This window comes from Streptomyces sp. NPDC019531, assembly GCF_044903305.1.
In the GTDB taxonomy this organism is placed as follows: Bacteria; Actinomycetota; Actinomycetes; order Streptomycetales; family Streptomycetaceae; genus Streptomyces.
This window is the reverse complement of sequence record NZ_JBJDQL010000002.1, coordinates 311,575-425,013: the sequence shown is the minus strand read 5'-3', so window position 1 is coordinate 425,013 and position 113,439 is coordinate 311,575. Positions and strand designations below refer to the sequence as shown.

At 69.8% G+C, this 113,439-nt stretch carries 102 protein-coding genes, 5 tRNA genes and 1 pseudogene (2 of these 108 cut by a window edge); 34 read left to right on the top strand and 74 right to left on the bottom strand.

Annotated features, from left to right (window positions below):
* From frr to rpsB, 4 genes are all read right to left on the bottom strand, one after another.
* Positions 1–283 carry the 5' portion of a ribosome recycling factor gene (gene frr, locus ACI2L1_RS04080; protein WP_030611743.1) on the bottom strand. 275 nt of this gene lie to the left of the window's left edge, so only the first 283 of its 558 coding nucleotides appear in the window; the start codon lies at positions 281–283; its stop codon lies beyond the left edge, outside the window.
* Between the two features lie 147 nt (positions 284–430).
* Positions 431–1,189 carry a UMP kinase gene (gene pyrH, locus ACI2L1_RS04075; RefSeq protein ID WP_404737728.1) on the bottom strand — a complete coding sequence of 253 codons (759 nt, stop codon included), beginning with the start codon at positions 1,187–1,189 and terminating at the stop codon, positions 431–433.
* A 177-nt stretch (positions 1,190–1,366) separates the two neighbouring features.
* Complete coding sequence (gene tsf / locus ACI2L1_RS04070) at positions 1,367–2,203, bottom strand: translation elongation factor Ts (RefSeq protein ID WP_404737727.1); 837 nt, start codon at positions 2,201–2,203, stop codon at positions 1,367–1,369.
* Positions 2,204–2,361: 158 nt separating this feature from the next.
* Entirely contained in the window at positions 2,362–3,306 is a 945-nt protein-coding gene (rpsB, locus tag ACI2L1_RS04065) for a 30S ribosomal protein S2 (protein ID WP_404737726.1), read from the bottom strand.
* Positions 3,307–3,639: 333 nt separating this feature from the next.
* Here rpsB and ACI2L1_RS04060 point away from each other — a divergent pair, with 333 nt between their 5' ends.
* Positions 3,640–4,140: a M23 family metallopeptidase gene (locus ACI2L1_RS04060; protein WP_404737760.1), complete on the top strand. Its 501-nt coding sequence runs from the start codon at positions 3,640–3,642 to the stop codon at positions 4,138–4,140.
* Between the two features lie 214 nt (positions 4,141–4,354).
* On the opposite strand, the gene ACI2L1_RS04055 is transcribed toward ACI2L1_RS04060, so the two are convergent.
* The 18 genes from ACI2L1_RS04055 to proS form a co-directional block, all read right to left on the bottom strand.
* Entirely contained in the window at positions 4,355–4,912 is a 558-nt protein-coding gene (locus tag ACI2L1_RS04055) for a TetR/AcrR family transcriptional regulator (RefSeq protein WP_404737759.1), read from the bottom strand.
* Positions 4,913–5,017: 105 nt separating this feature from the next.
* Entirely contained in the window at positions 5,018–5,863 is an 846-nt protein-coding gene (gene whiG, locus ACI2L1_RS04050) for an RNA polymerase sigma factor WhiG (RefSeq protein WP_404737725.1), read from the bottom strand.
* Between the two features lie 243 nt (positions 5,864–6,106).
* A complete protein-coding gene (dprA, locus tag ACI2L1_RS04045) occupies positions 6,107–7,264 on the bottom strand; it encodes a DNA-processing protein DprA (RefSeq protein WP_404737724.1) in 1,158 nt (385 codons plus the stop codon).
* Entirely contained in the window at positions 7,261–8,886 is a 1,626-nt protein-coding gene (locus ACI2L1_RS04040) for a YifB family Mg chelatase-like AAA ATPase (RefSeq protein ID WP_404737723.1), read from the bottom strand. Before ACI2L1_RS04040 ends, dprA begins: the two co-directional genes overlap by 4 nt.
* A gap of 1 nt (position 8,887) precedes the next feature.
* Entirely contained in the window at positions 8,888–9,250 is a 363-nt protein-coding gene (locus ACI2L1_RS04035; protein WP_404737722.1) for a YraN family protein, read from the bottom strand.
* A gap of 112 nt (positions 9,251–9,362) precedes the next feature.
* The gene (locus ACI2L1_RS04030; RefSeq protein WP_003965949.1) at positions 9,363–9,671 is read right to left on the bottom strand and encodes a DUF2469 domain-containing protein; all 309 of its coding nucleotides are present in this window, start codon (positions 9,669–9,671) and stop codon (positions 9,363–9,365) included.
* A 56-nt stretch (positions 9,672–9,727) separates the two neighbouring features.
* Positions 9,728–10,252 (bottom strand): NUDIX hydrolase, encoded by a 525-nt coding sequence (locus ACI2L1_RS04025; RefSeq protein WP_404737721.1) that lies wholly within the window; start codon positions 10,250–10,252, stop codon positions 9,728–9,730.
* The gene (gene lepB / locus ACI2L1_RS04020; protein WP_404737720.1) at positions 10,242–11,018 is read right to left on the bottom strand and encodes a signal peptidase I; all 777 of its coding nucleotides are present in this window, start codon (positions 11,016–11,018) and stop codon (positions 10,242–10,244) included. Before lepB (ACI2L1_RS04020) ends, ACI2L1_RS04025 begins: the two co-directional genes overlap by 11 nt.
* A gap of 162 nt (positions 11,019–11,180) precedes the next feature.
* Positions 11,181–12,164, bottom strand: a complete 984-nt coding sequence (gene lepB / locus ACI2L1_RS04015) for a signal peptidase I (RefSeq protein WP_404737719.1) — start codon at positions 12,162–12,164, stop codon at positions 11,181–11,183.
* Entirely contained in the window at positions 12,052–13,146 is a 1,095-nt protein-coding gene (gene lepB / locus ACI2L1_RS04010) for a signal peptidase I (RefSeq protein ID WP_404737718.1), read from the bottom strand. The genes lepB (ACI2L1_RS04015) and lepB (ACI2L1_RS04010) overlap by 113 nt, the downstream gene beginning before the upstream one ends.
* The gene (gene lepB / locus ACI2L1_RS04005; protein WP_404737717.1) at positions 13,139–13,834 is read right to left on the bottom strand and encodes a signal peptidase I; all 696 of its coding nucleotides are present in this window, start codon (positions 13,832–13,834) and stop codon (positions 13,139–13,141) included. Before lepB (ACI2L1_RS04005) ends, lepB (ACI2L1_RS04010) begins: the two co-directional genes overlap by 8 nt.
* A 45-nt stretch (positions 13,835–13,879) precedes the next feature.
* The gene (gene rplS, locus ACI2L1_RS04000) at positions 13,880–14,230 is read right to left on the bottom strand and encodes a 50S ribosomal protein L19 (protein ID WP_020138756.1); all 351 of its coding nucleotides are present in this window, start codon (positions 14,228–14,230) and stop codon (positions 13,880–13,882) included.
* A 133-nt stretch (positions 14,231–14,363) separates the two neighbouring features.
* A complete protein-coding gene (gene trmD / locus ACI2L1_RS03995) occupies positions 14,364–15,197 on the bottom strand; it encodes a tRNA (guanosine(37)-N1)-methyltransferase TrmD (RefSeq protein ID WP_404737716.1) in 834 nt (277 codons plus the stop codon).
* Positions 15,194–15,739, bottom strand: a complete 546-nt coding sequence (gene rimM / locus ACI2L1_RS03990; protein ID WP_404737715.1) for a ribosome maturation factor RimM — start codon at positions 15,737–15,739, stop codon at positions 15,194–15,196. The genes trmD and rimM overlap by 4 nt, the downstream gene beginning before the upstream one ends.
* A 112-nt stretch (positions 15,740–15,851) precedes the next feature.
* Positions 15,852–16,091 carry an RNA-binding protein gene (locus ACI2L1_RS03985; protein ID WP_003973401.1) on the bottom strand — a complete coding sequence of 80 codons (240 nt, stop codon included), beginning with the start codon at positions 16,089–16,091 and terminating at the stop codon, positions 15,852–15,854.
* A gap of 2 nt (positions 16,092–16,093) precedes the next feature.
* Positions 16,094–16,513: a 30S ribosomal protein S16 gene (gene rpsP / locus ACI2L1_RS03980; protein WP_123763336.1), complete on the bottom strand. Its 420-nt coding sequence runs from the start codon at positions 16,511–16,513 to the stop codon at positions 16,094–16,096.
* A 296-nt stretch (positions 16,514–16,809) separates the two neighbouring features.
* On the bottom strand, positions 16,810–17,412 hold the full coding sequence (locus ACI2L1_RS03975) for a hypothetical protein (protein ID WP_404737714.1): 603 nt from the start codon (positions 17,410–17,412) through the stop codon (positions 16,810–16,812).
* Positions 17,413–17,673: 261 nt separating this feature from the next.
* Entirely contained in the window at positions 17,674–19,089 is a 1,416-nt protein-coding gene (proS, locus tag ACI2L1_RS03970; protein ID WP_404737713.1) for a proline--tRNA ligase, read from the bottom strand.
* A gap of 199 nt (positions 19,090–19,288) precedes the next feature.
* Between proS and ACI2L1_RS03965 the strand changes: the two genes are divergently transcribed.
* The gene (locus ACI2L1_RS03965) at positions 19,289–20,149 is read left to right on the top strand and encodes an SAM-dependent methyltransferase (protein WP_404737712.1); all 861 of its coding nucleotides are present in this window, start codon (positions 19,289–19,291) and stop codon (positions 20,147–20,149) included.
* A 6-nt stretch (positions 20,150–20,155) separates the two neighbouring features.
* Here the strand turns inward: ACI2L1_RS03965 and ACI2L1_RS03960 are convergent, their stop codons facing one another.
* The 6 genes from ACI2L1_RS03960 to ACI2L1_RS03935 form a co-directional block, all read right to left on the bottom strand.
* On the bottom strand, positions 20,156–20,323 hold the full coding sequence (locus ACI2L1_RS03960) for a hypothetical protein (protein WP_404737764.1): 168 nt from the start codon (positions 20,321–20,323) through the stop codon (positions 20,156–20,158).
* 130 nt (positions 20,324–20,453) lie between these two features.
* Positions 20,454–22,001, bottom strand: a complete 1,548-nt coding sequence (gene ffh / locus ACI2L1_RS03955) for a signal recognition particle protein (protein ID WP_404737711.1) — start codon at positions 21,999–22,001, stop codon at positions 20,454–20,456.
* An 84-nt stretch (positions 22,002–22,085) separates the two neighbouring features.
* A complete protein-coding gene (locus ACI2L1_RS03950) occupies positions 22,086–24,533 on the bottom strand; it encodes a [protein-PII] uridylyltransferase (RefSeq protein ID WP_404737710.1) in 2,448 nt (815 codons plus the stop codon).
* A gap of 26 nt (positions 24,534–24,559) precedes the next feature.
* A complete protein-coding gene (locus ACI2L1_RS03945) occupies positions 24,560–24,898 on the bottom strand; it encodes a P-II family nitrogen regulator (RefSeq protein WP_164411711.1) in 339 nt (112 codons plus the stop codon).
* The gene (locus tag ACI2L1_RS03940; RefSeq protein WP_404737709.1) at positions 24,895–26,226 is read right to left on the bottom strand and encodes an ammonium transporter; all 1,332 of its coding nucleotides are present in this window, start codon (positions 26,224–26,226) and stop codon (positions 24,895–24,897) included. Before ACI2L1_RS03940 ends, ACI2L1_RS03945 begins: the two co-directional genes overlap by 4 nt.
* A gap of 313 nt (positions 26,227–26,539) precedes the next feature.
* Positions 26,540–28,045 carry a hypothetical protein gene (locus tag ACI2L1_RS03935; RefSeq protein WP_404737708.1) on the bottom strand — a complete coding sequence of 502 codons (1,506 nt, stop codon included), beginning with the start codon at positions 28,043–28,045 and terminating at the stop codon, positions 26,540–26,542.
* 433 nt (positions 28,046–28,478) lie between these two features.
* Between ACI2L1_RS03935 and ACI2L1_RS03930 the strand changes: the two genes are divergently transcribed.
* Entirely contained in the window at positions 28,479–29,135 is a 657-nt protein-coding gene (locus ACI2L1_RS03930) for a bifunctional DNA primase/polymerase (RefSeq protein ID WP_404737707.1), read from the top strand.
* A gap of 203 nt (positions 29,136–29,338) precedes the next feature.
* On the opposite strand, the gene ftsY is transcribed toward ACI2L1_RS03930, so the two are convergent.
* Positions 29,339–30,532, bottom strand: a complete 1,194-nt coding sequence (ftsY, locus tag ACI2L1_RS03925) for a signal recognition particle-docking protein FtsY (RefSeq protein ID WP_404737706.1) — start codon at positions 30,530–30,532, stop codon at positions 29,339–29,341.
* A 106-nt stretch (positions 30,533–30,638) separates the two neighbouring features.
* Here ftsY and ACI2L1_RS03920 point away from each other — a divergent pair, with 106 nt between their 5' ends.
* The 3 genes from ACI2L1_RS03920 (at position 30,639) to ACI2L1_RS03910 (ending at position 32,261) form a co-directional block, all read left to right on the top strand.
* Positions 30,639–30,896 (top strand): hypothetical protein, encoded by a 258-nt coding sequence (locus ACI2L1_RS03920; RefSeq protein ID WP_404737705.1) that lies wholly within the window; start codon positions 30,639–30,641, stop codon positions 30,894–30,896.
* Between the two features lie 54 nt (positions 30,897–30,950).
* Positions 30,951–31,922, top strand: coding sequence for an LLM class flavin-dependent oxidoreductase (locus ACI2L1_RS03915; protein ID WP_404737704.1), 972 nt, complete (start codon positions 30,951–30,953; stop codon positions 31,920–31,922).
* Positions 31,923–32,012: 90 nt separating this feature from the next.
* Positions 32,013–32,261, top strand: coding sequence for a hypothetical protein (locus tag ACI2L1_RS03910; protein WP_404737703.1), 249 nt, complete (start codon positions 32,013–32,015; stop codon positions 32,259–32,261).
* A gap of 119 nt (positions 32,262–32,380) precedes the next feature.
* Here ACI2L1_RS03910 and ACI2L1_RS03905 read toward each other — a convergent pair whose 3' ends face one another.
* The 4 genes from ACI2L1_RS03905 to ACI2L1_RS03890 form a co-directional block, all read right to left on the bottom strand.
* Entirely contained in the window at positions 32,381–33,799 is a 1,419-nt protein-coding gene (locus tag ACI2L1_RS03905; RefSeq protein WP_404737702.1) for a sugar porter family MFS transporter, read from the bottom strand.
* Positions 33,800–33,967: 168 nt separating this feature from the next.
* Complete coding sequence (gene smc, locus ACI2L1_RS03900) at positions 33,968–37,540, bottom strand: chromosome segregation protein SMC (RefSeq protein ID WP_404737701.1); 3,573 nt, start codon at positions 37,538–37,540, stop codon at positions 33,968–33,970.
* A gap of 221 nt (positions 37,541–37,761) precedes the next feature.
* The gene (locus ACI2L1_RS03895; protein WP_057616507.1) at positions 37,762–37,965 is read right to left on the bottom strand and encodes a hypothetical protein; all 204 of its coding nucleotides are present in this window, start codon (positions 37,963–37,965) and stop codon (positions 37,762–37,764) included.
* 382 nt (positions 37,966–38,347) lie between these two features.
* Positions 38,348–38,629, bottom strand: coding sequence for an acylphosphatase (locus tag ACI2L1_RS03890; protein WP_404737700.1), 282 nt, complete (start codon positions 38,627–38,629; stop codon positions 38,348–38,350).
* A 173-nt stretch (positions 38,630–38,802) separates the two neighbouring features.
* On the opposite strand from ACI2L1_RS03890, the gene ACI2L1_RS03885 reads away from it, so the two are divergent.
* Together ACI2L1_RS03885 and ACI2L1_RS03880 are read left to right on the top strand one after the other, a co-directional pair.
* Entirely contained in the window at positions 38,803–39,876 is a 1,074-nt protein-coding gene (locus ACI2L1_RS03885; RefSeq protein WP_404737699.1) for a CAP domain-containing protein, read from the top strand.
* A gap of 79 nt (positions 39,877–39,955) precedes the next feature.
* Positions 39,956–40,357 (top strand): winged helix-turn-helix transcriptional regulator, encoded by a 402-nt coding sequence (locus tag ACI2L1_RS03880; protein WP_404737698.1) that lies wholly within the window; start codon positions 39,956–39,958, stop codon positions 40,355–40,357.
* On the opposite strand, the gene mutM is transcribed toward ACI2L1_RS03880, so the two are convergent.
* The 8 genes from mutM to recG form a co-directional block, all read right to left on the bottom strand.
* Positions 40,330–41,190 carry a bifunctional DNA-formamidopyrimidine glycosylase/DNA-(apurinic or apyrimidinic site) lyase gene (mutM, locus tag ACI2L1_RS03875; RefSeq protein WP_404737697.1) on the bottom strand — a complete coding sequence of 287 codons (861 nt, stop codon included), beginning with the start codon at positions 41,188–41,190 and terminating at the stop codon, positions 40,330–40,332. The genes ACI2L1_RS03880 and mutM overlap by 28 nt on opposite strands.
* A 113-nt stretch (positions 41,191–41,303) precedes the next feature.
* The gene (gene rnc / locus ACI2L1_RS03870) at positions 41,304–42,131 is read right to left on the bottom strand and encodes a ribonuclease III (protein ID WP_404737758.1); all 828 of its coding nucleotides are present in this window, start codon (positions 42,129–42,131) and stop codon (positions 41,304–41,306) included.
* Between the two features lie 19 nt (positions 42,132–42,150).
* Entirely contained in the window at positions 42,151–42,324 is a 174-nt protein-coding gene (rpmF, locus tag ACI2L1_RS03865; protein WP_006139588.1) for a 50S ribosomal protein L32, read from the bottom strand.
* Between the two features lie 2 nt (positions 42,325–42,326).
* Positions 42,327–42,986 carry a YceD family protein gene (locus tag ACI2L1_RS03860; protein WP_404737696.1) on the bottom strand — a complete coding sequence of 220 codons (660 nt, stop codon included), beginning with the start codon at positions 42,984–42,986 and terminating at the stop codon, positions 42,327–42,329.
* A 132-nt stretch (positions 42,987–43,118) separates the two neighbouring features.
* On the bottom strand, positions 43,119–44,189 hold the full coding sequence (locus ACI2L1_RS03855) for a DivIVA domain-containing protein (protein ID WP_404737695.1): 1,071 nt from the start codon (positions 44,187–44,189) through the stop codon (positions 43,119–43,121).
* A 57-nt stretch (positions 44,190–44,246) separates the two neighbouring features.
* On the bottom strand, positions 44,247–44,726 hold the full coding sequence (coaD, locus tag ACI2L1_RS03850; protein ID WP_057616492.1) for a pantetheine-phosphate adenylyltransferase: 480 nt from the start codon (positions 44,724–44,726) through the stop codon (positions 44,247–44,249).
* A 26-nt stretch (positions 44,727–44,752) separates the two neighbouring features.
* Complete coding sequence (rsmD, locus tag ACI2L1_RS03845; protein ID WP_404737694.1) at positions 44,753–45,340, bottom strand: 16S rRNA (guanine(966)-N(2))-methyltransferase RsmD; 588 nt, start codon at positions 45,338–45,340, stop codon at positions 44,753–44,755.
* A 78-nt stretch (positions 45,341–45,418) separates the two neighbouring features.
* Complete coding sequence (gene recG / locus ACI2L1_RS03840) at positions 45,419–47,626, bottom strand: ATP-dependent DNA helicase RecG (RefSeq protein WP_404737693.1); 2,208 nt, start codon at positions 47,624–47,626, stop codon at positions 45,419–45,421.
* 162 nt (positions 47,627–47,788) lie between these two features.
* Between recG and ACI2L1_RS03835 the strand changes: the two genes are divergently transcribed.
* Positions 47,789–49,624, top strand: a complete 1,836-nt coding sequence (locus ACI2L1_RS03835; protein WP_404737757.1) for an HSP90 family protein — start codon at positions 47,789–47,791, stop codon at positions 49,622–49,624.
* Positions 49,624–52,650: a tetratricopeptide repeat protein gene (locus ACI2L1_RS03830; protein ID WP_404737692.1), complete on the top strand. Its 3,027-nt coding sequence runs from the start codon at positions 49,624–49,626 to the stop codon at positions 52,648–52,650. The genes ACI2L1_RS03835 and ACI2L1_RS03830 overlap by 1 nt, the downstream gene beginning before the upstream one ends.
* A 51-nt stretch (positions 52,651–52,701) precedes the next feature.
* On the opposite strand, the gene ACI2L1_RS03825 is transcribed toward ACI2L1_RS03830, so the two are convergent.
* Positions 52,702–54,426: a DAK2 domain-containing protein gene (locus ACI2L1_RS03825; RefSeq protein ID WP_404737756.1), complete on the bottom strand. Its 1,725-nt coding sequence runs from the start codon at positions 54,424–54,426 to the stop codon at positions 52,702–52,704.
* Positions 54,427–54,682: 256 nt separating this feature from the next.
* Between ACI2L1_RS03825 and rpmB the strand changes: the two genes are divergently transcribed.
* From rpmB to ACI2L1_RS03810, 3 genes are all read left to right on the top strand, one after another.
* Complete coding sequence (gene rpmB, locus ACI2L1_RS03820; RefSeq protein WP_003993230.1) at positions 54,683–54,868, top strand: 50S ribosomal protein L28; 186 nt, start codon at positions 54,683–54,685, stop codon at positions 54,866–54,868.
* A 128-nt stretch (positions 54,869–54,996) separates the two neighbouring features.
* A complete protein-coding gene (locus ACI2L1_RS03815; protein WP_404737691.1) occupies positions 54,997–57,996 on the top strand; it encodes an ATP-binding protein in 3,000 nt (999 codons plus the stop codon).
* A 35-nt stretch (positions 57,997–58,031) separates the two neighbouring features.
* On the top strand, positions 58,032–59,240 hold the full coding sequence (locus ACI2L1_RS03810) for an FAD-dependent monooxygenase (RefSeq protein WP_404737690.1): 1,209 nt from the start codon (positions 58,032–58,034) through the stop codon (positions 59,238–59,240).
* Here the strand turns inward: ACI2L1_RS03810 and thiD are convergent.
* Together thiD and ACI2L1_RS03800 are read right to left on the bottom strand one after the other, a co-directional pair.
* Positions 59,212–60,015: a bifunctional hydroxymethylpyrimidine kinase/phosphomethylpyrimidine kinase gene (gene thiD, locus ACI2L1_RS03805; protein WP_404737755.1), complete on the bottom strand. Its 804-nt coding sequence runs from the start codon at positions 60,013–60,015 to the stop codon at positions 59,212–59,214. The two genes, ACI2L1_RS03810 and thiD, sit on opposite strands and share 29 nt — an antisense overlap.
* Before the next feature lie 38 nt (positions 60,016–60,053).
* Entirely contained in the window at positions 60,054–61,022 is a 969-nt protein-coding gene (locus ACI2L1_RS03800; RefSeq protein WP_404737689.1) for a thiamine-phosphate kinase, read from the bottom strand.
* A 206-nt stretch (positions 61,023–61,228) separates the two neighbouring features.
* On the opposite strand from ACI2L1_RS03800, the gene ACI2L1_RS03795 reads away from it, so the two are divergent.
* Both ACI2L1_RS03795 and ACI2L1_RS03790 read left to right on the top strand, forming a co-directional pair.
* On the top strand, positions 61,229–61,462 hold the full coding sequence (locus ACI2L1_RS03795) for an Lrp/AsnC family transcriptional regulator (RefSeq protein ID WP_003997603.1): 234 nt from the start codon (positions 61,229–61,231) through the stop codon (positions 61,460–61,462).
* A gap of 20 nt (positions 61,463–61,482) precedes the next feature.
* Positions 61,483–61,974 carry a DUF3515 domain-containing protein gene (locus ACI2L1_RS03790; RefSeq protein WP_404737688.1) on the top strand — a complete coding sequence of 164 codons (492 nt, stop codon included), beginning with the start codon at positions 61,483–61,485 and terminating at the stop codon, positions 61,972–61,974.
* Between the two features lie 79 nt (positions 61,975–62,053).
* Here the strand turns inward: ACI2L1_RS03790 and ACI2L1_RS03785 are convergent, their stop codons facing one another.
* The 3 genes from ACI2L1_RS03785 to ACI2L1_RS03775 are packed head-to-tail and all read right to left on the bottom strand — an operon-like array spanning position 62,054 to position 65,041.
* Complete coding sequence (locus ACI2L1_RS03785; protein ID WP_404737687.1) at positions 62,054–63,211, bottom strand: D-alanine--D-alanine ligase family protein; 1,158 nt, start codon at positions 63,209–63,211, stop codon at positions 62,054–62,056.
* Positions 63,212–63,269: 58 nt separating this feature from the next.
* Positions 63,270–64,280, bottom strand: a complete 1,011-nt coding sequence (locus ACI2L1_RS03780) for an NAD(P)H-dependent glycerol-3-phosphate dehydrogenase (RefSeq protein WP_404737686.1) — start codon at positions 64,278–64,280, stop codon at positions 63,270–63,272.
* Positions 64,277–65,041: a lysophospholipid acyltransferase family protein gene (locus tag ACI2L1_RS03775; protein WP_404737685.1), complete on the bottom strand. Its 765-nt coding sequence runs from the start codon at positions 65,039–65,041 to the stop codon at positions 64,277–64,279. The genes ACI2L1_RS03780 and ACI2L1_RS03775 overlap by 4 nt, the downstream gene beginning before the upstream one ends.
* Before the next feature lie 155 nt (positions 65,042–65,196).
* On the opposite strand from ACI2L1_RS03775, the pseudogene cofC reads away from it, so the two are divergent.
* Positions 65,197–65,820: pseudogene (gene cofC, locus ACI2L1_RS03770) on the top strand (2-phospho-L-lactate guanylyltransferase); the annotation flags it as partial.
* A gap of 373 nt (positions 65,821–66,193) precedes the next feature.
* Here the strand turns inward: cofC and ACI2L1_RS03765 are convergent.
* The 4 genes from ACI2L1_RS03765 to leuC all read right to left on the bottom strand — a co-directional run bounded on the left by ACI2L1_RS03765 (position 66,194) and on the right by leuC (position 69,506).
* On the bottom strand, positions 66,194–66,838 hold the full coding sequence (locus ACI2L1_RS03765) for an HU family DNA-binding protein (protein WP_404737684.1): 645 nt from the start codon (positions 66,836–66,838) through the stop codon (positions 66,194–66,196).
* Positions 66,839–66,975: 137 nt separating this feature from the next.
* Positions 66,976–67,206, bottom strand: a complete 231-nt coding sequence (locus ACI2L1_RS03760; RefSeq protein ID WP_362663318.1) for a hypothetical protein — start codon at positions 67,204–67,206, stop codon at positions 66,976–66,978.
* Between the two features lie 276 nt (positions 67,207–67,482).
* On the bottom strand, positions 67,483–68,076 hold the full coding sequence (gene leuD / locus ACI2L1_RS03755; RefSeq protein ID WP_404737683.1) for a 3-isopropylmalate dehydratase small subunit: 594 nt from the start codon (positions 68,074–68,076) through the stop codon (positions 67,483–67,485).
* A gap of 5 nt (positions 68,077–68,081) precedes the next feature.
* On the bottom strand, positions 68,082–69,506 hold the full coding sequence (gene leuC, locus ACI2L1_RS03750) for a 3-isopropylmalate dehydratase large subunit (RefSeq protein WP_404737682.1): 1,425 nt from the start codon (positions 69,504–69,506) through the stop codon (positions 68,082–68,084).
* A 191-nt stretch (positions 69,507–69,697) separates the two neighbouring features.
* Between leuC and ndgR the strand changes: the two genes are divergently transcribed.
* On the top strand, positions 69,698–70,414 hold the full coding sequence (gene ndgR, locus ACI2L1_RS03745) for an IclR family transcriptional regulator NdgR (protein ID WP_007384919.1): 717 nt from the start codon (positions 69,698–69,700) through the stop codon (positions 70,412–70,414).
* 184 nt (positions 70,415–70,598) lie between these two features.
* Here the strand turns inward: ndgR and ACI2L1_RS03740 are convergent, their stop codons facing one another.
* On the bottom strand, positions 70,599–71,105 hold the full coding sequence (locus tag ACI2L1_RS03740) for a DUF4188 domain-containing protein (protein ID WP_404737681.1): 507 nt from the start codon (positions 71,103–71,105) through the stop codon (positions 70,599–70,601).
* An 81-nt stretch (positions 71,106–71,186) separates the two neighbouring features.
* On the opposite strand from ACI2L1_RS03740, the gene ACI2L1_RS03735 reads away from it, so the two are divergent.
* Positions 71,187–71,831 (top strand): MerR family transcriptional regulator, encoded by a 645-nt coding sequence (locus tag ACI2L1_RS03735; protein WP_404737680.1) that lies wholly within the window; start codon positions 71,187–71,189, stop codon positions 71,829–71,831.
* Positions 71,832–71,882: 51 nt separating this feature from the next.
* Here the strand turns inward: ACI2L1_RS03735 and ACI2L1_RS03730 are convergent.
* The 6 genes from ACI2L1_RS03730 to ACI2L1_RS03705 all read right to left on the bottom strand — a co-directional run bounded on the left by ACI2L1_RS03730 (position 71,883) and on the right by ACI2L1_RS03705 (position 73,186).
* A tRNA-Glu gene (locus ACI2L1_RS03730) sits at positions 71,883–71,955 on the bottom strand.
* 44 nt (positions 71,956–71,999) lie between these two features.
* A tRNA-Gln gene (locus ACI2L1_RS03725) sits at positions 72,000–72,071 on the bottom strand.
* A gap of 21 nt (positions 72,072–72,092) precedes the next feature.
* Positions 72,093–72,165: transfer RNA gene (locus tag ACI2L1_RS03720), tRNA-Glu, on the bottom strand.
* 29 nt (positions 72,166–72,194) lie between these two features.
* Positions 72,195–72,267, bottom strand: a tRNA-Glu gene (locus tag ACI2L1_RS03715).
* A gap of 21 nt (positions 72,268–72,288) precedes the next feature.
* A tRNA-Gln gene (locus tag ACI2L1_RS03710) sits at positions 72,289–72,360 on the bottom strand.
* Positions 72,361–72,451: 91 nt separating this feature from the next.
* Complete coding sequence (locus tag ACI2L1_RS03705; protein WP_404737679.1) at positions 72,452–73,186, bottom strand: HAD family hydrolase; 735 nt, start codon at positions 73,184–73,186, stop codon at positions 72,452–72,454.
* Between the two features lie 42 nt (positions 73,187–73,228).
* Here ACI2L1_RS03705 and ACI2L1_RS03700 point away from each other — a divergent pair, with 42 nt between their 5' ends.
* Positions 73,229–73,513: a type II toxin-antitoxin system RelE/ParE family toxin gene (locus ACI2L1_RS03700; RefSeq protein ID WP_404737678.1), complete on the top strand. Its 285-nt coding sequence runs from the start codon at positions 73,229–73,231 to the stop codon at positions 73,511–73,513.
* Positions 73,514–73,573: 60 nt separating this feature from the next.
* Here the strand turns inward: ACI2L1_RS03700 and gltX are convergent, their stop codons facing one another.
* From gltX to ACI2L1_RS03685, 3 genes are all read right to left on the bottom strand, one after another.
* Positions 73,574–75,058 carry a glutamate--tRNA ligase gene (gltX, locus tag ACI2L1_RS03695; RefSeq protein ID WP_404737677.1) on the bottom strand — a complete coding sequence of 495 codons (1,485 nt, stop codon included), beginning with the start codon at positions 75,056–75,058 and terminating at the stop codon, positions 73,574–73,576.
* Positions 75,042–75,827, bottom strand: a complete 786-nt coding sequence (locus ACI2L1_RS03690; RefSeq protein WP_404737676.1) for a fumarylacetoacetate hydrolase family protein — start codon at positions 75,825–75,827, stop codon at positions 75,042–75,044. The genes gltX and ACI2L1_RS03690 overlap by 17 nt, the downstream gene beginning before the upstream one ends.
* Before the next feature lie 262 nt (positions 75,828–76,089).
* Positions 76,090–76,272 carry a hypothetical protein gene (locus tag ACI2L1_RS03685; RefSeq protein WP_404737675.1) on the bottom strand — a complete coding sequence of 61 codons (183 nt, stop codon included), beginning with the start codon at positions 76,270–76,272 and terminating at the stop codon, positions 76,090–76,092.
* Positions 76,273–76,839: 567 nt separating this feature from the next.
* Between ACI2L1_RS03685 and ACI2L1_RS03680 the strand changes: the two genes are divergently transcribed.
* From ACI2L1_RS03680 to ACI2L1_RS03640, 9 genes are all read left to right on the top strand, one after another.
* Positions 76,840–80,721: a nitrate- and nitrite sensing domain-containing protein gene (locus ACI2L1_RS03680; RefSeq protein ID WP_404737674.1), complete on the top strand. Its 3,882-nt coding sequence runs from the start codon at positions 76,840–76,842 to the stop codon at positions 80,719–80,721.
* A 9-nt stretch (positions 80,722–80,730) separates the two neighbouring features.
* Complete coding sequence (locus ACI2L1_RS03675) at positions 80,731–81,144, top strand: roadblock/LC7 domain-containing protein (protein WP_003993189.1); 414 nt, start codon at positions 80,731–80,733, stop codon at positions 81,142–81,144.
* Positions 81,145–81,255: 111 nt separating this feature from the next.
* Positions 81,256–81,654, top strand: a complete 399-nt coding sequence (locus ACI2L1_RS03670) for a DUF742 domain-containing protein (protein WP_003973454.1) — start codon at positions 81,256–81,258, stop codon at positions 81,652–81,654.
* Positions 81,635–82,210: an ATP/GTP-binding protein gene (locus tag ACI2L1_RS03665; protein WP_007384912.1), complete on the top strand. Its 576-nt coding sequence runs from the start codon at positions 81,635–81,637 to the stop codon at positions 82,208–82,210. Before ACI2L1_RS03670 ends, ACI2L1_RS03665 begins: the two co-directional genes overlap by 20 nt.
* A 379-nt stretch (positions 82,211–82,589) precedes the next feature.
* Positions 82,590–85,880: a nitrate- and nitrite sensing domain-containing protein gene (locus tag ACI2L1_RS03660; protein WP_404737673.1), complete on the top strand. Its 3,291-nt coding sequence runs from the start codon at positions 82,590–82,592 to the stop codon at positions 85,878–85,880.
* A gap of 10 nt (positions 85,881–85,890) precedes the next feature.
* A complete protein-coding gene (locus ACI2L1_RS03655) occupies positions 85,891–86,304 on the top strand; it encodes a roadblock/LC7 domain-containing protein (RefSeq protein ID WP_007384910.1) in 414 nt (137 codons plus the stop codon).
* Positions 86,305–86,405: 101 nt separating this feature from the next.
* A complete protein-coding gene (locus ACI2L1_RS03650; protein WP_164429757.1) occupies positions 86,406–86,993 on the top strand; it encodes a DUF742 domain-containing protein in 588 nt (195 codons plus the stop codon).
* Positions 86,974–87,555: an ATP/GTP-binding protein gene (locus ACI2L1_RS03645; RefSeq protein ID WP_009314218.1), complete on the top strand. Its 582-nt coding sequence runs from the start codon at positions 86,974–86,976 to the stop codon at positions 87,553–87,555. The genes ACI2L1_RS03650 and ACI2L1_RS03645 overlap by 20 nt, the downstream gene beginning before the upstream one ends.
* An 82-nt stretch (positions 87,556–87,637) precedes the next feature.
* A complete protein-coding gene (locus ACI2L1_RS03640; protein WP_404737672.1) occupies positions 87,638–90,703 on the top strand; it encodes an NACHT domain-containing protein in 3,066 nt (1,021 codons plus the stop codon).
* A gap of 12 nt (positions 90,704–90,715) precedes the next feature.
* On the opposite strand, the gene ACI2L1_RS03635 is transcribed toward ACI2L1_RS03640, so the two are convergent.
* Positions 90,716–90,907, bottom strand: a complete 192-nt coding sequence (locus tag ACI2L1_RS03635) for an acyl-CoA carboxylase subunit epsilon (protein WP_020121024.1) — start codon at positions 90,905–90,907, stop codon at positions 90,716–90,718.
* A 35-nt stretch (positions 90,908–90,942) separates the two neighbouring features.
* Complete coding sequence (locus ACI2L1_RS03630; RefSeq protein ID WP_404737671.1) at positions 90,943–92,538, bottom strand: acyl-CoA carboxylase subunit beta; 1,596 nt, start codon at positions 92,536–92,538, stop codon at positions 90,943–90,945.
* Positions 92,539–93,092: 554 nt separating this feature from the next.
* Between ACI2L1_RS03630 and ACI2L1_RS03625 the strand changes: the two genes are divergently transcribed.
* Positions 93,093–93,647: a YceI family protein gene (locus ACI2L1_RS03625; protein ID WP_404737670.1), complete on the top strand. Its 555-nt coding sequence runs from the start codon at positions 93,093–93,095 to the stop codon at positions 93,645–93,647.
* A gap of 33 nt (positions 93,648–93,680) precedes the next feature.
* Here ACI2L1_RS03625 and ACI2L1_RS03620 read toward each other — a convergent pair whose 3' ends face one another.
* The 3 genes from ACI2L1_RS03620 to ACI2L1_RS03610 are packed head-to-tail and all read right to left on the bottom strand — an operon-like array spanning position 93,681 to position 95,606.
* Positions 93,681–93,923: a YdeI/OmpD-associated family protein gene (locus tag ACI2L1_RS03620; RefSeq protein WP_404737754.1), complete on the bottom strand. Its 243-nt coding sequence runs from the start codon at positions 93,921–93,923 to the stop codon at positions 93,681–93,683.
* 13 nt (positions 93,924–93,936) lie between these two features.
* The gene (locus ACI2L1_RS03615) at positions 93,937–95,193 is read right to left on the bottom strand and encodes a septum formation family protein (protein ID WP_404737669.1); all 1,257 of its coding nucleotides are present in this window, start codon (positions 95,191–95,193) and stop codon (positions 93,937–93,939) included.
* Positions 95,190–95,606, bottom strand: coding sequence for a hypothetical protein (locus ACI2L1_RS03610; RefSeq protein WP_404737668.1), 417 nt, complete (start codon positions 95,604–95,606; stop codon positions 95,190–95,192). Before ACI2L1_RS03610 ends, ACI2L1_RS03615 begins: the two co-directional genes overlap by 4 nt.
* Before the next feature lie 348 nt (positions 95,607–95,954).
* Between ACI2L1_RS03610 and ACI2L1_RS03605 the strand changes: the two genes are divergently transcribed.
* A complete protein-coding gene (locus ACI2L1_RS03605) occupies positions 95,955–96,737 on the top strand; it encodes a serine protease (RefSeq protein WP_404737667.1) in 783 nt (260 codons plus the stop codon).
* Positions 96,738–96,923: 186 nt separating this feature from the next.
* On the opposite strand, the gene ACI2L1_RS03600 is transcribed toward ACI2L1_RS03605, so the two are convergent.
* Both ACI2L1_RS03600 and ACI2L1_RS03595 read right to left on the bottom strand, forming a co-directional pair.
* Positions 96,924–98,306: a hypothetical protein gene (locus tag ACI2L1_RS03600; protein WP_404737666.1), complete on the bottom strand. Its 1,383-nt coding sequence runs from the start codon at positions 98,304–98,306 to the stop codon at positions 96,924–96,926.
* 48 nt (positions 98,307–98,354) lie between these two features.
* Positions 98,355–101,357 (bottom strand): glycoside hydrolase family 3 protein, encoded by a 3,003-nt coding sequence (locus ACI2L1_RS03595; protein ID WP_404737665.1) that lies wholly within the window; start codon positions 101,355–101,357, stop codon positions 98,355–98,357.
* 182 nt (positions 101,358–101,539) lie between these two features.
* On the opposite strand from ACI2L1_RS03595, the gene ACI2L1_RS03590 reads away from it, so the two are divergent.
* On the top strand, positions 101,540–102,031 hold the full coding sequence (locus ACI2L1_RS03590; RefSeq protein WP_404737664.1) for a hypothetical protein: 492 nt from the start codon (positions 101,540–101,542) through the stop codon (positions 102,029–102,031).
* A 40-nt stretch (positions 102,032–102,071) separates the two neighbouring features.
* On the opposite strand, the gene ACI2L1_RS03585 is transcribed toward ACI2L1_RS03590, so the two are convergent.
* A complete protein-coding gene (locus tag ACI2L1_RS03585) occupies positions 102,072–102,488 on the bottom strand; it encodes an ATP-binding protein (protein ID WP_404737663.1) in 417 nt (138 codons plus the stop codon).
* A gap of 112 nt (positions 102,489–102,600) precedes the next feature.
* On the opposite strand from ACI2L1_RS03585, the gene ACI2L1_RS03580 reads away from it, so the two are divergent.
* Genes ACI2L1_RS03580 through ACI2L1_RS03570 form a run of 3 tightly spaced genes read left to right on the top strand, consistent with a single transcriptional unit; the run spans position 102,601 to position 106,373 of the window.
* On the top strand, positions 102,601–103,407 hold the full coding sequence (locus tag ACI2L1_RS03580; RefSeq protein WP_404737662.1) for a Scr1 family TA system antitoxin-like transcriptional regulator: 807 nt from the start codon (positions 102,601–102,603) through the stop codon (positions 103,405–103,407).
* Positions 103,404–103,592 carry a DUF397 domain-containing protein gene (locus ACI2L1_RS03575; RefSeq protein ID WP_404737661.1) on the top strand — a complete coding sequence of 63 codons (189 nt, stop codon included), beginning with the start codon at positions 103,404–103,406 and terminating at the stop codon, positions 103,590–103,592. The genes ACI2L1_RS03580 and ACI2L1_RS03575 overlap by 4 nt, the downstream gene beginning before the upstream one ends.
* A 9-nt stretch (positions 103,593–103,601) precedes the next feature.
* Positions 103,602–106,373, top strand: coding sequence for a hypothetical protein (locus ACI2L1_RS03570; protein WP_404737660.1), 2,772 nt, complete (start codon positions 103,602–103,604; stop codon positions 106,371–106,373).
* A 9-nt stretch (positions 106,374–106,382) separates the two neighbouring features.
* Here ACI2L1_RS03570 and cimA read toward each other — a convergent pair whose 3' ends face one another.
* The 5 genes from cimA to ACI2L1_RS03545 all read right to left on the bottom strand — a co-directional run.
* Positions 106,383–107,987: a citramalate synthase gene (gene cimA / locus ACI2L1_RS03565; RefSeq protein ID WP_404737659.1), complete on the bottom strand. Its 1,605-nt coding sequence runs from the start codon at positions 107,985–107,987 to the stop codon at positions 106,383–106,385.
* A 301-nt stretch (positions 107,988–108,288) separates the two neighbouring features.
* Positions 108,289–109,545, bottom strand: coding sequence for a TolB family protein (locus tag ACI2L1_RS03560; RefSeq protein WP_404737658.1), 1,257 nt, complete (start codon positions 109,543–109,545; stop codon positions 108,289–108,291).
* Positions 109,546–109,574: 29 nt separating this feature from the next.
* Complete coding sequence (locus ACI2L1_RS03555; RefSeq protein ID WP_404737657.1) at positions 109,575–111,575, bottom strand: TolB family protein; 2,001 nt, start codon at positions 111,573–111,575, stop codon at positions 109,575–109,577.
* Between the two features lie 441 nt (positions 111,576–112,016).
* Entirely contained in the window at positions 112,017–113,105 is a 1,089-nt protein-coding gene (locus ACI2L1_RS03550) for a branched-chain amino acid aminotransferase (RefSeq protein ID WP_404737656.1), read from the bottom strand.
* Between the two features lie 256 nt (positions 113,106–113,361).
* Positions 113,362–113,439 carry the final stretch of a 3-isopropylmalate dehydrogenase gene (locus ACI2L1_RS03545; RefSeq protein ID WP_404737655.1) on the bottom strand. It continues 966 nt past the right edge of the window, so the window shows 78 of its 1,044 coding nt (coding positions 967–1,044); its start codon lies off the right edge, out of view; it ends in the stop codon at positions 113,362–113,364.

Genomic DNA, 113,439 nt, shown 5'->3' with positions numbered 1-113,439 from the left:
CGTCGTTGCTCGGGTTGACGCCGAGGTCGGAGTCGCGGATCGCCTGTTCGATGTTGCGCAGGGCGGTCTTGTCGAACGGGGTCACCACGGCCATGCGCGGCTCCGGCACGGAGAACGAAGCCAGCTGGTTGATCGGCGTCGGCGCGCCGTAGTAGTCGGCCACGATCTTGTTGAACATCGCCGGGTGCGCACGACCGGTGCGGATCGCGGCGAAGTCCTCCTTGGCGACCACGACGGCCTTCTCCATCTTCTCCTCGGCTTCGAGGAGGGTCTCTTCGATCACCACTTGCTCCTGCGTGTCTTGAGTAGGCCCGGCTGCTGTTCCATGTGCGTGGGGGCGGCGGCCGGCTGCGTCGCGTCTTCTTCCTGCACGGTTCCCGACCGGCAGGACATTGTCCATCCCCCGGTCAGGGACCGGGGGCATCTGCGGTCAGTCCCTGCTGCCCTGCTCACCCACGAGCGTGCCGATCTTCTCACCCTTGACGGCGCGAGCGATATTGCCCTCCGCCAGGAGCTCGAAGACCAGGATCGGGAGCTTGTTGTCACGGCACAGCGTGACGGCCGTGGCGTCGGCGACCTTCAGGTCACGGGTGATGACCTCTCCGTACCCGAGCGAGTCGAACTTGACCGCGTCGGGGTTGGTCTTCGGATCGGAGTCGTAGACCCCGTCCACGCCGTTCTTGCCCATCAGAAGCGCCTCGGCGTCGATCTCCAGGGCGCGCTGGGCGGCGGTGGTGTCGGTGGAGAAGTACGGCATGCCCATACCGGCGCCGAAGATGACCACGCGGCCCTTCTCCAGGTGGCGCACGGCGCGCAGCGGGATGTACGGCTCGGCGACCTGGCCCATGGTGATGGCGGTCTGCACCCGGCTGTCGATGCCCTCCTTCTCCAGGAAGTCCTGGAGGGCGAGGCAGTTCATCACGGTGCCGAGCATGCCCATGTAGTCCGAGCGGGCCCGGTCCATGCCGCGCTGCTGGAGCTCGGCGCCACGGAAGAAGTTGCCGCCACCGATGACTACGGCGATCTCGGAGCCGTCCCGGACGACGGCGGCGATCTCACGGGCGATCTTGTGCACCACGTCGGGGTCCACACCCAGGCCCCCGCCACCGGCGAACGCCTCTCCGGACAGCTTCAGCAGAAACCGGCCGCGTACTTTGCCGTCGTCGCTCTTCTGGGGCTTCGTGGTCATGGCGTTCTCCTAGTGGTGCACATACGAAGAAGGCCATTGCCGGTGGGAACTGGTTCGCATCCCATGCGCGGCAATGGCCTCCTCGTCAGATCTGCTGCCCGTCACGCACGCGTGTGTGACGGCGTACGCGGACTGTTCCCGACCCTATCGGGGTCGGGACCGTGTCGCGGTACGGACTCAGATGCCGACCTTGATGCGCGTGAAGCGCTTCAGGGTGACACCGGCCTCGTCCAGGACCTTCTGGACCGACTTCTTGTTGTCGAGCGCGTACGGCTGACCGAGCAGTGTGGCGTCCTTGAAGAAGCCGTTGAGACGACCCTCGACGATCTTCGGCAGGGCGGCCTCGGGCTTGCCCTCGGCGCGGGTGGTCTCCTCGGCGACGCGACGCTCGGACTCGACGACCTCGGCCGGCACGTCCTCCTTGGAGAGGTACTTCGGCGCGAAGGCGGCGATGTGCTGCGCGATACCGCGGGCGACCTCGGCGTTCGGCTTGTCCAGCTCGACGAGGACACCGATCTGCGGGGGCAGGTCGGGCATCGTGCGGTGCATGTACGCGGTCACGAAGCCGTCGGCGAACTGCGCGAAGCGGTCCAGGACGATCTTCTCGCCGAGGTTGGCGTTGGCCTCGTCCACGAACGCCTGGACGGTCTTGCCGGCCTCGATCTCGGAGGCGAGCAGGGCCTCCAGGTCGGCCGGGGAGGTCGCGGCGACGTGCTGCGCGATCTGGTTGGCGACGGCCTGGAACTTCTCGCCCTTGGCGACGAAGTCCGTCTCGCACTTCAGCTCGACGAGGACGCCGGAGGAGTTGTCGTCGGCGATGATGGAGACCACGGCGCCGTTCTCGGCGGAGCGGCCCTCGCGCTTGGCGACGCCCTTCTGGCCCTTGATCCGGAGCGCTTCGACGGCCTTCTCGACGTCGCCCTCGGCCTCGTCCAGTGCCTTCTTGCAGTCCATCATGCCGGCGCCCGTGAGCTCACGGAGCTTCTTGACGTCGGCGGCGGTGTAGTTCGCCATGAGTCTGTGAATCTTTCTGGAAGTCTGGAAGATCGAAGATCTACGGGGTCTACGGCCCCCATATAGCCCGGGGCCGCCGACTCTCCGCTGACCTACGGGTGAACGGCGGGAGCGGAGTTGATGCCCCCGCTCCCGCCGTCACCCCTGACGCTGACGGATCAGGCCTGCTCGGCGTCCGCGGCCGGAGCGGCCTCGGCGGCGGGAGCCTCGGCCTCAGCCGCGGGGGCCTCCTCGGCAGCCGGAGCCTCGGCCGCGGGGGCCTCTTCGGCGGCCGGAGCCTCAGCCTCAGCGGCCGGGGCTGCCTCGGCGGGAGCCTCCTCGGCCTTCTTCTCGCCGCCCTCGAGCAGGTCGCGCTCCCACTCGGCGAGCGGCTCGCCCGCGGCCTTCTCACCCTTGTCACCGGTGGCGACGCGCGAGCGGGAGATGAGACCCTCGGCGACGGCGTCGGCGATCACGCGGGTGAGCAGGGTGACGGAGCGGATCGCGTCGTCGTTGCCCGGGATCTTGTAGTCGACCTCGTCGGGGTCGCAGTTGGTGTCGAGGATGGCGACGACCGGGATGTTGAGCTTCCGGGCCTCACCGACCGCGATGTGCTCCTTCTTGGTGTCCACGATCCAGACGGCGCTGGGAACCTTGGACATCTCGCGGATACCGCCGAGGGTCTTCTCCAGCTTGGCCTTCTCGCGCGAGAGCACGAGAAGCTCCTTCTTGGTCAGACCGGACGCGGCGACGTCCTCGAAGTCGATCTGCTCAAGCTCCTTGAGGCGCTGCAGACGCTTGTAGACGGTCGAGAAGTTGGTGAGCATGCCGCCCAGCCAGCGCTGGTTGACGAAGGGCATGCCGACGCGGGTGGCCTGCTCGGCGATGGCCTCCTGCGCCTGCTTCTTCGTGCCGACGAACATGACCGTGCCGCCGTGGGCGACGGTCTCCTTGACGAACTCGTAGGCGCGGTCGATGTACGACAGCGACTGGAGCAGGTCGATGATGTAGATGCCGTTGCGCTCCGTGAAGATGAACCGCTTCATCTTCGGGTTCCAACGACGGGTCTGGTGACCGAAGTGGACGCCGCTTTCCAGCAGCTCCCGCATCGTGACGACGGCCATGGCCGTTCTCCTTGGTGTTCTCGGTTGTACCGCGGGTACCGGAGGCACCCACGCCTGACGCCCGCGACGCGCCTTGCCACAAGGACCGAGAGGCGCTGACACCGACCGCATGGCGGCCTGGTGTCGGGGCGTGCGAAGTCGACCCGGTGACCCGGATCGCCAGAAGAAGTGTACGGGACCCGGGAGGCACCGGGTGACGCCGCTGTCCACAACCGGGCGGTAGTCCACAGGTCCCGGCCATGATCGGTGCGGGTGCGGGACGGTTTCCGCATGCGAGCGAAGCGATGCGGTACGTGGCTGGTGGTGGGGTTCCTGTGGGCACTCCCGGTGACCATGCCCGTACGCCCCCCGGTCCCCCTCACCCCCGCGGCCACGGACACCTCGGTCCCGGCGCTCGCCCGGACCTGGCCCGTGGGCACCCGACCCGCGGTCCTCCGCGGCTGGGAACCTCCGGCGACGGTGTACGGCCGCGGCCACCGGGGCGTGGACCTGGCAGCGTCTCCCGGAACCCCGGTACAAGCGGTGGCAGCGGGCCGGGTGTCCTTCGCGGGGCGAGTGGCGGGAAAGGGGGTGGTCTCGCTGGGACTGACAGGAACAGATCTCCGAACCACCTACGAGCCGGTGACGGCATCGGTGAAGAGGGGCGACGAGGTGGAGGCCGGCGACGTAGTGGGCACGGTGGAGCCGACGGGCTCACACTGCACGACCACGTGCGTGCACTGGGGCTTGCTGAGAGGCGACACCTACCTGGACCCGCTGTCCCTGCTCCCACCGTGGCTACTGCGCAGGGGCCCGTCGAGACTCCTCCCGGTTCTGGGCGTCCCCCTGCCGTAGCTACGAGCAATCGCGCCCGCGGCTGCTACGCGGGGGCATCGAGACTCATCCGCCGTAACCGCGAGCAATCGTCCCCGTGCCTACTGCGCGGCAGCCACGCCGAGACTCCTCCCCCGTAGCCCGCCGTAGTGCGGGCAGTCGTGCCGCTGGGGCGGCTCCCGACCCACAGATGCGGCACCCCGCCGGCGCGGGCGAGCGAAAACCCACCCCAACCTCAGCCCCGCACACCTCGCAAAGCCATACCCACAGCAGCCTCAGTGATCACGCCAGGCTCCTCGGCCGCCCCCAGCTCGATCCGCCGCACAGCCGCATCCACAACCCCCTGCACAAGCATCGCGGCCAGCCGGGGCTGCTCATGCCCCAGTTCCCCGAGCGCCTCGACGATCATCGCGACAAGCCCCCCGTGCGCCGCCCGGATCTTCTCCCGGGCCCCCGCGTCCAGCTCACTCGCGGAGATGGCGACCACAGCCCGGTGCCGCCGATCCCCGACGAGCGCCAACTGCTGCCGCACATACGCCTCGACCTTGCCCTCAGCCGTCGACGCCCGCTCCATCGCCGCCGAAACCTCCGCGGCCCACACCGGGAAGTCGACCTCGCACAGCTCCTCGACCACGGCGGCCCGCGACCGGAAGTACTCGTACACGGACGACCGCGCAAGCCCCGTCCGCTCGGCGAGAGCCGGGAAGGTCAGCGCCTCCGTCCCACCCTCGGACAGCAACGACCGAGCCGCGTCCAGCAGGGCGGCTCGCTGCATCGACCGGTGCTCGGCCACGGAGGCCGCTCGAATCCTTGGCACGTCAACCACTCTACGGACGCACCACTCCCGACGGGAGTCACTCCACCCGACCGGCTCTCACCGAGACGACGTCCGGCCTGGTCAGCGACCGAAACTGGCCAGCTTCGCCCGCAACTGCAGCACGGATTTGGTGTGGATCTGGCTGACCCGGCTCTCGGTCACCCCGAGCACGTTGCCGATCTCGGCGAGTGTGAGCCCCTCGTAGTAGTACAGCGTGACGACGGTCTTCTCCCGCTCGGGCAGCGTGTTGATGGCCCGCGCCAGGAACCGTCTGAGCTCCCGGTCCTCGGCGACCTCCACGGGGTTGTCCGCGGCGGTGTCCTCAAGGGTGTCCATGAGGCTGAGCCGGTCCCCGCTCTCACCGCCGACATGCAGCAGCTCCTCCAGGGCCACCACGTTGGCCAGTGACAACTGGCTGAACACGGCGTGGAGTTCGTCCACGGCGATCCCCAGCTCGCCGGCGACCTCACCCTCCGAAGGCGTCCGCCGCAGCCGCGCCTCCAGAGTCGCGTAGGCCCGCTCGACGTTGCGCGCCTTCTGCCGCACGGACCTCGGGATCCAGTCCAGCGCCCGCAGTTCGTCGATCATCGCGCCCCGGATCCGGGTGATCGCGTAGGTCTCGAACTTGATCTCCCGGTCGATGTCGAACTTCTCGATCGCGTCGATGAGCCCGAAGACCCCCGAGGACACGAAGTCCGCCTGCTCGACGTTGGGCGGCAGGCCGACGCTCACCCGCCCGGCGACGTACTTCACGAGCGGTGAGTAGTGCAGGATCAGCTGCTCACGCAGCCGCTCGTCCGCCGTCGCCTTGTACGACCGCCACAGCTCGTCGAGTGTCGAGGGAGCGGGCGGCCGCGCGCTGCCACCGTCACGGGCGGCTGGGGGGATCGCCGCCGCCCGGTCGGACCCGGAGGTGTGCTGGGGCATTCGTCGCCTTGTGCCGTTCTGCCGTGAAGTACGCGATGTACGTGAAGTGCGTCGGAATCCCCGTGAGCGTAGCGTGACTGAAGAGTCGCAGTGCGCAAAGAGACTGGCGGAGTTCATACGCAGATACGTTCCGCTGGCACTCCGGAGAGTTCGCGCCGACCACTGTGCGTGATCATCAGAATGCGTCAACTGCGGGAATTCCCAAGGGCTTCGGGGTTCCCCCGGACGGCCGAACACGCTCGGTCAGCCCGGGCTCCGACCACCCCGGACGGAGATCATCGCCTGGCGTGTCAACTTCCAGCCGTCGCCGTGTCGTTCGACGTAACCAAGTGAACGGAGTTCGTACAGTCTCGCGACCGCGTCGCCCTGCGTCGTCTGAGCGCCCCGGGCGATCTCGTCCACTTGCGCTTCCCGTCGCCCCGGCAACGCGGCCAGAACTCTCCTCGCCGCCGGTTCCAGCAGGTCACGCGGCAGCACCGGTCCGCGCCGGTCCGGGGCCAGCTCGCCCATGTCGCCCACCAGTTCGACGACTTCCGCGGCATCCGTGACCAGCGTGGCGTCCCCGCGCAGCAGCTCATGCACTCCGGCGGACAGACTGCTGGTGGCCGGCCCGGGCACCCCCATCGTGTGCCGGCCCAGCCGCTGGGCCGCACGCGCGGTGACGAGCGAACCACTGCGGTGGGCGGCCTCGACGACCACGGTGCCCCGGGTGAGGGCGGCGATCACCCGGTTCCGGAGCACGAACCTGCTCGGCGTCGGATGATCGCCGGGTGCCAACTCACCGATCACCAGCCCCTGTTCCGCGATCCTGGTGATCAACTGAGTGTGACCGCGCGGGTAGGGCCGGTCGACCCCGCAGGCCAGGACGGCGACGGTGGCACCGCCGGCGCCCAGAGCACCGCGATGAGCGGCGCCGTCGACCCCGTACGCGCCGCCGGACACCACAACCCACCCCCGCTCGGCGAGCCCGGTGCCGAGGGTGGCGGCCATGTGGGCCCCGTACTCGGTACAGGCACGGGCCCCCACCAGAGCGACCGACCTGAGCGCCCACATTCGCAGGCTGGGCCGCCCCCGCACCCACAGCCCGATGGGCCGGGCGTCCCCGAGATCATCGAGCTGCCTCGGCCACTCGGCACCGCCGGGAACGACAAACCGCGCGCCGGCCTCATGAGCGTCGGCGAGATCCCTGACCGGCTCAGCCACCCGCGCCCGCTCCCGCAGCCCGTCCCACCGCTTCTCACTCACCCCCGGCAACGGCTCCCCACAGCGCCGCAACCGCGAGGCCACCTCCGCCACACCCCACTGCCGAACCCACCGCCCCACCGTCTCGTCTCCGGGCTCGACGACCCGGGCGAGGAAGACCCGGTCGAGCAGTTCCCTGTCAGGTTCGTCGCCGGTCACGTCAGCGCCCCGATCGCCATGGGGACACCCCGGGGCACCCCGGTGCGCAGTTGCAGCGCCAGGGCGACGTCCGTCGCGTCCGGACGGTCGTGTCCGACGAGGTCCGCGACCGTCCAGGCGACACGCAGAACGCGGTCCAGCCCCCGGGCGGTCAGGACGCCTCGCTCCAGATTGCGCTCGGCGTCGTCCATCGCCCCGGACACGGCATGCCAGCGGCTTCGCAGTTCCCGGCCGGGCACATCGCTGTTGGTCCGCCACGGCGTGCCGGCGAAACGGATCGCCGCCCGCTCCCTGGCGGCCCGCACCCGGTCGGCGACCACTTCGGTCGACTCGCCCCGGGCACCCCGCCGGGCGAGCTGGTCACGCGTGACCCGGTCCACCTGAACCCGCAGGTCGACCCGGTCGAGCAGCGGGCCGGAGAGCCTGGCCTGGTAGCGCCGGATCGCCGAAGGAGGGCACTCGCAGAAGTCGTCGGTCTGCGAGAAGCGGCCGCAGGGGCACGGATTCGCGGCGAGCACCATCAGGAACTTCGCCGGGAACCGTACGACCCCCGCACTTCGCGCGATCACCACGTGCCCCGCCTCCAGCGGCTGCCGCAGCGCGTCGAGGGCCCGGGTGGCGAATTCGGGTGTCTCGTCGAGAAAGAGCACCCCTCGATGCGAGAGCGACACGGCCCCGGGACGGGCGACACCGGGTCCGCCGCCGACGAGCGCCTGCATGGTCGCCGAGTGGTGCGGGGCGCAGTAGGGGGCGACGTCGATCAGGGGTTTGCCGGGCGGCAGCAGGCCCGCCACCGAGTGCACCGCCGTCACCTCCAGCGACTCCTCCCGGGTCAGCCGGGGCAGGACCGCGGGCAGCCGCTCCGCGAGCATCGTCTTGCCCGCGCCGGGCGGCCCCTCCAGGAACAGGTGATGGCCACCGGCCGCCGCGACCTCCACCGCGGTGCGCGCCGAGGTCTGACCGACGACATCGGCCAGGTCGTGCCCGTGATCCTGCTGCGCGGCACCCGCGCTGTGCATTCCGGTGGCGGCCCCCGTGCCCGGTACCCGCAGACCGGCCAGCAATGGATCGGGGCGGCCCGGCGTGTCCGGTTCCTCGTCGGGCACCGGCTCGTCGGTGAGGACCGCGATCAGCTGCCGGAGACTTCGCACGCCCAGCACGGAGATCCCGGGCACCAGCGAGGCCTCGGCGGCGGCGCACTCCGGCACCACGACCTGCTCGTAGCCGGAGTCGGCGGCGGCCAGCACCGCCGGCAGGATGCCCCGGACCGGACGGACCCGTCCGTCCAGACCCAGCTCTCCGATCATCACGATGTCGGCGAGCACCCGCGAGTCGATCCGCTCGGAGGCTCCCAGCACCGCACACGCGACGGCGAGGTCGAACCCAGAACCCGCCTTCGGCACCGACGCCGGACTCAGCCCGACCGTGAGTTTCTTCTGCGGCCATTCACCGCCTGAGTTCACGACGGCCGCCCGAACCCGGTCCCTGCTCTCCGTCAGGCTCTTGTCCGGCAACCCCACCAACGTGAACGCCGCGACCCCCGGCTCCAGATCCGCCTGGACCTCGACCACGACCCCCTCGACGCCCACCAGCGCCACCGAGCACGTACGAGCGAACCCCATCTCAGGCCACCCCCCGCGCATGCTCGACCACGGGCGCGCCGCGCTGTGGCAGGACGACGCCGACCAGGTCGATGCGGACGCCTCCCGGTGGCGCCCCGCCATGGGCGTGGATCCAGCACTCGGCGAGGCTCCGCAGCCGCTCCGCCTTCTCTGGGGTCACCGCGGCCATGGGGTGCTCGAAGGCACCCGCCCGCCGTGTCTTGACCTCGCAGACGACGAGGACCTCCCCGTCCCGCGCCACGATGTCGATCTCACCGGTCCTGCCACAGCGCCAGTTGCGCTCCAGGACCGTCATCCCGGCCGCGGTCAGCCGCCTCGCGGCCAGACTCTCGCCGTACTTGCCGAGTGCACTGCGTGCGTTCATGTCGGCACCACCTCCGGCGCCAACGATCACGCAACCCTGCCCACCGAGTTGATCTTGGTGGACTACTCAGCGGTTGTGGAAAACCCCGTCACTCACACGGGCGAAAACACCGTCACCCGCCCGGAAGCTCCAGATCGCTCTTGTTCAGCTCCTCGATGTTCACGTCCTTGAACGTCAACACCCGGACCTGCTTCACGAAGCGAGCCGGCCGATACATGTCCCACACCCACGCATCCGCCATGGACACCTCGAAGAACACCTCACCCTGGACCGAGTGCACCTGCATCTCGTAGTCGTTGGTCAGGTAGAAGCGCCGCTCGGTCTCGATCACGTATTTGAACAGACCGACGACATCGCGGTACTCCCGGTAGAGCTTGAGCTCCATCTCGGTCTCGTACTTCTCGAGGTCCTCGGCGCTCATGGCATGTTCCCCTTCAGCCGTGCGATCCCACCATTGTGCGCCAGTCCCGTCAGCCCCTAGACGATTTCGGTGTCCAGGGTCACGGGCCCGGCCGGGGGACCTTCGTCGAGCAGCCTGCGCAGCAGCTCGGCGAGTCTGGTCGGATACACCGTCTCATGTGCCCGGGTCAGTTCCTGACACGTCCACCAGCGCGCTCCGGCGACACTGCGCCGCTCCAGCTCGGTGAGGCCCTTGGCCTCGGTGACCGTCTGCGTCGTACGGGCCAGGTAGTACCACTCGTCCTGGTCCCAGCGACGGCCCGCGAACGGGAAGGAACACGTCCGCCGCCACAGCACCGGCCCGAGCTGCACCTCGGTAATGCCGGTCTCCTCGGCGAGTTCCCTCAGCGCGGCCTCTTCACGGGTCTCGTCGCCCTCCAGTCCGCCGCCCGGTGTGAACCACCAGTCGTGGGCCGGATCGTCCGGCTCGTGTCCGTGCAGCAGCAGGATGCGGTCCTCGGGATCGAGCAGGACCACCCGGGCCACCCTGCGGAGCCCGCCTTCCTGGGCGCCCTCGTGCCCGGCCGCCGCCTCAGCGGGCACCGACGGGCTCCGTCCGGACCCGGGAGCTCCTGCTGAAGAGCTTGGCGAACGGCCCGTACGCCCCGCCGCCCAGGACCAGCACCGCGCCGACGACGATCAGGGCGAAGACCAGACGCAGCGGGCCCGGCGAGGAGAGCGCGCCGAGCGCCTCGAAGCCCGTGGGGCGCTTCAGCATGCCGTTCATGGGCCATACGACGGCGTCCACCCTGGCCTGCACGGCGGTGCGCGCCACCGTGCCCTTTGCGGCGTCGGTGAGGTGCGCGGTGGAGTCCAGGGAGCCCTGACGCTCGTCACCCAGCAGGAAGAGCCGGCCCGCGGGCACCGTGACGGTCGGGAAGTTCGTGATCTCGGCGAGACTGCCTTCGGGCAGGTACGGCTCGTCGATCTGCTTGCCGTTCACCGTCAGCTTGCCGCTGGTGCAGCAGGAGACCGTGTCGCCGCCGACCGCGACGACGCGCTTGACCACCTCGGCGTTGGTCACCCAGGACTTGTCGGTGAAAACGACGACGTCGCCCCGGCGTATCTCATCGCCGTCGACACGCTGCGCCAGCACCCGGTCGCCGGCGGCGATCGTGGGTGACATCGAGCTGGTGGGCACGGTGTACGGCCGGTAGAGCACCGCTCCCCAGGCGAATCCGCCGAGGAACATCACGAGGCCCAGCGCGATGCCCACACCGGACAGTCGCTGCCCGATCCGGCCGCCCGCCGGGCCCGTGCTGGTGCCACCGCTGTGCGGGGCCGTACGCGTAGTGCTCTCGCCACCCATGGACCCGCACCCTACCCGGCGGTACCCGACCGGGGCAGCCCCCTCCTCCACGGCCGAGGGCACAAGCTCCGCAAAGCTTTCACCAGGTCGCGCGGCATGCCCCGGAACAGGACGTGATCGCGGTACCCGCTGCGAAAAGGGCCTTTGATGACCGGAACGCGATCAGCGACTCCGCTCCACGGCGATCTTCCTGCGACGCCACAGCGCCACCGGCACCACGCCGACGAGGGCGATCCCCTGCGGCGCGACGGAGAGAGCCGCGGACGCCGACGACTGGTCGTTGATGCCGACCTGGCTGAAGGTGTCCGGCTCCGGCAGCGTGCCCCAGCGGTTGATCGGCCAGGCCTTCACGATGGCGCGCCCGACGACGTCGTCGACCGGGACCATGCCGTGGTGCTTGTCCGACTGGTTGTAGCGGGAGTCCCGCGAGTTCTGCCGGTGGTCGCCCATCACCCAGATGTAGCCCTTGGGGACCTTCACGGTGAACTGTCCACCCTGGTCGTCCTGGCTGCACGGGGTATTGCCGGCGTAGACGAACGACGCCTCGTTGAGCACCTTGCCGTTGACCTTCAGCGGGCCGGTGCCCTCACAGGAGACCGTGTCGCCGCCGACGCCGATGACGCGCTTGATGAGGTCCTTCTCCTCGGCGGAGGGCATCAGGCCGATCCAGGAGAGGAACGTCTGTACGGCGTTCGGGTCCGCCGTCGGCTCGCCCGCCAGCCAGTTGTCCGGGTCGTGGAAGACGACGACCTCGCCGCGCTCGGGCTCGGAGCCGAACCACGGGGTGAGCTTGTCCACCAGGACGCGGTCGCCCTCCTGGAGGGTGTTCTGCATCGAGTCGGACGGGATCGAGAAGGCCTGCACCAGGAACGTCTTGATCAGCAGCGCCAGCACGAGCGCGATGCCGATCAGGATGGGCAGCTCCTTCCAGAAGGAGCGCGGCTTCTTCACCCGGGGTGCCGCGCCGCCCGGCCCCTGTCCGTCCGTCCTCGGCGCCTCGCCCAGCGCCGTGCCGTCCTCGGTCGCCCCGGAGTCACTCCCGGAGGTCACGGCGCTGTCCGCGGCCGGGTCGGCTGCTCCCACGGGGCGTCCGCGGTGCTCCTCGCCGTCGTGCCCGGATCGTGCGCCAACCGCCACATCCCCCACGCCAACTCCTTACTCTGTGCCGCCGCCTGCCCCAAGTACGGCGCAGGCCCACCACTCCCATAACGAGCGGGAGTTCCGCAGGGCTCGGGAGTTGGATCGCTTCGTTCGGATCGTCGGTAGCAACCCTAAGCGACGGCTGGGAAGCTGCGGTCGCCCCGGACACCGAGTCGGCAACGGAAGAGTAAGTTTTCGGCTCGTCCAGCGTGGTCCAGTGTCCGAAGGGCCACGCGATGACCCTGGCCCGCCCCACCACCGAGTCCAGGGAGACGGTGCCTCCGTAGTCGGTGTTCTGGTGGGCGCGGGAGTCCGCGGAGTTGGCGCGGTGGTCACCCATCATCCACAGCCGCCCCTTGGGGACGGTGATGTCGAACTGCTGGATGGAGGGGACGTTTCCGGGATACAGGTAGTCCGTCTCGCTCAGGGGAACCCCGTTGACGGTGACGCGTCCCTCCGTGTCACAGCACTTGACGCGGTCGCCGCCGACTCCGACGACCCGCTTGATGAGGTCCTGCTCGTTGTCGGACGGCAACAGGCCGATGAAGGTGAGTCCCTCCTTGACCTGCTTGACGACGACGGGGTCCTCTTTCTTCGCCGTGGTCTGCTCGTCGTCGAGCCAGCCGCCGGGGTCCTTGAAGACGACGACGTCCCCGCGCTGCGGCTCGGAGCCGAACCACGGGGTGAACTTGTCGACCAGGACGCGGTCGCCGACCCGGATCGTCTGCTCCATCGAGCCGGACGGGATCACGAACGCCTGGACGAGGAAGGTCTTCAGCACGAGGGCTATGAGGACGGCCACACCGACGAGGAGAGGTATCTCCTTGACCGCGCCGCGCCTCCTGCGCCGCTTGACCTTGCGCTGGAGCTTGCGCCGCTCCGCGCGCGAACGGCCGCCGGTGGGACTGGCGGCGCGGCGGACTCCGGTGGGGAGGAGCTGGTCGGCTGCCTCGCTCGGCACGCCGCGTGGTTTGCCGCGGTTACCCATGCGCACCCTCCGCGGCGGGCACACGCGCGTAGGCGGTGGAACGCTGCAGACGGATGGTGTGGCCGGCGGGCCAGATGATCCAGTCGGCCCGTCCGAGGACGTCGTCGACGGGGATCATGCCGCCGCCCGGGGAGCCGAGATGGTCCCGGGAGTCGCTGGAGACGCTGCGGTGGTCACCCAGGACGAACAGCGTGCCCTCGGGCACCTCGACGTCGAAGGGCACCGAGGACGGACTGTCGCCCGGGTACAGGAAGCCCGACTCGTCGACCGACCAGCCGTTCACCTCGATCCTCCCCTTCTTGTCACAGCAGACCACGTGGTCTCCCCCCACACCCACAACGCGTTTGATGTAGTCCCCGTCCCCGAAATACCCGGTTCCGTCGAACACGACCACATCTCCCCGCCGCGGCTCGGCACCGAAACGGTACGCCAACCTATTTACGAGAACCCGGTCCCCGATCCTCAATCCGTTTTCCATGGATCCGCTGGGAATCTGGAATGGTCTGACCACGAAGGTGCTCAGAAGCAGGAGAAACGCCAGGCAGAGCAGGAGAGTCAGGGAGATCCGGCCACCGGGAAGCCACTCGGTGATTCTCGACACCAACGCGAAACGCGACCGTCCCTCCACGGCCCCTGGTTCAGGGCGGGAGGAGCGGTCGCGCTCCGTCGGCTGTGCTTCGGTGTCCATCGGAGCCAGATGCTATCCGGCCCCGTTGTGACGTCCGAGAGGCGCTCAGTTGTCGCGCTTCTCCTTGATCTTCGCGGCCTTGCCGCGCAGCTCACGCAGGTAGTACAGCTTGGCGCGACGCACATCACCACGGGTGACGAGCTCGATCTTCTCGACGATCGGGGTGTGCACCGGGAAGGTGCGCTCGACGCCGACGGAGAACGAGACCTTGCGGACCGTGAAGGTCTCGCGGACACCGGCGCCCTGGCGACGGATGACCACGCCCTTGAACTGCTGCACACGGGAGCGGTTGCCCTCGATGACGCGGACGTGGACGTTGACGGTGTCACCCGGGCGGAAGGCGGGGATGTCGCTGCGCAGCGACGCGGCGTCGACGGAGTCGAGCAGGTGAGACATTTCGTCTGCTTTCTTCGCCCATGCCACAGGTCATCGGCGGTAGTTAGGTGTTCGTGAGGATGCTGTCCGTGTCGGGGCGGGCGTCGTGTCCCCCTGTGGCAGGGGCGCACGCCGGACGACGCACAACAGCGACCTATTGTTCCATGCCTTCTGGCCTGCGCCAAAATCGGCCGTACGGCTCCCCTGCCGGGTCCGGCGCCCAGCCCAGGATGGAGAGCATCTCGCGGTCCTTCTTGTCGAAGGCCCCCGGCTCACAGCGCTCGATGAGGTCGGGCCGGTTGGCCGCCGTACGCCTGAGCGCCTCGTCGCGGCGCCAGCGGGCGATCTTGCCGTGGTGCCCGCTGAGCAGTACGTCCGGGATGCCGCGGCCGCGCCACTCGGGCGGCTTGGTGTAGACGGGTCCCTCCAGGAGATTGGCCATGGCACCGGGCGCGAAGGAGTCGTCCCGGTGCGACTCGGCGTTGCCCAGGACGCCGGGCAGCAGCCGCGCCACCGCCTCTGTGACCACCAGTACGGCCGCTTCGCCGCCGGCGAGGACGTAGTCGCCGATGGACACCTCGTAGACGGGCATCCTGGTGGCGTACTCGTCGATGACCCGGCGGTCGATGCCCTCGTAGCGCGCGGGCGTGAAGATCAGCCAGGGGCGCTCGGAGAGCTCGACGGCGAGTTCCTGGGTGAAGGGGCGACCGCTCGGGGTGGGGACGACGAGGGCGGGCGTGTGGGCGCCCGTCTCGTAGCCGTCCGCGAGCGCGGAGTCCAGCGCGTCGCCCCAAGGGCCGGTCTTCATGACCATGCCCGGGCCACCGCCGTACGGGGTGTCGTCGACGGTGTTGTGGCGGTCGTACGTCCATGCGCGCAGGTCGTGCACATGGACCTGGAGCTGCCCACGCACGCGTGCCTTGCCGACGAGGGAGACGTTCAGGGGTTCGAGGTACTCGGGGAAGATCGTGACGACGTCGAGCCTCATGCGTCGTCGTCCCTGGAAGACGCGATCTCGGCATTGTCGTCGATCAGCCCGGGCGGCGGTGTGATGACCGCCCTCTGCTCCTCCAGATCGATCTCGCTGACGATCTCCTCGACGAACGGGATCATCACCTCGCTGCCGTCGGGCCGCTCCACGATGAAGAGGTCCTGGGAGGGCAGGTGGGAGATCTCCGTGATCCGGCCGACCTCGACGCCGTCCGCGGTGACCACGTCCAGGTCCATCAGCTGGTGGTCGTAGTACTCGTCCTCCTCTTCCGGCAGTTCCTCCGGGTCGACCTCGGCGATGAGGAGGGTGTTGCGCAGCGCCTCCGCGGCGGTGCGGTCCTTCACGCCCTCGAAGCGCAGGAGGAGGCGGCCGCTGTGGACCCGGCCGGTCTCGATGGTGAGGGGACCCGTGGCGGCGGGGTCCGTCAGCAGGACGGCGCCGGGCGCGAGCCTCAGCTCCGGCTCGTCGGTGCGGACCTCCACGGTGACCTCGCCCTTGATGCCGTGGGCACGGCCGATGCGAGCGACTACCAGCTGCACTGTGCTTGATCTCCTGGACGACGAATAGGTACGAGTCGACGACAAGTAGGTACGACTACGGGCCGGGGACGGCCCTGTGGCCCTCCCCGGCCCGAGCCGGTGCTGCGTTGCGTCAGCGGACGTGATCCACGTCGACGAGGTCGACGCGGACACCACGGCCGCCGATGGCGCCCACGACGGTGCGCAGGGCGCGTGCGGTGCGGCCGTTGCGGCCGATCACCTTGCCGAGGTCGTCGGGGTGGACCCGGACCTCCAGCACACGCCCGCGGCGCAGGTTGCGCGAGGCGACCTGCACATCGTCAGGGTTGTCGACGATGCCCTTCACGAGGTGCTCGAGAGCCTCCTCGAGCATGCTCAGGCCTCGGTCGACTCGGACTCGGCGGCAGCCTCGTCCTTCTTCTCAGCCTTCTTCTTCTGGGTGATGGCCTCACCCTTGCCCTCGTCGTCGCCACCGAGGGCCTCGAACGAGGGACGTGCGGCCTTCTCGGCCGGCTGGAGCAGCGGAGCCGGGGCGGGCAGACCCTTGAACTTCTGCCAGTCGCCGGTCAGCTTGAGGATGGCCAGAACGGGCTCGGTCGGCTGTGCGCCGACACCCAGCCAGTACTGCGCACGCTCGGTGTCGACCTCGATGCGCGAGGGGTTCTGCACCGGGTGGTACAGACCGATCTCCTCGATCGCACGGCCGTCACGGCGGGTGCGGGAGTCGGCGACGACGATGCGGTAGTGAGGCGAACGGATCTTGCCCAGACGCTTCAGCTTGATCTTGACTGCCACGGGAGTGGGTTCTCCTGGTTTTGACGTGGTTGGGCACGGCGAGAATGCCGCGTGGGGTTGCGGTACCCGAGTGCCCGATGGACGCGTCAGCCGGAGGCGAGAGGGTTCCTGTGCGGCTGTCGAGTACAGCTAGCCATTCTGCCACACCCTGCGGGTCGCTTCGGACCGGGGACTGCGGCAAGGGCGTCTGGGCACGCCTGAGGGGCACCCGGTGATCCAAGTGCCGTAGAGGTGGGCGCGGTCTCCCGCACCCACCCCTCCACCCGACCGACAGCCACGAGTTGCCGGTAGGACGGTCAGCCAGCCGCCGCGCCCACGACCTTCGGGATACGGAACGGCTTCCCACATCCACCGCAGACGATCGGCGCCTGGGCCAGGACGGAGGGAACGACCCTCACATTGCGGCCGCAGTCGCAGACCGCCTTGACCCGGACCCCGCCCCCGGAGGAGCCGTGACGGGCCGCCGGACCCCGGAAGGAGCGGGCGGTGTCGGCGGAGGTCGCCGCGGTGTGGGCCTTGAGGGCGCGCTGGAGCCGCTCGATGGTCGGGCGGTACCGGCGCTTTGCGTCGGGAGTGAGCGTGACCAGCGAGAAGCCGCTGCTGGGATGCGGCTCCTCGGGGTGGTCCAGGCCCATCTCCTCGGCGATCGCGAGGAATCTGCGGTTGTGGTAGCGGCCGGCGCGGGAGGTGTCGCGGATGCCTCGCGCGGCGGCGATGCCATGGACTGCTTCATGAAGCAGTCGCTCGAAGGAGAGCTCGTGACCGCACGCGGACGACGACTCCCCGATCAGGGACTCTGGCGCGGCAAGGTCAGGCAGCTCGGGGTGGTACCGCTGAATGTCGGCCCACGCCTCTGCCAGCTCTGCGGCGAGAACAGGTGGTGTCTGTGTCGTGCTCACGTAATGACAACGAGCCAGAGTGCCCCTGTGTTCCTATTCCGGGGCATCCCAAATAATTTGCACGTACCCGTCAGTTGCCGCTGATGCGTGGAGACGAGGGCGGGTGCGCTGATCTGCGGAGAAGCCTCACAGCTCATACCAAGCTGGTGCGTAGTGTGAAGTACGCACCGGCACGTAGATCGCGTCCACGCGCCGGTGTCGCTGGGATCGGCAGGTGCGCAAGAGGCGTTTCGGTCGCTCTCCCGCCGGAAGGGCGCTACCTCAGTAAGCGCGCGCGACGACCGCGACGTTACCGGGTGCGTCGTCGGCCTCCGGCACCGACCCGTCCTCGGCGACCAGACACCGTACGGTCACGGCGTGGTCGGCCAGCCTGGCCTCGCCTTCCTCGCCGAGCACCGCCCAGGGAATCCGCGCCCAGCCACCGGCGACGGCCGCCTCGACGGCTTCGTCGTACGTCGACACCTCGGTCGTGCGGGACTCGCGGCGCTCGCGGGACTGGGCCAGCAGCAGCGCCTGGTCCTCTTCGAGGACGGCCGGGAGCAGTCGTACGAGATCCTCGACGGCGATCGCCTCCTTGCCGCCCGGGATTCGCCGCGCCACCATCGCCGTGCCGTTCTCCAGGTCACGGGGCCCGACCTCGACGCGGACCGGCACACCCTTGAGCTCCCAGTCGACCGCGCGGCGGCCGAAGGGGGTGTCGGTGCGGTCGTCGACGTGGACGCGCAGGCCCGCCGCCTTCAGCCGGTCGCCGATGTCGCGGACCTTGGCCAGAACCTGCTCGTCGCCCTTGATGGCCAGAACCACCACCTGGGTCTGCGCCAGCCGCGGCGGTACCCGGAGGCCGTTGTCGTCGCCGTGCATCATCACCAGGGCGCCGATCATGCGGGTGGTCGAGCCCCAGGAGGTCTGCCAGACGAGTTCCTGGGTGCCGTCCTTCGACAGGTACGAGGTGTTGAAGGCCTTGGCGAAGTTCTGGCCCAGCTCATGGCTGGTGGCCATCTGGAGGGCCTTGCCGTCACCCATCATGCCTTCGAGCGTGAGGGTGTTGATCGCGCCGGCGAAGCGCTCCTTGACGGTCTTGCGGCCGGGGACGACGTCCATCGCGAGCACGTTCGTCATGAAGTCCTCGTAGACCTGCCGGTGGATGTGCGAGGCGAACACGCGCGCGTCCTCCTCGGTCGCGTGCGCGGTGTGGCCCTCCTGCCACAGGAACTCCGTCGTCCGCAGGAAGAGCCGGGGCCGCAGCTCCCAACGCACCACGTTCGCCCACTGGTTGATCAGCAGCGGCAGGTCGCGGTAGCTCTGCACCCACTTCGAGAAGTAGTCGTTGATGATCATTTCGGAGGTGGGCCGGACGACCGCGGGCTCCTCCAGCTCCTTGCCGCCGCCATGGGTGACCACCGCGAGCTCGGGCGCGAAACCCTCGACATGGTCGGCCTCGCGGGTGAGGTACGACTGCGGGATCAGCAGCGGGAAGTACGCGTTCTGGGTGCCCGTCTCCTTGATGCGGGCGTCCATCTCGGCCTGCATCCGCTCCCACAGCCCGTACCCGTACGGTCGGATGACCATGGTGCCGCGCACCGGACCGTTGTCGGCCAGTTCGGCCTTGGTGATCAGATCCTGGTACCAGCGCGGAAAGTCGTCCGCCCGGGGTGTGAGAACAGGTGCCTTTGCCATGGCGGGATGCTACGGGCACACGTTGCCGTCATGTGAATTCTTTTCCCCGGCACAGCCAACCCACAAGCAGGGCCCTTCAGCCTCTGGACGAGCGGTCGAGTGCGGAGTTACCTGGCATACGGGGGGAGTGCGAGCGCACGTCACGGGGGCTAAGTAATCGGGCACGGAGACAACTCTCGGCGGATTGGGGCGCTTATCCATGACACCTACGCTCGTGCGGCAGCAACTGTCTCGGACGGCAGAGGCGTCCCGTGCGGACCTCGGTGCACGCGCGCGTGACTGGTCGGAGATCCAGGAGCGGATGCTGGTTCCGCTGTACGAGGCCGTCTACGAGCGACTGGAAGTGGGCTCCGCGACGCGGCTGTTGGGCCTCGGCTGCGGCAGCGGACTCGCCCTGCTCATCGCCGCCTCCAGAGGCGCTTCGGTCGCCGGTGTGGAGTCCTCCTCCCCCGAACGGCTGGCCCTCGCACGGCAGCGGCTCCTGCCGGAGGCGTGGGGCACGCGCACGCGTGCGGACACCCGGCTCGTCGAGGGTTCGCCCCAGGACACCGTCGCCACCGCCGACGCTCCCCGGTACACCGTGGTGACCGCCTTCGAGCCGATCGGGTGTCTCGCGGGCGACTCGGAGGGGCTCGGAGAACTTCTCGCCTCGGCGACACCGCTCGCCGAGCGAGGGGTGCCCGTGGTGCTCGCCGGCTGGGGTCCGCCGGAGCGGTGCGCCACGTCGTCCGTGCTGCGGGTGGCCACCAAGCTGGCGGATCCGCTGCGCAGCACGGGCAGTTGGCGCCCTGCCCTGCGCGACGACCTGGAGGAGGTCGCCCAGCGGGCCGGCCTCAAGCCCGACGGATCGGGGCGGGTGGCCTGTCCGTTCGGGTACGCCGACCTCGACAGCGCCCTCAGGGGGCTGTTGTCGACGGGGCTGTTCGACGCGGCGATCGCGGCGACCGACCAGGCGCAGGTGGACAAGGAGGTGACGGAGGCGCTGCATCCGCATCAGCGCCGGGACGGCACGGTGTGGATGCCGAACGTCTTCCGGTACCTGATCGCGAGGGTCCCCTGAGTCTCCTCAGATCTCCTTGCTCAGCCGCGTGAACTGGGCGATCCGGTACACGTCCGTCTCCTCCAGCGTCTCGCTCTCCAGCAACGCCCGTGCGGGCGCGTCCAGTTGCCCCCGGTGCTCGGTGAGCTTGCGGCACGCCTCCTCGTCCCTCGGCCTCGTCGATGCCGGCCACATTCGCGAGGGTGGTGCGCTTGGTGCCCGCTTCCAGCGAACTGGTCGTCCGCACATTGCGACGGGAGAGCCGCGCCAGCGTGTGTGCTTACGGCGCCGGAGGCAACCTCCGGCGCCGTAAGGACCGTACGTCTCAGCCCATGAACTTCTTGAACTCGTCCGGCAGCTCGAAGTCCTGCGGGGCCTGCTGGCCGGGCACCCCGAAGGCGTTGCCACCCTGGGCGGCCCTGCGCGCGGCCTCTTCCTGCTCCTGCTGCTTGCGCTTCATCGGGTTGCCGGAGCGCTGCTTGCCCTTGGCCTGCTTCGGCTGCTTCTTGGCGCGGCCGGGGCCGCCGCCCATGCCCGGCATCCCCGGCATGCCCGGCATCCCGCCGCCCTGAGCCATGCGGGACATCATCTTGCGGGCCTCGAAGAACCGCTCGACCAGGTTCTTGACCGCGCTGACCTCGACACCCGACCCCTTGGCGATACGGGCGCGGCGCGAGCCGTTGATGATCGTGGCGTCGGCGCGCTCGGCCGGCGTCATCGACTTGATGATGGCGGCCGTACGGTCGACGTCCCGCTCGTCCAGGTTGTTGATCTGGTCCTTGATCTGGCCCATGCCGGGAAGCATGCCGAGCAGCTTGGAGATGCTGCCCATCTTCCTGACCTGCTCCATCTGGGCCAGGAAGTCGTCCAGGGTGAAGTCCTGGCCCTTCTTGGACGCCAGCTTGGAGGCCATCTTCTCGGCCTCTTCCTGACTGAACGTCTTCTCCGCCTGCTCGATCAGGGTGAGCAGGTCACCCATGTCGAGGATGCGGGAGGCCATCCGGTCAGGGTGGAAGGCGTCGAAGTCGTCGAGCTTCTCGCCGTTCGACGCGAACATGATCGGCTTGCCGGTGATCTGCCGGATCGACAGGGCCGCGCCACCACGGGCGTCACCGTCGAGCTTGGAGAGCACCACGCCGTCGAAGCCGACGCCGTCGCGGAAGGACTCGGCGGTGTTGACCGCGTCCTGGCCGATCATCGCGTCGACGACGAAGAGGATCTCGTCCGGCGAGACGGCGTCGCGGATGTCCGCGGCCTGCTGCATCAGCTCCTGGTCGATACCGAGACGGCCGGCGGTGTCCACGATCACGATGTCGTGGACCTTCGCCTTGGCGTGCTCGATGGAGTCCTTGGCGACCTTGACCGGGTCGCCCACGCCGTTGCCCGGCTCCGGGGCGTAGACCGCGACTCCGGCGCGCTCGGCGACGACGCTGAGCTGGTTCACGGCGTTGGGCCGCTGGAGGTCGGCGGCGACCAGGAGCGGCGAGTGGCCCTGCCCCTTGAGCCAGTGACCGAGCTTGCCCGCGAGGGTGGTCTTACCGGCACCCTGGAGACCCGCCAGCATGATCACGGTGGGCGGGTTCTTGGCGAACCGCAGACGCCGGGTCTCGCCGCCGAGGATCGTGACGAGCTCCTCGTTCACGATCTTCAGGACCTGCTGGGCGGGGTTCAGCGCCCGGGAGACCTCGGCACCGAGGGCGCGCTCCTTGACGTTCTTGATGAACGTCCGGACGACAGGCAGAGCCACGTCCGCTTCCAGGAGCGCGATCCGGATCTCGCGCGCGGTGGCGTCGATGTCCGCCTCGGAGAGCCGTCCCTTGCCGCGCAGGTTCTTGAAAGTCGCTGAGAGGCGATCGGAAAGAGTATCGAACACGGCGCTCGCGGTCCTCGGGGTCGGTGGCAGCTGGGAATCGCCCTCCAGGGTATCCCGGCGACACAGGTGGCCGGGATCCCCCGGTCAGCCCCGCAAGGTCTCCTCCAACTTCCGCGCCACGGAAGCCGCCTCCCCGCCCGACAGCGGCGCACCCTTGCCGTCGGTCACATAGAAGGCGTCCACGGCGTTGGCGCCCAGTGTCGACACATGGGCGCTGCGCATCCGTACGTCGGCGTCCTCCAGGGCGCGCCCGATCCTGAACAGCAGTCCCGGGGCGTCCTGGGCGCGGACCTCGATCACGGTGGCGTGTCGGGAGGCCGCCGAGGCGACCGTCACGCGCGCGGGGGGCGCGATGACGCCCCTGCGCCTCGGATACGCGGCGTCCCGCTCGGCCAGCCGTCCGGCGACGTCCAACGACCCGTCCAGGGCCCGTACGAGATCGGCGCGCAGCCGGGCCGCCTGGGGCAGCGAGCCGTACTGGGCGGCGACCCGCCAGTTCAGCAGGAGCACGGAACCCTCGACTCCGTCGGGCAGGTCCTGGGCGCTGAGCTCCGCGGTCCGCACGGTCAGCCGGTGCACGGCCAGCACTCCGGCGACCGCGGGCAGCACACCCGGCTGGTCCGGCACGGCGATCACGAGCTCCACGCCGAGTGGTTCCGGGTCACCCGAGCGCTGGTCGTCCACGGGCGGCTCGGTCTGCGCACGCAGGGACAGCACCGGGCCGCCGGTCGCGACCGCCTCGATGGCGAGCCGCTCCTGCTCGGCGGTGGGCGCGGCCTCTTCGGGCTCGTCGAGCTCGTCCCCGGCGAGCACGGCCCCCACGCGCTTCACCAGGTCGGCGACGAGCGAGCCCCGCCAGGACGACCAGGCGGCCGGTCCGGTGGCCAGCGCGTCCGCCTCGGTCAACGCGTGCAGCAGCTCCAGGGTGCCCTGCGACCCGACGGCCTCGGCGACCGAACGCACGGTGGCGGGGTCCTCAAGGTCACGCCGGGTGGCGGTGTCCACGAGCAGCAGGTGGTGCCGTACGAGAGCCGCGAGTACGGCGACGTCGTCACGGTCGAATCCGATCCTCGCGGCGACATCGCGCGCGATGATCTCGCCGGCCACCGAGTGGTCACCTGGCCAGCCCTTGCCGATGTCGTGCAGCAGCGCGGCGACGAGCAGCAGGTCGGGACGGTGGACGCGCCTGGTGAACTCCGAGGCGCGTACGGCCGTCTCGATGAGGTGCCGGTCGACGGTCCAGATGTGCACGGCGTTGCGCTGGGGACGGCAGCGGACCCGCTCCCAGTCGGGCAGCAGCTGGGTGATCATGCCCTCCGCCTCCAGTGCCTCCCAGACGTCGATCGTCGGGCTGCCTGAGCCGAGCAGCGTGACCAGCTGTTCACGCGCCTCGGCGGGCCAGGGCGTCGGCATGGGGCGCACATGGGCCGCCATGCGCCGTACGGCGTGCAGGGACAGCGGGAGTCCGGCCTGCGCGGCGGCGGCCGCGGCACGCAGCGGCAGCACCGGGTCACGGTCGGGGCGTGCGGCGCGGGCGAGCACCACCTCGCCGTCCTGCTCGACGACGCCCTCCGCCAGAGGCGACCTCTCGGGCACCGGCTTGCCGCCCCCGAGCATGGCCCGCAGCCTCGGCCGCACGGCACGCGACCTGAGCACGCGCCCGACCTCACGCCAGGTGACGTCACTGGCGTACGAGATGACCCGCGCGGCCTCGTAGACCTGCCGCAGGAGGGTGTCGGCGTCCAGGAGGCCGAGTTCGGCGGCGACCTGGTCCTGTTCCTGGAGCGCGAGCCTGTCGGTCGCGCGCCCGGTGGTCAGATGCAGGGCGTCCCGGACGTCGAGCAGTCGGCGCCGGGCGTCGTCGAGGCCCTCGCGCGGAGCGTCGGCCAGCCAGGAGGCGGCGACGGCGCGCAGGGCGGTGGCGTCCCGGAGGCCACCGCGGGCCTCCTTGAGGTCGGGTTCCAGGAGGTACTGCAGCTCGCCCTGGCGCTCGGCGCGCTCGGCGCACAGCTCCTGGAGTTCGGGGAGGCGCTTGGGCGCCTGGTTGCGCCAGTCGGCGAGGACCGCGGTGCGCAGGCCTGCCGTCAGTCCCAGGTCACCGGCGATGTGACGGGCGTCCAGGAGACCGAGTTGGACTTTCAGATCCTCCCCGGCCGTCTTACGGGCCTCCGCAGGCGTGCGCACGGAGTGGTCGAGGGCGAGACCCAGATCCCACACCGGATACCAGATCCGGTCGGCCAGGGCGGCGACCGCGTCCGAGTCGCTGCCGTCGTGCAGCAGGACCAGGTCCAGGTCGCTGCGTGGGGAGAGCTCTCCGCGGCCGTAGCCGCCGACAGCGATCAGGGAGACCCCGCGCAGCTGCTCGGTGCCGGCGGTGAACAGCCCCGAGAGCCAGTCGTCGGTCAGGTCGGCAAGAGCGGAACGGCGCGGCGGCCCGGACCGCGCCTCCTCCTGGAGGAGGCGCAGCCGGGCCGCCGCGTAGCCGCTGGGTCCCGAGTCCTCTACGTCCTTGTGCACGTCCGTGCTCGTCACCCAGCAGCTCCTGTTCTGTTCTTCGGTCAGAGCGCGTCCGGGCCGCGCTCGCCCGTCCGGACCCGTACGGCGGTCTCGACCGGGATGGACCAGACCTTGCCGTCACCGATCTTGCCGGTTCGGGCGGCCTTGACGATGACGTCGATCAGACCCTCGGCGTCGTCGTCCTCGGCGAGGACCTCGATGCGGATCTTCGGGACCAGGTCGACGGTGTACTCGGCACCGCGGTAGACCTCGGTGTGGCCCCGCTGACGACCGTAGCCGCTCGCCTCGGTGACCGTCAGGCCGTGGACACCGAATGCCTGGAGGGCTTCCTTGATCTCGTCGAGCCGGTGCGGCTTGACGACGGCGGTGATGAGCTTCATGCGTCCACCTTCTTACCGGCGTCGGCGGTCGGGGCCGTGACGGAGGTCCGGGCGGCACCGCCACCCGCACCGCTGAAGTCGTATGCGGTCTCGGCGTGCTCGGCCTGGTCGATGCCCGAGATCTCCTCGTCCTCGTCGACCCTCATGCCGATCGTCTTGTCGAGCAGGAAGGCGAGGATCGCGGAGGCGATCAGGGAGTAGGCGAGGACCGCGAAGACACCGGCGCACTGCTTCCAGAGCTGGTCCGCGTTGCCACCGTAGAAGAGGCCCTTGACCTCGGACTGGCCCTTGCCGCTGGCGAAGAAGCCGATCAGCAGGGAGCCGACGACACCGCCGACCATGTGGACGCCGACGACGTCCAGGGAGTCGTCGTAGCCGAACTTGTACTTCAGGCCGACCGCCATGGCGCACAGCACACCGGCGATGGCACCGACGCCGATCGCGCCGATCGGGGTGACCGCACCACCCGAGGGGGTGATGGCGACCAGACCGGCGACCGCGCCGGAGGCGGCGCCCAGCGTGGTGAACGCGCCGTGGCGGATCTTCTCGTAGGCGAGCCAGGCCAGCATGGCGGCGGCGGTGGCGATCTGCGTGTTGACGAACATCAGCGAGCCGACGCCGTCGTCGTTGCCGAGCCACGAGCCGGCGTTGAAGCCGAACCAGCCGAACCACAGCAGACCGGCGCCGAGCATGACCAGCGGGAGGCTGTGCGGGCGCATCGGGTCCTTCTTGAAGCCGACGCGCTTGCCGATGACCAGGATGACACCGAGCGCCGCGGCACCCGCGTTGATGTGGACCGCCGTACCACCGGCGAAGTCGATCACACCGAGCTCGAAGGCCCAGCCACCGGTGCCCCAGACCCAGTGGGCGACCGGGAAGTAGACAACCGTCGCCCAGAGCGCGACGAAGAGCGCCCAGGCGGAGAACTTCACGCGGTCGGCGATCGCGCCGCTTATCAGGGCGGGCGTGATGATGGCGAACATCATCTGGAAGACGGCGAAGGCGAGGACCGGGATCGTGTACCCGGACCAGATGTCTCCCTTGTCGATGCCGGTCCATCCGAAGAAGTCGGATTCCCAGCCGATGAGCGATCCGTGGTCCGTACCGAACGCCATGGAGAAGCCGTACACCACCCACAGGATGGTGACGATACCCATGCTGATGAAGCTCATCATCAGCATGTTCAGGGTGCTCTTGACGCGGACCATGCCTCCGTAGAAGAAGGCGAGACCGGGGGTCATGATCAGCACCAGAGCGGAACAGATCAACATGAAGCCTGTGTTGGCCACAGACAGCTTGTCTGCGGCGAGCGTGATGGCTGGTGCCATCGGCGTCTCCTCGTCGTAGGTACGGCCCCGTGCGGGCGAAGCCAGAGCGGATTCAGGGGTGGGCCGGTTATGCGCCATGAGATTGGCGCAGCGCGGTTTCGGTGGGAGCCCCTCGTTGTTTCGCCGCCGTGACGAAGATGCCGCGTGTGTTACGCGTCGATGAACTGGCAGATATGGGCCGAGTCGATCGTTATCGTGGCGCAACCTTCGATGAAGGGGTGGGACCGGCCGCGGTCGGCCTTCCGATGACCTGGCATGGGGGAGCCGAGTCGGGCAGTTCGGGAGGGCCGGCCGCGGCCGGGGCTCAAGGGATTCAGACGGCTTCCGCGGTCTCCGGGAGTTCCACGGCGAGCTTGTCGGTGAGATCGACGACCTCGGCGAGATCACCGAAATCGCGTACGGCCGTGTCGACCGTCTTTCGGATACGAGTGTTCACGCGCTCGGAGCGCACCTTCTTGGCGATGTGCATGGCTTGTTCCGCCAGTACGGTGCTCTGCTCGGGCTCGCGCCGCAGCAGGTGCACGGTGGCCATGCCGATGAGATTGAGGGTGTACGACCGCTGGTGCTCGCCGTCCTTGGAGAAGAGCTCCACGGCCCGCTGCATGAGGGGCTCGGCGAGCGAGGCGTAGGTCGGGCTGCGACCGGCGACGTAGGCCAGGTCGCGGTAGGAGTGGGAGTTCTCGCCGTACAGCTCGGCCTCGGAGAAGAAGCGGATCCAGTCGGGGTCCGGGTCGTCCCAGTCGTCGGCGTCGGCGAAGGTGTCCTCGGCCATCCGGACCGCCCGCTTGCACTTGCCTGGCTGCCCCATGTTGGCGTAGGCGCGCGCCTCCATCGCATACAGCATCGACTGGGTGCGCGGGCTCGCGCAGTCCCGGCTGCCGTACTGCGCGAGGTGGATCAGCTCCAGGGCGTCCTCGGGCCGCCCGAGGTGGATCATCTGGCGGCTCATGCTGGACAGCACATAGGAGCCGAGCGGCTTGTCGCCGGCCTCCTTGGCCGCGTGCAGGGCGAGGACGAAGTACTTCTGCGCGGTGGGCTGGAGTCCCACGTCGTACGACATCCAGCCCGCGAGCTCGGCCAGCTCGGCGGCGACCTTGAACAGCTTGCGGGTGGTGGTCTCGGGCTGGGGCTCCTGGAGGAGGTCCGTCACCTCATGCAGCTGACCGACGACCGCCTTGCGGCGCAGGCCACCGCCGCACTGGGCGTCCCACTGGCGGAACATCGCGGTCGTCGACTCCAGGAGGTCGAGCTCCGGCTTGGAGAGCCGGCCCGCGCGGCGGGCGGCGGCCGGGTCGGGCTCCCGGTGCGGGGTGCCGGCGGGGCCGGGGACGAGCCAGCGCTGCATGGGCTCGATGAGGGACGGGCCCGCGGACAGGGCCAGCGAGGTCCCGAGGAAGCCGCGCCGCGCCAGCATGAGGTCGCTGCGCGAGAACTCGCTGAGCAGGGCCACGGTCTGCGGGCCCGTCCAGGGCAGGTCGACCCCGGTCGCGGACGGTGACTGGCGGGCGGTGCGCAGTCCGAGGTCCTCGACGGAGACGACACATCCGAACCGCTCGGAGAACAGTTCGGACAGGATCCTGGGGATGGGTTCACGGGGGTTCTCGCCGTCCAGCCAGCGGCGCACCCGGGAGGTGTCGGTGGAGATGTGGTTGGCCCCCAACTGGCGGGCCCTGCGGTTGACCTGGCGGGCGAGCTCACCCTTCGACCAGCCGCTGCGCACGAACCAGGAGGTGAGCAGTTCGTTCGGGCGCTTGTCGGCCGGAGAACAGCCCTGCGCAGCGCTCCCGGCGCCCGTCTCGCTCCCGCTGATGCCGCCCACTGGAACGCCCCCATCCCTGAGACCACTTGTCGCCGAGTACGCCAAGCCTTATCAGAATGCCGGTAAATACGGCCGTTCGTCCGGCGGTTGTCAGCCTTCGAACGGGGAACCGACTTGCCTCCGGCATACCCACAAGTGCATGTGCCCCCAGGACTCGTGCACTCAAAGTAATCCTACGATCACTGGTCCTGCCATGGCGATCCCGGAAACGCCACCTTTCGCCACCCCTTCGAATGAACTCACGGTCGCCTTCACACGATTCACTTGACATAGACCGAGCGGGGTGGGCGGAGCGGTGCACTCAGGGGCGCACATGACCCAGCGCACCACCCGTGGCGCTTCCGAGCGCCGCCATCGCCCGGAAGTGGAAACGGAGAGTGACTGGCCGCGTCCGTCTCGTAACCACCGGCGCGCTGGACCCGTTGGAGGGGGCATGGGCTTCACGATCGGCGGCATTCGGGAGATTCGTTCCGGCACGCGCAGGCGCAGCCGCTCCTCGGAGTGCACCGCCGTGGCCGAGTTCACCGGGCTCTGGGGCTGGGACGTCGTCCCGGGCGCACGGGCTTCGGCCGGCGCCTGCTCCTGCGGCCATGCGGACTGCCGTCACCCCGGCGCCCACCCCCTCGACTTCGCGCCCCCGGTCCCGGCCGGGGCCACGCTCGACGAAGTGACCAAGGCCTGGGCGGAGTCCCCCGGCGCCTCGGTGATGCTGCCGGTGGGCCGCGCCTTCGACGTCGTCGAGGTGGCCGAGTCGGCCGGGCGCCGTGCGCTGGTCCGTCTGGAGCGCATGGGCCTGCCCCTCGGTCCCGTGACGGCGACCCCCGAGGGCCGCGCCCAGTTCTTCGTCGCCCCCGGCGCCGCGGCCGACCTGACCGAACTCCTCTACCGCATGGGCTGGGACGACGCGGCCTCCCTCGACCTGCGTGGCCTGGGCCCCGGCACCTGCATCACGGCTCCTCCGTCGGACCGGGGCGGCCTGGGGCCGGTGCAGTGGCTGCGGTTACCTTCCCTGGACACGGCCACCAAGCCGCCGGCGGCCCGCCTGCTGCTGGGGACGCTGGCGTATGTGGCACATCGGTCACGGGCATAGACGTACGCAGCGAAGTGCCCCGCCACATCTGCACCATGCGGCGGGGCACTTCTTTTCGCCACTGACGAGCGCAACCATCAATTGAGGAACCACGGCGGCGAGCACCCCGTCCGCGAGAGCGGCGCCGGTTCAGGCGCACAAAGGAGCAGCGCCCGCTCCCAACTGCACCTTGGGGGCGGGCGCTTCTTCGCGTACAGGGCTTCTCACTCGCCGATAAGTGCATCCACGAACGCTTCCGGCTCGAACGGCGCCAGGTCGTCGGCACCCTCGCCGAGCCCGATCAGCTTGACCGGTACGCCCAGCTCCCGCTGGACCGCGACCACGATGCCGCCCTTGGCGGTGCCGTCGAGCTTGGTCAGGACGATGCCGGTGATGTCGACGACCTCGGCGAAGACGCGGGCCTGCACCAGGCCGTTCTGTCCCGTCGTGGCGTCGAGGACCAGCAGGATTTCGTCGAGCGGTGCCTGCTTCTCCACAACCCGCTTGACCTTGCCGAGCTCGTCCATGAGACCGGTCTTGGTGTGCAGGCGGCCGGCGGTGTCGATGAGGACCACGTCGACCCCCATCTCCTTGCCCTCCTTCACCGCGTCGAAGGCGACGGAGGCGGGGTCCCCGCCCTCGGGCCCGCGCACGGTGTGGGCGCCGACCCGCTCGCCCCAGGTCTGCAGCTGGTCGGCGGCGGCGGCGCGGAAGGTGTCGGCGGCACCGAGGACGACCGTACGGCCGTCTGCGACGAGCACGCGCGCGAGCTTGCCGGTGGTGGTGGTCTTGCCGGTGCCGTTGACGCCGACGACCATCACGATGCCGGGCTTGCGCTCCTCGGGCTCGGTCTTCACCGTGCGGTCGATCTCGGTGCCGACCAGCTTGAGCAGTTCCTCGCGCAGCAGCCCGCGCAGTTCGTCGGGGGTGCGGGTGCCGAGCACCTTCACCCGCTCCCGCAGTCCGTCGACCAGCTCCTGGGTGGGGGCCACGCCGACGTCGGCGGTGAGGAGGATGTCCTCGATCTCCTCCCAGGTGTCGTCGTCGAGGTGCTCACGCGACAGGAGGGTCAGCAGCCCCTTGCCGAGCGCGTTCTGTGAGCGGGAGAGCCGGGTGCGCAGCCGGACCAGGCGTCCGGCGGTGGGTTCCGGGATCTCGATCTCGGTCGGGGGGAGCTCTTCCACGACGGGCGGCGCCGAGCCGTCCGGGAGGTCCACCTCCTCTATGGTCCGGCGCGGTTCGTCGCGCGGCGTCTCGGCCTCGTCGCCGACGTGCGGCTCGGCCGGAGGGGCGGTGATGTCGGGCGCGGCGGGGGGCGGCGGGGGCAGCGGCTTCTTGCGCCGGCTGCCGACGACGAGCCCGCCGAGCACACCGAGCACGACCACGGCGATGACTACAGCAAGGATGACGGTTTCCATAACCCGTCCAGTATCCATCCCTGCCTCGTGAGGGAGACTGCGCAGCTCTGTCCGTGGCGTACGGGCGGGCGTCGTCGTACTGCCGATGCTTCTCATGGGCATGGTCATGGCGTCCGCAACCCCGGACCTGGCCTCCGCCCCTGACTCAGCCTCCTTCCTCGGCGAGGCCCTCCTGGACACGACCGGCACCGGCGCCTACTGGTACCGGGCCGGGTTCAACCCCGCCGCGGTCACGGCGGGGCGGCGGGCCTCGGCGCGGGGCTCTGTTCACCACGTCCGACTGGTTCAGGGGCCCGCTCGGGTGCTGCCGAAGCCGGCGGTCCCCGTACCCGTATCCGACGAGCCCCCGACCATGGCCATCTGACGTACCGTCAGCTACCGTCCCCCTCCACCGTCACCGTGTGAAGGGGGACCTCCCATGCCCGTCACGGTCGTCCGTTTCAACCTCGTCGAGCCCGACGCGACGCCCGCCTCCCTCAGCGCCCGCTACCGGGCCGCCCTCGACATGGCCGCGTACGCCGACGAGCACGGGATCACCACCGTGCAGACCGAGGAGCACCACGGCGTCGACAACAACTGGCTGCCGTCGCCGTTCGCCTTCGCGGGCGCGGTGTTCGGGGCGACGAAGAGGATCGCGGTCACCGTCTCCGCCGTCATCGGCCCCCTCCACGACCCGCTCCGCCTGGCCGAGGAGATCGCCGTACTGGACCTGCTGAGCGGCGGCCGCCTGGTGACGGTCGCCGGGATCGGGTACCGCCCCGAGGAGTACGCCCTGTTCGACGTGGAGTGGCGGCGCCGGGGCCGCATCCAGGACGAGCTCCTGGAGACCTTGCTGAAAGCCTGGACCGGCGACGAGTTCGAGTACCGCGGTCGTACGGTACGGGTCACCCCGCGCCCCTTCACCGACCCGCACCCCCTCCTCCTGGTCGGCGGCTCCTCCAAGGCCGCCGCCCGCCGGGCCGCCCGCCTGGGCCTCCCGTTCTTCCCCAGCGCCCATCTGCCGGAGCTGGAGGCGTACTACAAGGAGCGGCTGGTGGAGTACGGCACGGAGGGCTGGACCATGATGCCCACCGCCGAGACCCCGCTGCTGCACATCGCGGAGCACCCGGACGAGGTGTGGGAGCGGCACGGGCGGCACTTCCTCCACGAGGCCCGGACGTACGCCTGCTGGCAGTCCGGCGACATCCGCTCGGCGGTGCGGTCGGCCGCGACGAGCGTGGAGGAACTGCGCGCGGAGGGCGTGTACCGGATCCTGACGCCGGAGGAGTGTGTGGAGCAGGGGCTCGACAACCTCGTCCTGCATCCGCTGGCGGGCGGGATGCCGGTGGAGGAGGGGTGGCGGAGTCTGCGGTTGTTCGCGGAACGCGTGCTGCCGGCCCTGACCGGCTGAGCCGGGCGATAGCCGTTGGCCGTGGCCGACTCGGCGGTGCTCCGCTGAACCCATGAGTCGTGGCGTACGACGCTATGGGGATCGGAGTTCGTGCGCTTCCTCGGTGCGCGCTTCCTGCCGGTGCCGGCCGAGGACGACCTCCATGTCGAGGCCGAGGACGTGCAGGAGTTCCGGCGCGAGGTGGCGCTGCTGCGCTCCCGTCTCGACGAGGTCGCCCACGGCACGGAGCGGCCACGGGCGGTCGAGGAGCATCGGCACCAGACCGAGACCCGGCTGCGGATCATCGAGGAGAGCTGCCGCAAGGCCCTGGAGATCGGCGGCGGCGTCCTCATCCGGTGACCCACGCGTACGACACCGCAGCCCCCGGTCCAGGCGGTTGCCGGACCGGGGGCTGCAGAGGGTTCGGGGAGAAGGGCAGCGGGGTGTTGGCCCCTCCCCCCGGGCTCGTGGGCGGGCCGTCAGCCCATCTCCTCCAGCGCCTTGCCCTTCGTCTCCTTGACGTACTTGAGGACGAACGGGATGGAGAGCGCGGCGAAGACCGTGTAGATCACGTACGTGGCGGAGAGGTTCCAGTCGGCCAGCGACGGGAAGCTCGCGGTGATGGCCCAGTTGGCGATCCACTGCGCGGAGGCGGCGACGCCCAGCGCGGCGGCGCGGATCCGGTTCGGGAACATCTCGCCGAGGAAGACCCAGACGACCACACCCCAGGACAGGGCGAAGAAGAGGACGAACACATGGGCGGCGATCAGCGCGGTCCAGCCCTGCGCGGCCGGCAGCTTGCCGTCGACCAGGTCGAAGGAGAACGCCCAGGCCTCCAGCGCCAGACCGATCACCATGCCGACCGAACCGATCAGGGCGAGCGGCCGGCGGCCGATGCGGTCCACGAAGATCATCGCGATCACGGTGCCGACGATGTTGATGATCGAGGTCGTGAAGGAGTAGAAGAACGAGTCCGTCGGATCCACACCGACCGACTGCCACAGCGTCGAGGAGTAGTAGAACGCGACGTTGATACCGACGAACTGCTGGAAGACCGACAGGCCGATGCCGACCCAGACGATCGGCTTGAAGAAGAAGGAGCCGCCGAGCAGGTCCTTGAAGGTCGACTTGTGCTCGCTCTTCATCGCGCGCTCGATCTCGGCGACACGGGCGTTCAGGTCGATCTTGTCGCCCTCGACCTCGGCGAGGATCTCCCGGGCCCGCTCGTGCTTGCCGACAGAGATCAGGAAGCGCGGGGACTCGGGGATGGCGAAGGAGAGCAGACCGTAGAGGACGGCCGGGATCACCATGACGCCGAGCATGACCTGCCAGGCCTCAAGACCCATGAGCTTGCCGCGCTGGTCGCCGCCGGCGGCGTTCAGCAGGCCCCAGTTGACCAGCTGCGAGATGGCGATACCGATGACGATCGCGGCCTGCTGGAAGGAACCGAGACGACCGCGGTAGGCCGGCGGGGCGACCTCGGCGATGTAGGCGGGGCCGATGACCGAGGCCATACCGATGGCGAAGCCGCCGACGATCCGCCAGAACGCCAGGTCGTACAGCGCGAAGGGCAGCGCCGAACCGACGGCGCTGATCGTGAACAGGACCGCCGAGATCTGCATGCAGCGGATACGGCCGATGCGGTCCGCGATACGCCCGGCGGTCGCCGCGCCGATCGCACAGCCGATCAGTGCGATGGCGATGACCTGCGCCAGGGCCGCGGAGCCGATGTCGTAGCGGCCCCGGATGGCCTCGACGGCGCCGTTGATCACGGAGCTGTCGTAGCCGAAGAGGAAACCGCCCATCGCGGCCGCCGCCGCGATGAAGATGACGTGCCCGAGATGATCGGGGTGAGCCGTCCCGGCTCCTGACTTCTGCGTCTGCGCTGTGCTGGTCACGTTCAACTCCTAAGGCCATCGGCAACGCTGCCTGAAGGCAAAAACAACGATGCCGACCCTATGTCTTCAAGTTCCGAAGTCAACAGATGGGACCGTGTGAGAAAACAGGCACCGATGAGGACGTTGAGTTCAAGGAATGAAGGAATGGAAACGGGGTAGACGAACGGACTAGCGCAGCCGCTGGCTGATCACCTTGGACACACCGTCGCCCTGCATGGAGACGCCGTACAGCGCGTCGGCGACCTCCATCGTGCGCTTCTGGTGCGTGATCACGATGAGCTGCGAAGCTTCCTGCAGCTCCTGCATGATCCGGATCAGTCGCTGAAGATTGGTGTCGTCGAGCGCCGCCTCGACCTCGTCCATGACGTAGAACGGGCTCGGCCGCGCCTTGAAGATCGACACCAGCAGAGCTACGGCGGTGAGCGAGCGCTCGCCACCGGAGAGCAGTGACAGCCGCTTGACCTTCTTGCCCGGCGGCCGCGCCTCGACGTCCACACCCGTGGTGAGCATGTTGTCGGGATCGGTCAGGATCAACCGCCCCTCACCGCCCGGGAAGAGCCGGCTGAACACGCCCTCGAACTCCCGGGCCGTGTCCCGGTAGGCCTCGGTGAAGACCTGCTCGACGCGCTCGTCGACCTCCTTCACCACTTGAAGCAGGTCGGCGCGGGTCTTCTTCAGGTCCTCCAGCTGCTCACTGAGGAACTTGTGCCGCTCCTCCAGCGCGGAGAACTCCTCCAGGGCAAGCGGATTGACCTTGCCGAGCTGCTGGTACGCCCGCTCGGCCGCCTTGAGCCGCTTCTCCTGCTCGGCCCGGTGGAACTGCTTCGGCTGGTTGCGCGGATGCTCCGGGTCCTCGGGCAGCTCCTCGCCCTCGGCCGGCAGGGAGGGCGGGACGAGCTGGTGAGGGCCGAACTCCTCGACGAGACCAGCCGGTTCGACCCCCAACTCCTCCAGCGCCTTGGTTTCCAGCTGCTCGATCCGCATCCGCTTCTCGGCACCGAGCACCTCACCGCGGTGGACGGAGTCGGTCAGCTTGTCGAGCTCGGCCTTGAGGTCACGCCCCGTGTTCCGGGCGGCGGCCAGCTCCCGTTCCCTGAGCGCCTTGGCGGCATCGGCGGCGGTCCGCTCCTCGTCCGCGCGCGCGAGGGACACCTCGACATGCGCGAGCAGTTGCCGGGTTCCGGCGGCGACGGCCTCCGCCACGGCGGCTTCGTGCCGCAGCCGCGCCCGCCGCTGTTCGGCACGCGCGCGTGCGTCTCGCTCGGCGCGGGCGGCACGGTCGAGGGAGTCGGCCCGTCCGGCCAGTCCCTTGACCCGCTCCTCATGGGTACGGACCTGGAGGCGGGCCTCCATCTCGGTCTGCCGCGCGTTGGCGCCGTCGGCGGCGAGACGGTCCCGTACCGACGTGTCGGGCTCCTCCTCGACCGGCATCTCCTCGGCCACGGCCAGGCGTTCGGCGAGTTCCTCGACCTCTTCGAGGGCCTTCTCCAACGCGTCCTGCGCTCGTGCGGCCGCCGCGGTGGAGCGCTCCGCCTCACCGGCGGCGCCCTTCGCCTGGCCGGCGAGTCGACCGAGCTGCTGGGCCACGGACGACTTCTCCCGGTCCGCGGCCCTGCGCCGCTCTCCGAGCTCCTCGACTCGGGCGGTGCATTCCTTGCGGTGCGCGACCGCCGTGTGCTGTGCCTCGGTGAGCTGCTCGCACTGCACGGCCAGCTCTTCGAGTTCGGCGGCGGCCTGGTCCACGGAGGCTTGTACTTCGAGGAGGCTCGGGGCGCCTGCGGAACCGCCGTGGGCGAAGTGGGCGCCGAGGAGGTCGCCTTCGGCGGTCACTGCGGTGAGGTGGGGGTTGGCGTAGACGAGGTCTTCGGCGTCTTCGAGGGTGTCGACGACGACGATGCCGTGGAGTAGGCGTCTTACTGCGGGGAGGAGGTCGGAGGGGGCGCGTACGAGATCTGCCGCGTGTTGATGAGTGGCGTCTGCGGGTCCGTTGTGGCTGGTCGCGCCCCCGAGGGGCGCCTCCGGTGACCCGGCAAGCAGCAGTGACGCCCGTCCACCATCCTGCTTGCGCAGGAGGCGGATCGCGTCCGCCGCCGCCGACGGTGAGGTCATCGCCAGGGCGTCCGCCGCCGCACCGAAGGCCGCCGCCAGAGCCACCTCGTGGCCCGGTGTCACCGTGAGCAGTTCCGCTGCCGGGCCCAGCAAGCCGGTCAGCCGGTCCTTCGCCCCCAGCAGTGCGCCCGTCCCGTCCTTGCGGCGCAACCCCATCGCCAGCGCCTCATGCCGGGCCTGCGTCGCCGCGCGCCTGCGTTCCGCCGCCGTGGCCGCCTCTCGGGCAGCCGTCAGGGCGGACTCGGCCTCGGCAAGCTCTTGTTTGGCCCTGTCATGCTGCTCGGCCAGCTCCGCGTCGCCCGCGTCCAGGCCGTCGACCTCGGCCTTGAGGGCCTCGTACTCCTCCTGTGCGGCGAACGCCCGCTCCTGGGCCTCGTCCCTCGCGGCGGCGAGACGGTCGATCTCGGCCTGGGCGGAGGCGGCGCGGGAACGGGCCGCGTTGACCTGGCCGTTGAGCCGGGCCAGACCCTCGCGGCGGTCGGCGATGGCGCGGGCGACGTCCTTGAGGCGCCGTTCCTCCTGGGTGAGCCCGCGCTCCAGTTCGGCGCGGTGCGCGACCGTGTCCTCCAAGGCGTGCTCGGCCGCCTCCAGGGCTGCTTCGAGCTCGGCCTCCTGCTCACGGATGCGGGCGGCCTCGCGTTCCATGTCCTCGGGGTCACGGCCACGGCGCTCCTCGGGCGGCGCCGAGGTGGCGCTCTTCACGCGCGCTTCGGCCAGCGAGATCGTGCCGCGTACCCGTTCGGCGAGCTGGGAGAGGTCGTACCAGGTCTGCTGGGCCCGCTGGAGCCGGGGCGTGAGCTGGCGTACCTCGTCCTCCAGGAGCGCCTCCCTCTGGAGGGCCTTCTTCAGTTCCTGCTCGGCGGCTTCCTTGCGCTCCTTCAGCGCGGCCTCGTCCGCGACCTCGGTCTGCAGCGCCTGCCGCAGTCGTACGAGATCGTCGGCGAGCAGACGCAGACGCGCGTCCCGCAGATCCGCCTGGATGACGGCGGCCCTTCTCGCGACCGCCGCCTGGCGACCCAGGGGCTTCAGCTGGCGGCGCAGCTCGTCCGTCAGGTCCTGCACGCGCGCGAGGTTGGCCTGCATCGCGTCCAGCTTGCGGAGCGCCTTCTCCTTGCGCTTGCGGTGCTTGAGGACGCCGGCGGCCTCTTCGATGAAGGCGCGGCGACCGGTGGGGTCGGCGTGCAGTACGCCGTCGAGCTGGCCCTGGCCGACGATGACGTGCATCTCGCGGCCGATGCCGGAGTCGGACAGAAGGTCCTGGATGTCAAGGAGACGGCAGGTGTCGCCGTTGATCTGGTACTCGCTGCCGCCGTTGCGGAACATGATCCGCGTGATGGTGACCTCGGCGTACTCGATGGGCAGGGCGCCGTCGGAGTTGTCGATGGTCAGGGACACCTCGGCGCGACCCAGCGGGGGACGCCCGGTGGTGCCGGCGAAGATCACGTCCTCCATCTTGCCGCCGCGCAGCGACTTGGCGCCCTGCTCGCCCATGACCCAGCTGAGGGCGTCGACGACATTGGACTTGCCCGAGCCGTTCGGCCCCACGACGCACGTGATTCCCGGCTCGAACCGGAGCGTGGTCGCCGAGGCGAACGACTTGAACCCTCGGAGGGTCAGGGCCTTGAGGTGCACGCCGCTGGACTCTACCTTCCGGGGGTGTCTCACTCCATGAACGCGCTGTTTCCCGCGGTTTCACCCTTGAATATGCAGGGCACACCAAACGTTAAAGACAGTGAAAGAGTGCGCGGGCAAGAAAGAAGGGACGCCGAAGCGTCCCTTGCAGACTCTGACAACTTAGCGGTTGATACAGGCCGCCCGATCACTGCTTGAGCTGTCGTGGAGCGATGCAGTGATCAGGTGAGCGCAGGCTCCGCCTGGTGTGCGTCGATGCTCTCCAGGAGACTTTCGTGAGAAGCGGCAGCCGCGAGCGCGTCGTTCTCCGCCTGGATCCGTACGAGCTCGGATTCCAGGTCCTGTACGCGCTGCTGGAGCCGTCGCATCTCGGCGAGGAGTCGAGGGTCGGAGCCGCCGACGTAACCGAGAAGCGCCTTTGCCATGATGGATGGTCCTCCACACTGAGTGACCGACCGAAGCGGTGTGGGTCGTGAGGGATTCGCACCCGCGGTGCTTGACACTCTTGAGTTCGTGCTGCCGTTCATCCATGCCAAACAGCTAAGGTGCGCGGGGTGCTTTCAGCGTCTCACCAAAAAGTTTGACGGTCAACACGATCACGCCCCGTATTGGTGGGCAACCGGGCCTGCGCGGCTTCGGAACGGCGGCGCTGTGGCTCCCGCGGGCCCCCCGGGGCGTGACGATCATTCTTAGCTGCGGAGCCTGCCACGGCACGCGCTTCTTGGCAACCACCAGCACCTTTCTGCTCCGGGCAGGTGCCAGTGGCATGTCCCTCCGCTTCCGCCTGGGCCGTTTTACAGAAACGGCTCATCGGACGGCGAAGCCGTCGTAGCCCCCGCGCGGTGTGTCCCAGATCTCGGTGACACCATCAACGCGGCCGGGCGTGTCGTCACCCTGGAGCCAGTCGAGGAGTCCCTGACATCCCTTGCGCGGCCCCTCCGCGACCACTTGGACGCGTCCGTCGTCCAGATTGAGAGCAAAACCACTCAGGCCGCCGATCTCCAGGGCCTTGGCCCGCGTGAACCAGCGGAAACCCACACCTTGGACGCGTCCTCGCACCCAGGCGACCAGTCGCACATCCTCGCTCATGGGTGCAACCTAACCGGCCAATGTCTCTCTGGGCACTCCCTCCCCTGCCGCCATGCGGTACTGTCCGCTGCCAATGAATCTCATAACGAAACTCACTCGATCGTGTGAGTTTTGTGACTTTGGTTGGCCGGGGGGACGCGTCGACCTCACGAACAGACGAGGAAGGCAAGGACATGGGACGCCACCGACGCTCCGCCGCCGGCCGCGCCGCCACGGGCCGCGCCACGGGGGTCACCGAGACATACAGCTCCCACGGGAGCGGCTACGGCCCACAGGACTCGTACAACTTCGCCTCGGTGGGCACCGCGACCTACCCGGGCCAGGAGGAGCCGGACCCTCACGCGCGCAGTGATGCCTACCTGTTCGCGTCGGAGGAGGAGTACGCGCTCTACCGGGGCGAGGCCTACACGCCCGCCGACGGCCCCCGGCGCGGCGGCTCGCACCGTCGGCGCAAGAGGAACCTCGTGACGCCGGTCAAGACCGGTCTGCTCGGGGTCTCCGCGGCCGTCGCGATAGGCACGGTCGCGGTGGCCACCGGCGTGGTGCCCGGCCTGGACAACTACAAGCTCGGCGGCGGCGCCAACACCGGCGGTGATGTGCAGGCGGCGAGCTCGCCGACCAACTCCCCAGCCGAGCAGGGCGGCACCTCCGGCAGCGCCGAGAGCCACGAGGACGGCTCGTCGACCAGCCGGGACGCCGACCGCGCCTCGTCGCCCTCGCCGGCCCCCTCGACCTCGACGGCCACACCGACCGAAAAGCCGACGGAGAAGCCGGCGGCCACACCGAGCAAGAAGCCGAAGACGACTCCTTCTCAGAAGGAGCGCGAGCCGGCGAAGAAGGAGACCACCACGCCGGTGGAGGTCTCCGCGGAGGCCGCGGCCGCCGCCGAGGTACTGCAGCTCGTCAACGTCGAGCGGGCGAAGGTCGGATGCAGCCCGGTCGCCGCCAACAGCGCGCTGGCCGAGCTGGCCACGGCCTTCAGCAAGGCCATGGCCGAGCAGGGCTTCTTCGACCACACCGACCCGAGCGGCGCGACGCCGTGGGACCGTGCCGCACAGGCCGGGATAACCAACCTCGGCGGCGAGAACATCGCCCGGGGCCAGTCGGACCCCGCGGCGGTCATGGAAGCCTGGATGAACAGCCCCGGCCACAAGGCCAACATCCTGAACTGCGACTTCAAGACGCTGGGCGTGGGTGTGGTCTCCGGTTCGGGCGGTCCCTGGTGGACGCAGGACTTCGGGTACTAGGGGAACATCGAGACAGGTTGCACTAACTTCTGGTTAGTGCAACCTGTTGGTTAGTGCTGTCTTCCAGTACGCTCGTGATATGGACACCACTCAGCAGCCCCTGGAGGCGCAGGACCTCCCGTACGACGTGTTCGCCAAGGCCTGCCCCTCGCGCGGCACCCTGGAACACGTGACGGGCCGCTGGGGCGCGCTCACCCTCGGCGCCCTGTACGAGGGCTCGCTGCGCTTCAACGAGCTGCGTCGCCGGGTCGACGGCGTGAGCGAGAAGATGCTCTCCCAGACGCTCCAGTCGCTGGAGCGCGACGGCCTGGTGCACCGCGAGGCCCAGCCCACCAACCCGCCCCGGGTCGACTACGAACTGACCCCGCTGGGCCGCGAGGTCGCCGGGCGGCTGCTGGGCCTCATCCACTTCGTCGAGGGCCGCATGGACGACGTCCTGGCCGCCCGCGAGCGCTACGACGTGACGCGCGGCGCCCGCTGACACCTCGGGCAGAAGTAGCTGGACCGGTTCATCCAGGGCCGTCGGCGCATCGGCGTACCGCACCGCTTGCACGGCAGCCCCTCACGGCCGTACGCGTCGAGGGACCGGTCGAAGTACCCGGACTCGCCGTTGACGTTGACGTACAGGCTGTCGAAGCTGGTGCCGCCCACGTCCAGGGCCTCGTTCATCACATCCCTTACGTGGCCGAGGAGTTCGGCCGTGCGCGGGCGCGTGAAACCCGCGGTGGGGCGCTCGTAGTGGATACGGGAGCGCCAAAGGGCCTCGTCCGCATAGATGTTGCCGACTCCGCTGATCAACGACTGGTCGAGCAGGGCCCGTTTGATGGTGCTGCGCTTGCGGCGCAGGGCCTGGTGGAAGGCGTCGTCGTCGAAGAGCGGGTCGAGGGGGTCCCGGGCGATGTGCGCGATGACGTCGGGCAGGCCGTCGGGGGTGTTGTCGTGCAACGACAGTCCGCCGAAGGTGCGTTGGTCGACGAAGCGCAGTTCGGTGTCGACCTCGTCCGCGAACCTCACCCTGATCCTGAGGTGCTTCTCGTCGGGCGCCGCGTGCGGCTGGACCAGGAGCTGGCCGCTCATGCCGAGATGCGCCAGGACCGACTGGTCCGTGTCCTCCAGCGGCAGCCAGAGGTACTTCCCGCGGCGGCACGGAGTACCGACCCGGTGGCCCTTGAGGCGGTGCGCGAAGTCGTCGGCACCAGCGAGGTGACGACGGACCGCACGCGGGTGCAGCACCTCGGCCTCGGCGACCGTACGGTGGGCGACCCACCGCGCCAGGCCCCGCCGTACGACCTCGACCTCGGGCAACTCGGGCATGGGGCTCCCCTGTCACGGACCGGTGTATGAGCAGAGCGCCTGCCCCGGTGTCCAGGTGCAGGCGCTCGGCTGCGGTGTTCTTCCGGACGCCCCGTGCTTGCGGGCGTCCGGCCTCAGGCGGAGACGGACGACGGACCTTCGTCGTCGTCCTCGACAGCTTCGACGGCTTCGACGGCTTCGACGGCTTCGACAGCCTTTTCGGCCGCCGCCTTGGCGCGCTCGTCCGCGGCGGCCCTGATGGACCTCCAGGCGGACTCCGCGGCCTGCTGCTCCGCCTCCTTCTTGCTGCGGCCGGTGCCGGTGCCGTACGAGACGCCTCCGACGCGGGCGGCAGCAGTGAAGGTCTTCTCGTGGTCGGGACCGGTCTCCGTGACCAGGTACTCGGGCACGCCGAGCCCTTCGGTCGCGGTGAGCTCCTGGAGACTGGTCTTCCAGTCCAGGCCGGCACCGAGGTTGGAGGACTTCTCGATGAGCGGGTCGAACAGGCGGTGCACCAGTTCGGAGGCCGCGTCGAGGCCCTGATCGAGATAGACCGCACCGATCACCGCTTCAAGGGTGTCGGCGAGGATGGATGCCTTGTCCCGGCCACCCGTGCCCTCTTCACCACGGCCGAGCCGGATGAAGGAACCGAGTTCTAGGCCGCGACCGACCTCCGCCAGCGCACGCGAGTTGACCACCGCGGCCCGCAACTTGGCCAGTTGGCCTTCGGGCAGGTCGGGGTGGGTGGTGTACAGCGTGTCCGTGACCACGAGCCCCAGCACGGAGTCCCCGAGGAACTCCAGACGCTCATTGGTCGGCAGACCGCCGTTCTCGTACGCGTACGAGCGGTGGGTCAGCGCACGCACCAGAAGGGCGGACTCGAGCTTGTACCCGAGCCGCCCTTCCAACAGTGTGTGGGACGAGGCCTGATTTTCGCCCGAGTTCTTCTTCGGCGTGGACACAGTGCCTCTCACCAGCCGCTCAGACCTCGAGGACCTGGCGCTTGTTGTAGGTGCCACAAGCGGGGCACGCGATGTGCTGCAGCTTGGGCTCGTGGCAGCGCTCGCACGCAACCAGGGTGGGGACCGCAGCCTTCCACTGCGACCGGCGGTGGCGCGTGTTGCTGCGCGACATCTTCCGCTTCGGAACAGCCACGGCTACTTCTCCTGCTTCTCGTCGACGCCCGCTTCCGCGTCAGCGCCGCTCATCTCGTCCTTCTCGCCGTCTTCGAGTGAACCGGCGAGTCCCTGCAAAGCCGCCCAACGGATGTCGACGGCGTCATGGTGGTGGTCCGGGTCGTCCGTGAGTCGCGCCCCGCACTCGGAGCACAGGCCCAGACAGTCGTCCTGGCACACCGGCTGCATCGGCAGTGCGAGCACCACCGCATCACGCAGCACTGGTTCGAGGTCGAACAAACCGTCCTCGATGAAGAGCCTGTCCTCGTTTTCTGCGGATTCCTCGGCGTCGACGGCCGGTTCCGCTTTCACACGGCCACGGTCGTCGGCGTCAGGGTACGAGAACATCTCCTGGAAGTCCGCTTCGAGCGCCAGCTCAAGCGGCTCCAGACACCTTACGCACTCCCCCTTCGCCTGTGCACGGGCGGTGCCTGTGACAAGCACCCCTTCCATGACCGACTCAAGGCGGAGTTCGAGCTCCACCGGCGCGCCTTCCGGCACTCCGATGACTCCCTGGATCCCGAGATCCTTGGGAGCGTCGATCTCACGGGTCAGGCGCTGCAGCGCGCCAGGACGCCGCCCCAGCTCGTGTGTGTCGAACACGAGAGGGTTGCGGTGGTCGAGGCGGGCGTTCAGAGCCATTCCTGCTTTCGATCTTCGAGCTCAGAGGGACGCTGCCCTTCGGTGTTCCCGGGCAGCGTTGATCGCGGACGTACACGCGACCGAAGAGCCAGGATACTGGACCTTTCGCTCACGGCCCAATCCGGTGGTCCCTTACTGGCCGCGACCCCGCTCGTACGCCCTCAGTTGCTCCGGCGTGATCATGCCGGTGTCGAAGAGGCTGGTCTCGTCGAGGGCGTAACTCTGCTGGGGCTGGTGGGCCTGCTGTGCCTGCTGTGCCTGCTGTGCTTGCGGGTCGTACGCGGCCTGCTGCTGGTCGTAGCCCTGGTAGGCGTACGGATCGGCCTGCTGGTAGCCGTACGGGTCCTGCTGGGCGTAGGGATCGGTCTGCTGCTGATAGCCGGCGTAGGCGTCGGTCTGCTGCTGGTAGCCGTACGCCGGCTGCTGGGCGTACTCCGGCTGCTCGGCCGGGGCCGGTACCCGGGCCGCGGCCTGGTTGTCCTGCTCGGCGAGGGCGGCGAGGTCGGCCAGGTAGTCGGCGTCGCTGGAGTGCTGGACGGTGGAGGTGTCGTCGGCGAGGGCGCCGAGGTCGTCCGAGGCGATACGGCCGTGCAGCTTCTGGCGGCCGCGGCCGACCGCCTCCAGGGTCTTGGCGAGGACCGCCTCGAAGGCGCCGAGCTTGGAGTCGACGTAGGCGTCGGCGTCCTTGCGCAGGGTCTCGGGGTCATGGCTGCGCTCGGGGGCGTCCTCGTCCTCGTAGCCGTTCTCGTCGAGGCCGGGACCGGTGCCGAGGAGCTTCTCGCGGCCGCGGCCGACCGAGCCGAGGGTCTTGGTGAGGACGACCTCGAAGTTGGCGAGCTTGGAGTCGACGTAGTCGTCGGCCTCCGCGCGGACCTCCTCGGCCTCCTGGCGGGCCTCGTTCAGGATCCGGTCGGCCTCGGCCTGGGAGCGCCGGGCGACCTCGGTGTCGGAGATCAGGGAGCCGCGTTCGGCGTGCGCCGTGGAGATGATCCGGTCGGCCTCCTGGCGGGCCTGCTCGACCATCTGCTCGCGGCCGCCGATCAGCTCCTGGGCCTGTGCGAGGGAGCCGGGCAGCGCCTCGCGCACCTCCTCAAGCAGCGCGAGCAGTTCGGCGCGGTTGACCATCACCGAGGCCGACATGGGCATCGACCGGGCGCCGGAGACCGTGGACACGATCTCGTCGAGCTTCTTCTGCACGTCCACCTGTGCTCGCCACTCTCTACAGCTGTGTTGGAGACGGACGGGACGACTGTAGCCCCATCAGTCCTTGCGCAGGCGCTTGTTGAGTGCCTCCAGGACCAGCGGCGGAACCAGGTGGGAGACGTCTCCGCCCCAGGTCGCGACCTCCTTGACGAGCGAGGAGGACAGGAAGCTGTAGGTGGGGTTGGTCGGGACGAAGAGGGTCTCGACGCCCGAGAGGCCGTTGTTCATCTGGGCCATCTGAAGCTCGTAGTCGAAGTCGCTGACCGCGCGCAGGCCCTTGACGATGGCCGGGATGTCGCGCTCCTTGCAGTAGTCGACGAGGAGGCCGTGGAAGGCCTCGACGATCACGTTGCCGTACTCGGCGGTGACCTCGCGGATCAGGTCGATCCGCTCGTCGATCTCGAAGAGGCCCTTCTTGGACTTGTTGATCATCACCGCGACGTAGACCTCGTCGTACAGCCTGGAGGCGCGGGAAATGATGTCGAGGTGTCCGTTGGTGATCGGGTCGAACGACCCGGGACAGACGGCGCGGCGCACTTGAGATCCCTCGCTCTCCGGTCCGGTCATCGTGCGTCTTCGCACGTAGAGGCGGCGCGACCGTACCAAAACGTTCCCTCGCCGTAGCGACGGGCCTTGACCGCGTCGAAACCGGGCGGCCACTGGAACTCTCCACCTCTGGTGCTGCGCTCAACGGTGACCAGGGCCTCCGGCGCGAGCCAGTGTTCGGCGCGGAGTGTGAGGAGAATCTCGCGAAGATCGTGATCTGTGACTCGGTAGGGCGGGTCGAGGAAGACGATGTCGTACGGCTGCGTCGGCGCCGATTGTTGAATGATCTGCTCCGCTTTGCCCGCCCGTACCTCGGCGCCGGGGAGGCCGAGGTTCTTGACGTTCTCGCGGATGGTGCGGGCCGCGCGGGCGTCGGCCTCGACCAGGAGCGTGTGGCTCGCGCCGCGGGAGAGGGCTTCCAGGCCCACTGCGCCTGAGCCCGCGTAGAGGTCGAGGACGCGTTCGCCTTCCAGGGGGCCACCGAGGAGGGACTGCCAGGTGGAGAGCAGGCCTTCTCTGGCACGGTCGGAGGTGGGGCGGGTGCCGTTGCCCGGGGGGACGGCAAGGCGGCGTCCGCCGGCCTTGCCGGCGATCACGCGGGTCATCTTCGGTCCTTGGTTGTGGGCGGCTTCAGGTTCATTGTGGCTGGTCGCGCGGTTCCCCGCGCCCCTGGTGAGTTTCCCTCAGCCCTTTTCCAGGTACTGCTCCCTTTCCTCGTCCAAAAGCGCGTCCAGTGCCGTGCGCAGGCCTGGAAGAGCGGTCAGCTCCGGGTCTGCCGCCACCACCGACGTCGCCTCCTCCCTCGCCTCCGCGATGATCTCCTCGTCCTCGATCACGGCGAGGACCCTCAGAGAGGTTCGGGCGCCCGACTGGGCCTGGCCGAGGACGTCCCCCTCGCGGCGCTGTTCGAGGTCGATACGGGAAAGCTCGAATCCGTCCAACGTCGATGCCACCGCGTTCAGGCGCTGGCGGGCCGCGCTCGCCTCCGGCATCTCCGTGACCAGAAGGCACAGGCCCGCCGCCGAGCCCCGGCCCACCCGGCCGCGCAGCTGGTGGAGCTGGGAGACGCCGAAGCGGTCGGCGTCCATGATGACCATGGCCGTGGCGTTCGGGACGTTGACGCCGACCTCGATGACCGTGGTGGCGACCAGGACCTGGGTCTCGCCCGCGGCGAAGCGGCGCATGACCGCATCCTTGTCGTCGGGGTGCATGCGGCCGTGCAGGACCTCGACGCGGAGGCCGCTCAGAGGACCCTTGGTGAGCTGGTCGGCGATGTCCAGGACGGCGAGCGGCGGGCGCTTCTCGGCCTCGTCCTCCGGGGACTTCTTCTTGCCGGACTTCTTGGGATCGTCCTCCTCGTCGCCGATGCGGGGGCAGACGACGTAGGCCTGGTGGCCGTTCTCCACCTCCTCGCGGACGCGTTCCCAGGCGCGGCTGAGGAAGTGGGGCTTGTCGGCGGCGGGGACCACATGGCTGGCGATCGGGGAGCGGCCGGCCGGGAGCTGGTCGAGTACGGAGGTCTCCAGGTCGCCGAAGACCGTCATGGCGACCGTGCGCGGGATGGGGGTGGCCGTCATGACGAGGAGGTGGGGCGGCTGCTTGCCCTTGCCTCGCAGGGCGTCCCGCTGCTCGACCCCGAACCGGTGCTGTTCGTCGACCACGACCAGGCCCAGGTCATGGAACTGCACCTTGTCCTCGATCAGCGCGTGGGTACCGATCACGATCCCGGCCTCGCCGGTGACCAGGTCCAGCATCGCCTGCCGGCGCGCGGCCGTCCCCATCGAACCGGTGAGCAGCACGACCTTGGTGGCGTGCTCGGATCCGCCGAGCATTCCGCCCTCGGCCAGCTCGCCCATCATCTCCGTGATCGAACGGTGGTGCTGCTGGGCGAGCACTTCGGTGGGGGCCAGCATGGCGGCCTGCCCGCCCGCGTCGACCACCGCCAGCATGGCGCGCAGGGCCACCAGGGTCTTTCCCGATCCGACTTCTCCCTGGAGCAGCCGGTGCATCGGATGGTCCGTCGCCAGGTCGTCGAAGATCTCCTTCGAGACCTTCTGCTGGCCTTCGGTGAGGGTGAAGGGGAGGCGGTCGTCGAAGGCCGTGAGGAGGCCGTCGGGGGCGGGTTTCCGCGGGACCGCCGGGAGTTGGGCGTCCGTGTGCCGGCGGCGGGCCAGAGCCACCTGGAGGACGAAGGCCTCGTCCCACTTGAGACGGGCGTGGGCGTCGTCGATGTCGGCCTTGGTGTGCGGGCGGTGGATCTTGAGGAGGGCCTCGGGGAGGGTGACCAGGCCGCGGCCCTCACGGAGGGTCTCCGGGAGGGGATCCAGTGCCTCCTGGGCGCTCGGCAGCACCGTCTGGATCGCCTTGCCGATCTTCCAGGACTCCAGCTTGGCGGTGGCGGGGTAGATGGGGATCAGCGCGCCGGCCCAGGTCTCCACCGTCTCTTCCGCGTCTCCGCGCAGCAACTCGTAGGCCGGATGAGCCAGTTGGAGGCGGCGATTGAACAGGGAGACCTTGCCGGCGAACATCGCACGGGTGCCCGGCAGGAGCTCCTTGTGGGGTTTGTGAACGCCGTTGCCGAAGAAGACCAGTTGGAGGCGGCCGCTGCCGTCCGTGATGGTGACCTCCAGGCGCTGCCCCTTGCCGCGCGGCGCCTTGGTGGAGGCGAAGGTGTGCAGGCGGGCGTCGGCGACCTGGGCGACCACGGTGACGTGCTCGTCCATGGGCAGGTCGGCGAGGTGGGTCAGCTGCCCCCGCTCCTCGTATCTGCGCGGATAGTGGTGCAGGAGGTCGCCGACGGAGTGCAGGCCGAGATGCTCGGCCATCACCTTCGCGGTGGCGGGGCCGAGCACCTTCTTCAACGGTTCTTCCAGTGCGGGCACGAGATCCATTGCACACCACGCCACTGACATTGCCGTATACATACCGGGAAACCCCTGGTCAGACGGCTGGTTGGGGACTTAGGATGGCGCGCTCCGGCCATCCCCGCGGTCACCGCCCCATCCGGGACCGCCCGACCCCGCGCCGCGAACGCCCCCACCGGCGCTGTGATGATGGATTCCCAGACCTCACAGTCATCCCAGGCACCCCAGGTCCCTCAGCAGCCTCACACGTTCCAGGTCGACCTGCGCGGTCTGGTGGACCTCCTCTCCTATCACCTCTACTCCAGCCCCAAGGTCTATCTGCGCGAGCTGTTGCAGAACGCGGTGGACGCGATCACGGCCCGGCGGGCCGAGCAGCCCGACGCCCCGGCCAGAGTGCGGTTGTACGCCGAGCAGGGCGCCCTGAGAGTCGAGGACTCCGGGGTCGGGCTCACCGAGGCGGACGTGCACAACCTGCTGGCCACCATCGGACGCAGCTCCAAGCGGGCCGAGGGACTTCAGGAGGTCCGCTCCGACTTCCTCGGGCAGTTCGGCATCGGTCTGCTCGCGTGCTTCGTGGTGGCCGAGCGGATCCGGGTCGTCAGCCGCAGCGCCCGTACCCCGGACGCGCCGCCGGTGGAGTGGACGGCGAGCGACGACGGTTCGTACCGGGTGCGGACGCTGCCGCACAACGCCCGTCCCGAGCCCGGCACCACAGTGCACCTGGTCGCGCGGGCGGGCGCCGGCGAGTGGCTCGCGCCGGAGCGGGTTCTCCAGCTCGCGCGGGACTTCGGTTCGCTGCTGCCGTACGACGTCCGGGTCGGCGACGAGGCGGTCACCGATCTGCCCGCGCCCTGGGACCGGCCGTACCCCTCCCCCGCCGCCCGCAGGGTGGCCCTGGCCCGGCACTGCCACGAGCTGTTCGGTTTCACCCCCTTGGACTCGATCGAGCTGAACGTGCCGCTGGCCGGGATCCGCGGGGTGGCGTACGTGCTGCCGTCGGCGGTGAGTCCGGCGCAGCGGGCCACGCATCGCGTGCACCTCAAGGGGATGCTGCTGACCGAGCGGGCCGAACAGCTGCTGCCGGACTGGGCGTTCTTCGTGCGCTGCGTGCTCGACACGGACAGCCTGCGGCCCACGGCCTCACGCGAGTCGCTGTACGAGGACGAGACACTGGCCGCCGTACGGGAGGCGCTCGGGGAGCGGATCCGGTCCTGGCTGACGGGGCTCGCCGCCGGTGATCCGGAGCGGCTCGCGGCCTTCCTGTCCGTGCACCACCTGGGCGTGAAGTCGCTCGCGCGGCACGACCGGGAGATGCTGCGCACGATGCTGCCGTGGCTGCCCTTCGAGACGACCGACGGACGGCTGTCCCTGGAGGAGTTCGCGCAGCGGCACGCGGTGGTGCACTTCACTCGGACCGTCGAGGAGTACCGGCAGGTCGCGCCGATCGCGTCGGCGCAGGGCGTCGGGGTGGTCAACGGCGGTTACACCTACGACAGCGACCTGGTCGAGGCGCTGCCCTCGGTGCGCCCGGGGACGGTGGTCGCCGAGCTGGACGCGGACACCGTGACCGCACACATGGACCTGGTCGATCCGGCCGAGGAGCTGGCGCTGTCCGGCTTCCTGGCGGCCGCGCGGGCCAGGCTCGATCCGCTGGGCTGTGATGTCGTCCTGCGTGCCTTCCGGCCGCTGTCCGTGCCCGCGCTGCACCTGGACGACCGGGACGCCCGGCACGAGCAGGCGCGGGCGGAGGCCGAGGGGCAGGCCGACGACCTGTGGGCGGGCATCCTGGGCTCGCTGCGCGGGAGCGCGCCACGCGCGCGTCTCGTGCTGAACCATCTCAATCCGCTGGTACGGCGGATCGGTTCGCTCGGCGATCCGGAACTGATCGGCACCGCCACCGAGTCCCTGTACGGGCAGGCGCTGCTGATGGCCCAGCGCCCGCTCAGGCCCGCGGACTCCGCGCTGCTGAACCGTGCCTTCATAGGCCTGCTGGAGTGGGCCACGAACGGCGAGGAGGCCCCCTGATGAGCGGAACCGACGGGAGCGCCGCCTTCGACGCGCTGCGCCGGGCGATGGCGGAGAACGCCGAGGAACCGGAGGGGCCCGCCCGCAACGCGCGCGCGGAGCAACTGCTCACCGAGGCGGAGAAGCTGAACATCCCGCTCGCGGTGATCGAGGCCCTCGGACACCAGCTGAAGGTCTACAACTACAGCTCCGAGAAGGCCAAGATGTTCGTCCCCTTCGCGCGCCTGCTGCGCATGTGGGACGAGCACCCCGAGGACTTCGACGAATACGAGACGCATTCGCTGCACTGGGTCTTCAAGTGGATGACGACCGGCATGCTCGCCCAGCCGCACATCCCGCTCGCCGCCATGGAGAAGTGGCTCGGCGAGATGGAGCACCGCTACCGGCTGGCCGGGCACTCCGAACGGGCCGTGCGCAGCGCCGAGTACAGCGTGGCCGCGCACATCGGGGACCTGGCACGGGCCGAGCGGGCGTACACCGCCTGGCTGGCCGCCGACCGGGACGCCATGGCCGACTGCCACGCGTGCGAACTGCACGAACAGGGCTGGTGGCAGTCGCAGCGCGGCCGGGACGAGGAGGCACTGGAGCTGTGGGCGCCGGTCCTGGCGGGCGAGTTCACCTGCGCCCACGAACCGCACGCGGCCCTGGCGTCCTCCCTGGTGCCGTTGCTGCGGCTGGGGCGCCCCGACGAGGCGCGCGCCAACCATCTGCGGGGCTTCAGGCTCGTGCGGTCCATGGAGAGCATGCGCGGTGCCTACGCCGACCATGTCGAGTTCTGCGCCCTCAGCGGCAACGAGGCCCGTGGCCTGGAGCTGCTCGCGGAGCGTCCCGCGTACTTCACGGACGACGGTCATCCGCGCAGCAAGCTGGACTTCATGGCCGTGGTGACCCTGCTCATGGACCGGCTGACCGAGCTGGGCCTGGGCGAGCGGTCGGTGCCGGGGCCCGCGGGCCGGTCCTGGACCGCGGCCGAACTCGCCGTCCACGCGCGCGGGGAGGCCCTCGCGCTGGCCGCCCGCTTCGACGAACGCAACGGCACGGCCCATGTCAGCGAGCGGGCACGCGCGCGTATGGCGCAGCGACCGCTGGTGGAGCGGCTGCCGCTGGGCGTGCGCGCGGCCCGGACGGTCTCCGCCCCCGTGGTGGCGCCGCCGGCCCCGGTGACCACTCAGGAGCCCGACCTGCCCACACTGATCGCCGAGGCGCGGCAGCTGTCGGACACCCTCCAGCCGAACGCCGTGGAGGCGTGGGCGGCGGTCGCGCGGGCCGCACAGGGCATGGAGCTGGACCCGCGCGACCGGGCGGAGATCGCCGACCACGAGGCGATGGACCTCGGCCCCGAAGGGATCGAACTGTTCGAGCAGGCCGCCGAGTTGTACACCGAGGCGGGCGACCCCGGAGAGGCACTGGCGGCACGCACGCGTGCGGCGTACGTACGCGCGCTGACGGGTGAGGTGGACGAGGCACTCGCGGCGGTCGCCGGGCCGTACGACGACATCCTCGCGCTCTACGCCGTGGACGGCACAGGCGTGCCGCAGACGGCGTCGGTACTGATGTCCCGGGCGCGGATCCTGATGCGGCGGGTGCACGAGGGCGAGGACGAGGCGTTCCTGTCCGACGCCGAGTCGGCCGTACGGGAGGTGCTCGCGCTCGTCGAGGGGCGGACCGGGGACGACGTACAGCTCGCCGCGCGGGTCGCCGAGGCGCAGGCGATGCTGGCGGAACTGGCCGCGCGGACCGGGGACTTGGAGACGGCCGCGGAGCTGTTCGCATGGGCCGCGGAGGGGTTCGTGGACGCGGGGCTGCCGTGGTTCGCCGTGGAGTACGAGGCCCGGCTGGCCGGACTCAGGCACCACCTGGGCGACCCGGCCGGTACCGAGCGGGCGCTGCGGGCGGCCCTGGAGCACGGCGGACCGCACCTGGAGGCGGCCGGGCGGGCCCAGCTGCACCTCCAGCTCGCCGAGGTCGTCGGCGGCAGAGGACTCGCCGAGGAGGCCGCCGAGCACGCCCTGGAGGCCGCGCACTGGGCCGACGAGGCCGGGCAGGGCCGGACGCTGGGGGCCTTGGCCCGGCACCAGCTGGGCGGGTTCCTGCTGCGCCTTTGCCGGTGGGCCGAGGCCGCGGAGGTGCTGGAGTCGGCGCTGCCCGACCTGAGTGCCGAGACGCACGGCGACGGGGCGGTCGTACAGGCGCAGTGGTGGCTCGGCGACTGTCTGAGCGAGCTGGGCGAGCACCGGGAGGCGGCCGAGCGACGCCTGCAGGCCGCCGAGATCGCCCGGCACTGGCCCGAACAGCACGACCACGCGACCCTCGCCCATCTCGCCGCCGAGTCCCTCGGGGCCGCCGGACTGCCCGCCGAGGCGGACCAGGCGTACACGCGCGCGGGAGACCTGTGGCGCGGGCTCGGCAACGTCCACGGCCTCATCCGTTCCCTGCGAGCCCGCGCGTGGCTCGCGCTGCGAGCGGACGACGGGGCGGGCGCGGCGCGGGAGTTGATGGCGGACGCGGTCCGGGAGTGCGAGGCCGCGGTGGCCGACGCCGCGGCGGACGAGGAGGCGCGGCAGCGGCTCGTCTCCGAACTCGGGCACAGCCACCGGCAGTTCGGCGACCTGCTGGCCCGTTCCGTGGCCGAGGACGCCGAGGACGACTCGATCCGGGCGGTGCTGGAGGAGGCGCTGGCCCAGGTTGCCGAGGCGATCGTCGTGTTCACCTCGCTCGGCGACAGCGCCCTGGACGCCCGGACCGGCGCCGAGCTCGCGGCGGGCTGGCTGGCGGCCGACCTGAGCCGTCCCGCGGAGGCGGCGGCACGCGCGCGTGCGGTGCTCGACGCCTACGGGGCTGCCGGGGCGGCGGACGGCGGGACGGCACTGTTCCGTCGTGACGTGGACGGCGGGACGGGACAGGCCCGTCGTGACGTGGACGGCGGGACGGGACAGGCCCGTCGCGACGCGGACGACGAAACGGCACAGGCCCGTTGTGCCGAGGCCGAGCAAATGCTCGCGCTCATGGAGGAGCAGGAGGACTGATCCCCGCTGATTCCCCTGAGTCTCCGGGCTCCGGGCTCCGCCCTCCGGGCCCTACTCGACCCCGATGAGCAGGAGGGCCCCTTGCCGCCCGCCCCGGTACACCACCGTGTCCACGGCGAGGTACGACTCCCGTACCCGCGTCTCCAGGCGGTCGGCGACGGCCTCGGGGGCCTCGTCGCCGAGGACGAGGGTGACCAGCTCGCCGCCGGCCGAGAGCATGCGGTCGAGGACGGCCTCGGCGGTGACGGTGACGTCCGAGCCGATCACGGCCACGTCCCCGTCGATGAGGCCGAGGACGTCACCGGCCTGGCAGATGCCGGCCATGGTCCAGGACTGGCGTTCCGCCACGGCGACCTCGGCGTAGCGGGTCGCGCCGGCCGCCGAGGTCATCTGGACGACGTCCTCGTCGAACCGGCGCTCCGGCTCGTGCACGGCCAACGCGGCGATGCCCTGGACCGCGGAGCGCGTCGGGATCAGCGCGACCCGGATGCCCTCCGCGCGGGCCTGCTCGGCCGCGGCGGCCGCGGTGTGCCGCAGGTCGGCGTCGTTGGGCAGCAGCACGACCTCGCGCGCGTGGGCCCGCCGTACGGCCTCCACGAGCTCCCCGCTCGCGGGCGGCTCCCCGGGACGCGCGAGCACGGTGGTCGCGCCGGCCTCGGTGTACAGCCCGGCCAGGCCCTCGCCGGGCACCACGGCGACGACGGCCCGCTGGGCGCGCTCACGGGGCGGCCGTTCGCCACCGGTGGTGTGCACGTCGCCGATGCCGAAGTGGGTGATCCGGATCCGGTACGGCCGTCCGGCCTCGACTCCCGCCTCCACGGCGGCGCCGGCGTCGTCGACGTGCACATGGACGTTCCACAGCCCGTCGCCGCCGACCACCACGAGGGAGTCACCGAGCCCGTCGAGCCGCTCCCGCAGCCGGGCCACGGCCGTGTCGTCGGCCTCCAGGAGGTAGATCACCTCGAAGGCGGGGCCACCCTCCGCCAGCACATCGGCGCACTCTTCGGAGTCGTCGAGCGAGGCGGTGACTGAGGCGGCAGGTGAGGCGCTGTCACCGGCGGTCGGGGGAACGGGCGAACCGCCCTCCACGCGCGCGTGCGGGCCGGGGACCGCGGCGACCGTCTCCCCGGTGAACGTCTCCACCAGCGCCCCCAGCACCGCCACCAGCCCCAGTCCGCCGGCGTCGACCACGCCCGCCCGCTCCAGGACGGGCAGCTGGCCGGGTGTCGCGGCGAGGGCGGCACGTGCGCCGTCGTAGGCGGCCCGTGCGACCGTGCCGCAGTCGCCCTCCGCTCCCCCGGCCGCGTCGGCGGCGGCCGTGGCGACCGTGAGGACTGTGCCCTCGACGGGGTGGGCGACCGCCTGGCGCGCGGAGTCGGCCGCGTGCCGCAGGGCGAGCCTGAGACCGTCACCGTCCGTGTGAGCCGTCTCCCCGTCGGCGGCCAGCACCTGGGCCATGCCGCGCAGGAGCTGGGCGAGGATCGTGCCGGAGTTGCCGCGGGCGCCTATGAGGGCTCCGTGCGCCATCGCGCGCGCGGCGTCGGCGAGTGTCGGTTTCCCCGTTCCATGGGCGCCGTGGGCCGCGAACACGGCTTCCACGGCCGCGAGCGCCGACTCCGCCGTCAGATACAGGTTCGTGCCGGTGTCCCCGTCGGCGACGGGGTAGACGTTGATCGCGTCGATCTCCTCGCGCGCCCGCCCCAGGGCCCGCAGCGCGAGACCGCTCCAGGTGCGCACCGCGAGAGCATCGAAGAATGTCTGCGGCACCTGCGCCACCTGCGCCTCCTCGGGCTGCTGGACTGGACGCAGCGTAGACCCCGGGCGGGTGTCCACCGGAAGAGGGCCGGGAGCGGGGGCCTGATCAGCCATGGTAGTTTCGTTCTACTGGCGCAGTCGTTGTATGCTGCTCCGGTTGCCCGATGCAGATCGGGCCATTCCCCTGGCAGCGCCACTCAGATCTCTGATCCTACGATCTCGATCCCGGCCCGCCGGGATCCGACCGTAAGTGCATCTGAAGTCTTTGGAGTGACCCGTGGCTGCCAACTGCGACGTCTGCGGCAAGGGGCCGGGCTTCGGCAACAACATCTCGCACTCGCACCGCCGTACGTCCCGTCGCTGGAACCCGAACATCCAGCGCGTCCGTACCGTGGTCGGCGGGACGCCGAAGCGCGTGAACGCTTGCACCTCGTGCATCAAGGCCGGCAAGGTCTCGCGCTGACGCAGAGCTGAAGCGCGCGGCCACTGCTGGTTCGCTGTGAAAAGCCGGTCCACCCGAGGGTGGACCGGCTTTTCGCTGTACCTGACAAGCTACGCACCGGCCAGCTGGACACCTGACAAGCTGAGCGCATGCGCTTCGGCATCCTGGGCCCCCTGGAGGTACGCACCGACGACGGCGCCTCCGTCGACCCCGGCGGCCCCCGCCCTCGCGCCCTGCTCACCCTCCTGCTCCTCTACGCGGGCCGCCCGGTCTCCGTGGAGCGCCTCACCGACGGCCTCTACGGCGCCGAGCCGCCCGCCGGAGCCGCGGGCGCCCTCCAGTCGCAGATCTCCCGCCTCCGCAGACGCCTGGCCCCGCACACGGAGATCGAGGCGACCCCGGCCGGCTATCGCATCGCCGTCACCACCGACTCGACGGACGCCCACCAGTTCGAGGAGCTTGCCGCAGCCGGACGGACCGCTCTTGCCGCCGGTGATCACCAACGGGCCGCGGCCACGCTCCGGGACGCGCTCGCCCTCTGGCGCGGTCCCGCCCTCCCCGACCTCCCGGACACGTATGCCGAGCGGGTCAGGCTGACCGAGCTGCGGCTTGCCGCCGTACAGGACCGGATCGACGCGGACCTGGCGCTCGGCGGTGGCCCCGAACTCGTACCGGAGCTGCGGACACTGCTGTCCACCCACCCGCTGAGCGAGCGGCTGTACGGGCAGCTGATGCGGGCCCTGCACGCTGGCGGGAGGCCAGCGGAGGCGCTCACGGTGTTCGAGGAGGCCCGGCGGACGCTCGCCGACGAACTGGGCGCCGATCCGTCGGCCGAGCTGTCCGCGCTGCACCTGGAACTGCTCCAGGGGCAGCGCCCCAAGCACCGTAGGACCGTCCCCGCCCAGCTCACCCGCTTCATCGGCCGGGAGGCCGAGCTTGCCCGGATCGCCCAGGCGCTGTCCGAGGCACGGCTGGTCACGCTGACCGGCCCAGGCGGCGCGGGCAAGACCCGGCTCGTGATCGAGGCCACCCAGGCCCACGCGGACGCGTGCTTCGTCGAACTCGCGCCGCTCACCGACGGCACCCAGGTCCCGTACGCCGTCCTGACCGCCCTCGGGGTGCGCGACGGCTTCCGCACCCCGGCCGCGGACGGCACGGACCGGCTGCTGGCCGCCCTGGAGGACCGCGAGCCGCTCCTGGTGCTCGACAACTGCGAGCACCTCGTGGCGGAGGCCGCCGAACTCACCGCGCGGCTCCTCGCGTCCTGCCCGGGTGTGCGCGTGGTCGCGACCAGCCGGGAGTCCCTCGGCATCACCGGCGAGGTCGTGGTGCCGGTGATGCCGCTGCCGCCGGAGCCCGCGGTGCGGCTCTTCCTGGACCGCGCCCGGTCCGTCCGCCCCGGATTCGAGGGCCACGCGCGTGTGCCTGGCATCTGCGCGGCCCTCGACGGACTGCCGCTGGCGATCGAGCTGGCGGCGGCCCGGCTGCGCACTCTCACTCCGGACGAGTTGGCGGACCGCCTCCACGACCGGTTCCGGCTGCTGTCCCGCGGGGACCGCTCCAAGGCGCCCCGGCACCGCACCCTGCGGGCCGTCGTGGAGTGGAGCTGGGAGCTGCTGGACGCCGAGGAGCGGGAGCTCGCGGCCCGGCTGACGGTGTTCCCGGGCGGGGCTGACCTGGAGGCGGTCGAGGCGGTGTGCGCGACCCCGTACCCGGAGGACCTGCTGGCCTCGCTCGTGGAGAAGTCGTTCCTGGAGGTGTCCGAGGGCCGCTACCGGATGCTGGAGACAATCCGCGCGTTCGCCGTCGAGCACGGCTCCCGGTCGCTGCGGGACTCCCATGCCGCGTACTTCCTGAGGCTGGCCGAGCGTGCCGAACCGGCTCTGCGCGGTGGCGGTCAACTCCCCTGGCTGGCCCGTCTGGACGCCGAGCGGGACAACCTGGACGCCGCCCTGCGCCATCTCGTCGGCACGGCCCCCGAGGACGGTCTGCGGCTGATGGCGGCCCTGTCCTGGTTCTGGCGGCTGCGTGCCCCGCACGGCGAGCAGGTGCCCCTGGCCCGCGCCCTGCTGGCGGCGGTCGGCGAGACACCGCCCGCCGGGCTGACCGAAGAGTACGCACTGTGCCTGATGAACACGGTCACCGGCCGGGGCGACGATCCCGGCGAATCCGACCGCATCGCGCGCGTGGCCGCCCTCATGCACGCCCTGGACGACCCTCTGCGGCTGCCGTTCACGATGGTCCTGTGGTCGCTGACGAGCGGCCCGCTGTACGCGGTGGACGACGCCCTGCTCGCCGTCCAGGTCGGCGACGAACCGTGGGGCCGCGCCCTGCTGGACCTGGGGCTCGCCTACCGGGCGCAGTTCACCGGCGACCCCACCGCCTCCGAGGCGGCCTTCGCGCGCTCGCTGGCCGGTTTCCGTACGACGGGTGACCGCTGGGGCATGGCCAACTGCCTGGATCCGCTGGGCGGTTTCGCGGGCCGGCGCGGCGAGTACGACCGCGCCCTGGAGCTGTTCGACGAAGGCCTGGCGTACGTCCGGGAACTGGACGCACCCGAGGAGACCTCCGACCTGCTGCGCTCCCGGGCCACCGTGCTCCTGTACCGCGGCGACACCGAGGAGGCCGCGGCGCATTACGAGCGCGCCGCCGACCTGGCCCGCGCGGCGGGCGCCCCGGACAAGGTGGCCGCCGCCCGACGCGGGCTCGGGGACACGGCCCGTCTGTCCGGGGACAAGGACCACGCGCGTGTGCTCTACGAAAGCGCCCTGGAGGCCTGCGCCGCGAACTGGTTCAGCGTCGGCGAGACCGTCCTGATCCTCATCGGCCTGGGCCGCACGGCCGCCGCCGAGGGCGATCTCGACCAGGCCGGCGACTGGTTCGAGCAGGCCCGCACACACGCCCTGGACGTTCCCGACACCCTCGCCCTGGCAGCCGTGGCCGAGGCCCTGGCCACCGTCGTCCCGCGTCCCGAACAGGCGGCCGAACTCCTGGGCGCCGCCGAGGGGCTGCGCGGCGCGTCGGCCGAGGGCGACCCCGATGTCGTACGGACCAGGAAGGACGTACGGGAGAAGCTGTCGCCCGAGGTCTACGACAAGGCCTTCGAGCAGGGGCGCGCCCTTCGGTCAGCGGCGGTCAGCACGCGGTAGGAGGACGGTCAGCGGTCCCGTCGAAGCTGCCGTGCATGACGAACAAGACGCACGACCTCAGCCACCTGACCGTCCTGATCTCCGGCGCCAGCGTCGCCGGGCCCGCGCTCGCGCTGAACCTCCTGCGGTACGGCGCCAAGGTCACCGTCGTCGAGAAGGCCCCGGAGCTGCGCGGCGGCGGCTTCGCCGTCGACTTCCGGGGGCACGTGCACCGCAAGGTGCTCACCGAGATGGGCATCTGGGACGAGATCCACGCCCGCCAGACCCATATGGGCCGCCAGATCGTCGTCGACGCGGACGGCGCCCCGAAGGTGGACCTGCCGTCGGACATGATGAGCGGCGATGTGGAGATCTTCCGCGGCGAGCTCGCTCACATCATGTACGAGCGCACCAGGGATCACGTGGAGTATGTGTTCGGCGACTCCATCGCCACGCTCACCGACACCGCTCACGGCGTCGACGTCACCTTCGACAGCGGCGAGCCCCGGCGCTTCGACCTGGTGATCGGTGCGGACGGCCTCCACTCGAACACCCGCTCCCTCGTCTTCGGCGACGAGTCCCGCTACCTGCGCTTCTTCGACCATTACGTGGCCGGCTTCGGGGTCCCCAACGACCTGGGCCTGGACCGCACCGGCCGGGTCTACAGCGAGCCCGGCCGCGCGATCGCCCTCGGCAACTACGACGGCGACCCGGACCGCGCGGGCGCACTGCTGGTCTTCCGGTCCGAGCGGCTGTCGTACGACCGCCGGGACCTGGGCCAGCAGAAGCGGATCGTCACCGAGCGGTTCGCGGGGATGGGCTGGGAGGGGCCGAACGTCCTCAAAGCCCTGGAGGCGGCCGACGACGTCTACTTCGACGCGATCGCCCAGATCCATGTCGACCGGCTCACCAAGGGGCGTGTGGCGCTGCTCGGAGACTCCGGGTACGGGGCCACGATGGGCGGGATGGGGACCGGGGTGGCGATCGTCGGCTCGTACGTGCTCGCCGGTGAGCTCGCCCTGGCGGGCGGGGACCACCGTACGGCGTTCGCCGCCTACGAGGCGCGGATCACGGACTTCGCCAAGGGCTGTCAGAAGACCTCGGGCAACGCGGGCCCGTTCTTCGCGCCGGCCACCGAGCGGCGGATCCGCAGTCGGGACCGGATGTACCGGCTGCTCGCCTCCCGCCCGCTGTCGGCGTTCTTCAAGCGGCTCACCGAGAAGTCGGCGACGAACATCAAGTTGCCGGAGTATCCCGCCGTGTGAGAGCCCAGCCGTGGTCCACGGGCCCGATCCCGCCGCCGAGCGCGAACCCGGCGGCGATCGCCCCGGTGACGTACTCCTTGGCGGCCGTCACCGCCTCCGGCACGGTCTGCCCCTTAGCGAGCTGCGACGCGATCGCGGAGGCGAGGGTGCAGCCCGTGCCGTGCGTGTGCCGGTTGTCGTGGCGGGGCGCGCGCAGCCAGTGCTCCTCGGAGCCGTCGGTGAGCAAGTCCACGGCGTCGCCGGGGAGATGGCCACCCTTGATGAGCACCCACGTCGGTCCGTACGACAGGACGGCCGCGGCAGCCTCGCGCAGCTGCCCCTCCGACTCGACCTGTACGCCGGTGAGTTGGGCCACCTCGTCGAGGTTCGGCGTGGCGACGGTGGCGACCGGGAGCAGCCTCCGCCGCACGGACTCCAGTGCCTCCGAGGCCAGCAGGGAGTCGCCGTGCTTGGAGACGCCGACCGGGTCGATCACGGCCGGGACGTCCGTGGCACCGACCAACTCGGCCACGGCTTCGACGAGTTCGGCCGAGGCGAGCATGCCGGTCTTCACGGCCTGGACGCCGATGTCGTCCACGACACTGCGGTACTGGGCCCGCACCGCCTCCACCGGCAGTTCCCAAGCGCCCTGCACGCCAAGGGAGTTCTGCGCGGTGACCGCCGTGACGACACTCATGCCGTGCACTCCGAGCGCGAGCATGGTCTTCAGGTCGGCCTGGATTCCGGCGCCTCCACCGGAGTCGGAGCCCGCCACCGTGAGGACGAGCGGCTTCACGACCCGATGCCCCTGCCTCACGATCCGATGTCCCCGCGTCACGACTCGATGTCCCCGCCGAAGTGGTCCCAGCCGCCCTTGCTGGTCCAGGGCTCCCCGTCGACGGTGACCCGGGGCAGCGCCGAGGGGTTGAGGACCTCGCCGATCACCTTCCAGCGGGCCGGGAGCTTCACGTCCGGCGAGAAGGTCGCCACGATCGCGTGGTCCTCTCCCCCGGTCAGCACCCACTGCAGGGGGTCGACGCCGACTGCCTGCCCGATGTCGTTCATCTGCGAGGGGATGTCGATCGCGCCGGAGCAGATGTCGATCCGCACCTTGCTTGCCTCGGCGATGTGCCCCAGGTCGGCGATCAGCCCGTCGCTCACGTCGCACATCGCGGTCGCGCCGAGCGCCGCGGCGGCCGGGCCGGCGTGGTACGGCGGCTCGGGGCGCCGGTGCGCCTCCACGAAGGCGCGGGGCGAACGGAAGCCGCGGGCGAGCACCGCGTACCCGGCCGCGGACCAGCCCAGCCAGCCGGTCACCGCGACGAGGTCGCCGGGCTGTGCGCCGGCCCGGGTGACGGGCTCCTGGCCTCGCAGATCGCCGAGCGCGGTGATGGAGACCATGATCGTGTCCCCGCGTACGACGTCCCCGCCGACCACCGACGCTCCGGCCACCTGGCACTCGTCGCGCAGGCCGTCCATGAGCTCCGAGGCCCATGTGACGGGGAGTTCGGCGGGCACGACCAGGCCGAGCAGCAGGGCGGTCGGTACCGCACCCATGGCGGCGATGTCCGCGAGGTTCTGCGCGGCCGCCTTGCGGCCCACGTCATAGGCCGTGGACCAGTCACGGCGGAAGTGCCGGCCCTCCAGAAGGATGTCGGTGCTCGCCACGACCCTGCGGTCGGGCGCGGCGACCACCGCGGCGTCGTCGCCGGGGCCCACCCGGACCGCCGGGGTGGTGGTGAGACGGGAGGTGAGCTCCCTGATGAGCCCGAACTCCCCGAGCTCACCAACAGTGCCCTTCATTGCCCTTACGCCCCTTCTGTGCCGTGCCGTGCCCGGTCGCGCGTCATCAGTGTCCTCGATACGGTCGAGGGGACCGTCAACTTCTTCCGTGCCCGCACCCCGGCTCGGGCGTCCGCGCCCCCATGGGTCTCCCCGCGGCGAGCGACTACGCGATACCGTGGCGTTCCTTTTCCCCACATGATCCTCGTGGCCGCCCTGGAGGTTCCGTGGTACAGGCGTACATCCTGATCCAGACGGAGGTCGGCAAGGCGTCGACCGTCGCCGAGACGATCAGCAAGATTCCTGGAGTCATCCAGGCCGAGGACGTGACAGGACCGTATGACGTGATCGTCCGTGCACAAGCCGACACCGTAGACGACCTGGGCCGCATGGTGGTCGCGAAGGTCCAGCAGGTGGACGGCATCACCCGCACCCTGACCTGCCCGGTGGTCCATCTGTAGCCCCCGTCTAACCTTGGCCGGTGAACTTCTTCCGCCACCGGCGCCGTACCGTCGTCGGGCCGCCCGCGCTCGCCCTGCTGATCGCGGTCTCGGGCTGCTCCTCCGCAGACGACAGCGCGTCGGCGGCGGTTCCCTCGCCGGGGGCGGGCGGCACGAAGCTGTGCCGAGAACTGGACCGGGTACTGCCGGCCGAGGTCGACGACCAGGACCGTCGGGATCCCGAGCCCGCGTCCGCACTGACCGCGGGCTGGGGTGACCCGGCGATCATACTGCGGTGCGGTGTCGTGCGGCCCTCGAAGATGGACGACCCGGAGGCCGACGGGGTCGAGGTCGACGGGGTGGGGTGGCTGCTGGAGAAGCAGGACGACGGGTCGTTCCGGTTCACGACGACGCTCAGGAAGGCGTACGTCGAGGTGACGATCCCCGAGGGGCGGACGGCGGATGGCATGGCGCCGTTGGTGGACCTGGCGCCTGCCATCAAGAAAGCGGTGCCGGAGGGGATCGCCGACTAAGCGCCGCAGGACTGCGCCACGTCGTTCGGCTGCGCGCCGCCCGTGGCTTGTCGCGCAGTTCCCCGCGCCCCTGGGTGGGTCACCGCAAGCCCGTCGACCTGCGCAGTGCCGCATCGATCAGCCTGCTCACCAGCTCCGGGTAGCTGATGCCGCTCGCCTGCCACATCTGCGGGTACATCGAGATCGGTGTGAAGCCGGGCAGCGTGTTGATCTCGTTGATCACGAACTCGCCTTCCTCGGTGAGGAAGAAGTCCGCGCGGACCAGGCCCTCGCAGGAGGCCGCGTCGAAGGCGTCGACCGCGAGCCTCTGGACCTCGGCCGTCTCCTCGGGCGTGAGCGGCGCCGGCACGATGCCCGGGGTCGAGTCGATGTACTTCGCCTCGAAGTCGTAGTACGCGTGCTCCTGCGGCGGCGGGATCTCCGCGGGGACCGACGCGCGCGGGCCGTCCTCGAACTCCAGGACTCCGCACTCGATCTCGCGGCCCCGCAGCGCCGCCTCGATGAGGATCTTCGGGTCGTGGCTCTGCGCCTCGGCGATCGCCTCGTCGAGGCCGGAGAGGTCGTCGACCTTGGTGATGCCGATCGACGAACCCGCGCGCGCAGGCTTCACGAAGAGCGGCCAGCCGTGCTCGCCGGCGAAGTCCACGATCTTCTTGCGGGCGGCGGACTCGTCCCGCTCCCACTCCCGCGGCCGGATCACCACGTACGGTCCGACCTTGAGCCCGAAGGAGGTGAACACCCGCTTCATGTACTCCTTGTCCTGGCCGACGGCCGAGGCGAGCACACCCGAGCCGACGTACGGGACACCGGAGAGCTCCAGCAGGCCCTGGAGGGTGCCGTCCTCGCCGTAGGGGCCGTGCAGGACGGGGAAGACGACGTCGACCTCACCGAGCGCCTTGGGCACCGATCCGGGCTCGCTGTAGACGACTTCGCGGTTCGCGGGGTCGACCGGGAGCACCACGCCGCCCTCGTTCGACTCGGCGAGCTCCTCGACGCTCGGCGTACGGCGCTCGGTGATCGCCATGCGTTCCGGTTCGTCGGCGGTGAGCGCCCAGCGGCCGTCCTGGGTGATGCCGATCGGCAGGACGTCGTACTTCGTCCGGTCGATCGCCCGCAGTACGGCGCCGGCGGTGACCACGGAGATCCCGTGTTCGGAGCTGCGCCCGCCGAAAACGACGGCCACGCGCGGCTTGCGAGGCGGCTGCTCAGGGCTCTGGGAGAGGTTCTCGGTGCTCATATCGCGTTGAGAGTACCCGGTGGTAGGACCCTGATACAGCACGCCTCAGCCGGGTTGCTCAGCGTCGTTCGGGCTTCGCGCTGCGCGACATCAGCTCCTTGACGGCGACCACCGGCGACTTGCCCTCGTGCACGATGCCGACGACCGTCTCGGTGATCGGCATGTCGACTCCGTGTCTGCGGGCCAGATCCAGCACCGACTCACAGGACTTGACGCCCTCGGCGGTCTGCTTGGTGACCGCGATGGTCTCCTGCAGGGTCATGCCCTTGCCGAGGTTGGTGCCGAAGGTGTGGTTGCGCGACAACGGCGAGGAGCAGGTCGCCACCAGGTCGCCGAGACCGGCGAGTCCGGAGAAGGTGAGGGGGTCCGCGCCCATCGCCAGGCCCAGGCGGGTCGTCTCCGCCAGACCGCGCGTGATGAGCGAACCCTTGGCGTTGTCACCGAGGCCCATGCCGTCCGCGATGCCGACGGCGAGACCGATGACGTTCTTCACGGCTCCACCCAGTTCGCAACCCACCACGTCCGTATTGGTGTACGGGCGGAAGTACGGCGTGTGGCAGGAGGCCTGGAGACGCTGGGCGACCGTCTCGTCGGTGCAGGCGACCACGGCGGCGGCCGGCATCCGGGCGGCGACCTCGCGCGCGAGGTTGGGTCCGGTGACCACGGCGATGCGGTCCTGCCCCACCTTGGCGACGTCCTCGATCACCTCGCTCATCCGCATGGCGGAGCCGAGTTCGACGCCCTTCATGAGGGAGACGAGGACGGTGTCGGGCGCGAGCAGCGGAGTCCAGTCGGCGAGGTTGGCGCGCAGGGTCTGCGAAGGGATCGACAGAACGGTGAAGTCGGCGCCCGCAGCGGCCTCGGCGGGGTCCGTGGTCGCCCTGACACTCTGCGGAAGCTCCACGCCGGGAAGGTAGTCGGGGTTCGTGCGGGCGGAGTTGATGGCCTCGGCGACCTCCGGGCGACGCGCCCACAGAGTGACCTCGCAACCTGCGTCGGCGAGTACGACACCGAAGGCCGTACCCCATGAACCGGCGCTGAGAACCGCCGCTTTGACGGGCTTGGTCACTTGCTCTTCTCCCCCTCGTGGCCGGTCTCGACCTCGGTCCGGCGTCGCTGTTCGATCCGCTCGCGGCGCGGGTCGTACGCCGCCGCGGGTGCCTTCTCGCCGCGGATGTTCTCCAGTTGCGCGGTGACGGCGGCCATGATGACCTCGGTGGCCTCCTTCAGGAGCTCCGGGGTCATCTCCTTGTCGTAGAAGCGCGACAGGTCCACGGGCGGGCCCGCGAGGACCTGCGAGGTCTTGCGCGGAAGGACGTTGAGCTTCTTGGCGTACGGCGGCAGCAGTTCGTTGGCGCCCCACTGCGCGACCGGGATCACCGGGCACTTGGTCTGCAGGGCCACGCGCGCGGCACCGGTCTTGCCGGTCATGGGCCACTGGGCGGGGTCCCGGGTGATGGTGCCCTCGGGGTAGAACGCTACGCACTCGCCGCGCTCCACGGCGTCGATCGCCGCCCGGAAGGCGCTGAGCGCGTCCGTGGTCTCGCGGTAGACGGGAATCTGTCCCGTGCCGCGCATCATGACCCCGATGAATCCCTTGTTGAAAAGACCGCTCTTCGCGAGGAATCGCGGAACGCGGCCGGTGTTGTACTGGAAGTGCGCGTACGCGAAGGGATCGATGTGCGAATTATGGTTGACCGCGGTGATAAATCCGCCGTCGGCCGGAATGTGCTCCATTCCACGCCAGTCCCGCTTGATCAGAACCATGAGCGGCGGTTTGGCGATCACCGCTGCCAAGCGGTACCAGAAGCCGATTCTGCGGCGGGGCACGCGGACACCTTCCTCTAGGGCCTGGGGGGCCGCACAAGTGTCGCCCCAGGCCGCCGGTCTGTCGAGAACACCGTACGCCCCGCCACCGACACCGCCAGATGGGCCGCATGACGACTGAGTGACAATGGCCGCGACAAGACAAGGACGGAACGCTCGTGCAGTGGACGTTGGTCATCCCGCTGAAAGCCCTGTCGCGGGCCAAGAGCAGGCTCTCGGACACCGCCGACGACGGGGTGCGCCCGGGGCTGGCCCTCGCCTTCGCCCAGGACACCGTGGCGGCCGCGCTGGCCTGCCCGGCGGTCAGGGATGTGGCGGTCGTCACGGACGACGCCCTGGCCGGCCGCGAGCTGGCGGCTCTGGGCGCCCGCATCGTCCCCGACGAGCCCGCGGGCGGCCTGAACGCGGCCCTGGCCCACGGAGCGGCCGGCGTACGGTCTTTGCGCCCCGAAGCCCCCCTGGCGGCCCTGAACGCGGACCTGCCGGCCCTACGCCCCCTGGAATTGGCCCGCGTCCTGGACGCGGCGGCTGAATTCCCCCGCGCTTTCCTCTCGGACGCGGCGGGGATAGGGACCACTTTGCTGGCTGCGTCGGGCGACAGGGAATTGCTGCCCGCCTTCGGCGCAGATTCCCGCTTCCGCCATCACGCGTCGGGCGCCGTGGAACTCCGGCTCATCGATGTGGACTCCGTACGCCAGGACGTGGACACCGGCGAGGACCTGCGAGCGGCGCTGGCGCTGGGAGTGGGCCGATACACGGTGACGGCCTCGGAAGGACTGCTGGAAACCCACCCAGGGGCGCGCGGCTGTATCGACATGCGGCTCCGCCGCGCGGGCGCGACCAGCCCCCACCGGCCCGCACCCGACAACGAACCAGGCACTACCCTGACCGCCATGCAGGCCACCGCGTACACATACGACCCCGAGACCCGCAGCGGCCAGGTACTCCTGGACGACGGCACCCCGATGCCCTTCGACGCCCCGGCTTTCGACGCGGGAGACCTCAGGCTTCTGCGCCCGGGCCAGCGGGTACGCATCGAAGTCGAGGACTCCAAGATCACCCTGGTGACCCTGCAGACCCTCTGACCCCCGAACACACGCCGCGGGCCGGACTCCGTATCGGAGTCCGGCCCGGCGCGTGAGTGCCTCTGTGCCCTTACCTCTTGCGGGCCGTGGCCTTCTTGGCGGTGGTGGTGCGAGCCGCCGACTTTTTGGCGGGCGCCTTCTTGGCGGTCGCCTTCTTCGCCGGGGCCTTCTTGGCCGTCGCCTTCTTGGCGGTGGTCTTCTTCGCGGCGGTGGTCTTGGCGGTCGCCGTCGTCTTCTTGGCGGGCGCCTTCTTCGCCGTGGTCTTCTTCGCGGCGGCCGTGGTCTTCTTGGCCGTCGTCTTCCTCGCGGTGGTCTTCTTCGCGGCGGTCTTGGCGGTGGTCGCCTTCTTCGCGGCCGCCTTCTTGACCGTGGCCGAAGCCCCGCCGGTCAGGCTGCCCTTGGGCGCCTTCTTGACCGCGACATCGTTCTTCGGGAGCTTCTTCGTGCCGCTCACCAGGTCCTTGAAACCCTGGCCCGCGCGGAAGCGCGGAACGGAGGTCTTCTTGACCCGAACCCGCTCGCCCGTCTGGGGGTTACGGGCGTAACGGGCCGGCCGGTCGACCTTCTCGAACGAACCGAAGCCGGTGACCGAGACCCGGTCGCCCGCCACCGTCGCGCGGACGATGGCGTCCAGGACCGCGTCGACCGCGTCGGCGGCCTGCTGGCGGCCGCCGACCTTGTCGGCAATCGCTTCTACGAGCTGCGCCTTGTTCACGTCTTCCCCTTCGGAGACATTGCCCGAACGAAAGTGTTCAAGCTTTTTCGCACGTTAGGCAGATATATACCGCAAATCAAACACGAAACGGGCTTATCACCCTTGTGCCGCAACGAACTCGGCTGCTCTGGACTTGTTCAGCGTTCCTCTTCCGGGATTCGACCCGCGTCGAGGTCAGCGGTGAACCGCTCCAGACGCCTTGTCGCTTCGACAACGTCGTGCTTGGCCGCGGCCGTAATGACCAGCAGCTTCCGGGTCAGCGCCATCCGTACGCCCTCCGGGACTTGCAGTGCGCGCACTCTTGTGTGCGCTTCCTTGAGTTGGTCCGCGACTGCCGCGTAGAGCTCGAGTTGGCCGTCGTGTTCCATGCACAGATTGTGCCATCTGGGGCGAGTTGTCGCCTGCTAGGGGTGCAACTGCCGCCCCAAACGGCCTTCCGGGCACATGCGGAAGCCACGGCTACAAGGCACGCGTACCCCGACAACACCCGTCGTAACGTGGGAAGTTGAGCGGGCGTGTCGCAGCGCGCGGGGCCGCCCGGACGCAGACACGGCCGTACCCCCGATCGGGCTGATCGGGGGTACGGCGGGGATGTTGGGTGGCCGAAACTCGACCTGTTCAGTTGCTCCGAAGGAGGGGCGCCGTCACGCCTGGAGCGTCCGCGGCTTGTACGAGGGGCGCTTGGCCTCGTACGCGGCGATGTCGGCCTCGTTCTGGAGGGTGATGGAGATGTCGTCCAGGCCGTTCAGCAGCCGCCAGCGGGAGTTCTCGTCCAGCTCGAAGCTTGCGGTGATCCCCTCGGCGCGCACCTCGCGGGCCTGAAGGTCGACCGTGATCTCCGCCTCGGGGTCGTTCTCCGAGAGCTCCTGCAGCGCGTCCACGATCTTCTGCTCCAGAACCACCGTGAGCAGGCCGTTCTTGAGCGAGTTGCCGCGGAAGATATCGGCGAACCGGGAGGAGATGACGGCCTTGAAGCCGTAGTTCTGCAGCGCCCACACCGCGTGCTCACGGGAGGAGCCGGTGCCGAAGTCCGGGCCTGCGACCAGGACGGTCGCACCCTTACGCTCGGGCTGGTTGAGGATGAATTTCCCGTCCTTGCGCCAGGCCTCGAAGAGTCCGTCCTCGAACCCGTCCCTTGTCACCTTCTTGAGCCAGTGAGCAGGGATGATCTGGTCGGTGTCGACGTTGGAACGGCGCAGCGGGACGGCCCGGCCGGTGTGCGTGGTGAATGCTTCCATGACTCTCAGACTCCAGCGGCGACAGGGGCGTCGGACAGGTCGGCGGGCGATGCCAGGTGGCCGAGCACGGCGGTCGCGGCCGCGACCTGCGGCGACACCAGGTGCGTACGACCGCCCTTGCCCTGCCGGCCCTCGAAGTTGCGGTTGGAGGTCGACGCGGAGCGCTCACCGGGGGCGAGCTGGTCGGGGTTCATGCCCAGACACATCGAGCAGCCCGCGTGCCGCCACTCGGCGCCGGCCTCCTTGAAGACGACGTCCAGGCCCTCGGAGACGGCCTGCAGACCCACGCGCGCGGAGCCGGGGACGACCAGCATCCGTACGCCGTCGGCGACTTTGCGGCCCTTGACGAGCTCGGCGGCGGCGCGCAGGTCCTCGATACGGCCGTTGGTGCACGAACCTACGAAGACGGTGTCCACCTTGATGGAGCGCAGCGGCTGTCCGGCCTCCAACCCCATGTATTCCAGGGCCTTTTCGGCGGCGAGGCGCTCCGAAGCGTCTTCGTACGAAGCGGGATCGGGGACGTCCGCCGAAAGGGGCGCGCCCTGGCCGGGGTTGGTGCCCCAGGTGACGAACGGCGACAGCTCGTCGGCCTTGATGACGACCTCGGCGTCGAACTCGGCGTCCTCGTCCGTCTTCAGCGTCTTCCAGTACGCGACGGCCGCGTCCCAGTCCTCGCCCTTGGGGGCGTGCGGACGGCCTTCGAGGTAGTCGAAGGTGGTCTGGTCGGGGGCGATCATGCCCGCACGGGCGCCGGCCTCGATCGACATGTTGCAGATGGTCATGCGGGCTTCCATCGAGAGCTTCTCGATGGCGGAGCCGCGATACTCCAGCACGTAGCCCTGACCGCCGCCGGTGCCGATCCGGGCGATGATCGCCAGGATCAGGTCCTTGGCGGTGACACCCTCGGGCAGCTCGCCGTCGACCGTGATGGCCATGGTCTTCGGGCGGACCAGCGGCAGCGTCTGGGTGGCCAGCACGTGCTCCACCTGGGAGGTGCCGATGCCGAACGCCAGGCCGCCGAAGGCGCCGTGCGTGGAGGTGTGGGAGTCGCCGCAGACGACCGTCATACCGGGCTGGGTCAGACCCAGCTGCGGGCCGACGACGTGCACGACACCCTGCTCCACGTCGCCCAGCGGGTGCAGACGCACACCGAAGTCGGCGCAGTTCTTGCGCAGCGTCTCCAGCTGGACCCGGGAGACCGGGTCGGCGATCGGCTTGTCGATGTCGAGGGTCGGGGTGTTGTGGTCCTCGGTGGCGATGGTCAGGTCGAGCCGGCGCACCTGGCGACCGCCCTTGCGCAGACCGTCGAAGGCCTGCGGGCTGGTCACCTCGTGCAGCAGGTGCAGATCGATGAAGAGGAGGTCGGGCTCGCCCTCGGCGCGCCGGACGACATGGTCGTCCCAGACCTTCTCCGCGAGTGTCCTACCCATCGCTTTCCCTCCGGTCGGCCAAAGGAGCACCGACCCAACTAGAAGATCTTGTGGAGGCGACGCCCATGGCCCCTGTTCCCGGGCACCCGCCGCCAGGCCCGTTGATCCGCGGGCCACTGTGCCTACAAGGGTTGCGCGTCTCACGAAAAAAGGAACTTGCGTTTCACAGAGTGAGACGTGAGTATCGTTTCATGGACAACAGTAGCGGCGTCGGCGTTCTGGACAAGGCAGCCCTTGTTCTGAGCGCTCTGGAGTCCGGACCCGCCACCCTCGCAGGACTGGTCGCGGCCACCGGACTGGCACGACCCACGGCTCACCGACTGGCCGTGGCTCTGGAACACCACCGCATGGTGGCACGCGACATGCAGGGCCGTTTCATTCTGGGCCCTCGTCTCGCCGAGCTGGCCGCGGCCGCCGGCGAGGACCGCCTCCTCGCGACGGCAGGCCCGGTGCTCACGCACCTCCGTGACATCACCGGCGAGAGCGCGCAGCTCTACCGCCGCCAGGGCGACATGCGCATCTGCGTCGCCGCGGCGGAGCGCCTGTCCGGCCTCAGGGACACGGTCCCGGTCGGCTCGACGCTCACGATGAAGGCGGGCTCCTCGGCCCAGATCCTGATGGCCTGGGAGGAGCCGGAGCGCCTGCACCGGGGTCTGCAGGGCGCCCGCTTCACGGCGACGGCCCTGTCGGGCGTACGGCGCCGCGGCTGGGCCCAGTCCATCGGCGAGCGCGAGCCGGGCGTCGCGTCCGTCTCCGCGCCGGTCCGCGGCCCCTCCAACCGCGTGGTGGCCGCCGTCTCGGTCTCCGGCCCCATCGAGCGCCTGACCCGCCACCCGGGCCGCATGCACGCCCAGGCGGTCATCGACGCGGCGGCCCGACTCTCCGAGGCACTGCGCCGTACGGGCTGACGGCGCGTATCCCTGTCGGAACAAGACCGGCCTCAACGCCGCGGCAGGTCTTGGAACGACGGGGAGTGAATCGCCGCCCAGGGGCATCCCCAGCCCCGACGGCGCACCATCTGCCCCCACTGGTCGTCCGCCGTCCGACCCACCGTCGTGGCTGGCCGCGCAGTTCCCCGCGCCCCTGGGCAGGTCACCTGCTCCCGGCCCGATAGGCGAACCTCTCCTTCGCGTACCGCCCGCGCGCCGCGACCGGTACCTGACCATGCGCCGCCGCGAGACCGAACGCCGGCATGTCGGCGTAGATCGACTCGTGCGACCCCTCCGGCACCACGTACGCCTCGTGCCACAGCCCCACGTGCCGGCGCGTCTTCCCCGCCTTCTCCTTGCGGTTGATGATCGCCCACGCCCGTCGGTGGAGCGCGTCCTGCGCATGCGCGTACGCGTACAGCTTCTCCTTCGACTCCCAGTACTGGACGACGTAGTACGTCCGCGGCGAAGCCGTCAGCAGTACATGGGAGAGCAGCCCCCGCTCCGGCGCCCGTGACAGCTCGCGCAGCATCCTCGGCATGGCCACGAAGACCGGGAACCAGTGGTGCACGGCCCAGAAGTGGTTGATGCGCATTCCGATCAGCAGGACCACCGCGTCCCCTTCCACGGATGCCGTGGTGCGGCCTGCGGTGACTTTCTTCCCGAACATGGGACCCTCCTGGTTGGCGAGCGGCACTATCCGAGTGCGGCATGTTTGGATAGTGCCGGTATCCGAGAGGGGGCGCAAGAGATGCGGCTGGCCGAACTCAGCGAGCGCAGCGGTGTGTCCACCGCGACGATCAAGTACTACCTGCGAGAAGGGCTGTTGCCGCCCGGTCGGCAGATCAACGCCACGACGGCCGAGTACGACGAGGAACATCTGCGGCGGCTGCGGCTGGTGCGGGCGATGATCCAGGTGGCCGGGGTGCCGGTGGTGAAGGTGCGCGAGGTGCTCGGGCATGTGGACGACGACTCCCTGGGCGGCTCGATCCGCCTCGGCGCGGCCCTGTGGGCGCTGCCGCAGGTGCCGGAGCCGGACGAGGACGACGAGGACCTCCGGGCCGCGCACCAGGAGGCCACCGCACTCCTGGACCGGCTCGGCTGGGAGAACGCCAAGCAGCTCACGACCATCTCCCCCGCGTACCGCTCACTGGTGGTGGCGATGGCCGCGTTCCGTCGGCTCGGCTATGACTGGGGGGCCGAACAGCTCGCCCCGTACGCCGAGTTGATGCACCGGACGGCCGTCCTCGACCTGGACAACATGGAGACGTACCCGTCGCAGGCGGAGCGGGTCGAGTTCGCGATCCTGGGGGCGATTCTCAACGAGCCGCTGCTGCAGTCGCTGCACCGGCTGGCCCAGGAGGAGGAGTCGACGCGGAGATACGGTTTCCAATGACCCCAGGACACAGCGAAGGCCCTCCACCGAAGTGAAGGGCCTTCCTCTACGTACCCCCGACCGGATTCGAACCGGCGCTACCGCCTTGAGAGGGCGGCGTGCTAGGCCGCTACACAACGGGGGCGTGGAGCCTGCATGCGTTGAGTACTACACCGCCGCAGGTCCGAGCTGGTCTACCTGGACTCGAACCAAGACTAACTGAACCAGAATCAGCCGTGCTGCCAATTACACCATAGACCAATGTGGTTTAGACCAGTTCCGTACCCCCGACCGGATTCGAACCGGCGCTACCGCCTTGAGAGGGCGGCGTGCTAGGCCGCTACACAACGGGGGCCCTAGCGATCCCGAGTTGATCGAGATCAGTACCCCCGACCGGATTCGAACCGGCGCTACTGCCTTGAGAGGGCAGCGTGCTAGGCCGCTACACAACGGGGGCGATGCAGATGAGCTCTGCGAGCTGGCCTACCTGGACTCGAACCAAGACTAACTGAACCAGAATCAGTCGTGCTGCCAATTACACCATAGGCCACTGGAACGCAAGCCCCGGAAGGGATCTTGTTCTAGTTTGCTCCTCCGGTTCCGGACCTTTCGGCCCGCTCCCCGGCGGCGCAGGAAGAACATTACCCGAAGGTGGACGGGGCTCCAAAACGGGTATCCGCGCCGAGGATCGCGGGGAGTTCGGCGAGTGAGGCGATCCGGTGCGGTCCAAAGGACGCGGCGGTACCGGCGTGCACACCGCCGTCTCGATCGATCCAGACCGAGAGCAGACCGGCTTCGGCGGCGCCCCGGCCGTCGATCTCCGGGTGGTCCCCGACGTACGCCACCTGGTGCGGGGCCAGCTCCAACGCCTCGCAGGCCGCGAGGAACGCACCGGCGTCGGGCTTGGAGACGCCCAGCTCGGCGGCGCACAGGATGACCTCGAAGCGGTCGTGCACACCGAGGACGCGGAGTTTGTGGTCCTGGACGTGGATGCTGGAGTTGGACAGCACCGCGTGCCGGTGGCTGGCGGCGAGGGCGTCCAGGGCGGGCAGGACATCGGGGAAGAGCGCCCAGGCGGTCTCGTAGTGCGCGATGTACCGCTGGAACCAGGCGTCGGCCTCCGCGTCGGTCAACTCCTCGCCCAGGAACACCCGCACCCGGTCCCGCCGCTGGCCCTGGAAGTCGACCTCGCCCGCCGAGAAGCGCGCCCACTGGGTGTCGGTGACCGCCCGCCAGCGCGCGATGGCCTGCTCGACGCTCTCGTACGCCGTCATAAGCCCCTCGGCCGTCAGATGCAGCCGCATGCCGATGCGGTCGGCCCCCGTGTAGTCGAAAAGAGTGTCGTCGACGTCCCAGACCACCGCCCGAATGCTCATGTGCCGACCGTAGCCTGCGGCAGGCGCTGGCACACTGGGGCCATGAGCGAGTACCGCGTCCAGTTCACCGTCGAGGCCCGGGAGGCGTACGACGCCCTGCCGCCCTCACGCCAGGCCCACCTGGACAAGGCCGTGCGGATACTGGCTCGCGACCCGTTCCGGAAGCACTCGACCGCCCCGCTGGGCCCCGACGAGCATCTGCGCAAGGCGTACGTCGCCCCCGGCGTGATGCTGGAGTACATGGTGGCCGGCGCGATCATGGTCGTCGTCGTGCTGGAGATCTTCGACGAGACCGCCTACCTGATCGACGAGGCCGACGCGCAGTGACCGACACGTGGAGGGGCGGTACCCGGAATTCCGGGTACCGCCCCTCCACGCAGTCGTGACTTACGCGGCCAGCTTCGCCAGCGCCGCGTCGATCCGGGCCAGTGTCGTCTCCTTGCCCAGGACTTCCAGGGACTCGAAGAGGGGCAGGCCGACCGTGCGGCCGGTGACGGCGACGCGGACCGGGGCCTGGGCCTTGCCGAGCTTGAGGCCGTGGGTCTCGCCGGCGGCCAGGACGGCCTCCTTCAGGGACTCGGGCGAGGTCCAGTCGGCCGAGTCCAGCTTCTCGCGGGCCGTCCGGAGGAGGGCGTCCGAGCCCTCCTTCATCGCCTTCGTCCAGGAGGGCTCGTCGAAGACCGGCTCCGGCAGGAACAGGAAGTCGACGTTGTCGGTGATCTCGGACAGGACCTTCAGACGGGTCTGGGCGTGCGGGGCGATCGCCTGCCACTTCGTCTCGTCGAAGTCCTCCGGCGACCAAGGAGCGAACGGGGCCTTCAGCCACGGCGCGCAGCGCTCCGTGAAGTCCTTCACGTCCAGCAGGCGGATGTGGTCGGCGTTGATCGCCTCGCACTTCTTCAGGTCGAAGCGCGCCGGGTTGGGGTTCACGTCCGCGATGTCGAAGGCCGCGACCAGCTCGTCGGTGGTGAAGATGTCCTTGTCCGCCGAGAGCGACCAGCCCAGCAGGGACAGGTAGTTGAGCAGACCCTCGGGCAGGAAGCCGCGCTCCCGGTAGAGGTTGAGCGAGGCCTGCGGGTCACGCTTGGAGAGCTTCTTGTTGCCCTCGCCCATGACGTACGGCAGGTGCCCGAAGGCGGGTACGGACTTCGCGACGCCCAGCTCGATCAGCGCCTTGTACAGGGCGATCTGGCGGGGGGTGGAGGAGAGCAGGTCCTCGCCGCGCAGGACGTGGGTGATCTCCATCAGGGCGTCGTCGACCGGGTTCACCAGCGTGTAGAGGGGCGCCCCGTTGGCTCGTACGATCCCGTAGTCCGGCACGTTCTCCGGCGTGAACGCCAGCTCGCCGCGGACCAGGTCCGTGAAGGTGATCGTCTCGTCGGGCATACGGAAGCGGACGATGGGCGTACGCCCCTCGGCGACGTACCCGGCGACCTGCTCTTCGGTCAGGTCGCGGCAGTGGCCGTCGTAGCCCGAGGGCTTGCCCGCCGCGCGGGCGGCCTCGCGGCGGGTGTCCAGCTCCTCCTGGGAGCAGTAGCAGTGGTAGGCGTGGCCGGCTTCGAGGAGCTTGGCCGCCACTTCCTTGTAGAGGTCCATCCGCTGCGACTGGCGGTACGGCGCGTGCGGGCCGCCCACCTCGGGGCCCTCGTCCCAGTCGAAGCCCAGCCAGCGCATCGAGTCGAGCAGCTGCTGGTACGACTCCTCGGAGTCGCGGGCCGCGTCGGTGTCCTCGATGCGGAAGACCAGCGTGCCCTGGTGGTGGCGGGCGAAGGCCCAGTTGAACAGGGCGGTGCGGACCAGGCCCACATGGGGGTTACCGGTGGGCGAGGGGCAGAAACGTACGCGGACGGGTGCGCTAGCCACGCTTGACAACCTTGTTGGTGAGAGTGCCGATGCCTTCGATGGTGACGGCGACCTCGTCGCCGACGGTGAGCGGCCCGACGCCTGCCGGGGTGCCCGTGAGGATCACGTCGCCGGGGAGCAGCGTCATGGCCTCGGTGATGTTGACGATCAGATCCTCGATCGGGTGGATCATCTCGCTGGTGCGGCCGAGCTGGCGTTGTTCGCCGTTGACGGTGAGCTGGATCGTCAGGTCGGAGGCCGTCTCCAGGTCCAGGTCGGTCTCCACCCAGGGGCCCAGCGGGCAGGAGGTGTCGAAGCCCTTGGCCCGCGCCCACTGCTTCTCGCGCTTCTGGACATCGCGCGCGGTGATGTCGTTCGCGCAGGTGTAGCCGAAGATCACGTCCTTGGCGCGCTCGCGCGGGACCTCGCGGCACATCCGGCCGATGACGACGGCCAGTTCGGCCTCGTGGTGGACGTCCTCGGAGAACGAGGGGTACTGGATCTCGTCGCCGGGGCCGATCACCGAGGTGGAGGGCTTGAAGAAGGCGAACGGGACGTCCGGTACCTCGTTGCCGAGTTCCTTCGCGTGGTCGGCGTAGTTACGGCCGTACGCCACGACCTTGTTGGGGAGCACCGGCGGCAGCAGCCTGACCTTGCTGAGCGGGACCTTCGTACCGGAGAGCTCGAAGTCCGTGAACGGGATGCCCTTGATGATGTCGAGGACGAGCTCGTCCGGCCTGTCGCCCTCGACCGCGCCGAAGGCGACGTTCCCGTCGATGGAGAATCTGGCGATGCGCACGGGATCCTGGCGCCCCTCTACTCGACCGGCTGGAGTCTGACGCTCCAGGCTAACGCGGGGAGGGGTGCCCCGAGGCTGTGGCCGGACCAGGGACCGACGACAAGACGGCCAAGCGCCGTGCCGGACGCGGGGAACCCGGTTCAGAGCCTCGGGGTGCCCTTATGGGCCCCCGCGTCGCTCAAGGCACACCCCCGATGGACCGTGCCTCGCGCAATACGCCCGGGCCACCTGCCCGAAGGGCGGTGATCCGGGCGCGCTACGGTTACTCGGCCGCGGAGACCGGGATCTCCATCAGGACCGTGCGCCGCGGGTTGGCGGTCTGGGCCGGAAGGTCGAGCGAGTGCTCCGGCCGCTCCGGGGCCGCCAGTTCGCCGGCGTCCTGGAGGTGCACCAGCGTCGTGCGCCGCGGGTTGGCAATGTTGCGGAACATCATCGTCGTCTTCACGGTTGTACTCGACCTCGGATGTCGTGGGTTTGGACAGATGCAGCACTCTTGTAAAGCGTCAGGCTAAACATGCCATTCCCCTCCGAAGCCGCGAAGACCTCATGATCAGCGTGTGAGTTTGCTCACTGAGCTGCGGGCAAACCGGACAATTCCGAGCCTCAACTCACCCCAACGAAACGGACATTGACTCCCTGAAGCCCTCATTCCGCTCCTGATCATGGCGACTGGGACACCTGTCACCACCGGGCGACTCGCGGGCTTATGCCCGTTATTGACGAGAACGCTTTCCACGCCCGGTGACACGACCCTCACGTGGTGTCACGTAGGTCACGGTCTGACCCACGGACCTTGTTGGAGATCCTGCACTGTGCTGGAATTCCACGGACCGCCGCGGGATCCAGCCGGCGCACAGGGGGCGCAGAGAAGCGCCGAGCGGCGGTGAGAAGGGGGAGCCAGCGCCGGTCACTCACGACCACCCGGGGCGCGTATTCAGGGCGCTCCCCACAACGCCGACACCGTGCTCCGCCGTTCTGCGGAGGAGCGCCTGGTCCAGAGGTTGCGACGCTAGTGCAGGGACGTTTCAAGAGGGATGGCAGCGCTTCGGCCGAGCCGGAGCGGCACGGCGGGACTGGCCCCAATGTCGGCAGTTCCTCCCCCCAGCACGCCCAGAACCCGGGCTCGACCCCGTCCGCCGACGGCGGTTCCGGCCCCGGGCGCCTCGGCACGTCGGCGTCCTCGGGCCCGGCGGCCGCGGCCACGCCGACGGTGAAGCCCCCGAAGGGCCCGAGCGGCCCGGGATCGCGAGTAGCTCTGCGTAACTGGCGTATCTCCACGCGCCTGGTGTCGCTGCTCGCGCTCCCCGTGGTGGCGGCCACCTCGCTGGGCGCGCTGCGCATCAACGACTCCATGGACGACATCCAGCAGCTCGACAACATGAAGCTGCTGACAGAGATGACCAAGCAGGCCACCGAACTGGCCGCCGCGCTCCAGGAGGAGCGCGACCAGTCGGCCGGCCCGCTGGCGCACGACTCCACGGCGAGCACCATCACGGTCAAGGGCTACCGGGACAAGACGGACCGGGCCGCGACCAACTTCATCGCCGCCGCCGAGGACATCGACACCTCCAGCAAGGACGGCAACCTCCAGGGCGTCCGCGACAGCCTCGTCGGTCTCGTCCGCGACCTGGACACGCTCAGCAAGATCCGCAGCGACGCCTACGAGACCAAGCGCAACGCCACCCAGACGGTGGAGTCCTACCACCGTCTGATCACCCATCTGCTGGACCTCTCCCAGGACATGGCCGAGGCCACCAGCAACCCGGACATGATCCAGCGCACGCGTGCCCTGGCGGCCTTCTCTTCCGCCAAGGAGTACGCGTCCAGCCAGCGCGCGATCCTCGCGGCGGCACTGCCCACGTCCAACAAGACACCGGGCAGCCTCTCCGAGACCGACCGGCTGTACGGCCAGGGCGCGCTCGACAGTGAGGCGTCCGAGCTCAGCACCTTCCGCAGCATCTACGGCGACAACGACGCCGAGCAGCTCCTGCAGCCCATCGAGGACGGCAACTCGAACATCGAGGCCTCCGACCAGTACGCCAACCGTGCCTTCGGCCGGTCGGAGGGCCTTGCCGACCTGGACAAGCGCTCCTACAAGGACTGGATCGACGACAGCTCGACCAAGATCCAGCAGATGGGCAACATCGAGCACACGCTCCTTGAGGAGATGGAGCAGAAGGCCCGCGAGCTGCGCAACGAGTCCGAGCGCGAGGCGATCATCTCCGGTGCGCTGATCCTGCTCGTGCTCGGTGTCTCGCTGGTCGGCGCCTTCGTCGTCGCCCGGTCCATGATCCGCTCGCTGCGCCGCCTCCAGGAGACCGCCACCAAGGTCGCCCAGGACCGCCTGCCCGAGCTGGTCAAGCAGCTGTCCGAGTCCGACCCGCAGGACGTCGACACCTCGGTGGTGTCGGTCGGTGTGCACTCCCGGGACGAGATCGGCCGAGTGGCCGCGGCCTTCGACGACGTGCACCGCGAGGCGGTCCGCCTCGCCGCCGAGCAGGCCCTCCTCCGGGGCAACGTCAACGCGATGTTCACCAACCTCTCGCGCCGCTCCCAGGGTCTTATCCAGCGCCAGCTGTCGCTGATCTCCGAACTGGAGTCCCGCGAGGCCGACCCGGACCAGCTGTCCTCGCTCTTCAAGCTCGACCACCTCGCGACCCGCATGCGCCGTAACGGCGAGAACCTCCTGGTCCTCGCCGGTGAAGAGCCCGGCCGTCGCTGGACCCGCCCGGTCCCGCTGGTCGACGTGCTCCGCGCCGCCGCCTCCGAGGTGGAGCAGTACGAGCGCATCGAGCTGGCCTCCGTGCCGACCACGGAAGTCGCCGGTCGCGTCGTCAACGACCTCGTGCACCTGCTCGCCGAGCTGCTGGAGAACGCCACCTCGTTCTCCTCGCCGCAGACCAAGGTCAAGGTCACCGGTCACGCGCTGCCCGACGGCCGGGTACTGATCGAGATCCACGACACCGGTATCGGACTCTCCCCCGAGGACCTCGCGGCGATCAACGAGCGACTCGCCTCGCCGCCCACCGTGGACGTCTCGGTCTCCCGCCGCATGGGTCTGTTCGTGGTCGGCCGGCTGTCCCAGCGCCACGGCATCCGCATCCAGCTCCGCCCGTCCGACTCCGGTGGCACGACCGCGCTGGTCATGCTGCCCGTCGATGTCGCCCAGGGCGGCAAGAAGCCCCAGCCGAAGCCCGGTCAGGGCGCCCCCGGTGCCCCGGCCGCGGCTCAGGCCGCCGCCGGTGTGGCCGCGGCCCGTCGTGGCGGTCAGGGCGGCGGTGTCCTCGGCGCCGGTGCCCCCTCGGGCGGCCGGCTCAGCGCCGGTCAGGGACCGCGAGCCGCGCTGCCCGGCAGTGGCCAGGGCGGCCGTCCCGGTGCGCCGGGCGGACCGCGTGGACCGCAGGGTCCGGGTACGCCTCCGCAGGGCCGGCCTGCTCCGGCCGGCGCGGCTGCCGGGTTCGGCGGCCAGGCTCCGGGTGCCCCGCAGGGCCTGCAGGCCGCGGGCACAGGCGGACCTGGCCGGGACGCCTTCAGCGGCCAGGACGCCTTCAGCGGCCAGGACGCCTTCAACGGTCAGGACGCTTTCGGTGGCGGCCAGGACGCCTTCGGCGGCCGGGGTCCCGTACCCCCGCAGCCGCAGGCCCCGAACGCGGGCCAGGCTCCCGAGCCGGGCGGTCGGCGCCGTCGGCCGCAGCTGCCGGGCCGCGGTGGTCCGCGGGCCGAGCTGCCGGGCGGCAACCAGCAGCCGCGTACGCCCAGCTGGAGCGACGACAACGCGCAGCCGCCAGTGGCGCGTGCCTCGCTCGACGTCCCGCGCGGCCACGACGAGCAGGACCCGGCCGCCACGTCCCGCATGCCGCGGATCGACGACCTCCAGGGTCCGGCGACCACGTCCGAGTTCCCCCGCCCGGACTTCGACGCCCCGCAGAACACCGGCCAGTTCCCCCGCCCGGGTGCGAACGGCCCGCAGGGCGACTTCCCACGCCCCGGTGCGAACGGGCCGCAGAACACGGGTCAGTTCCCGAGGCCGGGTGCGAACGGTCCCCAGGACACCGGCGAGTTCCCCCGCCCGGACACGAACGCCCAGCAGAACACGGGCCAGTTCGTCCGCTCGGACATCTTCGGCACCCCGCCCCCCGGGCAGAACGGCAGCTCGCGGGAGACCGGGCAGTTCGCGACGCCGCAGGCGTACGACAGCGGCTCGACGGGCCAGTTCGCGATGCCGGGCTTCGACGGCAGCTCCACCGGGCAGCACTCCCTGCCGGGCCGCCAGGACCCGTCGTCCACGGGCCAGTTCGAGCGTCCCCAGACCAACGGCGCCGACTTCGGCACCCCCCGGCCGCCCGTGCCGCCGCGTCCGCAGCAGCGGCCGGTGCGGCAGGAGCCGGAGGCGCTGCCGCCGGCCTCGGGTCCCGGTGACGGCCGTACGCCGCTGTACGACACGCTGGAGACCAACTGGTTCCACGGCGTCGGCCAGCAGGGACAGGGGCAGCCGTCCAACGGCAGCTCCTCCCCCACCTCGGCCCCGCGGCCGCCCCAGCAGGCTCCCGCGGCCCCCCAGAACCCGGCAGCTGCTCCGCAACGGCCCGCGGCCTCCGCGGGCTGGCGCAGCTCGCCCAACGACGACCTCGTCCGGCAGGCGGAGCGGGTGCGCCAGCCGGCCGCGGGCGGTGTCACCACCTCCGGTCTGCCGCGCCGGGTGCCCAGGGCGAACCTCGTCCCGGGTACCGCTCAGCAGCAACAGCACCAAACCGGTCCGCAGGTCTCGCGTTCGCCTGACGACGTACGCGGTCGGCTGACCAATCTCCGTCGGGGTATCGCACAAGGTCGTCAGGTCGGCGGTAACGGCCAGACGGGCAGCTTCCCGAACCCCACTCACCAGCAGGAGCGTTAGTTGAGCCCGATGAGCCAGGCGGCACAGAACCTCAACTGGTTGATCACCAACTTCGTGGACAACACCCCAGGGGTGTCCCACACCGTCGTCGTGTCCGCCGACGGTCTTCTGCTGGCGATGTCCGAGGGCTTCCCGCGCGACCGTGCCGACCAGCTGGCGGCCGTCGCGTCCGGACTCACCTCGCTGACGGCCGGCGCCTCACGGATCTTCGAGGGCGGCAGCGTGGCCCAGACCGTCGTGGAGATGGAGCGGGGATTCCTCTTCCTCATGTCCGTCTCGGACGGTTCCTCGCTGGCGGTCCTCGCGCACCCGGAATGCGACATCGGCCTCGTCGGCTACGAGATGGCACTGCTCGTCGACCGCGCGGGCGCAGTGCTCACGCCCGATCTGCGAGCCGAGCTGCAAGGCAGTCTGCTTCACTGAACCACCCCGGATCCACCCGTCTCACGAAATCACCGTCCGGCCGCCACAATCCCCCCACCGGCCTCACCAGACGGCTTGCCAGACCGACTTGCTGTCCCGCCCGGAGGATTCATGACCCCGCCCACCGCCTCTCATGATCCGTACGCGGAGCCGTACGAGGATGAGGGCGACCAGCCGCTGGTACGTCCGTACGCGATGACCGGCGGCCGGACCCGGCCGCGCTACCAGCTCGCCATCGAGGCCCTGATCAGCACCACGGCCGACCCGGCGGCGCTCATGGGGCTCCTGCCCGAGCACCAGCGGATCTGCCATCTGTGCCGTGAGGTGAAGTCGGTCGCCGAGGTCTCGGCGCTGCTCGCCATGCCGCTCGGCGTGGCCAGGATCCTCGTCGCGGACCTCGCCGAGGCCGGCCTGGTGGCCATCCACCAGCCGGGCGGCGACGAGAACAACGGCGGCGCTCCCGATGTGACGCTGCTCGAAAGGGTGCTCAGTGGACTTCGCAAGCTCTGACGCGGGGCGGGCCACCACCTCCGCGAAGATCGTGGTGGCCGGCGGCTTCGGCGTGGGCAAGACCACCTTCGTGGGAGCGGTCTCGGAGATCAACCCGCTGCGCACGGAGGCCGTGATGACGTCCGCTTCGGCGGGCATCGACGACCTCACCCACACCGGGGACAAGACGACCACCACGGTCGCCATGGACTTCGGCCGCATCACCCTGGACCAGGACCTGATCCTGTACCTCTTCGGTACCCCCGGTCAGGACCGCTTCTGGTTCATGTGGGACGACCTGGTCCGCGGCGCCATCGGCGCGGTGGTCCTGGTCGACACCCGCCGTCTCGCCGACTGCTTCCCCGCCGTGGACTACTTCGAGAACAGCGGCCTGCCCTTCGTCGTGGCCCTCAACGGCTTCGACGGGCACCAGCCGTACGCTCCGGAGGAGGTGCGCGAGGCCTTGCAGATCGGCCCGGACGCGCCGATCATCACGACGGACGCCCGCCACCGGTCGGACGCCAAGAGTGCCCTGATCACACTGGTCGAGCACGCCCTCATGGCACGCCTGCGGTAACTTTCAAGTACCCGATGCCGTACGGCAGTTGTCGTAGATGTACCGGAGCCGGCTGTGGTCTTTGACACGGTCGGCCCCGGTGTTCATAACGTTTCGGCAGAGGAATCGGGTGGTACGGCCACGCGTGGTTGCCAACCGGTCTCGCTGCGCTCACAACAGCCCCGTCTTTTGACGGGGCTCGCTCTTTATGACCGTTTTATCTAGGTCTACATCACGTGGAATTTCCTCGTACCACTGTTTGGAGGTGCGCAGGCCGTCGTGCTGGAATGCCTGAACTGCCCAATAGTCAAAGACGTACTCACTAGTCGATGACGTACTGGGCTCTGAGAGACTGCGGCACAACGTAAGGTGCCGACCCCTCCGAGAGGTTGTTGGTCGAGTGAGGCGAAGCAAGAACGGTCCCGAGCCGTCGGCCCGGGGCAACTTCACCCCGCCGCCGCGCGGAGCGGCGCCCGCCCCTGTGCCCGGCCCGGAGCCGACGGCCGCGCCGCCGTCCGGCGGCGGCCGTTTCTCCCCGCGCAACTGGCGGGTGCCGACCCGGCTGAACGCGATCCTGCTCATACCCGTGATCGTCGGCCTCGTCATGGGCGGCTTCCAGGTCAAGAGCTCGATCGACACCTGGCGTGAGGCCGAGGACGCGGAGAACACCGCACGCCTCGTGCGCGCCTCCCTCAGCTACGCCGACGCCCTCTACCAGGAGCGCGACAGCACCGCCGCCCCGCTGCTGAGCGGCCAGGGCCAGAACAACGCCACGGTCGTCGCCGCCCGCAAGAAGACCGACGAGGCCGCCGACGCCTTCGACGCGGCCGCGCAGGACATGCCGCAGAAGGCGGGCCTGCAGCGCCGCCTCAAGGTGTTCCGGGACGGCGAGGGAAGCCTCCAGACGCTGCGCGCCGGCGCCTACACCTCCCCCAAGCTCACCGGTGTGAAGACCGAGGAGGGCTACACCCAGGTCGCCCACCCGCTGACGGAGTTCGCCAACGAGCTCGGCCTCGGCACCGGAAACATCACCAGCTACGGCCGTACGGTCTACGCCATCGAGCTCACCAAGGCGGCCCTGTCGCTGCAGCGCTCCATCGGCATGCACCTGCTGATCAAGCCCGGTCCCGGTCTGAGCAGCTTCGCCAGCCAGAAGGTCGCCCTCTCCTCGTACGCCTATCTGGAGGGCATCGCCGTCGAGGAGTACGTCGGCGGCGGCACCGAGGCCGACGCGGCGAAGCTCGACACCGCGAAGAAGCAGATCCAGACGGAGGGCACGGCGCTGGCCAAGGAGGCCGCCGCCAAGAACCCGAACTATGTCCCGCCGCCGTCCAACCCCGTGGCCATGGTCTCCAGCCTCGCCCAGCTCCCGTCGATGGACGAGAGCGCCCGTGAGTCGCTCGCCAAGGACGGCATCACGGCCGAGAACTGGTGGGCGGTCAACACCCTCAAGTACAACGCCTACCGTCAGATCGAGACGGACCTGGCCGACACCGCGGTGAACGAGGCCGCGAGCATCGCCGACGACGCCAAGCGCGACGCGTTCATCGTGGGTGCCGCCGTCGTGGTCGCCCTGCTCCTCGCGTTCATCCTGGCCGGTGCGGTCGCCCGCCAGATGTCCCGCTCGATGCGCCAGCTGCGCAACGCCGCCTTCGGTATCGCCGAGCAGCGGCTGCCGATGCTGGTCGACCAGCTCTCGCGCACCGACCCCGGCCGGGTCGACACCCGGGTCGTGCCGATCCCCATCACCACCAAGGACGAGATCGGCGAGGTCGCCCGGGCCTTCGACCAGGTCCACCGCGAGGCCGTACGACTCGCCTCCGAGCAGGCCCTGCTCCGCGGCAACATCAACGCGATCTTCACCAACCTGTCCCGGCGCAACCAGTCGCTGATCGAGGGCCAGCTGACCCTGATCACCGACCTGGAGAACAACGAGGCCGACCCGGACCAGCTGGAGAACCTCTTCCGTCTGGACCACCTCGCGACCCGTATGCGCCGCAACGGCGAGAACCTCCTGGTCCTCGCCGGCGAGGAGCCCGGCCGCCGCTGGGACCAGCCGGTCCCGCTGGTCGACGTCCTGCGCGCCGCCTCCTCCGAGGTGGAGCAGTACGAGCGCATCGAGCTGTCCGGCGTCCCGGAGGCCGAGATCCACGGCCGGGCGGTCACCGACCTCGTGCACCTGCTCGCCGAGCTCCTTGAGAACGCGACGACGTTCTCCTCCCCGCAGACCAAGGTCCGCGTCACCGCGACCCGTCTGCCCGACGGCCGCATCATGATCGAGATCCACGACAAGGGCATCGGTCTCACCGCCGAGGACTTCGCGGACATCAACCACAAGCTGGCCAACCCGCCGACCGTGGACGCCGCGATCTCCCAGCGCATGGGCCTGTTCGTGGTCGGGCGCCTCTCCGATCGGCACGGCATCCGCGTCCAGCTGCGCCCCTCGGGCGAGCAGGCCGGTACGACGTCCCTGGTCATGCTGCCCGACGCGATCACCCACGGCGGTGGCGGCGAGCAGCAGCCGGCCGCCGACGAGTTCACCGTCTCCCAGATCATCCCGGAGCAGCAGTACCAGGGTGAGGACTTCAACACCGGTCTGCCGATGCGTACGGCCGCGGAGCTCGGCTTCGACGACAGCCGCTACTCCGAGGTCCCGGACGACATACGCGAGCTGGACCCGGTCGGCCGCTCCCTGATGCGTGAGGAGCGCCGGGCGGCCCTGGAGGCCCAGAGCCACGACCAGCCCGCCGCCCTGCAGGGTCCGGAGACGTCGTACACCGACGCGTTCGACGCTCCCCACAACGCCCCGCAGACCGGCTACGACACCGGCCGGAACGGTTTCCCGGAGCAGCAGCCCTCCTCGTACGACCAGCAGACGTCGTACGAGGAGGCTCAGCAGGCGCCGTACGAGGAGCAGCGGCAGACGTCGTACGAGGAGCCCAAGCCCCCGGCGTACGACGAGCAGTACTTCGCGCAGAACGGCGGCCTGCCGCAGAACGACACCTTCTCGCCGAACGGCGGCGGCTACCCGGAGCCTGGGTATGCGGAGCCGGTCCAGGAGGAGCCCGCGGCGGTGCACGCCGCCGCCCCGGAGACCTTCTCTGGCTTCGAGGAGCGCCCCTACCAGGATGACTGGCCGCAGTCGGACGGTTACCGGAACGGCTACGCGGACCAGTACGCTCCGGAAGCGGAATCTGTGCAGGCCGCTGACGCGAGTGAGCGTGAGCGCGTAGGCTTCGACCGTCCGGGGCCGGCCCCCGCCACCGTGGGTCACGAACTGACCGACGCCGGGCTCCCCCGCCGTGGCTCCACCGGGAGCGGCGCGAACGGCTCGAACGGCACGCGGCACGCGACCCAGGAGCCACCGGCCTCCGCGCCGGAGAGCAACGGCGGCGGCGACATCTGGCGCACGGCCAACGACGAGCGGTGGCAGCAGGCCTCCCAGCTCCGGAAGCCCAAGGCGGGCGGGGTCACCTCCTCCGGTCTGCCGCGGCGGGTACCCAAGGCCAACCTGGTCGAGGGAGCCGCCGAAGCCACCCCCCAGGGAGGCCCATCGGTCTCCCGTGCTCCCGAGGACATCCGGGGCAGGCTGAGCAACCTGCGTCGCGGTGTGCAGCGGGGCCGCAACGCAGGCAGTGAAACGAACGGTCAGGGCTTCGGTTCTGACAGCACCTACAACCAGGAGCGTTAGTGTGAGCCCGATGAGCCAGGCGGCGCAGAACCTGAACTGGTTGATCACCAACTTCGTGGACAACACCCCGGGGGTGTCCCACACGGTGGTGGTCTCCGCCGACGGACTCCTTCTGGCGATGTCCGAAGGCTTTCCGCGCGACCGTGCCGACCAGCTTGCGGCCGTCGCCTCCGGTCTGACCTCGCTGACCGCGGGTGCCTCGCGCATCTTCGAGGGTGGGGCGGTGAACCAGACGGTTGTGGAGATGGAGCGGGGATTCCTGTTCATCATGTCCGTATCCGACGGTTCGTCGCTCGCGGTTCTCGCACATCCGGAGGCGGACATCGGTCTCATCGGGTACGAGATGGCTCTTCTGGTGGACCGTGCCGGTTCGGTCCTGACGCCCGATCTGCGTGCGGAGCTCCAGGGCAGCCTGCTCAACTGACAGACAGACGGTGCGTTTTGGCGTCCCGGGGCCGTAAGGTTTCGGGACGCGGCTCCACACAGCGTGATGGGTGCCCCGGCACAGTCGGAGGAGGAGAGAAAGTGGCAACACCCCCAGGTGGTTCATCTGGCAATTGGTCGTACGGCCCTGGCCAGGGTCAGAACGACGGTTCCCAGAACCCGAACCGCTACAACTTCCCCTCCGCACCCAGCCAGCGGCGTCAGCAGCCGTATGCACCCCAGGGCCCGCAGGGTCCCGGGCCGTCGCCGTACGACCAGCCGCCGGCCCCGCGCATCCAGCCCGTGCAGCCGCAGCGACGCTCTGAGCCGGCGCCCGCGGGGGCGTCGAACAACCCCTTGGTGCGTCCGTACGCCATGACCGGCGGCCGGACTCGCCCGCGCTACCAGCTCGCCATCGAGGCGCTGGTGCACACCACCGCGCAGCCGCACCAGATGCAGGGCCAGCTGCCCGAGCATCAGCGGATCTGCAACCTCTGCCGGGAAATCAAGTCGGTCGCCGAAATCTCCGCGCTTCTGACGATTCCTCTCGGCGTGGCCAGGATCCTCGTCGCCGACTTGGCGGAGGCGGGCCTGGTCGCCATCCATCAGCCCGGCGGCGACGAGAACGCCGGCGGCCAGCCAGACGTGACACTGCTCGAAAGGGTGCTCAGTGGACTTCGCAAGCTCTAGCGGCGGTCCTTCCCGCTCCACCACCTCGGCGAAGATCGTGGTGGCGGGTGGCTTCGGCGTGGGCAAGACCACGTTCGTCGGGGCCGTCTCGGAGATCAACCCGCTGCGTACCGAGGCCGTGATGACGTCCGCTTCGGCGGGCATCGACGACCTCACCCACACCGGGGACAAGACGACCACCACGGTCGCCATGGACTTCGGCCGCATCACCCTGGACCAGGACCTGATCCTGTACCTCTTCGGTACCCCCGGTCAGGACCGCTTCTGGTTCATGTGGGACGACCTGGTCCGCGGCGCCATCGGCGCGATCGTCCTCGTCGACACCCGCCGTCTCGCCGACTGCTTCCCCGCGGTCGACTACTTCGAGAACTCGGGTCTCCCCTTCGTCATAGCCCTCAACGGCTTCGACGGCCAGCAGCCGTACAACCCGGACGAGGTGCGCGAGGCGCTCCAGATCGGCCCGGACACCCCGATCATCACGACGGACGCCCGCCACCGGGCGGACGCGAAGTCGGCGCTGATCACGCTGGTGGAGCATGCGCTGATGGCGCGGCTGCGGTAGCTTTTTCGGGTTCTTTCACGGCCCTCGTTCCTCCTGTGGGAGGGGCGGGGGCCGTGAGTCGTTCGGTGGAGGGGGTACGGAAGTGAGCGCTGAGGCGACCGCGTTACGGCTAGGTACGACCGTGGCCCGGGCAGCGGCCCAGGCCTGGCTCGGCGGGAGGCGCCGGGAACAGGAGCGCCGGCTGGGCATGGCCGAGCTGATCCGGCTGCGGGTGCCGGGAATGCGGTTGCAACGAAGCGTGGAGCGGCAGTTCGAGGAGATCGCGGACGCCGTGTTCGACCGGCTGGCGCCGTTTCTGGAGCGGGAGTTCCGGGGGCTGGAGGAGAACGGCCGGCAGGCGGTGCTGGACGGGGTGTGCGACACCTTCGCCCGGGCCGACCTCTCGGATGAGGCGGTGCTGGCGGCGGACGCGAATCCGGCCGAGGTCGTCCGGCGGATCACCGGGGCGGTGCGGGCTCCGGTGGGTTTGAGCGAGGCCGAGTCCCGACTGTACGAGGTGCTGTTCGCGGAATGCTGCGAGTACTACGTACGGATCGTGCGCGGGCTGCCGGTGTTCGAGGAACGCGCGCTGACGGAGCTGCTGGCACGGACCACGTCGCTGGGTGCCGAGATCGCCCGGGTGTTGGAGCGGTTGCCGGACCGGTCGTTGTTCGCACCGGAGGGGACGGACCAGGACGGGGAGTTCCGGCGGCGGTATCTGGAACTGGTCAGTACGTCGCTGGACGAGGTGGAGCTGTTCCGCCGTACGTCCGACCGAGCGATGGCTCAGGCGCGGTTGTCGGTGGCGTATGTGAGCCTGCGGGCGACAGTCGACGACGGCAACAGGAGAAGGACCGGAGAGCGCGTTCTGCCCCTCCTGCGGCCCGATATGAGCGACTGGGAGGAGGCTGCGGGCGAAGGCGCCGGGAGGCGTGTCGAGTCCGCTCTCCAGGGCTCCAGACGGATCCTGCTGCGAGGCGAGGCGGGCTCCGGCAAGACGACTCTGCTGCGGTGGCTGGCGGTGACAGCGGCACGAGGCGCCTTCTCCGGTCGGCTGGCCGGTTGGAATGGGCTCACCCCTATATTCGTGAAACTGCGGGAGTACAGCGGCCGGCCCCTCCCGTCTCCGGCGGAGATGCCGGACTCGGTGGCCGGGCTCATCACAGGGGTGATGCCGAGGGCCTGGGTGGAACGGCAGCTGGCGCACGGCACGGTCCTGATGCTCATCGACGGCGTGGACGAACTGCTCGACGGCGAGCGCAGGAGCGTACGGGAATGGCTGCGAAAGCTGCTCACCGCGTACCCGGACGTACGGGCGGTCGTCACCTCGCGGCCCGCGGCGGCCGGCGCCGACTGGCTACGACGCGAGAAGTTCACGGCCCTACAACTGGACCGGATGACCCCGCCCGACCTGGCCGCGTTCGTACGGCAGTGGCACCTGGCGGTACGGGAGCTGGGCGACGCGTTGCCGTGCCAGGTGGAGGAACTCCCGCGGTACGAACAGTCGCTGCTGAGCAGCCTGAAGGACCGACCGCATCTGCAGTCGCTGGCGGGGACACCGCTGCTGGCGTCCATGATCTGTGCAATGCACCTCACCCGGGGCAGTCAACTCCCCCGGGACCGGATGGAGCTGTACCGGAGCGCCCTGCACACACTGGTCCACGATCGGGACGCGGACCGCAACGTCCCCAGCGCCGTGGACAGCCGGCTGAGTCTCGGCGACAAGCTGGTGCTGCTGCGGGACCTGGCGTGGCGGCTGTCGGACAACAACCGCAGCGAGATTTCGCTGGAGCAGGCTGGGACGTATGTCGGCCGCAAACTGGCGGGCATGAGGCATGTGGAGCAGCAGGACAGCGTCCTGGTCGTGGAGCGCTTGCGCGGTCGCTCCGGGGTGCTGCGCTCCCCTGCCGAGGGTCGTCTGGACTTCGTCCACCGGACGTTCCAGGAGTACCTCGCCGCAGAGGAGGCCACCGAGGAGGACCGGATCGGCAACCTCGTCGGTCGGGCACACCTGGACATCTGGCGAGAAACGATCGTCATGGCGGCCGGGCACGCCAACCGTCCGCAGCGTGAGGAACTGCTGGGCGGCATCCTGGACCGGGCGCGGGAGGAGCCTCGGCACGCCCGACGGCTACGGCTGCTGGCGGCGGCCTGTCAGGAGACGTTGCCGGAGGTCTCCGGCGAGTTGGCAGAGCGGTTGGATACCGCGGTGGACAAGCTGCTGCCCGCCCAGCGCCCGACCGATCCGCAGACTCTGGCCGCCGTGGGCACCAGTCTGTTGCGGAAGCTGCCGAAATCGCTCGGCGAGCTGACCGAGAAGGCCGCGGGACAGACCGTGCGCACAGTGGCGTTGATCGGCGGTGAGGAGGCGTTGTCCCTGCTGGCGGGGTACGCGGCCGATCCGCGGGCGACCGTGATCACGGCGCTCGTCGAGTCCTGGGCGTACTTCGACGCGGACGGGTACGCGGACCAGGTCCTGGCTGGGCTTCCGCTGCAGAATCGGATGGTCGCCCTGACCCATCCGGGGCAGTGGAACGCCGCTACCCGGTTGAGGTCCATCAACTCGCTGAAAATCGACTATCCGCTTCAGGACTTCGCTGCGCTGAGCGAACTTCCGGCGCTGAAAGACCTCGTCGTGGGCGGCCGCGTGGACACGACCGATCTCACCGCGCTCCGGGCCCATCCGGGGCTGCGCTTCCTCAGTCTGAGAGGCGACGGGCCGCTGAAGCAGTTGGAAGCACTAGGCGAGCTCCAGCAGCTGAGCTACCTCAGCCTCTGGTTGGCGGATGGGGCGGATCTGAGAGAGCTGAGCCTGGCACCGAGCGTCTCGATGCTCTCGCTCGTCCGCCTGGACGCCTCCACACGCCTGCACGGGCTCGCCCACTGCCCGGGTCTCAGGGACCTGGATCTGTGGGCCTTCAGGAGTTGCCTGCCCCTGGGCGTCGGAGTGGTGGGAAGCCTCCCCCTGCTGGCCCATCTGAGCCTTGACCGCATCGACCTGGCCGCCTGGATGAGGACGGCGGAGTTCCCGCCCCCGGCCCTCACACGGCTCGAACTGCAGCACTGCGACCTTCCCGAGGAACCGGGCGCCCTGGAATTCCCCGGCGTCGAAGTCACCTTCCGCAAACAGCGGACGGCCCCGCCCTCCCCTAGGAGAACAAGGCCGTAGACGCTGAAGAAGTCAGTGCCAGCTGTGCGGTGCCCGGAAGCCGCCCTCGCGCTCCAGGCGGCGCCAGCCGGCCTTGGGGCGGCCTCGGTGGGCCGGGGTCTCGGAGGGCTGGGCTGCCGCGCGGGCCAGGAGGATCGCCGTGATGGCGGCGACTTCCTCGGGCTCGGCGTGGCCCTTCTCGACGCGGATGTCAGGGGTGCTCATAGGTCACAGTCTCCGTGAGAGAGGTTTCCGCGGGGTTACTGCGGAGGGTTGCCGTGCTTACGGGAGGGCAGGTCGGCGTGCTTGGACTGGAGCATCGCGAGAGACCTGATCAGGACCTCGCGGGTCTCCACCGGGTCGATGACGTCGTCGACCAGGCCGCGCTCGGCCGCGTAGTACGGGTGCATGAGCTCGGACTTGTACTCCTTGACCATGCGGGCCCGCATGGCCTCGGGGTCCTCGGCCCCGGCGATCTGCCGCCGGAAGATGACGCCTGCGGCACCTTCGGCACCCATCACAGCGATCTCGTTCGTCGGCCACGCGAAGGTGAGGTCCGCACCGATGGACTGGCTGTCCATGACGATGTAGGCCCCGCCGTACGCCTTGCGCAGGATCAGGGAGATCCTCGGCACGGTGGCGTTGCAGTAGGCGTACAGCAGCTTCGCGCCATGGCGGATGATTCCGCCGTGCTCCTGGTCGACGCCCGGGAGGAACCCGGGGACGTCCAGGAAAGTGACGATCGGGATGTTGAAAGCGTCACACATCTGAACAAAGCGCGCAGCTTTTTCCGACGCCTCGATGTCCAGGACGCCCGCGAGCGTGGAGGGCTGGTTCGCCACGATGCCGACCACCTGGCCGTCCAGGCGGGCCAGCGCGCAGATGATGTTGCGGGCCCAGCGCTCGTGGACCTCCAGGTAGTCGCCGTCGTCGACGATCTCCTCGATGACCTTGGCCATGTCGTACGGACGGTTGCCGTCCGCCGGGACCAGGTCCAACAGCACGTCACCGCGCCGGTCGGCGGCGTCCGTGGACTCCACCCGGGGCGGGTTCTCCCGGTTGTTCTGCGGGAGCATCGACAGCAGGTAGCGCACCTCTGCGAGGCACGTCTCCTCGTCGTCGTAGGCGAAGTGGCAGACACCGGAGGTCTCGGCGTGCACGTCGGCGCCGCCCAGGCCGTTCTGCGTGATCTCCTCGCCCGTCACCGCCTTCACCACGTCCGGTCCCGTGATGAACATCTGGGAGGTCTCGCGGACCATGAAGACGAAGTCGGTCAGGGCGGGGCTGTAGGCCGCGCCGCCGGCGCACGGGCCGAGCATCACCGAGATCTGCGGGATGACCCCGGAGGCCTTGGTGTTGCGCTGGAAGATGCCGCCGTAGCCCGCCAGGGCCGAGACGCCCTCCTGGATGCGGGCGCCAGCGCCGTCGTTCAGGGACACCAGGGGCGCCCCGGCCGCGATGGCCATGTCCATGATCTTGTGGATCTTCGTGGCGTGGGCCTCGCCCAGCGCGCCGCCGAAGATACGGAAGTCATGGGCGTAGACGAAGACCGTACGGCCCTCCACCGTGCCCCAGCCGGTGACCACACCGTCGGTGTACGGCTTCTTGGCCTCCAGGCCGAACCCGGTCGCCCGGTGCCGGCGCAACTGCTCGACCTCCTGGAAGGAACCCGGGTCGAGGAGCAGCTCGATGCGCTCCCGTGCGGTCAGCTTGCCCTTGGCGTGCTGCGCCTCGGTCGCCTTCTCGCCGGGGCCGGCCAGGGCCGTGGCACGGATCTCGTGCAGCTCGGCCACTCGTCCGCGCGCGTCCGTGGGCTCAGCCGTCGACTCACCCGGCGCCTCATCCAAAACGGTCATGTAGCGACCTTACGAAGACCCGCGAGGAATGCGAGCCGTTGACTCCGTACAGTCTCCGGCCCGTTTTCCTGGTGCCACTGAACAGAACCCTGGGGGCATGCAGGCGTTCCGACTGCTCAGAGGGCCCGCCGCTTGTAGGGGTCGTACAAAGTCAGGGTGTGAGAGCCACCTCACATTCATGTGGGGCACATGCCATCCCCGGAGTGACACGCAGGTGCAGCAGGCGGCCCGTGGCCAGCACCTCGACCGTGTCGTCGGCGCGTACGACCGAGCGCACCGGACGGCTCCAGACGATCTCCAGGGGTTCGCCCGTACGGGGTGGCTCGGGCTCGTCGACGCACAGCGTAGGTGCACGAGGCGCCCACGGGGTCGGCGCCTCTGCGGGTGGGGTGCGTGGGGGCTCTGCACCTGCGGCTTCACACAGGGGCACCTGCCACCACAGAGTCACCACGCCAACACTTTGCGGATGATGTTGAAAGTTGAACGGAATAGGTCTACGGTCGTCCGTGTTGAGTAGTTCAAGCTTCAACATCCTCACTCGAAGGAGTCTTGTCATGGCGAACACCGACCTGACCGCACTGACCGGCGACTACACGATCGACACGGCCCACTCCACCATCGGCTTCACCGTGCGGCACGCCATGGTCACCAACGTCAAGGGCAAATTCGTCGACTTCAGCGGCTCGCTGCACCTGGACGGCGGCGACCCGTCCGCGTCGACGGCCAGCATCGACGTCAAGATGGACAGCGTCGACACCGGGTCCGCGGACCGTGACGGGCACCTCAAGAGCGCGGACTTCTTCAAGATCGAGGAGTTCCCGACCATGACGTTCCGCTCCACCAAGGCGGAGGCGCTCGGGGACGAGGACTACCGCATCACCGGCGACCTGACGATCCTCGGCACCACCAAGCCGCTCACCATCGACCTCGAGTTCAACGGCGCCGCGAAGGACCCCTTCGGCAACGAGCGCGTGGGCTTCGAGGGCAAGGCGGAGATCAAGCGCTCCGAGTGGGGCCTGACCTGGAACGCGGCCCTGGAGACGGGCGGCGTCCTGGTCTCCGACAAGATCAAGCTGAACTTCGACATCTCCGCGATCAAGAACGCGTGAGCCTGCCGCTACGGCGCCGGTGAGTCCCTCGACTCACCGGCGCTTTCGCAACTCCGCGAGGGTCGAGGCGACTTGAGCGGTCCGACGCCGGGGGGTGCGAGCCCGCAGGAGGCCGAGCATCGTGAGACAGCGGTCGGTCCTGTCGAGCGCCTCGAAGACCGCCCTGGCCCACGGGTTCCGCTCCAGCACCGCGATCAGCTCCGCCGGAACCGCCGCTTCGCCGTGCGACTCGTACGCCGTTTCCCGTCGCCCGTCGCCCGTCGCCCGTCGGCCCAGGACAGCCTCCGTCCTACTCTGGGGCCGCCGGAGCCGAAGACGAAGGGGCTGTTGTTGTCAGTTCGATCGCCGGCATAGGACTCCCGTCCGTCCTGCGAACCGTGCACACGACGATGTGCGTCCCCGTTCTCCAGTGCCCCTCGCTTGTCCAGGAGGCGACTGTGAAGGTCGTCGGGTCGAAACCGTAATCCCTGGGGGGCACTTCACGCGCGCAGGCCGCGTCCGACCTGGTGCGTGCCTCTGCAAGGGAGACATCGTCACCCAGTCGGGTGAATCCCAGCACCTGCTCGTCGTGCGGTCCTGCGCAGGAGGCCAGCCGAGCGCCCCTGCTCGAAAGCACGTCGAGGCAGTCATCTCGCTGCATCGTCGCCGTGTCCGTGAAAGCGGAGCCGATCTTCCGATGGACATCGAGCGGCCCGTACACGGGACCGTGAGCGCCCAGCACCAGGCAGGCGGTACGACGGCCGGCCGCCTGGAAACTCTCCGGGGTCGGTACGAGGGCGAAGCTGCGTACGTCGGCGAGCTTCTCCCTGACCTCCTTGGTCCGCTGCTCGCACTGTTCGGGCCCCTCTCCCTCGGCCTGCGCAGCGTTCGCGGCGGGAACCACCGCGATGACCTGACCGTCGGGCGACCCAGCGCACGTGGGGTCCACCGTCACCTGCGGAACACCCTCGAAGCGCGCGGCCCCGGGCCAGTCGGCCATCACGCAGTCACCGACCTCGAGCGGTTCGGCAACGGTGACGACCGAGCCCAGCTCCTTCGCGGCCGACGGCCCCGACTCCGGTCGCCCCTGTGCCAGCACGGTCGCCCAGAAGCCGACAAGAAGGCCTCCCACGCCCAGCGCTCCCGCCAGCACGCCGACCAGCAGATGGAGCCGGCCGTTTGTCCGGGCCGGAGCGAGTGCGGGCGCCGGGAGGAGTTCGCCACGGGCTTCGCCGTTCGGCCGCGCGCGGAGGGCGGCGAGCGTCAGTTGCGGCACGAACAGCGGTTGGCGGCACTCGACGTCCGACCAGCCTTCCTCGCCGTCAGTATCCGGCCGGGACACCGGCGAAGGCCTGTCGAAGCCGTTCACCGCGCTCGCCAAAGGCACGCTTTCCATGCTGCGGGACACCGCGACGCGCTCCAGGGAAACGCCCAGCAAACCCGCCATCACTCGCCGGTGCAGTGGATAGTCCCCGAAGCGCGGGGCGGGAAGCGGCGCCTGGACCTCTGCCGTCGCGGAGACTCCGAAGAGCAGCATCATGACGCGCCGCCACAGGGCGGCCCTCACTGCCCGCCTCCGTGTCCTGTGGCCTCCAGCGGGGCCTCGCCCGGCGCGGTCCCGCCGCCGACAGGCGCCGGCGCAGAACCGGCGACGAACTGCGCGACCTGCGGTACGGCACCCAGGGTGGCCAGTACGGCCGGTGCACAGACGCCGAGTGCCACGGCCGCATAGGCTCCGCTGATCTGTCCGCTCGCTCCGAAGAGCAGGGCCGTGGTGGCACCAATGGACGCCCGCACGACAGCGAGGCATGCGTGAGCCGACAGGTCCACGAACTGCCGTAGCGCCGGAGGCTTCGCGCGGCGGCGACCGGTGGGGGTGCGGCGGGCGGCCTGCCACTGTGCACAGCCGCGGAAGACTGCCAGCAGTTCGACGCTCAGCCCCCCTCCCGCGCCCAACAGTCCGAACTGCCACCAGTTCATCGCAACCCCCGTCACCAACAGGCGCGCTGGTCTCGCACGACCTGAGTAGCCATCCAGCATCCCGACTCGGTGGGGCGCACGGGAGACGTCCCCGTACGAGACAGGACAATTACGCTGGACAGTGCGGCATTTGCAGTAGTCCGGTGGTGGCCGATTCGTGACGACGTAACCGACGGCCCCCGACCACGACCGTCACCTTGGCTGAATCACCCCCCTTGTGCGCGACTTCACAGGGTTCGCATAATCCATCAACAGATTTGACCGGCCCATGTCAGAACTTGGGCATTTTTTGGTGCGCCCGATTGGCATGCGCTCGTCAAGGAACCCCCCACCCTGGAAGGCATCACCTTGAAGAAACTTGTCACGGCCCTCAAGAGATGTCTGGCGGTCGGAGCCGCCGCGCTCGCGATCGCCAGTCTCCAGCCCCTCTCGTCCGCCCAGGCCGCCCCCGCGCCCGTCGTCGGCGGAACCCGTGCCGCACAGGGCGAGTTCCCGTTCATGGTGCGGCTCTCCATGGGCTGCGGCGGGGCGCTGTACACCCAGCAGATCGTGCTCACCGCCGCGCACTGTGTGAACGGGACCGGCGCGAACACCAGCATCACCGCCACCGCCGGGGTCGTGGACCTGCAGTCCACCACCGGGCGGGTGCAGGTCAAGTCGACGTACGTGTACCGGGCGCCCGGCTACAACGGGAACGGCAAGGACTGGGCGCTCATCAAGCTGGCCGCGCCGATCAATCTGCCCACGCTGAAGATCGCGACGACGACGCAGTACAACACCGGTACCTTCACGATCGCCGGGTGGGGTTCGGCCAGCGAGGGCGGGGCCCAGCAGCGGTATCTGCTGAAGGCGACCGTGCCGTTCGTGAGTGACGCGACCTGCCGGTCCTACAGCGGGTACAGCGGGCTGGTCGCGAGCGACGAGATCTGTGCCGGGTACGCGTCCGGTGGGGTCGACACCTGTCAGGGGGACTCCGGTGGGCCGATGTTCCGGCGGGACTCCGCGAACGCGTGGGTTCAGGTCGGCATCGTGAGCTGGGGCATCGGGTGTGCCCGGCCCAACGCGCCCGGGGTGTACTCCGAGGTGTCCACGTTCGCCTCGGCGATCGCTTCCGCGGCGGCCTCACTGTGAGGTGAGGGGCTTTTCGTAGTCGTACGGTCTTCCGCGGGTCCGGTGCCCTGTGCGCCGGGCCTGCGGTTTTCGCCCCCGCCGCCCCTACCCGTCCCGTCCTCCAGGGGGCGCTGCCCCCTTTGACCCCCGTTTCGGGGGCCGGCCCCCGGACCCCCGCTCCTCAAACGCCGGAGGGGCTGAAATACCTCAGAACCCGCCGCCCCCGAAGTCCCCTCCCCCGCCGAAATCGCCGCCGCCTCCGAAGTCCCCGAAGTCCCCCGCGCTGAAGTCCGCCCCGGACAGGTCGCCGCCCTCATAGCCGCCGGTGCCGAAATCGCCGTAACCGGAGCCGTAGTCGGCCGCGTACGCGGGCGTGGACATCATGCTGCCGAGGAGCGTGCCGAAGAGGAGGCCGGGGAGGATGCCGCCGCCGAAGTAGCCGCCGGCCCAGGGGCCGTAGGCCGGGCCCGCGTCCCAGTAGGGGCGGCGGCCCTGGTCGGTGTCGACCTCGCGCATCACCGGGTCGCGGCCGTCGGCAAGGCGGGTCGCGTCGGCGGCGCAGACCGGGACCTCGCGCGCAGCGCCGCCCGGCGGGGTCCAGGTGGCGTCGGTGGCGGAGGGGCCGTGGCGGGGGTCGAAGAAGCAGGGGACCCGGCGCTCCGGGAGGGGGCGGCCCTCGCGGCGGGCGGCGAGCTGGGCGAGGGAGAAGCGGCCGTCCTCCAGCGCCTGGGTGACCGCCCGTACGTCCTCGGGTCTGGTCGCGGACGCCATGAGCGACTTCGCCTGCTCGTACGCGTCGAGGGCACGCTCGTAGTCCGCGCGCATCGCGTCGTCGGCGCCCTTCTCTGCCGGGTGGAAGTCCAGACGGTCCAGTTCCTCGCCGAAGGCCGTGATGTCCTCGTCCACCACCACCCTCAGCTTCTCCAGCGCGGCCCGCTGCTCCTCGGCGTGCCGGCGCCGGTTGCGCCGCACCAGCGTGTACGCCCCCGCGCCACCGGCCACGAGCACCACGCCGACCGTGATCAGTGCCGTGGACGAGACCCCGCCGCCGTCGTCCGCGGACCGCCACGTCGACGGGGCCGAGCCGCCCATGTTGGTGAGCGCGGCGGCGGTGAAGTCGGTCAGCTGGGCGCGGGTGTCCTCGCCCTTCACGGTGGTCACCAGGTTCCGTACGGCCGCGCCCGGCAGGACCGCGGAGTCGGCGCGGGCGTCGAAGGCGTCGCCCAGGCGGACCGCGTACAGGCCGGTGATGCCGGTCGCGGTGCGCAGTTTCGTGAAGAGGTCCTGCTTCGGGAAGTCGGCGGGCAACACCGCGACGAACAGCGGCCTGTCCGCCTTCCTGATCCGGTCCGCCAGGGCGTCCGCATCCTTGGCGGACAGCTGTGCCGCGGCGGCCGGATCGACGTACACGGGGTTGTTCCGGAGGGCCTGGCCGATCGCCGAGACGCTCGTGGCGGTCGGCGCGGCGGCCGTCGTGGCGGTGGCGGGCGGGGCGCCCACCGACAGGACGGCCAGGGCCGCGACCACCAGGGCGAGAAGCAGCCCCGGAAGGCTTCGGGTCCGTACGACGGCCTGCGCGTCGGCCTTCATATCTCGACGCTACCCGAAGCCTCCCGGAAACGACCCTCGGCAGGCCTCTCAGGCGGCTCTGTACGCCTCCGTCAGCTTCGCCACCGCCTCTCCGTAGCGGCCGGTCAGCAGCAGGTGATCGGCGTCGGCGAAGGGCTTCGCGAAGGCCGCGCTGATGTCCTTCTGCTGGACGATCAGCCGGGCCTTCGTGACGAGCGCGCGGCCCGTCGCGTCGGCGCCGGCCCGTTCGGCGGCCCTGGCCGCGGCACCGAGTGCCTTGAGCGTGGCCGTCCCGCCGTCGGGGACCTTGGTGAGCGTCGTCAGGCCCCAGCCGTACGGGAACTGCGGGTCGTATGTCGGGTCGCCGACGTTGATCGGCAGCTGGGCCTCCGACCTGGGCCAGGTGACGGGGAGTTGGCCGGTGAAGGCGCGTTTGCCGTACAGGACGTCGGCGACCCCGTCGCCCTCCGTGCCGGGCAGCCAGGAGGCGACCAGGGCGTCGATCCCGCCGAGCCGGTCGCCGATCAGCTGTGGGCGCCCGGAGACGATCAGCACCGCGCACTTCATGGCCGCGCACACCTTGTCGACGGCTGCCTGGTCGGCGGCGGACAGCTGGAGGTCGTGGCCGTTGCCGACATCGCCGACGCCCTCGGCGTACGGGGTCTCGCCGACGACGACCACGCCGACGTCGTAACCGCTCGTCGGCTCGGACGCGTCCTTGGAGTACGTCAGCGACGAGGAGTTCTTCCGCATCGCCTCCAGGATCGTGGTGCCGGGGGTGATGTCGCCGGAGGAGCCCTGCCAGGTGACGGTCCAGCCGCCGCTCTGGTTGCCGATGTCGTCGGCGTTGGACCCGGCGACGTACACCTTCTGCGACTTCTTCAGCGGCAGGACTCCGCCGCTGTTCTTCAGCAGCACCTGCGACTCGGCGGCCGCCTTGCGCGCCACGGCCCGGTGCCCGGCGGAACCGATCTTCGAGGCGCCGCTCGTGTCGGCGTACGGCTTCTCGAAGAGCCCCAGCTTGAACTTCTGCGTGAGGATGCGCGATACGGCGTCGTCGACCCGCTTCTCGCTGACGCGCCCGGCCCGCACCTCCGTCACGAGCGCGGTGCGGAAGTCCCTGTAGGCGTACGGGGCCATGACCATGTCGACGCCCGCGTTGACGGAGGTACGGACGTCACTGGCGTAGTCGCCGGGGATCTGGTCGATGCCGTTCCAGTCGCTGATGACGAACCCGTCGAAGCCCAGGCGTTGTTTGAGCACGCCAGTGATCATGTCGGCGCGGGCGTGCATCTTGACCGGGCCGAGGCCGTCGCCGACCACGTCGAGCGAGGAGTACGACGGCATGACCGTGCCCACGCCACGGTCCACGGCGGTCCTGTACGGCGCCAGGTGGACGGCTTCGAGCTGCTGCCGGGTGACCGTGGTGACGCCCTGGTCGATGGTGTAGGTGCCGGTGGTGGAGGAGCCGTACGCGGTGCCGCCGTCCCCGACGAAGTGCTTGGCGGTGGCAAGGACCTTGTCGTCGCGGCTCAGGTCCTTTCCGCTGCGGGCTCCTTGGAGGCCCTGGATGACGGTCTCCATGGACTCGACGAGGGCCGGGTCCTCGCCGAAGGACTCGTAGGAACGGCCCCAGCGTTCGTCGCGGGTGACGCAGAGACAGGGGGCGAAGTCCCAGGGGACGCCGGTGGCCCGGACCTCTGCGGCGGTCACCGCGCCTGTCTGCTGGGCGAGTTGAGGGTCGCGGGTGGCCCCGATGCCGATGTTGTGCGGCATGACCGTGGCGCCGACCAGGTTGTTGTGACCGTGCACGGCGTCGACACCGTAGATGAGGGGGATCTGGAACCGGGTTGCCTGCGCCCGGAGTTGGAAGGAGTCGATCATCTTCGCCCAGGCCTCCGCGGTGTTGGGCGTGGGGGTGGAGCCGCCGCCGGACAGGAGCGAGCCGAGGTCGTACGCGGCGACGTCGGCCCCGGTGCCCACGGCGCCGCGCTCGGCCTGGGTCATCTGGCCGGCCTTCTCCTCCAGGGACATCCGGGACAGGAGATCGGCGACGCGCCGCTTCACCGGCAACTTGTCGTCGAGATACGGCAGTCCGTGCGCGTCGATGACGACCTGCGGGGTCTCGGACGGGGCCTTGGCGCCGGTGACGGTGAGCTTGAGGGGGATGGTCTCGGCGTTCTCCGCGGCGGTCCTGTCCTTGAGGGTGGCGACCCGGAGGGTACGGGTGGTGCCGGAGGCGGTGCCCGCGGGGAAGGTGAACTCGCCCTTGAGAGGGGTGTAGTCGGTGTCCGAGGCCGTGCCTCCGGCCGTCTCGTAGGCGACCGTCACGGGCTCGTCGATCGGGGCGGAGCCGGTGGTCGCGACGGTGACCTCGACCGTCGCGGTCCTGCCTTGCGCGACCGGGTAGACGGCGGAGTCGGTGGTGACGTTCGCGCGCAGCGACTGGTCGGCCTTGCCGTACAACTCGACGCCGTCCATGGCGAATCGACCGGGTGCGCCGACGGGGAGCGTGACGGCGTACCCCCACATCTGCGTCAGCCCGAGGACGTGGTCGATGCCGCCGACGGGCTGGTAGTCGGTGCGGTAGGCGAAGTCGGTGAAGGGGATCTCGATCTGTTTCCAGCCCGTGAAGTCGTCGGTGAAGGAGGTCGTCCACAGCTCGGAGGCCTCGCCGTTGGCGCCGCCGTCCTTGAGCTCGAAGGCGATCTTCTTACCGTTGTCCTGTCCTTCCCACCAGAAGCGGATGCCCTTGTGGGCGGACCAGTCGTGGGCGGGTTCGGCGAAGGCGAAGTCGTGCGTGAAGCCGCCGTAGCCGCTGATGTCGTAGGTACCGGTGAGGACCTGGTCGCCCTCGGGGGCGTCATCCCGGGGACCGAGCCCGAGCGTTGGCGGGTCGTCGGTGTCGCTGCCCCAGGTGAAGAGGCCGTTCTCCGGCGGACTCGCGAAGGGGACCTCGCCTTCGAAGCGGTCGACGGGGACCGGGGGCGGATCGTCGGCGGCCCGGGCAACGGCCAGGGGCAGCAAGGAGGTGAGCAACGCGGCGGAGACGAGCAGGGCGGTTCTTCGCATGGACCTTCCCTCGGCTCTCAGGTTTCACACAGGACTTATCTCACGGCGTGAGTGAACTGACAGCTCGTGCATCCGTCAAGACGCCACGTCGGTCATCGCGTCCCGGAGACGTTGTGGGACCGCGACGCGATCGGTGCGCAACGGTGGTCGTACGGCGACGCTTTTGTTGATGTGCTGGGGCGATGAGACGGGGTGTCATCGCGGTGGCCGGTGCGGTCGTCGCCGTAGGGCTGCTGAGTGGATGCGGGGCGGAGATCCTGCCGCTGGTCGCGGTGCGGGCGGACGGCGCGGGTGCGGTGGAGGCCGTGTTGCGGCCGTGCGGGGACGATCTCGTGCGGGGGCCCTCGCTGATCGGTGTGCCCACCGGTGAGGAGGAGTCCGAGCGGAACGTGTCCGGCTGGGAGGCGTCGGGCAGTCGGCGGCCCGTCGACGCCGAGTTCCCGCTGTTCTCCCCGCCCGCGAACTGGCATGTCCTTCCGGTGGGCGAACAGCGGCTGTTGCCCGGCCACACCTATCAACTCGCCTTCGGGAAGGACGAGTACAACTACGAGTACACCGGCATCGTCACCTTCACGGCGACCGATCTCGCCGCCCTGGAACCCGGTCAGGTCTGGGCCGACGGCCGGGCGATGAGCCTCGGCGAGTTCGAGGAGCTCGCCGAGGGTTCGTGCTGAGGACTCGTGCCGAGGACTCGTGCCGGGTGCGGCCGCTCGGTCAGTCCGTCGGCGCCCTGATCACGAAGTCGCACCACACGACCTTGCCCGGGTCCCGCTCCCGCACACCCCAGTCGTCGGCCAGCGCGGCCACGAGCAGGAGTCCGCGGCCGTGTTCCGACTCGGGCGTCGTGTCCGGGGTGCGGATCTCGCCCGGGCCGCTGTCGTGGACCTCTACATGCAGGACTCCGTCGGTGGTGAGGTCGAGGTCGAGTCGGAAGCAGCGGTTGGGCGGAACGCCGTGCAGGAGGGCGTTGGTGGCGAGTTCGCTGACGCAGAGGAGGACGTCGTCACTCCGCTCGGTCACGCCCCAGTCTGCGAGGGTGAGGCGCGTCAGATCTCTGGCCACGGCTACTGACCTGCGGTCGCGGGGGTAGAGGGCGGTGCGGGCGCGGAGGAGCTGGGCTTGAGGGTTCACGGGGCGACTGTCACAGGGAGTGACTATCGTGGGGCAGTGAGTGAGGTCGTAGTTCTGATTACTACGACCTCACTACGAGGACTTGGGGTGTGCGCGGGGGAAGGGGACGACCATGTCGAAGAAGGTCGGTTCGTGGCAGGCGGTCGGCGCACTCGTGGCGCACTTTCGGAAACAGGCCCATCTGACGCAGGAACAGTTCGCCGAGTCGGCGAGCATCCATGTCGACACGGTGAGGTCGATCGAGCAGGGGCGACTGGCACTCCAGCCGGACCGGGCGGAACAGTTCGACGAACTGCTGGACACGAAGGGGGCGTTGGCGCTGCTCGTGGAGCGGATGCCGGTGCGGGAGAAGGTGGTGCAGTTCGCGCAGTCGTTGGTGGATCATGAGCAGGAGGCGGTCAGTTTCTTGTCGTACGAGACTCAGTTGGTTCCGGGGCTGCTCCAGACCAAGGACTACTGCCGCGCCACCTTTGACTCCCGCTATCCCGCGCTCGGCACCGAGACGGCCGAGCAATGGGTGAACGCGCGCATGGAGCGGCAGTTGCTCTGGCAGCGGGACCGGCCGCCCGTGGGGCACTTCATCCTGGAGGAGAGCATTCTGCGGCGGCAGGTCGGCAGCCCTCAGGTAATGCGTGATCAGTTCTGCCAGATCCTGGAGTACACCGAGCCGCTCCACATGAGCTTTCAGATCATGCCCATGGACCGCATGCCGCACGCCGGTCTCGCCGGCCCCATGACACTGCTGGAGACGCCCAGGGACGAACGCCTCATCTACCTGGAAGTACAGCGCGCCAGCTTCCTCATCGAGGATCCTGACGAGGTCCGCGACTATCACCACAAGTATGGAATGCTGCGGTCACAGGCTCTCTCGCCCGACGAGAGCGTGCGCTACCTGCACGAACTGCTAGGAGACCGATGAGCACCGCACTTCACTGGTTCAAGTCCAGCTACAGCAGCAACGAAGGCGGCAACTGCATCGAGATCGCCACCCAGCCGTCCGCCATCCACATCCGCGACTCCAAGAACACCGGCCCCAACCTCACCGTCACCCCACGCACGTGGACCGGCTTCCTCGGTCTCGCGCGGGAGAGTCTCTCCGACTAGGGGCAGCCGATGGCCAACGGGGGATACAACTGGAGCGGTGACGGCGAGCGGGATGTCTACAAGGCCGCCGTTCTCGCCTGTCTCGACAACGCAAGACTCCGCGAACTGCTCACCCGGCGACCGTGGGTCACGGACGACGCCGCAGCGGAGGCGATGTGTTCCGCGCCGTACGTCCGCGACGCGCTGGGCCGCAACGGGCGGCGGCGGATGCACCTGTGGTACCGGATCTTCCGCTGGAAGAGCGACCCGTACCGCTGGGCGATGCCCACGCCGACTCTGCGTGAGTTCTGGGACTCACGGGGCTTCGGGCTCTGGTGGAAGTGGGGGCTCGCGGCTGTCTTCGGAGCAGGGCTGGCGGGAAACACACCCGTCCGCTGGTACGTCCTCGTCGCCGAGGTCCTCGTCCTGCTCGGTGTGCCGCTGCTCAGCTTCGCGCACCGCGTGGACCGGGCTCTGCCCGCCGTGGGTCCGCCTGCGCCACGGCGTTCCGCCGCCCGTGTCGTGCTGCTGGCCCCCGTCATCTTTCCACTGTGGTTCCTTGAGCGGGCCACCGAGCTGCTGTGGCTGAGGGAGCTGCAGCGCAACGAGCTCGGCAAGGTCGTGGAGAGAGCCGTCGAGGACCTGATCGGCGACGACCTCGGCACTCTTCTCCTGCCCAGCAGTCACGACGGACTGAGCTCCCCACGACAGCGCGAGTATTTCGTCGACAACCGCTCGGCGGAGGAACTGGCCCGCAAGATGGACCAGTTGGACGGCGGCACGATCGCCGTCAGCGGGCCACGCGGGGTGGGCAAGACCACGCTCATGGAACACGGTGTGGAGGAGCGGGACTTCGCGGTCTCCGCACACGCCCCGGCCACCTACGCCCCGCACGAGTTCCTGACCTCGCTGTTCGTCCGTGTCTGCCAGGTCTACATCGTCAGGGCGGGCTATGAGGCGCCGGAGTTCGTCAGGCTGTCGTATCTGCACAGCGCGGCACGACGGGTGGTGCGGCCGCTGAGGCGTCTGGCCCGGTGGCTCGCGTTCGCCGTCCCCGCGGGCGTACTCGTCACGCTTGGCCTGTTCGCCTCGGAACGCTCCTTCGAGAGCGAGCACGGCGCCTGGTTACGGCGGCACTTCGACTCCATGTGGGACCGGGGCACCGCGTTCGTCGGAGACGTCCTCGGGGGACGGGATCCGGAAGCCGCCCTGGCCCTGGTGCTGGCCGGCATGCTCATCTGGATTCTGCGCCGCCAAAGGCACGTCTTCCGACTGGTGACAAAGCCCGCCGACTTCCTGTGGGACCTCGCCCTCATCGCGATGTTCACGGGCCCTTTCATCTCGCTCCCCTTCGATCCCGGCATCCGCCACCACGTCGCGGCGGTCCTCTACTGGCCCGTGATCCTGCCCCTGCTCGTCTTCTTCATCTGGAGCCGGTACGACAACCCCACGCTGGGCCCGACCCTGCACGTCGGGCCGTGGAGCCTGGACAGAAAACGCATCTTCAAGCCCCTGACCACGCTGTTCGCCTTCGCCGGCGTGGGCCTGCTCGCCGCCGTCGACTCAACCCGCCCCCTTGTCACCGACAGCGAGAACCCGCTCCGTATCAGCGTGCTCATACTCGCCGTGTTCTTCAACGCGCTCGACGACCGCCCCTGGGCGTTCCTGCGCTCGACCCCGAAGCTCGTCGTCGACTGCCGCAACCACCTCTACCGGCTCCAGACCGTCCAGAGCGCGACCGCCGCCCTGACGTCGGGCGCCACCCAACTCCTGACTCTCGGAACCTCGCACACCACCGGACTGACCTCCGTGCCGCCCAACTATCCGGCCCTGGTCGGCGAGTTCAGAACACTGCTCTCCGCGATCGCGGAGGAGGAGCACGGCAAGGGCAACCGCGTCGTCATCGCCATCGACGAAGTCGACCGCCTCGGGACCGACACCCAGGCCCTCGCCTTCCTCCGCGAGATCAAGGCGATCCTCGGTGTACCCCACGTCCACTACCTGATCTCCGTCGCCGAGGACGTCGGCGCGGCCTTCGTCCGGCGCGGGCTGCCGAGCCGCGATGTGACGGACAGTTCCCTGGACGACGTTCTGCACATGCGCCGGTGCACGCTCGCCGAGTCCGAGGCGATCCTCAAGAAACGCGCACCCGGCATCGGCGAGCCGTACGCCCTCCTCGCCCACGCCCTGTCCGGCGGTCTCCCCCGCGACCTGATCCGCTACGGTCGCCGCCTCCTGGAGATCCGGCTGGCCACGGAACGTTACGAACTGTCGGACGTGGCGCTGACGTTGATCATCGAGGAGCTGTCGGAGACCCTCGCCGGGTTCCGGACGCTCCTCGCCAAGCAGCAGTGGACACCGCAGACGCAGGGCGTGCTGACGTCCTTCCGCGTCCTGGGCGCGCACCTGAGGGGCGCCTGCCCCTGCCCGGAGCCGGTGGACCAACTGCGCGGCGCCCTAAAGCACTTCGTGGCGTACGAGGTGACCGGCCTGCCCGACGAGTCCCGCGCGCTGATCGACGAAGCCGCCGCCTATGCCTATCTCTCCCTCACCCTGCTGGACATCTTCGGCGGACCGGGCTTCAGCCGGCGCCGAGGGGAGGCGCTCCTGCGGTCCCCCGACGGGAACCCCGACCTGCTGGCCGAGGCCCGCCAGGAACTCGCCGTGTCTCCCTACAGCGTGCGGCCCCTCGTGGAGGGCATACGCCGGGCCTGGCAGCTGGAGGCGGTGTCCGCCCAGGGACCGCACACGACGGTGGTGATCCCACCGCCCCGCAGCGCCGCGTGCGTGGGGAATCACTGAGAGGCGCTGTTACTCCGCCGGCTCGACGCCTGCGCGCAGCAGACCGTACGTGTACGCGTCCTCCAGGGCCTGCCAGGACGCCGCGATCACGTTCTCCGCGACGCCGACCGTGGACCACTCGCCGGAGCCGTCCGACGTGGAGATGAGGACGCGGGTGGTGGACTGGGTGCCGTGGACGCCCTCCAGGATGCGGACCTTGTAGTCGACGAGGTCCAGCTTGGCGAGCTGGGGGTAGATCTTCTCCAGGGCCACGCGCAGGGCGCGGTCCAGGGCGTTGACGGGGCCGTTGCCCTCCGCCGTGGCGACGATGCGCTCGCCCTTGGCGAAGAGCTTGACCGTGGCCTCGTTGGCGTGGGTGCCGTCGGGGCGGTCCTCGACGATCGCGCGCCAGGACTCGACGGAGAAGTACTTGAGGGGCTGGCCCTCGACCTCGCCCCGCAGCAACAGCTCGAACGAGGCGTCCGCGGCCTCGTACGTGTAGCCCTTGAGCTCGCGTTCCTTGACGCGCCCCACCACCCGGCCGACCAGTTCGCGGTCGCCGCCGAGGTCGATGCCGAGTTCCTTGCCCTTGAGCTCGATCGAGGCGCGGCCCGCCATGTCGGAGACCAGCATCCGCATGGTGTTGCCGACCGTCTCGGGGTCGATGTGCTGGTAGAGGTCCGGGTCGACCTTGATCGCGGAGGCGTGCAGGCCGGCCTTGTGGGCGAAGGCCGAGACGCCGACGTAGGGCTGGTGGGTGGAGGGGGTCAGGTTCACCACCTCGGCGATGGCGTGCGAGATCCTCGTCATCTCACGGAGCTTGCCCTCCGGCAGGACCTTCTTGCCGTACTTCAGCTCCAGGGCCGCCACCACCGGGAACAGGTTGGCGTTGCCGACCCGCTCGCCGTAGCCGTTCGCCGTGCACTGGACGTGGGTCGCGCCCGCGTCGACGGCGGCCAGGGTGTTCGCCACCGCACAGCCCGTGTCGTCCTGGGTGTGGATGCCGAGCCGGGCGCCGGTGTCGGCCAGCACGGTCGACACCACGGCCTGGATCTGCGCCGGGAGCATGCCGCCGTTGGTGTCGCAGAGGATCACGACGGAGGCGCCGGCCTCGGAGGCGGTCCGTACGACGGCCTTCGCGTACTCCGGGTTGGCGCGGTAGCCGTCGAAGAAGTGCTCGCAGTCGACGAAGACCCGGCGGCCCTGCGACACCAGGTACGACACCGTGTCGCGGACCATCTCCAGGTTCTCGTCCAACGTCGTCCTGAGCGCCAGCTCGACGTGGCGGTCGTGCGACTTGGCGACCAGGGTGATCACCTCGGTGCCCGCCTCCAGGAGGGCCTTGACCTGCGGGTCCTCGGACGCCTTGGCGCCGGCGCGGCGGGTCGCGCCGAAGGCGACCAGCTGGGCGTGCTTGAAGTCGATCTCCTGGCGGGCGCGGGCGAAGAACTCGGTGTCCCGCGGGTTGGCGCCGGGCCAGCCGCCCTCGATGAAGCCCACGCCGAAGTCGTCCAGGTGCCGTGCGATGGTCAGCTTGTCCGCGACGGTGAGGTTGATGCCCTCCCGCTGGGCGCCGTCGCGCAGGGTGGTGTCGAAGACGTGGAACTGATCGTCGAGTTCGCTGGTTGCGGTCATGGTCTCAAGGCTCCTGAGGATTGGATCTCGGTCGTACCGGAATGACCGGCTCCACCGCCCCCACATACTCCCTCGCGCTCTCGCCTCCGGCTGCGGGTGGGCCAGAAAAGCGAAAAACCTCTCGCGGGTGCGAGAGGTCTGCGCGCGGGTCGAGGACGACGGTGTCCGCCCGTACCTGGTCGTACGTGGCGGTCACTGCGGACCGGCGCGCCTGCTGCCAATAATCATGGCGAACGAGAGCACGGGGGCATTTTGGCACAACCCCCGTGCCTCGCTCACGGTTGTCTCAGGATTCGGTCGATCACTTCAGGTGACGGACGTAGACGTGGGTGGCGAAGTCGGTCTGCCCGGCGTCCTCGGGCACGAGGTCGTTGGCCCAGCTGCTGAAGGCGACCGTACGGCCGTGCCGGTCGATCACCGGGAAGTTCACCCCGTAGTCACCGACCGGGCCGCCCTGCACCGAGGGGCTGGCGAGCACCGTGCGACCGGTGCGCAGGTCGCGCACATACGCCTGGCGGGTGTGGTCGGGGTCCGCGTCCGCGATGTAGACGAGGTGCCGGCTGTCCGCGCCGATCTGCGGGTACGCGGTGTAGCCGGCCGGGTCGGCGGCGTCGATCCGGCGCACCTGTCCCGTCTTCAGGTCCCGCACGAAGACGTTGTCCCCCTCGTTGGTGTCGTCCGGCGTCAGCTGTGAGTCGAGCGAGTTGAAGACCATGTACCGGCCGTCGGCACTGATCTGCGGGAACTCGGTCTGCGCATCCGAGAGCTTGTCGTCGGGTGCCTTGTCCGCCTGGATCAGCCCGCCGGTTCGCACATCACGGACGTAGGCGTCGCTCCAGTCCCCCCGGGTGGGGTACGGCACGAAGAACTGGTAGCCGACCCGGCTGCCGTCCGCGCTGATGGACGGTTTGGTGGCTGAGGACTTCCAGGCGCCCTCGCCCGGTACCTGGCTGATGCGGACCCGCTCACCGGTGACGCGGTCGAGGCGGTAGATCCGGGTCGACCGGTCGCCCGCGGGGCCGTCGAAGCCGGTCTGCAGAGCGGCGAAGGCCACGTAGCGGCCGTCGGCGCTGAGGGCGGGCTGGCTCGCGGCCGTGTATCCGGCGTCCGGGTCGACGGCGTCGTCGACCCGCTGGACGGAACCGGTCTTCAGGTCCTTGATCCAGATGTGGTTGTCGGCGGTGTCGTGGGTCGGGTTGGTGCTGTACGCCAGGTAGTGGCCGTTCGCGCTCAGCGAGACATCCCCGACGTTGCCGCCCCCGTCGGTGCTCGCCAGGCGGGTGGTGCCGGTCTTCAGGTCGCGTACGAAGGCGTCCGAGGTGCCGTTGGTGTCGCCCGCGACCAGGTTGTCGGCGGCGGAGACGAAGGCCACGTAACGGCCGTTCGCGCTCAGGGACTGGCCGCCGGCGGAGGCGTTGCCCTCCGTGCCGTCCGGAGCCACGCTCGCCTTCTCGGTGTACGGGGCCTTGGGTGCGGCGCTCGCCGTGGGCGCGGTGAGCGCCACCGTGGCGAGGGCCGTGGCGGTGGCGATGGCCGCCAGGAGCGTTCTGCCGTGCATGGTTGTTCCCCCGTTGTCGTTGTCGCTGGTCATTGCACTGTCCGCAGGAACACGTCCGACACCCCGTTGGTATCGCCCTCCACCAGATCGGGTGACGCCGACTCGAAGGCGACGACCGTGCCGTCGGCGTTGACGGAGGGGTGCGAGGCCGGGAGGTCGTTGCGGCCGCCCCAGCGGTCGACGCTGACCAACTGGCGCTTGCCGGTGGCGAGTTCGAGCAGGTACACGGAACGGCCCGAGGTGTACGCGAGGGCCGTGCCGGTCCCGGCGAGCGAGGGCTGGGTGCCCCTGACCCGGGTCGTGGCGCCGGTGTCGAGGTCGCGGACCACGGCGTACCGCCCTTGCTGGTAGGCGACCTTGCGGCCGTCCGCGCCGAGGGAGGGCGCCGTCGCGTGCTCGCCGGCCTTCTCCAGGGCACCGGTGTCCAGGTCACGGACGTACACGTCGCCGCCCTGCTCGAAGGCGATGTACCGGGCGTCGTAGTTGACCGACGGGTTGCCCGCCGCCTCGCCCGTGGACGCGCTGACCACGTCGGTGCCGCCGCCGTTGAACCTGAAGCGGTAGATCCGGGGTTGCGGGTCCGGGTCGGTGTCGGTGGCGGGCAGGGTCGCCGCGTAGATGAGCCACTGGCAGGTGGGGTCCACCACGGGCTGTCCCATCCAGGTGAAGCGGACGCCCTGGTAGGAGCCGAGGCTGGTGAGCTTGCCGACCGAGCGGTTGCGGACGTGGATGCCCGGGCCGCCGTCGGCGTCGTAGGGGGCCGTATAGCCGACCATGCGTCCGCTGTAGCAGGGCGACCCCTCGGACGACGGCTTCTGCGTGGTGGAGTTGACCCGGGAGGCACCGCCGGGCGCGTTGATGAGGACGTCACCTTCCGAGCTGAAGGAGACGACCTTGTCCGCCCCCATCACCGGGTCGTGGGAGGCCCCGCTCGGACCGCCGATCCGCTCGGTGACGGACGGCATGGGCGCCGGGTTCCTCCGCAGCTCGCCGGAGAAGACGAACACGTCCGTCTCCCGGTTGGTGTCGCCCGGTACCAGGTGGGACTCGCGCGCGCTGAAGGCCACCGCGCGCCCCTTGTCGGCCAGAGCGCCGTCCGTCGCCTGGGCGGTCGGCGGGAGGGCGGCACCTCGTAGCCCGGTCCGCAGATCGCGCACCCGCTGGCCGTCCTCGCCCGAGACGAGGGCGTACCGGCCGTCCGCCGTGGCCGCGAAGGCCGTTCCGTCGGCCACTCGCCGCGATGTGCCCGTGCGCAGATCGTGGACGTACACCCCGCTGTCGGCGTTGAGGAGGACCCGGCGGCCGTCCGCGGTGATGCGGATCAGGTACGCGACGCCGAGGTCCGCGTCGACCTGGGTCCGCTCACCCGTCGCCCGGTCCTTGACGAAGACGTCGTTCGGGTCGTCACCCTCGACGTCCCCCCTGACCGAGTAGGCGACCCGCTCGCCGTCACCGCTCACCGAGGCGCCGCCCTTCTGGCCCTCCTCGGCGGGCGAGACCAGCTCGTCGACGCCGGTCCCCGTGTCGCGGACGTACAGGAGCCTGGTGTTCTCCGGTGCGTTGCGGTTGCCGATGGTGTACGCGACGTGGGTGCCGTCCGGGCTGAGCGACTGCACCTGGCCCAACTCGTTGAATCCGGGCGGGTCCTGCGGCCACAGCTTCTCCGCGCGGCCGGTTGCACGGTCGTACAGGTAGGGCGCGGAGAACCGGGTGCCCGCCGAGAAGGCGATACGGCTGCCGTCGGCGCTCGGCGTGGGCGAGCCGTACGTGTAGCCGCTGCCGAGGTCGATCCTGGTGACCTTGCCGTCGGTCACGTCCTTCACGAGCAGGCACGGGGTGAAGTGCGCGCAGCCGAAGCTAGGCGCGGTGGACACGAACGCGACGTGGCGGCCGTCGGCGCTGATCGCGGCGTCGTTCGACGTCCCGTCGGCCTGGCTGCCGTCGGCGGCGGTGCTGATGCGGTCGACGTGTGGTGCGTGAGGTGCATGAGGTGCGGCGGATGCGGTGGTACCGGTGAACGCGACAAGCAAGGCCGCGCCTAAAAGGCATACGGCGGGTCTGGACATGTTCCCCCCTGTGGTCCCCGATGACGCACTGCCCCCGGCCCCGCGCCGAGGGCTCCCCACGAGGCAAACGCACCAGCGACCACAGGGTCAATCGGCCTTATTGCGTACAACCCGGGCGGCGGGTCACGCGTCCGCGAGGAGGCCGCCGTCGAGGAACTCCCGCACGTGGCCGAGAAACATCCCCCAACGGTCCGGGTCGGGGAGCCCGAAAACCCGCACGCCTCAGCCCACCTCCAGCCCCGGCAGAAACCGCTCCGCTCCGAAAGCCGGCAGGAGGAGCACGGTGAGGCTCTGCGGGCGGCGCTGTGTGCGCAGGGAAGGGCGCGCTCCCCCCGCGGAATGAGTGGATACCCGCGCGGGGAGAGGCGATATGCGTCGAACGGACGGTCGGTACGGCTGCGGGGCTCAGTCCAGCTTGTGCATCCAGCCGTGCTTGTCCTCCACCGTGCCGCGCTGGATGTCCAGAAGGGCCTGGCGGAGCTTCAGGGTGACCTCGCCGGGCTCGCCGCCGGACTGGCGCCACTCGGCGCCCGCGCGCTTGACCGTGCCGACCGGGGTGATCACGGCCGCCGTACCGCAGGCGAAGACCTCGGTCAGGGTGCCGTTCTCGGAGTCGCGCTGCCACTGGTCGACCGAGACGCGGCCCTCCTCGGACGCGTAGCCGAGGTCACGGGCGACGGCGAGCAGGGAGTCGCGGGTGACGCCCTCCAGGATCGAGCCGGTGAGGGCGGGGGTGACGATCCGGTCGCCGTAGACGAAGTACAGGTTCATGCCGCCGAGCTCCTCGACCCACTTGTGCTCGACCGCGTCGAGGTAGCAGACCTGGTCGCAGCCCTTGGCGGCCGCTTCGGCCTGGGCGAGGAGGGAGGCGGCGTAGTTGCCGCCGGTCTTGGCGTCGCCCATGCCGCCGGGGACGGCACGGACACGGTCCTCGGAGAGCCAGATGGAGACCGGCTTCACACCGCCCGGGAAGTAGGCGCCGGCCGGGGAGGCGATGACCATGAAGAGGTACTCGTTGGCCGGCTTGACGCCCAGGCCGACCTCGGTGGCGATCATGAAGGGGCGCAGGTAGAGGGATTCCTCGCCGCCGTGCGCCGGGACCCAGGCCTCGTCCTGCCGCACCAGCGCGTCACAGGCCTCGATGAACGTCTCGACGGGCAGCTCCGGCATGCCGAGCCGGTGCGCGGACCGCTGGAAGCGCTCGGCGTTCTTCTCGGGCCGGAAGGTGGCGACGGTCCCGTCGGACTGGCGGTACGCCTTGAGGCCCTCGAAGATCTCCTGCGCGTAGTGCAGGACCATCGTGGCGGGGTCGAGGGAGATCGGCGCGTACGGAACGAGCTGGCCGTCGTGCCAGCCGCGGCCCTCGGTCCACTTGATGACGACCATGTGGTCGGTGAAGTGGCGGCCGAACCCGGGGCTGGCCAGGATCGCCTCGCGTTCCGCGTCGGAAAGTGGCGAGGCCGAGGGCTTGAGCTCGATCGTGGGCGTCGTCATGAGTGGTTGTCCTTCACCGGTTGTGTAGTGACGGGCCGCGCTCACGCCCTTTTACTGTCAGTGACCAGTGTTAGGACGTCCGAGCATTCCCTCATTCCGCGGCTCCGCGTTCGATTATCGCAAGCGGGGAGCCGAGGAAGAAAACGGCGTGAAATGCGACCCAGGGGATGATGGTGACACCCGGCGGGGGACATGCGAAAGCCGCCGGGTGCGAGTGACCCGGCGGCTTCGAATGCTTTTCGAGTGGCCCGCCCGGTCAGCCGGCTACTCGTACGGCCAGCGCGTCGCCGATCGCCGACGTGCTGCGGGCGGGCTTGCCGGTGCGCTCGGCGAG

Excerpts from the sequence above, each read along its gene's own strand:
- pyrH (WP_404737728.1), bottom strand. The coding sequence starts at position 1,189 with ATGACCACGAAGCCCCAGAAGAGCGACGACGGCAAAGTACGCGGCCGG.
- tsf (WP_404737727.1), bottom strand. The coding sequence starts at position 2,203 with ATGGCGAACTACACCGCCGCCGACGTCAAGAAGCTCCGTGAGCTCACG.
- rpsB (WP_404737726.1), bottom strand. The coding sequence starts at position 3,306 with ATGGCCGTCGTCACGATGCGGGAGCTGCTGGAAAGCGGCGTCCACTTC.
- ACI2L1_RS04060 (WP_404737760.1), top strand. The coding sequence starts at position 3,640 with ATGCCCGTACGCCCCCCGGTCCCCCTCACCCCCGCGGCCACGGACACC.
- whiG (WP_404737725.1), bottom strand. The coding sequence starts at position 5,863 with ATGCCCCAGCACACCTCCGGGTCCGACCGGGCGGCGGCGATCCCCCCA.
- ACI2L1_RS04040 (WP_404737723.1), bottom strand. The coding sequence starts at position 8,886 with ATGGGGTTCGCTCGTACGTGCTCGGTGGCGCTGGTGGGCGTCGAGGGG.
- ACI2L1_RS04035 (WP_404737722.1), bottom strand. The coding sequence starts at position 9,250 with ATGAACGCACGCAGTGCACTCGGCAAGTACGGCGAGAGTCTGGCCGCG.
- ACI2L1_RS04030 (WP_003965949.1), bottom strand. The coding sequence starts at position 9,671 with ATGAGCGCCGAGGACCTCGAGAAGTACGAGACCGAGATGGAGCTCAAG.
- lepB (WP_404737720.1), bottom strand. The coding sequence starts at position 11,018 with ATGGGTGGCGAGAGCACTACGCGTACGGCCCCGCACAGCGGTGGCACC.
- lepB (WP_404737718.1), bottom strand. The coding sequence starts at position 13,146 with ATGGGTAACCGCGGCAAACCACGCGGCGTGCCGAGCGAGGCAGCCGAC.
- lepB (WP_404737717.1), bottom strand. The coding sequence starts at position 13,834 with ATGGACACCGAAGCACAGCCGACGGAGCGCGACCGCTCCTCCCGCCCT.
- rplS (WP_020138756.1), bottom strand. The coding sequence starts at position 14,230 with ATGTCTCACCTGCTCGACTCCGTCGACGCCGCGTCGCTGCGCAGCGAC.
- trmD (WP_404737716.1), bottom strand. The coding sequence starts at position 15,197 with ATGAGGCTCGACGTCGTCACGATCTTCCCCGAGTACCTCGAACCCCTG.
- ACI2L1_RS03985 (WP_003973401.1), bottom strand. The coding sequence starts at position 16,091 with ATGCTCGAGGAGGCTCTCGAGCACCTCGTGAAGGGCATCGTCGACAAC.
- proS (WP_404737713.1), bottom strand. The coding sequence starts at position 19,089 with ATGGCAAAGGCACCTGTTCTCACACCCCGGGCGGACGACTTTCCGCGC.
- ACI2L1_RS03965 (WP_404737712.1), top strand. The coding sequence starts at position 19,289 with ATGACACCTACGCTCGTGCGGCAGCAACTGTCTCGGACGGCAGAGGCG.
- ACI2L1_RS03960 (WP_404737764.1), bottom strand. The coding sequence starts at position 20,323 with ATGTGGCCGGCATCGACGAGGCCGAGGGACGAGGAGGCGTGCCGCAAG.
- ACI2L1_RS03945 (WP_164411711.1), bottom strand. The coding sequence starts at position 24,898 with ATGAAGCTCATCACCGCCGTCGTCAAGCCGCACCGGCTCGACGAGATC.
- ACI2L1_RS03940 (WP_404737709.1), bottom strand. The coding sequence starts at position 26,226 with ATGGCACCAGCCATCACGCTCGCCGCAGACAAGCTGTCTGTGGCCAAC.
- ACI2L1_RS03930 (WP_404737707.1), top strand. The coding sequence starts at position 28,479 with ATGGGCTTCACGATCGGCGGCATTCGGGAGATTCGTTCCGGCACGCGC.
- ftsY (WP_404737706.1), bottom strand. The coding sequence starts at position 30,532 with ATGGAAACCGTCATCCTTGCTGTAGTCATCGCCGTGGTCGTGCTCGGT.
- ACI2L1_RS03920 (WP_404737705.1), top strand. The coding sequence starts at position 30,639 with ATGGCGTCCGCAACCCCGGACCTGGCCTCCGCCCCTGACTCAGCCTCC.
- ACI2L1_RS03915 (WP_404737704.1), top strand. The coding sequence starts at position 30,951 with ATGCCCGTCACGGTCGTCCGTTTCAACCTCGTCGAGCCCGACGCGACG.
- ACI2L1_RS03895 (WP_057616507.1), bottom strand. The coding sequence starts at position 37,965 with ATGGCAAAGGCGCTTCTCGGTTACGTCGGCGGCTCCGACCCTCGACTC.
- ACI2L1_RS03890 (WP_404737700.1), bottom strand. The coding sequence starts at position 38,629 with ATGAGCGAGGATGTGCGACTGGTCGCCTGGGTGCGAGGACGCGTCCAA.
- ACI2L1_RS03885 (WP_404737699.1), top strand. The coding sequence starts at position 38,803 with ATGGGACGCCACCGACGCTCCGCCGCCGGCCGCGCCGCCACGGGCCGC.
- ACI2L1_RS03880 (WP_404737698.1), top strand. The coding sequence starts at position 39,956 with ATGGACACCACTCAGCAGCCCCTGGAGGCGCAGGACCTCCCGTACGAC.
- mutM (WP_404737697.1), bottom strand. The coding sequence starts at position 41,190 with ATGCCCGAGTTGCCCGAGGTCGAGGTCGTACGGCGGGGCCTGGCGCGG.
- ACI2L1_RS03860 (WP_404737696.1), bottom strand. The coding sequence starts at position 42,986 with ATGGCTCTGAACGCCCGCCTCGACCACCGCAACCCTCTCGTGTTCGAC.
- rsmD (WP_404737694.1), bottom strand. The coding sequence starts at position 45,340 with ATGACCCGCGTGATCGCCGGCAAGGCCGGCGGACGCCGCCTTGCCGTC.
- recG (WP_404737693.1), bottom strand. The coding sequence starts at position 47,626 with ATGGATCTCGTGCCCGCACTGGAAGAACCGTTGAAGAAGGTGCTCGGC.
- ACI2L1_RS03835 (WP_404737757.1), top strand. The coding sequence starts at position 47,789 with ATGGATTCCCAGACCTCACAGTCATCCCAGGCACCCCAGGTCCCTCAG.
- ACI2L1_RS03830 (WP_404737692.1), top strand. The coding sequence starts at position 49,624 with ATGAGCGGAACCGACGGGAGCGCCGCCTTCGACGCGCTGCGCCGGGCG.
- ACI2L1_RS03815 (WP_404737691.1), top strand. The coding sequence starts at position 54,997 with ATGCGCTTCGGCATCCTGGGCCCCCTGGAGGTACGCACCGACGACGGC.
- ACI2L1_RS03810 (WP_404737690.1), top strand. The coding sequence starts at position 58,032 with ATGACGAACAAGACGCACGACCTCAGCCACCTGACCGTCCTGATCTCC.
- ACI2L1_RS03800 (WP_404737689.1), bottom strand. The coding sequence starts at position 61,022 with ATGAAGGGCACTGTTGGTGAGCTCGGGGAGTTCGGGCTCATCAGGGAG.
- ACI2L1_RS03785 (WP_404737687.1), bottom strand. The coding sequence starts at position 63,211 with ATGAGCACCGAGAACCTCTCCCAGAGCCCTGAGCAGCCGCCTCGCAAG.
- ACI2L1_RS03760 (WP_362663318.1), bottom strand. The coding sequence starts at position 67,206 with ATGGAACACGACGGCCAACTCGAGCTCTACGCGGCAGTCGCGGACCAA.
- leuD (WP_404737683.1), bottom strand. The coding sequence starts at position 68,076 with ATGGAAGCATTCACCACGCACACCGGCCGGGCCGTCCCGCTGCGCCGT.
- leuC (WP_404737682.1), bottom strand. The coding sequence starts at position 69,506 with ATGGGTAGGACACTCGCGGAGAAGGTCTGGGACGACCATGTCGTCCGG.
- ndgR (WP_007384919.1), top strand. The coding sequence starts at position 69,698 with ATGGACAACAGTAGCGGCGTCGGCGTTCTGGACAAGGCAGCCCTTGTT.
- ACI2L1_RS03740 (WP_404737681.1), bottom strand. The coding sequence starts at position 71,105 with ATGTTCGGGAAGAAAGTCACCGCAGGCCGCACCACGGCATCCGTGGAA.
- ACI2L1_RS03735 (WP_404737680.1), top strand. The coding sequence starts at position 71,187 with ATGCGGCTGGCCGAACTCAGCGAGCGCAGCGGTGTGTCCACCGCGACG.
- ACI2L1_RS03705 (WP_404737679.1), bottom strand. The coding sequence starts at position 73,186 with ATGAGCATTCGGGCGGTGGTCTGGGACGTCGACGACACTCTTTTCGAC.
- ACI2L1_RS03700 (WP_404737678.1), top strand. The coding sequence starts at position 73,229 with ATGAGCGAGTACCGCGTCCAGTTCACCGTCGAGGCCCGGGAGGCGTAC.
- ACI2L1_RS03675 (WP_003993189.1), top strand. The coding sequence starts at position 80,731 with ATGAGCCAGGCGGCACAGAACCTCAACTGGTTGATCACCAACTTCGTG.
- ACI2L1_RS03670 (WP_003973454.1), top strand. The coding sequence starts at position 81,256 with ATGACCCCGCCCACCGCCTCTCATGATCCGTACGCGGAGCCGTACGAG.
- ACI2L1_RS03655 (WP_007384910.1), top strand. The coding sequence starts at position 85,891 with ATGAGCCAGGCGGCGCAGAACCTGAACTGGTTGATCACCAACTTCGTG.
- ACI2L1_RS03635 (WP_020121024.1), bottom strand. The coding sequence starts at position 90,907 with ATGAGCACCCCTGACATCCGCGTCGAGAAGGGCCACGCCGAGCCCGAG.
- ACI2L1_RS03630 (WP_404737671.1), bottom strand. The coding sequence starts at position 92,538 with ATGACCGTTTTGGATGAGGCGCCGGGTGAGTCGACGGCTGAGCCCACG.
- ACI2L1_RS03625 (WP_404737670.1), top strand. The coding sequence starts at position 93,093 with ATGGCGAACACCGACCTGACCGCACTGACCGGCGACTACACGATCGAC.
- ACI2L1_RS03610 (WP_404737668.1), bottom strand. The coding sequence starts at position 95,606 with ATGAACTGGTGGCAGTTCGGACTGTTGGGCGCGGGAGGGGGGCTGAGC.
- ACI2L1_RS03600 (WP_404737666.1), bottom strand. The coding sequence starts at position 98,306 with ATGAAGGCCGACGCGCAGGCCGTCGTACGGACCCGAAGCCTTCCGGGG.
- ACI2L1_RS03595 (WP_404737665.1), bottom strand. The coding sequence starts at position 101,357 with ATGCGAAGAACCGCCCTGCTCGTCTCCGCCGCGTTGCTCACCTCCTTG.
- ACI2L1_RS03590 (WP_404737664.1), top strand. The coding sequence starts at position 101,540 with ATGAGACGGGGTGTCATCGCGGTGGCCGGTGCGGTCGTCGCCGTAGGG.
- ACI2L1_RS03580 (WP_404737662.1), top strand. The coding sequence starts at position 102,601 with ATGTCGAAGAAGGTCGGTTCGTGGCAGGCGGTCGGCGCACTCGTGGCG.
- ACI2L1_RS03575 (WP_404737661.1), top strand. The coding sequence starts at position 103,404 with ATGAGCACCGCACTTCACTGGTTCAAGTCCAGCTACAGCAGCAACGAA.
- ACI2L1_RS03570 (WP_404737660.1), top strand. The coding sequence starts at position 103,602 with ATGGCCAACGGGGGATACAACTGGAGCGGTGACGGCGAGCGGGATGTC.
- cimA (WP_404737659.1), bottom strand. The coding sequence starts at position 107,987 with ATGACCGCAACCAGCGAACTCGACGATCAGTTCCACGTCTTCGACACC.
- ACI2L1_RS03560 (WP_404737658.1), bottom strand. The coding sequence starts at position 109,545 with ATGCACGGCAGAACGCTCCTGGCGGCCATCGCCACCGCCACGGCCCTC.
- ACI2L1_RS03550 (WP_404737656.1), bottom strand. The coding sequence starts at position 113,105 with ATGACGACGCCCACGATCGAGCTCAAGCCCTCGGCCTCGCCACTTTCC.